Raw genomic sequence first — 99,309 nt, 5'->3', positions numbered from 1 at the left:
TTCGCAATGAATTGACTGGACAAGCCTTCGATGCCTTCAAGGCACTTGGCACCCAAGTCCCTCCACGTATCTTAGAGGGTGGGGAATCTACAGGAGAGCCTGTCACTGAATAATGTAGTGGTATGTATAATGAAAAAGGCCTGAAATCCCAATGGGTTCAGGCTTATTTGAAGTGCATGGTGTCAAACTCGAGTCAAAGAATTAGAAGCAGCCTTCCTGGCTCGCGCCCTGGATGATTTGGCTGTGGCTTCGATCAATACTAACTTTGCTATGGAAGCTGGATACAGCCCGAAGGATGACTCCATCTTCTCTGAAGGAGCAGATTCTCCTTACGTTAACGTAATCGCGGTTAATGAAAAAGACAAGGACAACCCTGTCTATCAAAAACTGGTTAATGCCTACCGTTCTGAAGAGGTAAAAGCATTCATTGAAGAAGAGTTCAATGGCGCTGTGCTTCCTTCTTGGTAAGCAGACCCCCAAATAAAACAAAAAAGAAGTAAGATATCCCCTAAGGTTATCTTACTTCTTTTTTTCTCAAATCGCCTTAAAACCGCACATTCGGACGATAATCCATTCGCTTCTCTAAAAACTTAAACAAGGTCACCGCAGACTGAGCACGAGTAAGAGCTTGGTCGGGATGGAACTTGTCGCCATAGCCGTTCATGATGCCGATTCCGGAAACAATGGCAACCTCGCCTTTCTCCCCGATGTCTCCGATATCTGCATAATCGAGCTTAAACATCGCTTCATTCTCAGCTAGCTTCTCATACCCTAGGGCTTGAACAATGAAGCTTGCCGCTTGTTCTCGAGTCATCATCTCGTCTGGATGGAATTCCCCGCCTTTTTGCAGCAATCCTCGTTCTACCGCCCATTCGATCGCCACCGCGTAGTCGTGAGTAGCAGGTACATCTGTAAAGGATGGATTTCTCTTGTTTTGGCCTGGATAGTAATAGCGACGATAATTTCCATCAATCACCCCTAAGAATAAATCCATAAATTCTCCGCGGCTGATTTGTGCATCCGGTTCTACTTTGCCATCCTTCGCTTTGAATACACCTGTCTCCAATAAATAAGCCATTTCCTTTTCCGCCCAATGGCCCTTAATATCTTGGATACCCTGTTCCTTGTTTTCCGGAACTACTTCTTTTCCTGTCTTCAGGCTGAGCATTTTTCCCGTAGCCGCATCAAGATACATCGGCTCCTGGTAATTCATCTGGACCCGATAAACCAATCTGGCATTCACCGGTTCATCCGAAGGGAGAGGGCGCCCGTAACGATACATATCCTTCTCATTGATGACCTGATACTCCAAAATGAGCTTCAGATCTTTCAGGAAGACTTCTTTCGCCTGATCCGGTTCTACCACTTCTTCTACAGGCGGCAACTCTAGATTCCAATCCCAGTTTTGCCGATATTCCACGACTTCTCCCGTTTCAGCGGAAACGGTAACCGCTACCTGATGAAACGGAACCAAGATCCCGCCAATCCGCCGCTCTAAGTTGAATCGATAGAATGGAGAAAACTCACTTGGCTCTTCCTGAAGGACTGGAGACAAGTAAAGCTGGTGCAATTTGTCCTTGCTTTGTTCCTTGACTAGGGCAAGCGCCTTTTGCTGCGCTTGTTCTTTGGATACGGGGAAGGATTTCTTCTGCGCTTCCTTGTCGCCTTGGTTCTGACTGTACTTCTCCCTTACATAATGAGCGACATCCATATGCAGGAGTTCGCCTGTTTCCGCATCGATCATGCCGCCTTGCCATCCGGTTCCGTGGGTAGGGGTTTGGTATTCAAAGTGGAACTGCCATGTTTTCCGCCCCATTTGTTCCTCGAGGTGAACGGAGGAAACCGTCACTTCTTCCGGGATCTTCATAAACTGCTCCAGCTTCTTCAACGCTTCCTCCTCGGTCAGAGGCTTGGCTCGCTTCTGCGGTGGCTCTGCTTGTTTGGTTTCGGCCAGCTTCGTTAATTCTTGATCTTCAGCGAGACTTTTTCCTCTATAATCAATCGGTCCCCCTGTTTTGGCATCTAGCATATAAAACGAAGGAGACGGCTGGTAGCTGACATACACCTTAGGCTGTTCTCCCTGTGGTCCAGGACCCGGATAATAGCCTTCAATTTGGTACGCCAGCTTCATATCCAGCGCCTTAGCCAGCCTCTCGCGGATCTCCTCCTTGCTCAACACCCCTTGCGTATCTGCAAATTTCACATTGCTCATCGTATTATAATAAAGCTGTCGAATTTTTCCTTCGCCATCAACCTGGACGCTCAGTTGATTTCCGGCAAAAGGTACCCCATTGACCTTCTGGACAAACCGCACCTCATAGCTATCCTGAGGGGAACGAATCACCTTTCCATATTCTTCGCCTTCACGCGGATCAAGCTGGAGATTGCCGACCTTCTCGCCATAGGTTTTCTTCACAAACTCCTCTGCGACCTTCACCGCTTCCTCATATTTCACACGGGGAGGGAGCTTTACTTCCTGCTCGCCTTCGATCTGGCGATAGTATCGTCGAATCACGCCCGTATCAGCGTCGACAGCCACCTCAACATGGGAAAATTGAGGACCCGGCTTCATCCAGCGAATCTCCCAGACATTTTCATTCTCATAAGGTCCCATCAAACCGCTTCGACGGGACACGTTCGGCTCTTCAAAACCGTCCAGATTGCCTGCCACCATCTTGGCGATTTCAATCGCCTTTTCACGGGATACCTTCGCGTCTTGCAGAACCTCCTGGGATGGGGATTCCTCGATTTTTTTCTCCGTTGCGGTCTGTGTCACTGACACTGGCTCGGCCCCTGCCGCGACAGGAACCGCTGTCACCATTAAGGATGCAGCCAATGTGGAATAAACGAAGCGAGACCAGGTTCGATTTTTTTTCATAATTCCTCCTTTGTATCCACCCAAATTTTACTAAAAAGAACAACTCAATGATTAGACGTTTTTGGCCGGACAAAGGTTACACTTTTTTGGAAATTTATTGAAATAATAAAAAATACAAAAAAACAATTCCCTCCGTCCTGGAGAGAACTGCTTTTTAGAAAGAAAACCAACGAATAACCGTGAACAGTCCACTTATGGCAAAGAAAGCCAAGGTAAGATAAAAGATGATTTTAAGGCTACGCTTGGCTTGAGTCCATTGCGCCTTCAATACGATTTGCCTAACTCTCTCCTTTTCGTCGTCATCATTTGGCATAACGGCAATCACTCCCTTTATTTCCCATATTACAATATATTCAAGTAAACGGATAGCTTGTAAATCTATGCTAAGTAGATTAACTGGATTTTTGATCCTAGGTCGCCTGCATTTGGAACCTATCCTCACAAATTAAAATAAATTAGTCCAAAAGACTTACACACCAATCAATATGGTAAAAAAGTAATACTTTCATCTTAGTCATCCTAAACAATTTCACCAATCTGAATATAGATTTAGAATGTTTCTATCATTTTTGATGGGTAACAAGCTAAAACTGGTAATTTATTAACGAGATTTTTATCATATTAAATAAAAGTATGGGTATTTTTTCCTACGCCTACATCCTTTACAGTACCTTCGTGACAATATTTAAATCTTTATTGTAAACCAAACATATTCTATAATTTTAATAAATTCATTGTCTATCCTTCTTTCATTCCAACTTTGATAGACTGAAATGACTATTTTAAATAATGGGGGATATTTGTGTGTCCATAAAAGCAAAGGTAGCAACAGTATTCCTACTGCTGGTTACGGCAGTTTTAATTTTAAATAATGCCCTGCACTATTATTCTACAAAGAATATATTAGTGGAAAATCAAAAAAAGCTCATGGAAATTACTGCAAAAGAGATCAGCATTGCCATTGAGAACTCTAGAGAAGGCTCAAAATACATAGAGACTCTTATTGGAGAAAAGCTTCGAATTGCCTCACTCGTGGCCAAATATGCGTTGCCACCTACAGCCGATCAGGTAACCAACAAAGAGCTTCAGAGACTAAGTGAGGAAATCGGGGTTTCCCACATCACGCTATTTCAGGAAATTGGCGATGATATTGTAATGACCAAATCCTCAGACGAAAAGGAAATTGGTCTTGGATCGAAAGAATGGGGCTACTGGTTTGATGCATTCAAACAATTGTTAAGCGGAGAGCCCGTGACTATTCCTCAAGGACAAAAACTCCCTCATTATTGGGCCGGTCCTATTGACGTTTCCAGCTCAGATCCAAATCATTACGATAAATGGGGCTATTTTTACGATGGTACAACAGACTATATTATCGATCCTTACGTCCGTGATAATCAGATCCATCAGTTCGAAGAGATTACTGGAATTAAGTCTTTCTTAGACAAAACATTAAAGAACAATGATATAACCCTAGAAATTACAGGTTTTAACCCAAAAGCCTTTGGTCAAGATCCAATTGTCACAAATGTTAATGGAGTCTCTTATGTCCGAATAGAAGATCGCCCCATTCTTTTTGGTGATTACACCTATAAAATGGAATCAACCGATATTTTAAAGGTTCAAGAGGCAGTAAAAACGGGAAAACAACAAAGCTTTGCAGCTGAAATTAATGGAAAAAAGGTAATCAAGAGTTTTTACCCAGTTCTAGAAGAAAAACCATATGTCATTAGCCTTGTTAATGATTATAAACTCATTCAAGATGTTTTAAACGAACAGCTTTACAATAATTTGATTATATCCTTTATTATCTTGTTAATTGTATTTGTTGTTAGCTATCTTCTTGCCAACTACTTAGTAAAGCCAGTTCAGTATATTCTAACAAAAGTTGAGGAAATATCTAAGGGCAATTTCAGTGTCCGGGTTAAGTATCAACGTAAAGACGAATTAGGCTTGTTAAGCGAAGGTATTAACACAATGTCACAGAACCTAGAAAGCTATACGAATCAAATTCGTTTTCAAGCAGATCATGATTCCTTAACCAATCTTCCAAACCGACGGTCTTTTTCTGCGAATTTGAAAGATAGTATAGAACAAGCCTCACAAAAGAAAAATACGGTCGCCTTGATGTTCCTTGATTTAGACCGTTTTAAATCAATCAACGATGTTTTTGGCCATACTATGGGTGACCAACTCCTCGTTGCGGTTGCTGATCGGATGCAAAATGATCTTGGGAAAGTTTACAGGATTGGCGGTGATGAATTCACCATAATCCTAACCGATACCAATAAAAAAGAAGCTGAAATCGTAGCTAAGCAAGTCCTCGCCCTGCTTACTCAGCCCTTCCATTTAGATGGACAAGAGCTCTACATTTCAACAAGCATTGGTATCAGCATGTACCCATTTGACGGAGAAAATGCAGAAACCCTCATCAAAAATGCAGACATATCAATGTACAGGGCTAAAGAAAAAGGGAAAAATACGTATCAATTCTCTAATTCAGATATGGATCAAATTCTTTTAAAGCGGACCATACTTGAACGAGATTTGCGCAAGGCGTTGGAGAAAAATGAACTGCAGCTTTATTACCAGCCAAAAATAGATTTGGGAACAGGTCGGATCACAGGGGTAGAGGCTCTGCTTCGCTGGTTTCATTCCAAATATGGCTTGGTATCCCCTGCAGAGTTCATACCACTTGCCGAAGAAACCGGCTTGATTACTTCAATTGGAGAGTGGGCATTGCGAACAGCATGTCAACAAAACAAGCTTTGGCAAAATCAGGGCTATCCTCTAATGAGTGTAGCTGTTAATTTATCAGCCCGTCAATTTCAGAAACAGGATTTAGTTGACGTAATTGTAGGCGCATTAGAAAAAACAGGACTTGAACCTCAGTATCTCGAGCTTGAAATTACTGAAACTGTCGCTATGAGCCATGCCGATTTTGTTATTGAAAAATTAAACTCCCTTAAGTCCTTAGGTATTCGCCTTTCGATTGACGATTTTGGAACTGGCTATTCATCATTAAGTTATCTCAAAAAATTTCCAATTGATACACTTAAAGTAGATCGCTCATTTATCAAAGATATATCTAACGATTCTGACAGTAAAACTATTGTGACGGCCATTATTGCAATGGCGCACCATCTTAACCTTAACGTAGTTGCAGAGGGCGTTGAGAAAGAGGAACATTTCTTTTTTTTACAGCAACATGGATGCAATGAAATACAGGGCTATTTAATTAGTAAACCCTTATCAGTGGGGGATTTTGAGAAAAACTTTAAAGGGCTGCAGGAAAGCGCCGCTTCCTATTATCAGACCTAATTTTGGTGAGGTGGAAAATTGCGTAGAAATATGAGTGGAAAAGTTGTCTTGATAACCGGAGGAAAAAGAGGCCTAGGAAAAACAATGGCTGAATTTCTAGCTTTAGAAGGGGCTTCGGTTTGGATAACATCACGACAAACAAATAACAGCGAGCTTTCAACCGAGCCAGTAAAACCAGGAGAAATCCGGGAGGTTCAACTTGATGTCACCAGTGAAGAACAGGTGAAAAGTGTTTTCCAGCATGTATTCTCCCTCCATCAACGGATTGATGTTTTAGTTAACAATGCCGGAACCGGTATTTTCAAAACTGTCTTAGATACCTCTCTGGAGGAGTGGAATCAAGTCATTCAGACGAATCTTAGCGGCGTATTTTTGTGCTCTAAAGAGGCCTTTCGTTATATGAAAGTTCAGGGAGGAGGCAGAGTTATCAATCTCTGTTCGGTATCCGGTTACCTCCCTATTCCAGAAAACGGGGCATATGGAGCCTCTAAATTCGGTGTTCATGGCTTCTCACAAATACTAAATGAAGAAGGGAAGCGTTATAATATACGCGTATCTATTGTCAGTCCTGGTGCAGTTTATACCGATATGACCAAAGACAGACCAGGTTTTCAGAAGGAGGATATGCTGACACCGGAAGATATTGCAGAAACTATACTGGATATCGCAAAACGTCCTCTTCATGTGAGAATTGATGAAGTCAAAATACTTCCGCCAAAAGGGATCTTATAAAAGGGAGAAATCCATGAAAAAAGCAGCTATTATTACAGGAGCAGGTCGAGGAATCGGAGCAGAAACTGCAAAATTATTTGCCAAGCAAAACATAGCGGTTGCTGTTCTTGATAGAGATGAGCAAAGCGCACTAAAGGTTGCCCAACAAATTGAGAGGGAAGGAGGGCTGGCCCTCGCCATATCGTGTGACGTTGGGAAAAGAGATGATGTTGAAGAGGCTATCACCGTCGTAGAAAGGAAATGGGGTACTCCATTAATTCTAGTCAATAATGCGGGGGTCGGCGGTCCCTTCCATCGTGTAGACCAGGTTTCTGATGAAGAATGGGATTGGATAATTAATACCAATTTGAAGAGCGTTTTTCTATTCACCCGTAACCTCCTTCCCAAAATGAAGGAAGCTGGTTACGGAAGAATCATTAATATTGCTTCTATTCAGGGGCTATTAGGATCTGCCCATTCATCGACATATGTTGCAAGTAAACATGGTATGATAGGCTACACAAAAACGATAGCAGCCGAATGGGGACGATTTGGCATTACTTGCAATGCTATTTGTCCTGGTTACGTGGATACCCAAATGGGGATTCGCCCTGAAGATATATCAGACTATTATCAAAGAGTCATGGAAAAATCTCCTGTAAAGCGAGTTGCCCATCCTATTGAAATTGCAGCTCTAGTTGCACATCTAGCTGGAGAGCATGGCGGGTATATTAATGGAGCATCCTATACCATTGATGGCGGTATATCTGCACATGTTGGAATTACTTCTGATTTGGAACAAGCATAAATGAACACCGCACTCTCCATTCATCAGGGTGCGGTGTTCTTTATTGCTAAACAAATATATCATCCTCATTTCACAAAACCAATAGATTTAGCTATAATAGAATTCAAAATACTATAGCTATAACAAAGGAGAGATCCATGAACAAATTGAATGATAAAGAGATCTTTGCTTGTCTCTTTATCCTCCAGTTGGTTGCATCGTTTCTGGTTTACGTGGGACATTATACAGCAAGCCTGACCCATCTAACACCACCCACTCTCTGGGAAAGCGCCCTGAACCAAACGGCCCGATACGGTACCGTACTTTTGGCCATCATTACCGGCTTTTTTACGGCGCACAGCCTTCATGGCAAGAAAGCCAAAGCAGCGCCTTACTTTAAAGGAAAGCTATATTATATCCTGATTCCCTTTTTACTGGCAGGAGTCGTGTACCACAAGGTTCTTCATGGAGCATGGCCCCATTTTCAGCATCATTTTGAAAATATTCTTCTCGGCAATACGGGAAGACACCTTTACTTTGTCTTTATGCTCTTTCAATATTATGTGTTTGCCTACTTGTTTCGAAATCTAATAACGAAAAAAACGATCTATCTGTTTATTCCTGTCTTTGTTGTATTTCAGTTTCTCTTCATTCGAGGGTATTCCGGCTGGATTGATTTGAATGTCCGCCATTTTTTGCCCACCTGGATTTTTACAATATACACGGGGCATCTACTTTATTGGTACCGCACTCAAATTATTACGCAATTAAGGAGAAATAAAAAGTTATTGTCGCTCTTGACCCTTCTTTTTATAGGTAGTTGGATATACTTTGTCTTCTCTGAACAACTTTTTGTAGCGAATCATCTTTCTTTTGTGTTTTCTTCTATCACATTGCTCGTTACAGCTTGGGTCCTGCTTACCCAAGTTATTCATAAGGTTCATCTTCGGTTCCAGAAAGGAATGACCTTTTATATCTTTCTAAGCCATTCCGCCTTTATTAATTTCGCCAATAAATATTTTTTATATAGATACGGTTATACCGACTTGCTGATTCAAAGCAAATGGTTTTACTTGCTCTATTTAGGGGCTATTTTTGTCATAACCCTCATTTTCTCTTATTTCCTAGCCTTGATAGTCAATCGACTTTTAAGTGGCAATACAAGGAAAGAAAATAAGAGCGGAAGGCAGTCTGCAGCGGTTTAGCAAAAAATAAGAAGACCTCCCTATCCTGTCTTATAGACTGGAGGGAGGTCTTTTCATTATGCATCGATAATTTCCCTGCCATTATGCAGGACGGGTTACATTCGTTTTCACAGGCGGTGCAACTATCGGCTGGTAGGCTGAGGTTCCATTAAGATAAAGAAGGCAATCAGCGGGATGTAGATTTTCTTACACAAAAGATAAACATCTCCCGAAGAGGTGTTTTCTATGTAAAAAAATGTACCAAACTTCAACAACTCCAAACCTTCCCTTTCTATAATGAAGGTAAGCAATCTGGCTACTGACTAATGGAGGAGGAATCTGATGAACTCGCACGAGGTATTGACCAAGGGAAACATTGTAAAAGTGAACAATGAGAACCACCCATCTTACGGTGCAATTGGTTATGTGCGCACAGTCGTCTCCCCCGATTTGTACCAAGTAAAATTAATTGGCGGAAAGCTCCTATTCCTGTTAAAAGAAGAAATTGAGCTTTGGTTGGATGTAAATGCCGAAATGATATAGTTAGACTAAAGCCGAATTCCTTTAAAAAGGAAAGTTCAGCTTTTATTTCTTCCAAAATAGTTCTATTTTCCCACTCATAAATAGAAATAAGGGTATAAAGCGCGATATTCTCTCCTGACGTATTTCTGTAAACTTTAAAATATGACTATATTCGACAAATCACATAAATCGTACGATAATGGCAAAACCTCTGAAAAGAGCTGACGCAAAGCTAAAGGGGCTTCATCGGATTATCTGATATGCCAGCCAGCTATCGAAAACGAAAGTAGATGACCCTTCCCTCCGTCGTTTTATGTGATCATGATCAGGGGGTAAATCGTGAATTTATTTCAAAGATGGAAATACAATTGGCACTGCTTTTGGTATTGTTTAAATGAACAGATGTTAAAAGATTGTACTGATAACGAACAAAAACTAATCATTCACCATAAGGTGGTTTATCATCGAAATAAGATGTTTTCGATCTAGCTCTTAAACTTCCCCAAAAATATACACCTTTCGTTTGCTTTCATAGAAATTTTCAGAATAATTTACCTTAAATTTTGTTAAACTCCATGTTATGACACACTTCGATATTCACTTATTGGTAAAATGCACTTATAGCTTTTATTGAATTCTGGTACCAATAAGAACGGGGCAGGGGTGGGACACTGTGGGGACGGAGCAAGACTTCTTAGATCCGGAATGGCTAAATCTAATTCTTGAGGCAAGGGCATTAGGAATCTCAATTGAGGAAATCAGGAATTTTTTAGGACAATCTTCACTGGCTAAGTAAGGCATATTTCTATTATTGTTAACTTATGGTAAAAAACAATAACAAAGGAGCCTATTACATGCTTGGTAACCACCGTATCGACGATGAGACGTATAGGCTAGTAAAAGAAGCGATGGACTCAGGAAAAAGCAAGGAAGAGTTTCGTAAGTTCTTGAAACAGAAGATAATAGAGAAAAACAAGATAAAAGACTAGCCACTTGCTCTAGAAAATCAAAGAGCCCTGCCAATTTAGGCAGGGCTTTTTCATGCTTAGATCACTTCAAAGCTAGTCTATGCAAGCATACAGATCTTACCTATTTTAGTGTCCTTGATAATCCGCAGGACTCTGGATAATGAAAGCTTTATATAGCTTAACAGTTGAAGCCAATTCGTTTGTAGCAACCTTTCAGTTAAACAGCATTGTGGGTGGACTTTAAATAGAATTCGTAGTAAAATAGGAACAAACGTTCCTAAAAGAGGAGTGAGCTCTATTGTTAAAGATTTCACCATTACGTAAGAAGAAATCACTTCAAGATGATCTCAAACGTTTCAAAGATCAACCCACCATAAATAAGATTCTGCAAAGCCTCTTATCCTCTAAAAAACAAAACCGCCCTTCCACATGCCCTCATTGCCAAAGCCATTGGGTCATCGGTCATGGCCAGTATCGCGGCCGACAACGGTATAAATGCAAATCCTGTGAACGGACATTTAATGAATACACTAATACCCCCCTTCACCGTACTCACTTTCCTGACAAATGGGTGAAATTCCTTGAAAGTATGGTTCGTGGGGAGTCTCTTCGACTGGCTTCAATCAGTGTTGGAATTTCTTACGTTACTTTATTCTATTGGCGGCATAAATTAATTCATGCCATGCTTAAACTAACTTCTAACAAGATCCCTTATTCAAACCAGAAATATGTACCTGTCGGCTTCTACCCACCTACTTGGCTTGTCTCCCAAGAACAAAGTTACCGCTTCGGTTCCTGGATTCTTCGTTTCAACTGGATTGCTGGAAAATATCTAACTCGTTATGTAGCCTGGTTTCACTTTATTGATCGTCATAGGAAGGAACCCCTACAAGAGACCATGACAGAATTTCTTGTACAAAGCAGTTCCATCTCACTAGAACAAACCTATCAAAATTTGCGTAATGCATCATAGTTCCCCGCTCTAACAAACACCCACAACATGATTTAACTGAAACCCTAATACATATAAAACTATAATTGCGACCTCTTTATTTCTGACAATGTTTCTATAGTTTCACCACAAACCCTAAGCTGTCTATGCCATTTTCATCGCCATTCATATCTATAGGGCTCTAGATATGAACGGCTCAATGAAGTCAGCCATCGAGATAAGGAGAGGCACAGCTCCAATCATGATCCTGAACCCGCCATTTGGCCTCAATCTTTTTTGTCACTGCCGGAATCTCCAAGGTACCCATTTCCAAAGTGATTACTGGCGCTGTTCCTTTTATTCTGCTGAGCCTCATTATCCTATTGCTAGTGACCTATATCCAACGTGTTAAGGTAATCAAATGAGGTAGGGGAAATTCCCATGCTTCATTTGCAAAGAAGCTTTTTCCCCATCTCCTCCCCTGCTGAGACCCCCGAAAGAAAAGCGCTCTCCAGGCGAGTTCGACCAGCTGGATCTTCCTTGCTTAAATAAGCATCGCCTGCAATCAGCAGCGGATGGGATAGGCCTCCATCGAGAAAAGGCTTCCTAGCTATATGGACGGCCTCTGCATAATTCCATCTCATGAGCTGCTTTTCTATCGGACCTTCCATAGCCAGGTGCGACCCCGCCACTTCAAGTATAGAATCTAAAATCTGTTCATCCGTTTTTTCGAAGTTTGCCCGAGACCATTCCCCTGTCATATAAACACTAACAGCAGCTACCGGGGAAATCCCTTTTTTCTCATGGTCAACGATACGTTCGATTTCTGCAGTAATGCCCTGATCGAGATGACCTGGGTACTCCAATTTCGTAGACTTACTATATTGCAGCAGTGCGACAAAACAAGGATTGAATTTCTGTTCCAGCAATAAAGGCAGATCGCCCTGTTGGAAGGATATTCCCCCATTTCTCAGGATGACCTGTGTCGATGGAGCTGGAGGGGTTAAGATAACGCCATCTGCCAAAAGCTTTTCCCTTGATTCCAATTCTACCTCTAACCCATCTCTAGCCTCCCTCACGGCTTTAACCTTAGTTTCCAGCCTTAAAGGAAGACCTTCCGCAAGCTTTGCCGCCAAGGACTGCATTCCATCCATACTCGTATACCTCGGATACGCATCGCCAAACCACCGCTTAATCCACCCCTTCCCCAACCACTCCTCCGCCTGCAACTGAAGCCTTGGGGATCGAACGGTAAAAAATTGAGCACCATAGTCGAATCGCCCTTTTCCTATTCCTTTTGTCGCCATCCGCCCTCCAATGACAGACCCTTCTTCCACAATCAGAATATCCTTAATTCCTTTTTCTTGCAGGGTACTCGCAGCCATGATACCGGCTAGCCCACCTCCCACAACAATGATACGTTGTTTCTTCATTTCAGACTTCCTCTTTTCTAACCTTTATTAAAAAAGCAATAATTGTGCCAAACCCAAAGTATAAAACGACCATCTGATTGGTGGAAGCCGGGAGTTCCAAGGATTTGAGCGAAATCTTCAGCCGTAAATCCTTTCCGCCATCGCGAGTCATGCTTCGCGAATTTTTCCAGCATTGCGAAAGATCCGCATCATCCGGTCCATGGTCGAATTTCGGCCTTATACGGGAGATGGACTGCCCATTATTGATGAAACGCCCGGCGTCAAAGGATTGATTATCGCTGCAGGCCATGAGGGTGATGGCATAGCCCTTGCTCCCATTGCCGGTCATTTGGTAGCCGATCTGCTGGAAGGCAACGGCCCTTATGTTCATCTTCTAGAAAATCTTAACCTTCCCGACCACCGCCGCCTCCTCTGAAGCCTGCTTCCCCAAAAAGTATATCGGCTTCGAATTAAACGAACCTTTTCGGAAATGCGTGGATGCAGCGTGCTATCCGGGTGGTGCCGGAACAGCTTGAAGGCTGGCTTCGTATTCGCCTCCAGCACCCATAGCTTTCCCTGTTTATCCATCGCAACGTCCAGGCCGAGCTCTCGCACATGGGGATAGTGCTCACTGATAGCAGCAGACGTATGCTTTGCCAATTTCCTCATGTCCTTTTCCATCTGCTGATCTTTCACAATCTTTCCCATGCCGCTTTTCTTAAGCGATTGGCGCAAAGTTAGTGCCTTTCCTCCTTGTATATGATTGGTCACCATTTTGTCTTTCGCTGCTTGCTTTCCCATGACTCCCATGTATTTCCACTTATCTTTCGACTTCAGCAAAAGAAGGCGAAAGTCCACCGGCTTCCCATCTACCGTTAGAACATCAATCCCCTGCTGCAGCATATAAGAGCTTTTGTTCTCAATTCGCTTGTCAAGCTTGCTTCTTAACCGCTCCCAACTTTTCATTTGCTTCCTTTGGCATCCTGCCTGCAGCAGATATCCGCCCTGCTCTAGCTTGCTCACCCTCATAATTCCCCGTCCACCGGCACCGACAACCGGTTTAATATAGACCGCCTCATATTTCGCAAGGTAATCAGAAAGCTGTCCCCAGTCAAAGAGGCAAGTTTCCGGACTATATCGGCTCACCTTAGGATCTTCCGCCAACACTCGCTGTTTTTCCCATTTGCTAAGAATATAGACTTCTCTTCTTGATGGCATCTGAACTGATCCTCTCCCTCATTATGCCTTTCCTTCATCCTATTCGCTTGCCCTTCCGGAAGAGTGGGCGATTCGTCCTCTAATGCTCTTTATAAAAACCCTGTTAGATTTTCTCACCCTATCCCAACCATAAGTCCAAAACCCATGTAAAATAAGGACATACCCTAGTTTGCAAATATTCGCTTTAGTAATTAAAATTATCACTACAGTAAATATATTGACAACTTTGTGAACTGCTTGTATAGTATGTGTAACAGCACCTTAGGAGGACTGTTAGGGGATGAAAACGCAACCAATGAATTTAGGCCAGTTGAAGCAAGAGCTGATCAAAGACTACCAAGAAGTAAACCAGTACATGTTCGGCAATGGGACTAAACATCAGCGCGTGGACATCCTGGGAGACAAGATCCTATTTATGGCCGCTCACCGCCGCGCCCCTGCGATCCGTTCCCTGGACAGCAAGAAGCGGAAAGAAACAAGGATGATGGACATCCTGTTGATCGATGAGTTTAAGGTCCATCTGAAGGATAAGCTGGAAAGTAAATATCCATTTAAGGTCGTCACCATCTTGAAGGATTACGATCCGTTCGTAGAATTAACCGCAACGGTGGTTGTAATGGATCGGGATTTGGAGACAAGCCTCACGTAACACTGAATGGTAGAATGAACTCCACTTTAGGAGTGCAGGAAAGCCGTCAGTCAAGATAAACGAGTCGCGCGAAGTTTCATTTTGCTGCGCCTGTTTACTTGCTGACGGCTTTTTTATATTCATTAAAGCCCCAGGAAGGAGAAAAAACAATGACAACATTACAACATGTGGTTTACGAGCTCAACCACCTTACCGGAGGGAGAGTCATCCTGGATCAAACGGATCCCCAAGCCCTCCAGCATCCGTTTGTCATATTAAAAAGCTCCGGCATCCCAGGCAAGGAGGTCCTAGAAACGCCTGGACTCATCTATGGGGATCCTCGTCGCCAGGTAAAAAAGATAGCCGTTGCGATGACGTTATCCGAACAGGATATCGAGCTGGCTGCTGCAACCGGAGTTGATGCTATTGTGGCCCACCATCCCATCGCTGATGGAGCGAGTTCAGGGGGAGTAACCCTGCGAAATTACCTTGACCTCTATAATGTCGCCGTTCTCGAGCTGCATGAGGCCTTCCATGGACTTCATCCGGGAATTCCTTACCTGCATGGACATCGCGTTCATTACGCGGACATCCATTTTGGCGGCAAAGAAGGCAACGTTCTTTTCGCAGGTCTTGCCTTCCCTGAAATCCGTGTGCTAGGCGATATTTTGCAGCGCCTCGATGGTTTTATGGGTCTAGAAAAAGATGAAATGCTTCTGGAAGCAGAGCAGGCCCTAAGCGGTACCTCCTCTCTCGTCGAGACTTCACAGGTCACAAAGGGGCGTATCGTGATTGGGAAAGAAGACACACCCGTCCAAAACATCCTGCATATTTTCCCGCATACCGGGTTCTCACCGGAAGATTTGCGACAAGCCAAGGAAATGTTCCCAGAATCAGACACTGTCCTTGCCTCCATTAGCCGCGTTCCCGATGGCCATGCCCTTGTGCTGGAAGCCCAAAAGCTGGGTCTGAACTTCATCATTGGCAACTGTCATGTACTTGAGATTTTTGAAAATGGATTGCCCTTGGCCTATGCCTTGGATTCTCTTTTGCCCGATGTGGAGGTGGTGGTGTTTCGAGAAAAAGTGGTTTCTACTCCTGTCCGACAAATGGGAACACAGCGCTTAAAGGAATATGCAGAAATGATGGCAGCAAACCATCTAGTGAACAAAGTAAAAGTATAAATGAAGCAAATTAACAAGGGGGCATCTATTCATGGCACAAATTCCTGGAAAAATCCAACCGATTTATGATCTTACCAACCCGCAGACCGAGCCGAAACAAAATAAGATGGCTAACGTCGGTCTCGTCCTTGTCGGAGTCCTTTTACTCCTTCTCATGTTCAAGCCTGAATGGATTGGCGGAGCATTTACTGCCATGCAGGAAAAAGTCCAGCCGATGGTCGTCAACGTGTTCCTTACCGGTACGGTCGGAGTCGCTATCATCCTGAGCGTCATGACAGGACGTGCGCTCGAGCGCCTTGGCTTTACCGATGCCCTTATGCGCCTTTTTGTTCCGATCACAAGCAGGCTAGGGGTCAATTCCGCTGTTGTTGTTCCTGGAATCTACAATATTTTAGGGGACATTAATGCCGCTGGGCGCATCGGCGGACCGATTTTAAAACAAGCGAAAGCCACGAAAGACGAGCAAAAAATCGCCATCGCCACAATGGTCCAGTCCCAACAATCCTTCTCCTGTTTTATGCTAGGCTTAATCGTATTGTCCGCTGCCGGGATTCATGCTTTCCCGCTCGTAGCCTTAACTATTTTTGCACCATTGATCTTAGTTCCGCTTATTCTAAGAAAAACCATTTGGCGTGATACCCGTCCGGTTTCCCTGAAGGACCTTCCTTCCTTTACGCCGAATACCCCTTTCTTTACTACCCTTTTTAACGGGGCAAAAGAAGGGGCCGAGCTTCTCTTCCTTCTTATCATTCCGTCGATTGCAGTTATCTTCGGGATCATCGGCCTTCTCGACTATATCGGAATATGGAAATCCATTGAAGCAGGCATGTCCTTTTTCCTTGGTATGATCGGTGTTGATCCGAAAACTGGAATCACCGCCATTATGGCCTCGCCTACATTAGCCATGGCCCAATTGCAGGAGTTTGCTGCTACTCTGGACCCGAGACTAGTCGTTGGAGCCTTTGTGTTAGCCGCTTCCGGTCTCCCGCTTTCGGATATCTTCGGACAAATTCCGGCCATCTGGTCCGCGAACTCCGACCTTTCCGCCAAAGAAGCCCTGACAGCAGCCTGTATTGGCATGGCAATGCGATTGGTTACTGTTGCTATTATTGCTTATGGATTAACTCCATTTCTAATTAAATAGAGAGCTAAAGGGATTCCTTGCAGACATATCCAACCGTCTGTAGAGAATCCCCTTTTCAATATAAATAAACTTTTTGGTATGAAATATACAATTTTTATATTTACGGATAGTGTCTCTTATTGTATATTTTTATTATTGTGAATTTTAGTGTGAGGTGTTTGCTATTAGCATCGAAAGAATCATCGAAATTTCTTCTTGGATCATCATGCTTTTTTTACTTTGGCGGTTCGTTCCGAGAAAACAGTGGCGCCAAGCGCACGTCGCTTTCCTTTTCATGCAACTGATGACTTGGTTCCTGGGTTTCCTCACTGTAGAGCTCAAACTACTCGAATACCCCATCCGGCTATTTGAATACGCTTCACGAACCAACTTTACCTTTGAATACTTTGTTTACCCCTCCATCTGCGTTTTGTTCAACTTGTATTACCCTGTAAAATCTACGCTGTTTTTAAAAATAGGCTATTATCTCTGTTATTTAGTGGGTATCACAAGTATTGAAGTTGCCTTGGAGAAATACACAGATCTTATAACCTATCTTCATTGGAATGCGTTATGGACCTTTATCTCCATGCTAGTGACTCTATTTCTTTCACGCAAATACTTCAAGTGGTTTTTTAAATTCGAGAGTTAGGGGATAATTCTCCAATACAAAAAAATAGCTTGCCGAAGCAAGCTTTAGGGTGATGCGATACAAAAGAGAGATTGTCATGAGTGCTGGATAGGAGGCCCTTCACTCACTGTTTATTATAACTAGGAATTATTAAAGAACTATTAAAAAAGTTTGTCCAAAAGTTAACGATTATTGAGGAATATTGCCTCCAGCTATACGAGCTCCTGAATCCCCAGCAGGGTCTGTCTTGTTATCATCTGGACCAGCATGAAGGATTACAGATTTGCCAAAGATGGAGTTTGGCTGATCCTTCTCAAGGGAAACACCTTTAAGTACGAAAAAGGCATTTACATTTCCACTCTTGTCGGCAACGAGGTTAGGAAGATCTCCAGCATGGGCTCCTTCCGGATTCTCATGGCCATGCTTCTTCCCTTCTGGATTAAAATGTCCGCCAGCTGTTGCAAAATCGTTGTTCTCGATCGAATTGGAATGGATGTGGAATCCATGCTCGCTATTCGGAGCCAAACCTGAGGCTGAAACCTTAACCACCACTTGAGGTCCGAGATTATAGAAAGCGGCATAGCCGATTTTTTCAGAATTTGCATCAACTAAGTCTACAAAAGCCGTTCCAATGCGATGCTGCTCCTCATCGGAAATAAAGTAAGCGTGAAGATCATAGTGAGGAACCTCAAATCCAGGATGGCCATTTGGAACAAATTCGATATCGGTTTGGACAACTCCAGGGGATGGCAGTCCTTTCATTCCGGGTACACTTACATGGGATTTGCCATTTGCGAAATCCTCTTGGGCAATCATATATTCCAAGAACACTAAACGACCTTCATGAACTCCGTAGATAGGACCCAATGGCAGTTCAGCAGGATTTGCCCAATGCTCACCCATCGCCGGTACGATGCTTCCTGGTTCTAAGTTAATCGTTCCTTCCGGAAGAACCAATACGTAAGCTTCCTTCGTATCATTATTCCAAGTAAGCATTCCATTTACTGCAGCACTTAAATCCTTAACCCAAGCTGTAGCTTCTCCATGAGCCCAGCGAATATTACTGATCGTTTTTCCATTTAAGCTCACGCTCTGTTGATCTTTAGAAACCTCAACCGTCTTATTGAACAAATGGGCATAGGCATCCACAGACACATAATACTTGCCTTCATGGATGTGGTTCGCCATGGATTTGACCTCCACTCCATTTACGAGAGCGGCAGGCTGCCCCGCATGAGAGTGTGCCTTCTGAATAGAGCTTTGTACACCTGTCACTGGAGCACCACCATGCGCGGAAGCCAGTCCGGTAGTCAAAAGCAAACTACCAGCTACTAATGTTGAAGCTAACTTTTTCATAGAAACACCAACCAATCTATAAATATTATGTAATCATACTTCTAAATTATACCATATTTAACCAATGCTAGTAACCTTTACAAAAATAGTCAAAATTTTAAGATATTACAAAAGAACTAAATAAGGGATGAAAGTTTGGGTCTTTCCACCCCGTTCCTCTTTATTTTTTTAGTTCAATTATCCCTAAGATATCTTCTGCAGACTCGAAATGCATTTTTCCATCCAATTGTACATAGGAAATTCGTTGGTTAGACAGTTTATAGCGATCAATGGCAGCGGTATTCCATTTTAGATCGAACACTTCTTCGTCAAACGATACGGTCTGGATTCCAGCCTGTTTAATGGGCTCAATAACCGATTGAATCCAACCAGGGGTATGGATAACTTTTTGCGAAGAAAAACAAACATAGCCCCCAACTCCTATTCCCAAAGAGCTGAGGGCTATGACCATTCTTCTGTATTCAATTAAAACTCCTTTCCTCTTTTCATCCCACATGTGAAGAAATCACGCGCTTTGCTTACACACCCCCCCTATACCAAGTTCACCATCACTTACTAGGTCAGAAAGTTTTATATAAGCTGCCAATCCGGGATCCTTTCAAAAGATATTGTAGATTTCCATTCTATGCACGATTTTCTGGGGTTACTGCATGGCATCCCTCCTGTGGTTTAACTTTACAACTCTTTATGTACATCACCTCTTCTGTAGTTTTGGTAGGTGTGTTTCTAAGGTGTATCTTTATAATACGGCTAAAATTGAGTTTTGTAAATGTTCAGAAAAAGCAGCCTGAACCTATTTAGCCTTAAAATTCCACTTCTTTCGCCTAGCCAAACCCTTTTTCAAAGCTATATTGCTCCCAAGATCAGTTTAACCCCTCACCTATATCAACTATAATAGATATTGTGGGCTTTTTTCAGACCTGTGACACCGCCTAGTTTTCTATTCCCTCTACAGCTTGATTGAGATCTCTACTCATTCTATTTTAAAAAGGGGACAAAAAGAAAAACAGTACTTTGGTACTGTCCTAGTCTCGGCGCTGCTTATGCTATACTTTCAGCTGTTTGATTCAAAAACAGACGAATTTCTTCAGGCGTCATTCCCAGTTCACGTGCTTCCATGATCAAATCAACCCACTCTGAATCTAATTCCTTCTCTTGATTCATATCCTTCCTATCCACCATAGATTCCCCCCACACCTGAGATATGTATTGCTCCTCAGGCAACCCAGCCGTCATGACATCCCTGTTTTAGACCCGTGGCTTTGCGTCCCCACCTTTCGATAGGTTTGCCCTTTACCTAGATTCATATAATTCATATTATTCAAATATATAGTTATTATAACTAGATACTATTAAAAAGTATGTCAAAGCATGTCATAACTCAAAAAAAATTTAAATTATTGTTGAAGAATGACCAGAAGGATAGAAAACGGCCTGATGCTTCGATCATGCACCTCCCCTTCCTAACATAGGATATATTAATCTGGCTTCGCGGGGGAATGTTCATGATCCAGTATGAGAAATGGGAGTCCGGAAATGATGTTCATTGGTATCGAGAGGATCCCCTTCTCGTTCGGTATGCGAAAAGGTATTTGTCCGATGCGTCTTTTCGTTTCGCGGAGCCGTTTTTTCAAAAGGCCGGGGCTTGGGCTGCGGGACCTATGGATCGGAGGGCCGCCTATACCGATCGTGAGGGAGCCCCAAAGCTAATCCGCTATAACCGAAAAGGAGAAGAAATCAACAGCATCTGGTATAACGAGGGCTATTTGCAGACGATTCGCGAGGGATACGGAACAGGAGTAGTGGCTCTCCGTTATAATCAGCAGGTTCCGGAGCCTCTTTCCTTCATGACCAATTCCGTTTTGTTTTACTTGTTATCTCAGGCAGAGACGGGGTTTACCTGCCCCGTTATTTTGACGCAATCGGTGGCCTTTGTGCTTGAGAAATTCGGCTCCATGCAGCAAAAGCAGGATTACCTGCTACGTCTCGGCAGTATGGATCCTCAACAGCTCATCCAAGGCGGAACTTTCTTGACAGAAATCCAAGGAGGCTCGGATGTCGGCGCGACGAAAACCATAGCTGTAAAACATGGGGATCATTATTTGTTGAGCGGAGAAAAATGGTTTGCCAGCAACTGCGATGCCGAAATCAGCTTGGCACTGGCGCGCTGCAACAATCGACCAGGGACAAAAGGGTTAGGGCTCTTCCTTATCCCCCGTAGCCTGCCTGACGGAACTCCCAACCGCATTTCCATTCGGCGGCTGAAGGATAAACTCGGCGTGAGGGCGGTGCCCAGCGGCGAATTAATCCTGCAGGAAGCTGTGGGCTACCTGATCGGAAAAGAAGAGCACGGCTTTAAATACATGGCTGAAGCCCTCAATGTCTCACGATTAGGAACCGCCTTAGGCGGATTGGCTATTGCCCGGCGGGCGTTTTGGGAAGCGGCCATCTATTCGGCGAATCGGCAAGCTTTTGAGCAATCGGTTCTCCAGTTTCCCCTCGTAAGGGAAACGATGGCTGATCTTATCACCGAAATTGAAGCAGGCTGGGCCCTTCTTGCTCAAACTATCATGGCCTTCGATGAGGTCCATACCTTTCAGCGAGCGACCAAAGACCGCCATACGCTGCTTCGTCTTCTCCTGTCCCTGGGGAAGTATCGTGCAAGTGAATTGGGGGTATCAGCCGCCAAAGCCGCACTGGAGCTTCACGGCGGGAACGGCTATATCGAGGAATATGTCACAGCTCGCTTGCTGAGGGATGCGGTCGTCAACCCGATCTGGGAAGGCACAGCCAATATCCAATGCCTTGAAATCTTAAAAATTCTACAAAAAGATGGATTGGGCCCTTATACTCAAGACCTTCGAAATACCTTGCAGCAAATCCAAACGGATCCTCTCACACCGTGGCGGGAGAGTCTTCTGGCCGAAATTAGCCTATTAGAAGAAGAATTCAAGCGGCTTTTGGTCGCAGATCCCTCTACCCAGCAAGCTTGCTCGAAGCATCTAGCCGATCACCTGTATAACCTGTTTGCGGCTGTGCACCTGCTGGAAGAAGCCCAGTTTGATATCCGTACCGCCAACGATTATCGGCGATTCCTTGTTTTCAAGCGATGGTTTCAACAAAAGCTGGAAACACCTGGACAGTCAAGGTTCTCCATTCCATTTGTCCTGTCGGACGAAATGTTTAATGCCCTTGTTCGCTTCGCTCCTTTCTCTATGTAGCAGGAGGATATTAGATAGAATATACATTCTATAAAAGATGGTGCTGTTCCCGTGATTGTTCAAGACCAGACAAGAAGGGTGGACTGATCACATTGCAAAAGCATATGTTTCAGCAGTTTTTTAGCCGCATGAGCAGTGCTCCATTCCAAGTCCGCTATTGGGATGGAAAGGTCGATCGCTATGGCGAAGAGACCCCTTGTTTTGAGATTCACTTCCGCGAAAAACTTCCTTTCCCAGAGATCATGAGCAATCCGTCTTTAGCGTTCGGTGAGGCCTATATGGATGGAAAGCTGGAGCTTACCGGAGATATGGATGAAGTATTAAGGCTGCTGAGCCGCAATAGGGCGTCCTTTGTCCCCAAACTCCTAGCTCCCCTTACGAAGATGGCATCCAAGAAGGTGCAAAAGGAAAATATCCAATACCACTACGACTTGGGGAATGAATTTTATTCCCTTTGGCTGGACTCCACCATGAGCTATTCCTGCGCGTATTTTAAGAACGAGGACGATTCTCTAGAGCAGGCGCAGCTCCAAAAGATTGACCACGTATTGAAAAAGCTGCAGCTCAAGCCCGGAGAGAAGCTATTGGATATCGGTAGCGGCTGGGGCTGGCTGATTGTGCGCGCAGCCCAGCAGTACGGCGTTCAATCCATGGGGATTACGCTAAGTGAGGAGCAGTTCAAGAAAACGAAGGAGCGCATTCAGGAGCTTGGGTTAGAGGGATCAGTAGAAGTCAAGCTGATGGATTACCGAGATCTTCCTCACACGGGGCTCCGTTTCAACAAGATCGCCAGTGTCGGAATGTTCGAGCATGTAGGTCAAGCGCAATTCCCTCTATTTATGAGATCCGTGGAATCCGTCTTAAACGACAAGGGCCTTATGCTGCTGCATACCATTACTTCCCCTAGGGAAGAAGCGACCAATCCATGGATTACGAAATACATCTTTCCTGGAGGCTACATCCCCTCCTTGAGGGAAATCGTCAACCTGCTGCCCGATTATGATTTTCACGTGAGTGATATCGAAAGCTTACGGCTCCATTACGCCAAAACCTTGGACCACTGGTCCGAACGCTTCGAAAAACATGTTGAAAAAGTCCAAGAAATGTACGGGGAAAAATTCGTGCGGATGTGGCGGCTTTACCTACGCTCCTGCGCCTCGTCTTTTCGGGTAAGCGGGCTGAATATTCATCAGATCTTATTTTCCAAAGGCTTAAACAATGATATGGCTTTAACCCGAGAGCATGTATATCGTTGAGATATGGACACCTATAGATCAACCTCAATTGTGATAAGATCGTATATCTTATCACAATTGGATCGGAGGTTTGAAAAAAAGCCTGGTCAGCATCCAGTTAAGGACGAGACCAGACTTTTTCTTATAACTTATTACTGCGTGCTTCTTGTATAGCTTGAACATACTGCTTTGCTTTTTCCGTAATCCGGGCAAAATCCTGTTCTTTGATCGCATTCATATCGACTAGGTTTCCGCCCACTCCTACGGCAGCCACACCAGCTTCAATGAAAGAAGCTACGTTTTCTAAATTCACTCCACCGGTTGGGATGATCGGAATATGCGAAAGCGGGCCTTTTACATCTTTGATGTATTTGACTCCCAATCCCGTGGCAGGGAAGATCTTGACCATATCCGCTCCCCACTCCATCGCTTGAATCATCTCGGTTGGCGTCATGACACCCGGTACAGCGACTTTTCCGTACCGCAAAGTGGTCTGAATCACATTCTGGTGAAGGCTGGGACTAAAAACGAACTCCGCTCCGTGTTCAATCGCTAACCTCGCCGATACCTCATCGATGACGGTTCCTGCCCCGACAATCGCTCTTCCCTCAAAAGCTTTCGATAGCTGGCGGATCGATTGGAAAGCTCCGGGGGCATCGACGGTAACTTCAAGGGATGTGACTCCCCCCTCGATCAGGCTTTCCGCTACTTTTTCCAATTGATCTTCCGGCACTTTGCGAATCACGGCGATGACGCCGCTTTCTACTAGACTTTGCAACAATTTGATTTTCGGCAACATGACTTTGCTCCTTCTCCCACTTCTAGTTCTCTATCTCTTCACTTCATTCCCCTTGCGTGCAGGGTCGACCTGATTCCAGAACGGATAGCCTTCTACATCCCCTGCCACCGTTAACGCGTACGCACCGATCCGGTTTCCGAACTGAACCGAATCCCGGTAGCTCCAACCTCGGATCTGACCAGACAGGAATCCCGCGGCAAATCCGTCGCCAGCCCCTACCGTATCCACGATCTGCTCGACACGATATCCTTCCACATACTCCTGCTGCTCAGGTGTAGCATAGAAAGCGCCTTTTTCTCCAAGCTTAATCACGACCACTTTGGCCCCGTTCTCCAGGAGACGGCTGGAAATGCCTTCAGGCGTACGTTCCCCTGTCATGATTTCTCCCTCATCAAGCCCCGGAAGCACGATATCACACTGGCTGGCAATCCGGCGAAGCACGCTTCCTGCTTCCTCCTTGGACCACAGCCTTAAGCGGATATTCGGATCAAAGACGACGGTCACTCCGCGATCCTTCGCCAGCTCAATGGCCCGAAAAACGGTTTCTTGGCAGGTCAGGCTTAAGGCCGGCGTAATGCCTGTCAGGTGGAGAAATTTAGCTTGGGCAATATAATCGGCATCCAGATCCTCAGGCGTCATGAAGCTCGCGGATGATCCTTTACGATAATAATAGATCTTTGGGTCTTGCCCCATTTGCCGTTCCTTGAAAAACACAGCGGTGGGATGGGTCTCATCAAAGATTACACGAGAAGTATCGACCCCTTCCCCGCGTATAAAATTGCGAACATATAGACCGAATTCATCCTCGCCTAAACGGCTGAACCAGCCGACCTGGTGCCCTAACCTGGCTAAGGCAATCGCCAGATTCGATTCTGCCCCGCCAATCGTTTTTTCGAACTGGTTCACATAACGAAGCGGGCCTACGTTTCCCGGCGTAAAGAGAACCATGGTCTCTCCTAGCGTCACTACATCCATTGCTCTTCCTCCTAGCGTAACCTAGAGTTCAACAATCGCCTTGATTACTTTTGATTCGGGCTTCAGCCAGCCTTCGAACTGCTGGATCATGTCGTCAAAGCTGCAGCGGTGGGAAATGTACGATTCAATGTCCACCCCTCCGCTCTTAACGGCTTTGATCACATAATCAAAATCCTCTCGGGTCGCATTGCGGCTCCCCATAAGAGTCAGCTCTTTTTTATGGAAATCGGGATCCGAGAACGTAATATCCGATTTCACTAGCCCGACATAGATCAATTTTCCCCCATGGGCCGCATAGTTAAACGAGTCGGACATGGATCTTGCATTCCCCGTGGCATCGAAAACAACAGTAGGGAAATCTCCATTGGTAATATCAGACAAAGCGTTCATCGGGTCTTGCAGGGCATTTACGGTATAATCCACGTCTGCCCACTTTCGGCAATAAGCAAGACGCTCTTCATTCACATCCATCGCAATGACCTTCGCCCCCTCTTGCTTGGCAAAAGCCATTACGCCTAACCCAATCGGTCCCGCCCCAATCACAAGGACGAATTCGCCTTGAAGAGAGCCTGCGCGTCGAACGGCATGGGCGCCAATGCTTAAAGGCTCCAAGATAGCCGATTGATCGAGAGTGAGTCCCCCTGTTCGGATCAAGTGACTGGCAGGAACGTTAAGATATTCGCGCATTCCGCCATCGGCATGAACGCCTAGCACCTTAATGCTGGTACAGCAATTGGTCTTCCCCTTGCGGCAAGCAATGCATTCGCCACAATTCAGGTAAGGAATGACCGCAACCTGATCTCCCGCTTTCAACCCTTGCGCGTTCTCGCCAATGGACTCAATCACGCCGGAAAGCTCATGGCCCAGTACCCTTGGATAGCTAAAGAAAGGCTGATTCCCTTTATAAGCATGCAAATCGGTTCCGCAAATCCCAATTCTGCGAATCCGCACCAGGGCCTCTCCCTGCTGTACAGATGGATGGTCAACCTCTACCATTTTGAATTGATTAGGCTGTTCACAAACGATACTTTTCATAGAAACTCTCTCCCTCTCCCTAATTGGAACTTTTAAAGGATTACTCCCTCTTTAAAGATGCTTATCTCTCTAAATCCGTAGAATTCGTTTTTGGTTTGCCGCTCACCAGAAGCCACTTGAAGAATATAGTCAAAGAAATCCTGGCTGGTTTCTTCCATGGTTTTGCCCTCGATCAGCTGGCCGGCATTGTAATCAATCCAGTTTTTCTTGCGCTGGGCCAGCTCGGAATTGGTCGCCATTTTCACGGTCGGTACTGGTCCCCCAAATGGTGTTCCTCTACCGGTTGTAAACAGTACGATATGAGCGCCCGCCGCCGATAATGCGGTTACAGACACCAAATCATTGCCAGGGGCCTGAATGAGATTCAAACCGTTCTTTACCACCCGCTCCCCGTAGCCGCGAACATCCACCACCGTGGCATGACCGCCTTTTTGGGTACAGCCCAGCGATTTTTCCTCGAGTGTGCTGATACCCCCCGCTTTATTGCCAGGCGATGGGTTCTCATAGATTTCTTGATCATGACGGATAAAGTATTGCTTGAAATCGTTGACAAGATGAACAATTTTGTCATACACCTGCTCATCGCTGGCCCGGCTCATCAGAATCGTTTCCGCACCAAACATCTCCGGCACTTCCGTAAGGATGGTCGTCCCTCCCTCGGAGATGATTTTATCGGAAACCGCACCTACAAGCGGATTGGCGGTAATGCCGGAAAATCCGTCAGAGCCCCCGCACTTCAATCCCACTTTCAGCTTGGATACGGGGATCGGCTGACGCTGGAATTGCTCCGCGTACTCCACTAGCTCGCTCATCAGCTCCAGACCAGTCTCCAGCTCATCCTCCACCTCTTGGGATTTCATGAAACGGATTCGGCCTGGCGGATAATCCCCCAATACTTCCTTGAAGGAATCGATCTGATTATTTTCGCACCCTAGTCCAACGATGAGGACACTCGCTGCATTCGGATGAAGCGCGAGAGAAGCCAATAGCTTTTGGGTATTCGTCAGGTCATCTCCAAGCTGGGAGCAGCCATAGGGATGGGGAAAATGATAGACGCCGTCAATGCCGCGATCTTTAAATTGGTCATTGGCCATTTTCGCTAAGGCTTCACAGGTTTTATTAATGCAGCCGACCGTATTGATAATCCAGATTTCATTTCGGATGCCCGCTTCCCCGTTTTCCCGAAGATAGCCCTGGAACGTCCGACCCGACTCGGTCGGAGAAACGAGAGGATGGACCGGTTCATAGGTATAGTCCAAAATCCCTTTTAATCCGGACTCTAAATTATGCGTGTGCACCCACTCCCCTGCACTCAGGTCGGTTTTGGCCTTACCGATGGAATAGCCGAATTTCAGCACATCGGAGCCTTTTTCCACCGGACGGATTAGAATTTTATGCCCCTTTTGGATATCTTCTTTCAGCTCAACACGCGTGTCTTCATCAATCTGAAGAACTTCGCCTTTCGGAATCGGCTCCAAGGCAATGACCACATGATCTTTAGAATTCAACTGGATAAAGCGACTCATTGGGCATCCTCCATCTCTTTCATCTCCACGCATAGCCTCTTCGCAAGGCCAGGGTAACCGCTTAGGTTCTCTCCCCAAAGAGCACTGTTGCTCAGAATGTTTTCCATCAGCTCTTCCATCGAGATTTCTTTTGCTTCGAAACTCCCCCATTGTTCCGAGAAAAAGGCTAAGCTTTCGGCGTCATCCTTGACCTGATAGGCAGTGCCGTCGAAACGCCGGCCTACATACTGGTTTTCTTCCTTTTTCACACGGTAAAAACGAAGCAAATAAGCAAAGGCTTTGACGATACGCCCCGGAAGCTGGCCTTGCTTGCTGGTATAATCGAGGAGCGAAGGCAGCAGCCGTACTTTAAACTTGGAAATGCTATTTAATGAAATGTCAGCTAGTCGATGGCATAGAAACGGATTTTTAAAGCGTTCGATCACCGTCTCGGCATAGGCCATTGTCATTTTCACATCGTAAGACAAAGATGGAACAATTTCGCGTTCCATTGTTTCTTGAATAAAAGATTCGAAATCGGGATGTTCTACCGTTTCTCGGACTTCCTCCAAGCCGTGCAGCAGGGCCATCGGAGTCATCAGCGTGTGCAGGCCATTCAGAATGCGAACTTTTCGTACTTGGTAAGGCGTCAAGTCCTCTACCCAGTGCACATTCAAGCCAGCTTTCTGCAAAGGCAGGCGCTCATCCAATGCCGGGTCTCCTTCAATCACCCATAAATGATAAGGCTCTGTCACGTTCAGCATGGCATCTTGATATCCCCACTCAGCAAACCATTTCTCCGCTTCTGCTTTAGGGTAGCCTGGCACAATTCGATCGACGAGGGAATTTAAAAATAGATTATGCTTCTCCAGCCAATCGATAAAGGACTCAGGCAGCTGCCAATCCCGGCTATGCTGAAGGATACATTCCTTCAAGGTATCCCCATTTCTTGCCAGCAGCTCGCACGGCAGCATCACGAGGCCTTTTTCTGCATCCCCGCGAAAATGCTGATACCGGCGATAAAGGAAAGCCGTGAGCTTGCCTGGAAACGACTCGATCGGAACGCCTTCGGTAAAGGAACTCTCCTGGTAGGTTAGACCGGCCTCTGTCGTATTTGAGACCACGAACTCTAGTGTAGGATTCTCAGCTAAAGCCATAAATTTTGGCCACTCGCCATACGGATCGATCGCATCGGCGAAAACAGAGATAATCTCTTTCGTATCGACTTTCTGACCATGCTGCAGGCCGCGGGTCATTAGCGTATATAAACCGTCTTGAAGTTTTAACTCTTCTAATTTCGCTTTTCCGGAAGGGCGCGGTTGAGTCACCGCAATGCCTCCAGCGAAAACCTCTTTTTTATAGCATTCATGAATCATCCAATCAAAAAAGCCGCGCAAAAAGTTACCCTCGCCGATCTGCAGCACTTTGATTTCCTTAGCGCTGGCAAGCGGCAGATTTTTTGCTGCTTCATGCTCTATACCTAAACGGTTGATTTGACTTGTTTGCGCTTCCACGTCACTCTCTCCCTCCATGTTCCTACACTTCATTCTATCAACAATATAAGGAATAAAAATGGTCGAATTTGATGTTTTTATACTCTTTTTTGATATATAATAGAGCGGGGTGATGCTCATGCAATCTGTACAAAAAATCGACTACCGTTCTCTCTTTCCGTTTTCCTTTGTATTCAAGGATCGAAAAAGCCCTCAACGAGAGCTCCCGGACCATGTCCATGATTATTATGAGCTCGTTTTCGTTTATAGCGGCAAAGGAACTTTCTTTATCGATGATGTGTTTTATGACATGAACCAAGGCGATGTTTTTATTCTTCCGAACAATACGATTCATCGGGCGATGCCGGATGGAACCGATCCGGTTACTTCCTCCGTCATTTTCTTCAGCCCTACCCTGCTTTATGACATGACGATCGACGAAACCTTCTCCTACATGAGTTTGTTTGACCATGTGAAAAAGCAAAGAAACTATCAGTTGTCGCTAGATTCCAAGCTTTGGCCGATCTTCGAAGGCTATTTGCTGAGCATCCAGCAAGAGGTGACCCAACCGCAAAAGGGCTCGAAGCACGCCACTCTCTTAGCTGTTCACCAGATCCTGCTCCAGCTATGCCGGGTGAGCCAGCAACAACAAGAACCGACGGAGCCCTATCATCATGGTCCCAGCTGGATTAAGGAGATCCTGTCTTATATCGAAGCCCATCTCGCCCAGGAGCTCAGCCTGACGGATTTAGCCCAGGAAGCCTTGGTGAGCCCGGCTCACTTTAGCCGAGTGTTTAAGCAGACCACCGGAATGGGGCTGACCGTCTATTTAAATACCAAGCGAATGGTCAAAGCGAAAGAATTGTTAATGCAAACCGACATGACCATTGCCCATATTGCCGAACAAACCGGATACGACAGCTTGACCCATTTCCACCGGATTTTCAAGAAATTCGTCGGCACGACTCCCGCCGATTTCCGGAAGCAATCGAAGCTTTACCCTCAGCTAAGATGACAAGAAAACTTGGCTCGCCCCAAGCTACAAGTTTTCCTCGTGCTGTCCAAATAATGTAACGAAGTTATAATTCTGACAGTAAAAAAAGCACAGGCCATATGTCTGTGCTTTTTATGTTTGGCGTTACATGAACGTATTCGGCATCCACATTGAAATAAATGGAACAAAAGTGATCAGCATTAGTGCGATGAAGAGCACAACGTAAAACGGGATAACCTCTTTGACAAACTCTTCCACCTTCACGTTGGTAATGGAACAAACCGTAAAGATCGCCGTACCCAATGGAGGTGTGATCGTCCCGATCCCGAGGTTGAATAAGAGAATCATCCCAAAATGCACGGGATCGACTCCATAAGCTTGAGCCATTGGGATTAACAGCGGCGTAAGGATGATGATCGCTACGTTTCCTTCAATGAACATCCCGAGGATAAGCAAAAAGAGATTCAGGACAAGGAGAAATGTTACAGGACTATCTACTAACCCGGTGACATATTCGGTTGCCATATGCGGAATTCTTTCATAGGTGAGAATCCATCCAAAACAAGCTCCTCCAGCGATAATGAGCATAATGGAAGACGTTGTTGTGACGGTTTCTTGAATGGCTTCCTTTAAATGAGGAAGCTTCATTTCCCTATAGAATACAACCCCTAGAATTAAAGCATAAACAATGGCAATCGCACCCGCTTCTGTTGGCGTAAACACCCCAATGCGTATGCCCCCGATAATGATGATAGGAAGCAATAAAGCCAGGATCGCATCTTTGGAGGCGACCACGACTTCTTTCGGTCGGGCCATTTTTTCTCGGATGGGCTTGTACCCTCTTTTTTTAGATACAAAGTGCACCGCCAGCATCATAAGAAGACAGGTCATCAGCCCAGGTATGACCCCGGCCAAGAACAGCTTTCCAATGGATACGTTACCGATATAGCCGTATAAAATCATTCCGATACCCGGCGGGATCAGCGGCGTGATCAGAGAGGAAGCACCAATGACAGATGTCGAGAAGCCTGGCGAATATCCTCTTTTTTGCATTTCCGGATACATGACTTTCGCCTGCATCGCAGCGTCAGCTAAACCTGAACCCGATATTCCGCCCATCATGGTACTCAGCACGATACTGACTTGGGCTAAGCCGCCAGGCAAATGGCCGGTCAACGATTCCGCAAAGACCGTCATTCTTCGGGTAATCCCCGTATAGTTCATGAGGACTCCTGCAGCGATGAAGAAAGGAATCGCTAGTAAAGGAATGGATTCCGTACCTGCAATCATCCGCTGAACCAAAACCATAGTCGGCATATTTTGGGCAACGAGGAAATAAAGCAAAGAACTAGCTATAATGGCATAAGCAACAGGTATATTCGCAATAAAAAGCCCAAATAACGTCGCACTCGCTATGGCTATACTCATGATTCACACTCCTTTGCCGATGACTGTTCATAGTTGATTTTCCCTATTTTTGCCGTCAGTTTTTTCTTCAAGCGAATCAGGACGTGGATGGCCGAAAAAACACCGGACAAAACCACTGCCAAATCAATATAAACATAACTAATACCTAAAACCGGTGTAATCTTATCCCCTGCTTGCATCATCAACAAGCTTCCATAATAAATGAAGACCGTTCCGATAATCGCGAGAACCACCAATTCTCTAATCAATAAAGCCACCACTTGCAGCTTGACGGGAAGCTTTAAAACGAAATAATCAATCCCTACGTGACCATCCTGCCGGTTCACGGCACTTGCTCCCCAAAACGTAAGCCATACAAACAGGGCCAAGCTCATTTCCTCTGTCCACTTTAGCGGCTCGCCTACGACAAATCGCATAAACACGCCAACAACAGTAACTAGAACAATCAAAACCAAAGCTAAGGAAGAAAAGAGATGATCAAGATTCAAAAACCACTTTTTAACGGACTCACCCATACTGCCGATCACCACCTTTGAAAAGTTACAGGAACTGCTTACTGGGAAAAACTCCACTTATCATCGATAAAACGGTCCAAAACGGAGCATTTATCGTGATTGGATAGATTTGATACTGTCGATTAATAGTTCGATTAAATGGCAGGTTCCAGATAATAGGAGAAAGTCCGACTATAATTAAAATCAAGGACTTTTTGGTGAAAATAAGGGGAGAAAATCCGGTTATTTCTCTAAAACACTGAAAAAATCAGGATTTTTAAGGTTTAGCCGGAAAAACTCCGCTTATTTTTAACTCCTTTATTGATTCGCCATTATTGCTTAATGATTTCTTGAACCTTATCGTATAGACCAGGGCTCCACTCTTTTACGTTGTTGTACATTGGCTTAACCGCTTCCTTGAACAATGCTTTATCCACTTCTGTGACGGTTACACCGGCAGCCTTCATTTCTTCCAGCGCCTTCGCATCCGCTTCTGCTACCTTCTGAGCTCCGAACTTCCCTGCTTCATCTCCAGCTTCTTTCAACGCTTTAACGATATCTTCAGGCAACGTTTCGATGAAGCTTTGGCCTGCTACCCATTGAGACACGTTCTGGATATGACCGGTAAGTGCAATGTGCTTCGCGCTTTCATAAGCCTTCGAACCCACGATAACCGGAAGCGGGTTTTCCATTCCATTGATTACCCCTTGTGCCAAGGCAGGATATACTTCACCTAAAGGCATTGGAGTTGGTGTAGCTCCCATCGTTTCCATCGCTTGGATCATAAGCGGAATGTTCGGAACGCGAACTTTTAATCCTTTCAGATCCTCAGGTGTAGTTACAGGCTTGTTGGTAATCAATTGGCGATCTCCGTAAACCCACTTCGCTGTTACGATATGAAGCCCTTTTCCTTGCAATTCCGTTTCAAGCCCCTTAAAGAAATCGCTGTCGATCAGCTTAAACATTTGCTCATAGCTGTCTGTTAAGTAAGGGGCATAAAGGATTCCGAAGTCCGGAACATAATCCATAAAGAAGGCTCCATCGGCAATCGTAATCACGTTCGCACCCATCTTCATCTGCTCGATGACGTCTGATTTAGATCCCAATTGGGAGCTCGGATAAAGCTCAACCTTCAGCTTTCCGTTCGTTTTCTCCTCGGCAAGTCGCTTCCACTCTTGTACCGCTAAATCAATCGGCTCACCTGGCTGGTTTTCATAAGCAATCTTTACTGTGTATTCTTTTCCCTCTGCGGCAGGCTCAGCGGAGGTTGCTGGCTTTCCAGAGTTTCCTCCGCCACAGGCTGTAAGCGCAACCGACAGTGCCATCGTTGTTGCCAGTGATAGAATCCAAGACTTTTTCTTCATTTTTCATTTCCCCCTCTAATTATGTTTGTAAAGTTCAGCAAAAACTGTGTTCTCATTTGCAATCGCTATCAAGATCATCATTAAACGCTTTAGACAAATCCTATTTTAAATAATAAATCTGGAGATAAAAATGACATTTCACGCTATATTTATACTCTTTTTTGATATTAGATTATGGAATTAGAGTCACTCGAACAGATCCCGGTGCTTTTCAAAAATATGGGTTCTGAATCCTTCCAGCAATCGAAGGTGCCCCTGAAGTAGTTTAACGGTTTTCCTCGCATCCTTTTCTCTTAATGCGTTAAAGATCGCCACATGTTGGTCCGTGCTTTGCTGTTCATGGCGGGCTTCCTGCAATTCCAGATAACGCAACCGGTTCAGATGAGCCCTCATCGAGCTTATCACGGACAGAAGGGTCTGATTCCCTGTCACTTCGATGATCGAATCATGAAACTCTTCATCTAGGCGAACATAAGAAAAATAATCCTGCTCCTGGATGACCTTTTTCTGCTTTTCAATATTCTCAAGAATGCGGGCTTCTGCTTGCTGGCAGACTTGATCCTGGACATCCCATATCCTGGCTGCCTTAGCAAACGCACTCGTCTCTAAGCTTTCACGAACAAATTGGGCTTCCTCGATTTTCTGTAAAGACAATTTCATGATGCGTGCCCCGCGCTGCGGCAGGATGCGAATCAGCTCATCATTTTCCAGCTTTCGGAAAGCCTCGCGAATGGGGGTCCGGCTGACTTCAAACTCGGCTGCCACCACATTTTCAAAAATCATATCCCCCGGTTTTAGGCTCAGGGAAACGATTCTGCGCCGAACTTCTTCATAGACCATATCACTCAAAGTCAGTCTTGCTTTAGAGGTAAAATCTTGAGCCATGAATTCCTCCAGGTTTAATTTATTGGCTTCCCCCAGCAAAAGAGGTGCGGAGGGCACAGATTAGGATACTTGTATCCAAGTTGTGTCTCATTGATATTACTTGGTTACTTGTATCCAAGTCAAGATGTTTTGTTTATTTTGAAACATCTCCCCTCCGGTAAGCGTCTAAACTTAGAAGGGAGGGATGCAAATGAATCGTGTAAAAGTAGGGCTGTGCCTGCTCATCCTTGTTCTCGTATGGGGAGGAAATCTTGCCTACTTCGTGCGTCATCAACTTGACCAACCCTTGTTCTTGAAGCATTACTATAACATTCAAAACATAGGGGATAAGGTGAGTTTTGAACTCTTTTATCTGGTAAACCAAAAAGATGAGGTGGGCGTCAGCGCAATCCATATCCCCACTTATGGCATTTATTCCTATCCAAACTGGGAAAACGAACGAAACCGAACTCCTCATCACAAGGTAAAAAGTGTCCAATGGGAATGGGGTCCAGAAACTTTGGCCGCCCTTGAGGACAATGCAATCATACAGGAAATCGAAGTGGAGTTTACAAATGGGAGCCGTCAGCGGGTCAATATCGGTGAAATTCGGATTCGCCGGGTAAAAGCCGATCACCCTTACATTCACAGCCAATCCAGCGGAGGCTCCTCCGATCATACCGGCTTTACGATTTTCAGAGAAGGCGAACCTCTCAAATTCATTGGGTTGAAGCATTTGCCTCCAAATTTGAATCCGGAGGTATTGTCTATTCAAGTGAATGGTCAAAGCATCGATAGAGGGATTGAACCGGAGCGTTTTGATTTTAAGCCTTTTGTGGAGTTAAAATATGCCTTTCAATTTCCCAAGGATGATCCCAGGGCCCAGCACGTGTATGGGGGCACACCAATCCTCGAGGTCCAAACCGAGGATGGAGAAGTCAAAGAAGGCTTGATGTTTATCCACTATACACCGAATTTCAGCAGGGAGGATATTCAAGCCATGCTTCGCGAAAGGAGGGCGAATTGATATGTTTTCTATGGCCTATCGTCGGATTTTTCAAGGACTGCTGCTCGTACTCCTTGATTTTCGTATCCAATACTTCGATATTCTTCCTGACTTTCTAGGCTATATCTTGATTTTTCGTGCACTGGGTACTCTTGCAGAACAGCACTCCTATTTTTCAAAGGCCAAACCGTATGCCCTGGTGCTGATTTTCCTTTCTTTAACCAGTATCTTCGAGGTACCCCAAACGAATCTCCTAGAGCACTCCATATCCACCCAAGAGCTAGGCTGGCTTTTATTAGCGCAAGGAATCATGATCTTGGATGTCGTTGTTCTATATTGGATATGCCAGGGAATTGGTGAACTGGCCAAGGAACGAAGCTTAGACGAATTACGGGAAAAAGCCCGCTTCCGCTGGCAGTTTTACTTTGCCGTCACATCAGTGCTACTCGTATATACGCCCTTTGCCCTCAACCTTGATCCCTCCTGGAACATGCTGATGATTCCTTTGGTGATCCTCATGTTTTGGGCCATGGTACTTGTGCTGGGGCTAGTGAGGACGGCTGAGGTTGAATTGAAGGATTGAGGGGTTGTGCGCGATTGAGTGTTCGAGAGATTTTCGAGAGAATTAGCAGGTGATTCGAGAGATTTTACTTCTTTTTCGAGAAATTTGTTTACGAAATGCATTGATTAGCTGAATAGTAGCTAGTCTAAATCTGATCATGAAAAATGCCAAGAAATCTTGACCTCCAGCAAGAAAAAATGAAGCAGGAAGTCATTTTTTGGCAGGGCCTAGGCCCTATCAAGTCCACTTTTCCATCCCTCTGTTGATAAGTGGCAAACCGCCAACTAAACTGGAAATCAATCCAGAAATAATTAAAATAATTGGATTAACGCCATCTAATTCAGTCCAATCCCATCATTTTGGTCGTTTCACCCACGTTAGTGGTCGTTTTTCCACCTATATACATAATAAGGCACCCGGTTTGAAGGTTTAAGTGGAGAATTTCCACTTCAAGCCCCTTCGTTCCTGTCGCAAGAAAGACTAGTGATGCCCTTTGCTAAAAAAGATCGGATCAACGCAGCGTTCAAGGTTCTAGATTATTCGTTAACGCTTGATCAATGGTTTGAAATCCTGCATGCACTCAATGGGACACGAGGTGCCGTAGTCCGTATGCACATAAGGTGGAGAAAGTTTCTCCACCCTACTGCTTCAATCTCAACACATCCTCCGGATCGGCTACCACCCGTCCGTAGTACTTTTTGGAGCGGAAGTTGTGAATTTCCTGACAGGCTTTTGCCATTTTGTCCAGGACCACTTCTTGACGCAACTCTTCTTTCGGGGTCCAATAATAAATTTTCATTTCGTACGGCTCCCCGCTTTGGTCCTCCCGCTCATATAAAATCCGGTCCGCTTTGACAAACCCGTTTTTCAAGTAAAAGTTCGCTCTCTTTAATGTATCCTCATCCTCCCGGTCGATGGGTTCCACTTCGAGAATAATGTCTTTCCCCTTCTTCTTTAGCTGGTTTAAAACCTTCGACCCTACCCCTTTGCCCCTTTTTTCCGGCTTGATCAAGAGATAATCGATAAAGAGAAAAGTTGGAAATTCAGCGTATAAGAGCAGATATTCATCGGTTTCATCCTTATGATAAACATCCTTATCCTCAATGAGAGCTTGCAATTGCCGGCGATCTTTCATTTCATGCTCAGGAAAATATTCATTTAACCGTTCAAACCATTCCATACAAAACACCCCGATTTTGGTTTAGATTCTCTCCATAATATTTCCTATTTGGAGTTTGTCCACTCCCGACAGAAGAAAAAGCCCTCGATCCGATGATCGAAGGCAAGATGACGTGTGTAATTTTTACTGTTCTCTTAAGCTTTCTTCATCGTCCACAGGCATGCTGGCGAATTTCTCTCCCGATACGTACTGCGATTCGATGGTCATTACTTCATTGGCTTCTTTTTCAGGGTTATAGGTTTGCTTAGGATTCTTTTTTTTCATGCCAAAGGCCCTCCTTAGTGTTTAACATCGGGTATAGTTTGCCCATGGACCCATGCTCTATTTCTCTCCCTCCTCCAATGCCCGGTTCGCCAAAAGCTTTGTTACCGCATCGTCCATCGGCGGATTATGCAGGCCAGCCCGGACATCCCGATACCACCTTTCCAAAGGCAAGGACCGTGACAGGCTGGCCCCGCCAACCACCCGCATAGCCAAATCCACAATCCGGATCGCGCTATTGGTCGCTATCTTCTTGGCCAAACCAAGCTCTGGCTGAAGGGTGGTGCGCTCCTCGGGAAACTTGTCCCATCGGTCTGCCACGGAATAAAGCATAGTCCTCGCGGTCATCAGCTCTTCTTCCATCTGTCCCAATTTCTGCTCAATATGAGGAAGCTCCGCGATGGAGCCTGTGAGACTGTTCGGCCGATAATTCCTTGCATAATTCAAAGCAAAGTCGCGAGCTGCGTAAGCAATCCCAATATAGCAGGCTGGGATATGCAAGAGCCAGCCATCGCCATCTTTCTTCTCACCGGTCTTCTTGCGAATATAGCCTTCCTCCGGAACAAACACCCGATCCAGTACCACATCATGGCTTCCCGTTGCCCTCATGCCAAGGGTGTTCCAGGTCTCGTCGATTTTTACCCGTTCATCTTTACGAACATAAAAAAGCCCCACTTCCCCCTCCTCTTCCATATAAGCCGAGACAATGAACTGATCAAGAATAGGACTGAGCGTGCTGAAAATTTTCCGGCCGGAGATGAGCCAGCCTCCTTGCGTTTTTTCTGCCACCGTTTCCGGCCTTCCGCCTCGGGTCGGGCTTCCTGTTTTTCGTTCACTGGAAAAATGGTTAATCATCGCGCCATCCTCCACCACTTTCCGGCAAAAGCGCGCAAACAAAGCCTCCGGCCATACCTCTGTATACCGATAATGGTGGACAAGCCCCAAATGCCATCCAAAGGAAAGAGCTGTAGACCCATCTCCTCTCGCCAAGCGCTCCTGCACCAAGACCATCTCGTACAAAGAGATTTCATCCCCTCCGTAGATCTGGGGAACCGTGAGCTTCATAAAGCCGGCTTTTTTCATATCCTCAAAGTTTTCAAAAGGAAAAGATCCCTCTTCATCATGCTTCGCCGCACGTTCCGAAAAGATGGACGCCAGCCGCTCCGCCCTCGCCGCAAGCGCCGCTTCCCTACCGTTTCGTACAAAATAATCGATTGCTTTCTGAATTGGCATAGCTAGGAAAACCTCCCTTTCTGCTCCTGTCAAGCGTCCTGTATCCCCCCATTATAGCAAATATTCAAAATGAAATTCCCGCATCTTAAGGAAGGTACGAAAGGTAGAAGAAGAATAAATTAAGGCAAACAGAACATCATAATAACAACTCACGTTATAAAGGGGGAGCTATCGTGTTGAAAAAAGGAATGAAGTGGGCTCTTGCTGCCGCATTACTGTCAGTCCCCATAGGTTGCGGTGCAGGTCCTGAGATCCAGCAGGAACGGCAAGAAGAAATGATCGACGAGCATGAAGATGAACAATTAAATAATCCCGTTACAGAGTATCGACAAGAGCAAATAGAAGACCGATACGATGATAGGGAATAATGCTTCAGCGTCCCTTTGGGGCGTTTTTCTTTTTTACCAATGCAAAATCACGCGAACAACTTTCTAGTATGTTATTATGTATAATATAGTAAATTTTTTACATAAATAGATAGAGTTTGTGGAGGAGCCTTTATATGAAAAATGCCATTCATCTCTCTTTAATAGGAACATTGCTATTTTCCGGCCTTGCTTCTGTACACGCAGAAGATGTCATTGTTTCAGAGGAGCTTTCCGATAAACGCTCCACTCCAAAGCCTACGCATTCCATTTTCATCAATCAAATCGTCAGAGACTATAAACCCTTAAATATAAATGGAAGAACCTTTGTCCCTCTTCGTTCCCTCTTTGAGGACTTGCAAGCCACGGTCAACTGGGACGGAAAGACGAAGTCGGTTACAGCAAAGAAAGAAAGTCATACTTCCAAGCTGGTCATCAACTCCACAATCGGTTATGTCAATGGGATCAAGAAAAGCTTAGATGTTGCCCCTTTTATCCACAAGGATAGGACGATGGTCCCTGTGCGATTTGTTTCGGAGGCTTTGGGCTATAAAGTACATTGGGATGAGAAAACGAGCTCCGTCTACGTCACAGCAGAGGACGTTCAACCCCAAGACCCGTCGGGGCTCACCATCAAAGTGAACGGACAGGTTGTCGACTTCACCAAAGAGGGCTTACAGCCCTACACCTACCCCATGATCCAAGATGACCGCGTTTATTTTCCCAAGTCAATCTTTGAAGGCTTTGGCTACGAGCTAGGGGTCCTCTATCATTTCCCTTTGAGCTTATATGATCCGAATAATAAAGAGAATAAGATCGTTATTCGTTATGGGAGCATTGAGTATATAGAAGGCGGCAAAGAAAAAGAAGAAAAAGCCAAAGCCTTAAGCGAGGAAGAATGGCCGATTCATATGGGAGCGAATCACTATATGTATCCCCTTGAAGTTATCGAAAAAACCTTCGATCTAAAAGCCTCATGGGACAAGCCATCTGGCGTCATTACCTTTGACTAGAAAACTTGACTGACACCAAGCTTTAGTTCTGCGTCAATAAGTTTTCCTCGTGCTGTCCGAATGATGTGACTACGAAGTATAAATTCTGACAGTATAAAGGCAAGAGGCGTCTTAAAAGTAGTTAATAGTTGGAAAATCTCCACTTACAATAAAACTTTATCAGATTTCATATGTAGTAGTTGGAAATTCTCCTACTAATCACTATATTGATTCCATTTTGGACCGTTTTATCGATGATAAGTGGAGTTTTTCCCATTAAGTCTTCCGTATGGACCAGCTTTTGGGACAATCTCTCTTATTTTTTATTTAGTCCATTAACTAACTCCAACTTTTTGTCAATTTTCGACTGGCAACACATTAGGTTGGAGCCGGTTCAAAGGGCTGACTGACGCTCCGAAAAGGACCGAGGAATCTTTCCTCGGTCCGCAAATAGATAAGCTTTATAAGCTTTAGATTACATAATCGAACACGTTCGAGCATCCGCACCCTGGACACTCATCCCTATTGGACGGAAGGCCGCACGAATAGCAGTATTCGATATTACAGGTTCGGCATTCAATGTAAAGCAATTCTATAGAACCGCATCGCGTACACTCATCATGATTCATGGTATAGCCTCCCATCGTTCTCCAAGGATTTTAGTTTCGTGTCCTCTAATAGAAACAGGCAAATTTCTACCATTTTGGTTATTTCAGCTGGGGTCCTTTCCTCATACACATTTGAGATCGACAAAAGAATCTGTTCCAAATCCTGATAGTTTTGAAGAATTTGCTCGCTCATCGTATCACCTTCTACTATCAAATTAGTCTATCCTTTTATATCCCCGATGTGTAAGGAAGCGGAAAAGCTAAGAAACGTTGATTTTCGTCGCCGGGGTCTGATAGCCTAAGATATCCAGGGCCTTCTCCCGCAGTCTCCCGAATTCAGGCGTCGTCCGGTTGCGGGGGCGCGGCAGGGAAATGTCCATGATTCCCCTGATTTCCGCTGGGCGCGAACCCATCACCGCGACGCGGCTTCCCAGGTAAATCGCTTCTTCCACATCATGGGTGACAAAAACAATCGTAACCTTTTCCTGCTGCCAAATTCCGATGAGATCCTCTTGCAATTTCATCCGCGTAATCGCATCCAGGGCTCCAAACGGCTCATCCATCAGAAGCAGGGATGGCCGCAAGCAGAGTGCCCTCGCGATCGCTACCTTTTGTTTCATTCCGCCAGAAATCTGGGAAGGATAAGCATCGGCTACATCGGCTAATTTCATTATTTGAAGATAATGATCCGATATGGCCTTTTGTTCCTTCTTAGCCACCTTTCTGTTTTCCAGCCCGAATTGGATGTTTTGACGCACGGTTAACCATGGAAATAAGGCGTAGTCCTGAAACACGAACCCACGGTTGGGATCCGGTTTTCCTACCACTTGGTTATTGCATTGGATAACTCCTGTATCATAGGGTTCAATGCCAGCCAATAGCCTTAGCAGCGTGCTTTTTCCGCATCCGGAAGGTCCCAGCAAGCAAAGGAACTCTCCCTCCGGGATCTTTAAAGAAACATGGTTTAGCGCCTGCAATCTTTCCCCATTCCCAAGGTGGTAAAATTTCGATACGTCTTTAATTTCAACCTGCAAGAAAACCAACCCCTTCTTTAAAATGAAATTGAATTACTTGACCATTTTGCGTTCAGCCAAGCGAACCAGCGCGGAGGACAGAAAGCCTAAAGCACCGATAGTAAAAATCCCGATAAAGGAGTGTTCATACTCCATAAGATTGTAGGAAGTCCATGTAAAGTACCCAATCCCATGCTTTCCGGACATAATCTCGGCTGTGATCACCCCCATCCAGGAAGCTCCGACTCCAACCGCTAATCCGGTAAAAATTTGCGATCCCATGGCCGGCAAATACACCCGCCAAATAATCCCGCTAGCGGAACAGCCGAGACAGCGAGCGGCATTCACCAAGGATTGGGGCACGCGCTCCACAGCATCCCGAACATTGATCAGGATCGGAAAAAAGGCTCCGATAAACGTAATGAAGACGATACTGCTCTCAATCGTTGAAAAAAGAAGCATCGCTACAGGCAGATAAGCAATCAAGGGAACCGGCCGGAAAATCTCCAAAATGGTAAAGCACGTATCCGTTGCCGTTCGGGATAGCCCGATCCATAGCCCTAAGGGAATGGCCGCTGCTAATCCAATGGCAATGCCCAGAACCACCCGCCAAATGCTCATCCCGATATGGAAATAGTACTCTTGCTGCACAAGCAAGGCCGACCAGGACGCAAACACTTCCAGCGGCGTGGGCAAGTTGCCGAACTGAAGAGGCCACATCAGATTTACGGCAACCGCCCACTGCCACAGAATGAAAAAGGCAGCAACGCTTAACAGTCGGATACTGTATCGAAACATGGGCTTTTTGCTGACTTCCGATATCCAGTCCGAGAAGCTATCCGCCCTGCTCACCGGATTGGTGGAAGGATGCTGCTGAATCATATTCATCGGGAACGCCTCCTTTCTATCTAGAATAGTTTGTTTCCGATCCAATCTCCCTTAAGCTCTTCATCGCTGAGGTAAGGTTTTCCCATTTCTTCGGCAGCTTTTCGCAAATAGCTGTCGTCAGCGAATTTCTCCAGATCCAGGTCCTTCAACTTCCCTAGTTCGATGAGGAATTCGACACTGCCTTGAAGCGTTTTGAGGTCACGCTGGTACAGCGCCGCATCGAAACGAATGGATTCCACCAGCTTTGCGCATACCTCCAAGGGAAATTTGCTTTCCTCAGCAAAGATCTTGGCCGCTTCTTCTGGTTTCTCTTGAATGAACTGATGAGCTTCCATTAAAGCCTTCAGGAAAGCAACCGTATACTCTGGATGAGATTCGACCCAGTTCAAATCCGCAACAATGCCATCCAAATAATCAATCTCGGTCTCCAGTCCATCCAGCAGCAATTTCCCCGTACCGTTATGTTCCATCAGGGTAGGATACGGTTCCCAGGTTGCATGAGCGGCAATCTTATTTTGTTCCACGCTTTGCATCCCTACGGTGACCGAGTGATCGACAACCTCTACCTCATCGCTAAGGCCGTACTTCTCCAATGCCGCGAGCATCATGCGGTGTGCACTTGAGCCCAAGGGTACCGAGACGGATTTTCCCTTGAGGTCTTCCATGCTTTCCACTCCATTATTCGGAACCATCACCGATTGATTTTTCCCCTTCTCCCCCTTCCCATCAAACGCCAGCAAGACTGAGCGATAGTTCTTTTCCGTTTGCCCCTTTGATCCGTTGGAAAGCAATGGCATGTCCCCCATGAACGCCATCTGGATTTTCCCGCCGATCATCCCGTTATTGAGAGGCGGCCCGGATGGCGAATCGAACCACTCAACCTTAAACTCTCGATCTGGCTCGAGACTCTTTAGATGCTTTTCATATAATTGCTGATTCTTAATAATTAAAGCTCCCCAGGTTTGGGCCGTTGGAGATTGGTAGCCTATCGTAATCGCAACAGGTGACTTGTCACCCGAAGCCGCTGCGGGAGCATCTGGGCTAACCTCGGGTTCACCTCCACACCCGCTCAGCAACCCCATCAATAAAAGAAACTGGACTAGCAGCCTGAATCGGTTTCTCCCCTCTGACAACTGCAAGTGAATCCCCCCTATAAATTTCAAGAATATAGCGGGCATCATATTGCTAATATTCTATAAATATAGTATTATTCACATATATGCCCGCTAGAGTAGGTTTATCGAACTAGATATGGAATGTTAACCGTTATGGCGTCAACAGGGCAATCTGTTTCACATGGCGTGCAGTACCAGCATTCATCGTATTTCATATAGGCTTTCTTATCCTCATCCAGAGCCAGGATGCCCATGGGGCAAACTTGAACACAGATATCACAGCCTATGCATTTGTCACGGTCGACGACAATAGCCGCTTCGAATCTCTGATTAATGAATTTAGGCGATAGGTTGCTCATTTTTGGATTCCTCCCTAGTTAATACGAATTTTGGAACTTCACGAGTAAATAGATTCATCGTTTGGTCATTGCCTTTTTTCACAATCACTCTCTTATACCAATTGGCATTGTCCAGCTCCGGATAATCCAATCGGAAGTGATAGAATCCCCAGCGGCTTTCTTTGCGGAACAGGGAAGCTTTTGCCATCATTTCCGCACAATCGACAATGGAATGCACCTCTAAGGCACGGCCTAACTCATGGGGATCGCGAGCTCCCACCATCGCTAAGTCCACCTTGCGGAAATGCTCAATCCTCTCCAGCCCTAGTTCCATCTTGTCGCTAATCTTTGGCGGCATCAGATATTCACTGACTGTCCGTCTGATTTTATGCTCGGCTTGGTGATGAGGAATGCCATCAGGGTTGGCCATAATCCGGCTGATTCGCTCTTTCTCCGCTTCAATTTGAGCTGGATCAGGCTCTAAACCTTTATGGAATACTGCGAATTTTGCGGCATTAGTTCCCGCAATCTTTCCAAACGTCATGGCCCCTAATAGATATTGGTGCGGAACACAAGCCATATCGCCAGCTGCATATAATCCCTCTACCGATGTCTCCGCCTCATGGTTAATGAGTACGCCCGAAGCGCTGTGACCGCTGCATAGACCCGGTTCGGAGATATTGAGCTCCACCATCCGTTCCCTATAGTTGTGCCCTCGGCCGGCATGGAATCGATCACGGCTCGGTCTTTCATTCTTATGAAGAATGGACTCAATCTTTGCGATCGTATCTTCATCCAGGTGGTTCATCTTCAGGAACAGTGGCGCTTGGCCTTGATTGGCCAGATTCCACATGCGCATGATCAGCGCCCCGCTCCAGTAATCGTTCATCGTCACGCGCTCACCTTTGGCGTTCGCCGTATACCCTCCATAAGGTCCAGCTACGTAGGCACAAGCAGGTCCGTCATAATCCTTCATCGTTGGGTTGATCTGAAAGCACTCAATCCCTGTCAGCTCTGCCCCCGCGTGGTAAGCCATCGCATAGCCCTCACCGGAATTCGTCGGATTTTCATAGGTTCCGTACAAGTAACCGGAATTGGTCAGCCCTTGCCGTCCCGCGGCCCCTGCGGTAACCACGACAGCCTTGGCCTTCACGATGACGAACTCGCCCGTCATCACATCCACTCCCATCGCTCCCGTTACACGATTTCCCGAAGTCAGCAGCCTCGTGGCCATCACTCGGTTGACGATTTGGCACTTCGCTTTTTTCACCTCCCTGGAGAGAATCTTCTTAAGGTCACTCGCTTTCGGCATCGGCAAGACATATCGCCCTTTCATATGAACCCGGTGTACGACAAACTCTCCTGCGTCATCTTTCTCGAAGTCCACTCCCCACTCATCGAGTTCCTTGACGATCTCATAGCATTCTTTCGCTTGCCGATAGATGGCTTCCTGATCGACAATTCCATCATTGGAATCCGTAATTTCCCATACATATTCTTCAGGAGTCGCATACCCCGGGATGACCGCATTATTTAAACCATCCATCCCCATAGCAATGGCTCCGCTTCGCCGGATATCCGCTTTATCCAACACTAGGACGTCCAAGTCAGGATTGGCCCGTTTCGCTTTAATGGCAGCAATCGTTCCCGCACTGCCCCCACCTATAATCAGCACATCGGTTTCATACGTTCTTGTCTCCAAAGTTGATTCCTCCTATTTTTAATTTTTCGAATTGCGTTTCACTTGGTGTCATGCTCACATTATAGATTCCAAACTCTAGCGACGTCAATATAGTTAACATCGAATGCTTATTTAACTTGCAAATGATGAATATAATCTTTCTTTATGTAAGATTATGTCACGTTTTATGCCATTTACTGCCAAACCATAATATAATCTAATAAGTCATGATCTATTAATAAAGCTTTTTAATGGACTCCTACCGATTTTTATCCTTTTATCTATTTTTTAGGGGGTGCTAGCCAAAAATCTAGTATAAAGATCTCTTTTCCTTTCTTCTCTCTCATTACAATCTTTAATGAATCGCATTGGAAACATTAATAATCGCCCTTCTCCTCTCTATGTTATCTTGAATGGTATACAAGGGAGGGTGATAAAAATGGATAGGGCGAGAAATCTTGTCAAGCTATCTCCTGATCAGCCAAGATCCTTTCACATCAGAAACTACAAGCCTTTTTACCAGGGATTGCTGCTGACCTTCTGTTTAGCTATCTTGGCTTCTTCGATCTCCAAGCTGCCGTACCTATCGATTATGGGGACGATGGTCATCGCCATTTTCTTGGGGATGCTGTGGAGAGGAGTCATGGATATTCCAGCGGGTGCAACCGCAGGCATCCAATTCAGTACCAAGTATCTGCTCCGCGCAGGCATCATCATCATGGGAGTTCGCCTTAATTTAGAAAGCCTGCTCCAAGCAAGCTCTACGATTCTAGTCATTGATCTCCTTGTCGTATCCTTTACGTTTGCCGTGGTGGGGTACGCAGGAAAAGCTTTTTCGCTGGACAAGCGAATTACGATTCTTGTCGCGGCCGGAACGGCGATCTGCGGTGCGGCTGCGATTATGGCCATCTCGCCGCTCCTCTCATCTCGAAAAGAGCATACGGCCATTTCGATTGCTTGCATCTCCCTTTTGGGCACGATGGGCACCCTGCTTTACATTCTTGCCTTTCAATTTCTTCCGGCAGACCCCTACCAATATGGTCTTTTCGTTGGGGCGACGCTGCAGGAATTGGGCCATGTTGTCGCTGCCGCCCATGCAGGAGGGGAAATAAGCAGTGAAATTGCGATCTTGAGCAAGCTGGGAAGGGTATCCCTTTTGATTCCCATTGCCTTAATTGTAAGCTGCTTTTTTACCGATAAACGGGAGAAAAAAACATCCATGAGAAGCCTTCCCATCCCTTGGTTTATTCTTGGGTTTCTGCTGGTCAGCCTGCTTCATTCCTTTCATTTTATCCCGTCCGGGCTTGTCCCCCATCTGGTCGACTTGAGCGTTTTTCTTTTAGCCATGTCGATGGCCGGGATTGGATTGGGCATTGTACCTGCCGATTTCAAGAAAGCGGGGATTCGTGCGATACTGGTGGGTTTGATTGGATTTATAGCATTAGGATTGCTCGTGCTTTTACTATTACACCTACACTAGGAGAGGAGAAGGGGGGCATCTGCGAATGAATATTGACCATCTGCAAGTCTTTTATATCGCTGCGACTAGGAAAAATTTTTCCGAAACAGCGAAGATCCTGCATCTTTCCCAGCCTTCGGTCAGCTTGCAGATTCAGAATCTTGAAGAAAGTCTGAACACAAAGCTCTTTGAACGGACAAAGAGAAGCGTCAAGCTCACCTATTCCGGCAAGATCCTTTACCACTACGCCGAGCAAATCATTCACATGATGAACAAGGCAAGGAAGGATTTATCCATCCTATCCGAATCCATCCATGGGGATCTGACGATTGGAGCCAGCCTGACCGTCGGCGAATACATCCTGCCGTACATCCTAGGCAAGTTTAAGCAAGATTATCCGAAAATCAATATTTCCATGAAGTCGTCCAACTCCAGCGAAATTATCAAACTGCTTCAGGATGAGCAAATTGAGCTCGGCTTTGTGGAAAATTCCAACTTTCACTCGGACCTGAAATACCATTCCTTCTTAGAAGACGAATTATTTGCGATCGTTTCAGCCAAGCACTTCCATCATTTGATTGAAAACAAGAAGTTCATTTCGATGAATGAATTATATTCCCTGCCCATTATCTTAAGGGAACAAGGCTCCGGCACGCGGGAGGTATTTGAGGAAGCCATCCGCACCCATGGGAAGGATCCCGAGAAATTAAACATCATCCTGGAGCTGGGCAATACGGAATCGATCAAAGCTGCGGTCGAATCGGGGCTAGGGATATCGATCATCTCCCAATCCACTATCCAAAAGGAATTGCAGCTCGGCGTCATCCGGAAATTGAAAATCGAAGGTATCCAGATTCGCCGCTTCTTCTCCGTGATCCATAAGAAAAATCATGTCTTGTCCGTTCCATCGGAAGCCTTTTTGAATTTTGTCCTAAACAACTCGGATTGTCCGGCAATCAGCCTCTAAAAAACGAAGAAAGCAGGTGCGGCGATATGTTAATGGAAAAAAACGTACTGGAAGCCTTAACCCATGTGATGGATCCGGAGCTTCATAAGAGTGTGGTTGAACTGAATATGGTACGCAATATCCAGATCGACGGAGATCAGATCCGCTTGGAGATTATCCTGACCATACAAGGCTGTCCCTTAAAGGTAAAAATCAAGGAAGATGTCGTTCAGGCCCTGAAGGCACTCGGCGCCTCCGTGGTTGAGGTGATTTTCGGCACGATGTCTGCGGAAGAAAGGGCAGAACTAACCGCAAAGCTTCGCGGTCCCCAGATGGACCAACAGGAAGCGACAGTCTCTCCTTTGCTGGACCCGAATTCCAAGGTGACCTTCATTTCTGTCAGCAGCGGTAAGGGCGGAGTCGGAAAATCCACTGTAACCTGTAATCTAGCGGTGAGCTTGGCTCGCCGAGGCAAAAAAGTAGCCATTATCGATGCTGATATCTATGGATTTAGCATTCCTGACATGATGGGCATCACGCAAAAGCCTACCGTGATTGACCAAATGATTTTGCCAGTAACCAACCATGATGTCAAAGTCATGTCCATGGGCTTTTTCGTCAAAGACAATGAAGCGGTGGTATGGCGCGGACCTATGTTAGGAAAGGCCCTTACTACCTTTTTCAATCAAGTGTATTGGGGCGAACTCGACTATGTGCTGTTGGATTTGCCGCCAGGAACGGGCGATATCCCCTTGAGCATTCACCGCATGATTCCGCAATCCAAGCAAATCGTGGTGACCACTCCCCATCCGACGGCGTCCAATATTGCTTATAGGGCAGGAGCCATGGCGAAAAAAGCCAATCATGAGATCCTGGGCGTAATTGAAAACATGTCTTATATGGAAGATGAAAAAGGACAAAAGCAACATCTCTTCGGCAAAGGGGGCGGGGAAAAGCTGGCTCAATACTTAGACACCGAAGTGATCGGCTTCATTCCCTTCTTCTCGCTAGATCCCGATGCCGAATCTCATCCCCTTTCCATTTATCCTCCGGGCTCCAAGAACAGTGATATCTATATGCATATCGCCAAAGAGATCGAAGAGAAGGTAAAGGTCGTTTCCCCTTTCTATCAAGAGGCAAAGGTCTAGACCGCTATGGCCAAGGAACATTACGACGTCGACCAAATTCAAGTTCTGGAAGGGCTCGAGGCCGTACGCAAAAGACCGAGCATGTATATCGGATCGACCACAGCCGAAGGACTTCACCATCTCGTGTGGGAAATTGTGGATAATAGCATTGATGAAGCCCTTGCCGGATACTGCACGGAAATTGAAATCTGCCTCCTCCCTGATCATTGCCTATCAGTAAAGGATAACGGGAGAGGCATTCCCACCGATATCCATGAGCAAACGGGCAAATCCACCGTTGAAACCGTCCTGACGATCTTGCATGCTGGGGGGAAATTCGGCAGAAAAGGCTACCAAGTTTCAGGCGGCCTGCACGGGGTAGGCTTATCTGCCGTCAATGCCTTATCTGAGTGGCTCATCGTGGAAGTCAGCCGAAATGGACATACCTATAAACAGCAGTTCTCGAGGGGCATTCCTTTAACCCCCCTCGAGGTCGTCGGAACGAGTGATGGAACAGGAACCCAGGTTACCTTTCGCCCGGATCCGGAAATTTTTAAGGAGACGGTAGAATTCCAATATGGCTTGATCAAGAAAAGAATAAAAGAGCTTTGCTTTTTAAATAAAGGAATCCAAGTCACGCTCCATGACCGATCCAACGAGCTCAAGGAGGTTTTCCTCTATGATGGCGGGGTCACTTCTTTTATCCGGGAATTAAATCAGGCCAAGCCCAGCATTCATGAACAGCTTTTTTCTTCCTCCTTAGAGCAGGATGGCATGTATTTCGAGCTGGCTCTTCAATATCATGATCGTCTGGATTCCAGCATCCTATCTTATGCAAATAATATTCCCACCCATGAGGGAGGAACCCATGAAGCGGGCTTTAGGTCCGCCTTAACGAAAGCCATTAATGACTACGTGAGAAAGTATCACCTCCTGAAGGACAAAGATGCAAACCTTACAGGCGAAGATGTTCGCGAAGGCCTGACGGCGATCCTGAACGTCAGGATACCTGATCCTCTATTCGAGGGGCAAACCAAAGCCAAACTAGGGAATGCGGAAGTGCGGCGAATGATGGAAACCTGGTTCGGATCCGAATTCTTTGCTTTTCTTGAGGAAAACCCCAATGATGCCAAACGAATCATCGAGAAATTATCCTTGGCTTCCCGCGCTCGAATCGCTGCCAAGAAAGCGAGAGAATTGACCCGGAGAAAAAACTCCCTGGAAAATAGCATGATGCTACCGGGAAAACTAGCGGACTGCGCTAGTCGAAATGCAGCGGAAAGCGAAATTTACATTGTTGAAGGAGATTCTGCCGGAGGATCGGCGAAGCAAGGCAGGGATCGTTATTTTCAAGCGATCCTTCCTTTGAAGGGAAAAATCGTGAATGTGGAAAAGGCTCGGCTGGATAAAATCCTGTCCAACCAGGAGATTCGAGCCATCGTCAAGGCCTTGGGGACAGGGGTGCATGATGACTTTACCCTCAGCAAGCTGAGGTATCATAAGATTATCATCATGACGGATGCGGACGTGGACGGCGCCCATATCCGCACCCTCCTTTTGACGTTTTTCTTTCGCTATATGCCCGAGCTCATTGCCCATGGCTATATCTATATCGCCCAGCCGCCGCTTTATAAGATCCAGCAAGGCAAAACTATTTACTACGCTTTCAATGATCAGGAAAAAGAAAAGATTCTGCAGCAGCTCCCGGCTAAGTCTGAACCTAGCACCCAGCGCTATAAGGGCCTCGGCGAAATGAATCCAGACCAGCTTTGGGAGACGACTATGAACCCCGAGACCCGAACCCTCCAGCGCGTCTATCTCGAAGATGCCGCAGAAGCTAACGAACTGGTGGAGATGCTCATGGGTGAAAGTGTGGAGCCCCGCCGCGAGTTTATTCAGGAAAATGCAGTGTATGCCTATGACTTAGATATATAAAACTCCTCGTTATAATCAAATCCCCCTTAGCCATACAGTATGGTTAAGGGGATTTATTATATTTATCATTTAGGAGGAGAACGAGAACCAAATGAAAACCAAATTGTTTTACCTTGCCATTGCCGTTTCCCTTGCTCTCAGCGCATGGGCCCATTATTTTACCCACTCCACAGGGCTGCAATTTGGCACCGCCTCCTTATCCGTGATATTGCTTGCCGCTCTTTTGGGAAAAGCAACTGAGAGCGTGGCGCATTATGCCGGTGAACGCATCGGAGGTTTTTTAAACGCGACCTTCGGCAATGCTGCGGAGTTGATTATTGCTACGATTTTGATTAAGGAAGGCATGTTCGACATGGTGAAAGCCTCGCTTACCGGCTCCATCATTGGCAATCTCCTGCTTGTGCTCGGCCTCAGCCTCTTCTTTGGCGGGCTTAAATTCAAGGTCCAAAAATTCAATGGCATGCTGGCTGGACACAATGCCTCCTTGATGCTGCTGAGTGTCATAGCTCTTTTTATTCCCGCTGCGTTTGCCGGCTCCCTGGAAAACGGCCAGTTACATATCTTTAGCTTAGTTGTGGCGGGTGCATTAATCGGATGCTATCTTTTATGGTTAACCTTTTCGATGGTGACCCACAAAAAAGAATTAACAGATCCGGGTGAGGCGGGGCATGAAGAAGAAACCCCGGTTTGGAGTAACAGAGCCGCGATTCTCATCATGCTGATCTCTACCATTTTTGTCGCTGTCACTTCTGAATGGCTCGTCCATTCCCTCCATGGTGTGGCAGAAAGCCTCCACTTGTCCCAAGCCTTTTTGGGGATATTCGTGGTCGCCATTGTTGGAAATGCAGCCGAGCATAGTGCAGCTATCTTCATGGCGATGAAAAATAAAATCGGAACTTCAGTGGAAATCGCAGTAGGAAGCAGCTTGCAAATCGCTTTGTTTGTTGCTCCTGTCCTCGTATTTATCAGTTACCTGTTCGGAAATCCGATGGACATTATCTTCAGCCAATATGAGCTTGTGGCTATAGGGGTTAGCGCGTTTATTGCGAAGTCCATATCACGGGACGGCGCCACGAATTGGTTTGAAGGAATCCTCCTGCTAGCGGTCTATATCATTCTAGGGTTTGGATTTTATTTTGTATAGGAAATAGATAAAAACGCCCGATCCTCTATTATTAGAGGTCGGGCGTTTATTTGCTAACACAATCAGAAAGATGAGATCAGGACTTGATCATTTCGAGAAACCCGATGCAAGAAAACAATCACAAAGGCACCTTTATTTCTCCATCCAACCAACACTAATCGTAAAGCTCTGTTCCGCTCCAGTCAGATTGGTGATGTAAAAGGAAATGGACTGTCCAGGCATTATTACGTAAGTCCCCTTATAATCTTTTCCAGCGATTCCATTATGGGATAAAAATGTATCCATTACATGCCCTCCTATTATAGGATTTGCATCATGAATGATCATTTGAGCGGATACAAGACTCGAATAATCATATGAAAAATTTTTGAAGTTAAACTTTTCCAATAAAACTCCCTTTGCTAAAATTGCACAATCTTCTTGGACTTCAAGGCAGTAATCACAAGAACCCTTTGACTTAACAGATCCTATTTGCAATGATTTTTTTGATTTTAAAGGATTCAGTAAATGTAAAATAATAGTTCCATTATCTTTAACAGACTGCCCCCCAGTTGTAACAATATAAAATCTACTTTCCCCCATTTTTTTCTCCTATCTGCTATATTTTTCTAACATACTACTATTCAACAGGAGTATGTGGAAAATCCTTCCCCATTTGGAAATAAATATTTAATATTTGAGCAAAAATAAAGAAGGCATCTGATAGTAACGCCTCCCTTATCATTAAATATTAAAATATTCCGAGAACAGAGGAACCATGGGCTAGCACACTGGATTGTTCCCGGTCACCCTTGCCGTTGACATTTTTCAACTCAATGTTCGCAAAGCAATTCAGTAATATTTCTATACGCTTCGCACAAAATGTGCTCCATCATATCAATTTCTTTATGGGTTAACCCATAATCATTAATCAACTGATGACGAAACTCCATACTAACCATCTGGTTAAAATTGTTGGAGTCCATTCGCATTAATTCAATTATACGCGTCACCTGTTTTTCGGTCAGTATACTCAAGATTACCCTCCATTCGAATATAAAGGGGGCCTTTGCTTTCCATATTCGGCAACTGGCTGACTTATCGGTTTAACCAACTTAGCCCCTTTAGCTTTGCGTCATCACCTTTCAGTGATTTTGCCATTTTCATCATTTCATTATAGATTCGCTTTACTGCAACCCATTTTTTGGGTAGGCTTTTTTATCTATTTTTAGTATATTACGTCACGATTAAAGAGTAAATGCAATTTTACCAAAAATGAACACTTTGCTATGCTTACCACAATCAGTGCCATTAAAGGTATTCCACTTGCCGGTCCAATCGCCCAATAGTTGAATACCAATCACTATTGAATTATTGGACGAAAATAAAAACCTCTTACTTCGTGAGGTTTTTTGATTTATGCTGCTCATTTTTTAGGATCAATTTAGCAAGGAAATCATGGAATTCTTCCTTCGATTTGCACTCGCCAGAAAATTCCATGCGAACATTTCTGATCACTGGCTCTTTACTCTTTTGAATCATGGCGCTTCACCTCTGCCTTACTATATGCTCCAGCAGATTGTCCTGATTCGCAGTAATAGGGCATGCCCGCATGCCGGCTTTATCCGATTACCCTCACTAAACTCTTGATGAAAGGATTGCCGCACCGCCGGAGACGGCAAGAATGATTATGGCGACAAAACTTAGAGGCAGAAACCAATACAACAGGACCAGCGCCAAGGAAGACCAGATGCCTACACACCAATGGCAGCTTAATAAGCTCCCGATCCAGTACCGAAGGCCTGAACCCTTAATCTCCACCTTGCGTATCATCTCGCCATTATCATCCAACTCGTAAGATTCAGACATAAAAGGAGCTCTGATAAATGAAGTGATCTCATCGTAAACAACCAAATGAGTTAAGCGGAAAGAGGCCAGAATCAAGATGGCTAAGTGAAGCCAGGTAATATCCATTAATTCAACCACATACAATCCCCCTTGTAATCAACATTTACCCTCCCATGGATAAAAGATCTTTAAGCCCATCTTCCAAATCGATTCTCGGAGCCCAACCCCACTTTTTAATTTTTTCGATGCAAAGAATACTCCAGTCTAAGTCTCCGAATTTGGGATGAGTGTACACCGCTGCAATCGGTTGAGACAGGGATTGGTTAATTGTGGAAACCAATTCGTTCAAGGAAGTCCCTCTTCCTGTACCTACATTGAATACTTCATTGACCGATTGATTCAGCCGGCTAAACCTCATATTCGCCTCCACCACATCATGCACATGGATATAATCCCGAATCTGCTCCCCGTTGCCATAGATCGTCGGCGCCACTCCTTTGAGCAATCGGTCAATGAAAATGGCGATCACCCCTGACTCGCTATGAGGAACTTGGCGGGGGCCATAAACGTTGGCATACCTCAAAATGGTCCAGTCAAACCCATGCGACTGAGCAAAAAAAGCAACATAGCGCTCTGCAGCCCATTTGTTGATTCCGTATGGGGAGATCGGATTTGCAGTAGCAGTTTCTGTTGGGGGAGCCTTACATGCTCCATAGATTGCCCCTCCGGAAGAAGCAAAAATGAATTTCTTGATCCCCGCTTTCCCTGATGCATCGAGAAGTCTAATGGTGTCCCGGAGATTGATTTCAAGATCGGTTATCGGTTCGTTGACAGAGGTTCGTACATTCACCTGAGCTGCGTGATGATTAATCAGGTCCGGCTTTTCCTCCAAGATCAATTCCTCCAAGCGATGATCCGAGAGATCCATTTGGATGAATCGCGCTTTCGGATGAACATTCTTCCTATCACCAGTGGAAAGGTTGTCGACAGCGATGACCTCGCATCCAAGGGTAACATAACGGTCTACGAGGTGAGAACCAATAAACCCGGCCCCTCCTGTTACAAGAATCCTCATGATTTGTGATTCACCTTCTTTTCAAGGTCACTGGCTGATCTATGGTAATTTATTCATGATATAGGGGGGCAGCTACCCCAATCCATGAAAATGGGCAGTCGGATATAATCATCATGCGGGTTCCTTTTAAATGCACGTTTGTCTCCCGACATATTTCGTCTTGACTCTTTGGCCAATGCTCTTGTTCTTTTTGCTTTTCTTGTCTTTTTTCTTTCTGTTTTGGCTCTCCATCCGTTCCACCCGAACATCTTTTGACTTTTTCCCTTTTGGGGTCTTAAGCTTACTTTTTTTCTTTATTCCGGCGAGTTCCCTGCGGCATAAGAAGGAAATACATGAACTCTTGCAGTTCTTATCAGATGGCGATCCGCCACAGATAAACTCACAGGCTTTGGCATGCGTCTTCCCGCAGCTCCCAACGCTTTTCCTTATTTTAATTTTCTTGACTATTTTCTTGTTTTTGTTCATCTCCCTTTCACCATCCTTTCTATTATATAGAATCGGATAAAGACCATTAGTAAGCATAGGCATTTCGAATCTCTTCTCCGCGCTGGCCTAGCTATTATTTCTGAAGATCCGATAGTTTCCTGGAGAGATGTTTGAATTTCCCATTCTGCTTCCGGTCCAATGAACGGCCCTGGCGGAATGGGGAAATGAGGAAGGTTTTTGGGGAGGGGGAGGAGAAAATTTGTCTCTGGCAATCAGCTGCACTTGAAGCCATCCATTGCTTAAGTAGAACCAGGGATAGTACTTATCTCCCCACTTTTTCAAGTATCGTGTAATCATTTCCTTTTGAATTTCATTGTACTTGTGCTTGTTTTCCTGCAATGTAAGCCTGCCCTTTTGATGCTCTCTTGTCAGATTATACAGATGGCGATCGACCCACCGGAAATCATAGCGTTCAATCAGCTTGAACATAATGCGCCGATCCTCCATGTATCTCCCGCCATATTTATCATCGGTTTCCCACCCGCCTACTTCCCGCAGACAGGAGGTCCTATAAAACCGGGGGTACATGGAAGACGTCCAGGCAATAAGGTCGTATCGCTGATCCGACCGGTACGATCGCCGCTTCATGACGGGGCTTTTTGACGATCCGGTCCATTGAACATGGTTTCCATAGGCAAGCGCCGTTGCTGCAGGAGCCTGATCCATCTCCTTTATCAGGACTTCCAAAGCGGATGGCTCCAGCCAATCATCGCTGTCCACTTGAACCATGAATTCCGTATCGACTAGTTTCAGCGCCTGATTCAGGGCGTGGCAAACCCCCTTATTGCCATGCATCCTATAATAGCTGATTCGCTCGTCCTTCCTGGTCCATTCTCTCATTTTTGCTTCCGTATCATCTGTTGAGCCATCATCTACCACCAGCAGTTTCCAATGGGGATAACTCTGGTTCGTGACACTCATGATCGCACGCCCGATCTCGTTCGCACGATTATACGTAGGAATGATAACAGTGACTCTCGGTTGCTTATGCCGCTTGCAGCCTTCTGGCATTTTAACCTCTCCTGTTCTTTTGGTGTTCTCAGCCCTCTGCAGGGCCTCCGTCCGCCTCATTGCGGAACCACTCAATCGTATGGCGCAAGCCTTCATCTATGCCAACGGACGGCTGATATTGCAGAAGAGTCCTCGCTTTGCTCAGATCAGGAACTCTGTTGGGCGTATCCTCATAGCCCTTGCCATAAGCTTCTTCATAAGGAATATGGATGATCTCCGATGAGCTTCCAGTCAATTTTTTGATTTTTTCAGCCAGCTTATTGATTGATATCTCTTGTTCCGTTCCTATATTAAAGGCATGGCCGTCAAATTTCCTGTCCATGCAGGCTGCAGTTCCCTTAATGGCATCCGAAATGAAGGTGAAGCAGCGGGTTTGTTCCCCCGTTCCGAAGACTCTAATAGGGTTCCCGCTTATAGCGGCTGAAATGAAATTGGGAATAACCCCTCCGTAATGAGTCGCAATGGCACGAGATCCGAAGATATTGAAATAGCGGATCACGGTTACCGGCAGTCCTTTATCCGCGTAAGCGAAACACATATGCTCATCCAATGCTTTCGCTGCTGCATAACACCACCGATGGGTGGTCGTGGGACCTAATACCCTGCTTGATTCCTCAGTAAAAGGAAGCTGGTCGTTTTTGCCATACACTTCAGATGTGGATGCAAAAATCACTTTTGCGTTTCGGGATGACGCCAATTCCAACACATTTCGGGTTCCATCAATATTCCCTTCAATTATTTTCAGCGGGTTTTCTACCGTATTTTTGACCCCGAGCACAGCAGCCATATGAAAAATAAGATCGGTATCATCAATCAGTTCCTTCAAAAGCGCCCGGTCCAAAACGGATCCTTGCACAAAACTTATATCAAATTGCTTCTCCGCTCTTGCCACGAATGAACGCTTCCCTGTTGACAGATCGTCAATTACAGTTACATTATGGCCTTGCTGAGCCACGGCTTCAACCAAATGGGATCCTATAAAGCCGGCACCGCCTGTAATGAGAATTCTCACAGGCCTCCTCCTCCCAAGCGGTAGATCTTTGCTTTTCCTTGCATCCCCTTGGTTGCATTACGCGCATCGAATACCATTTTGGAATAATCCAATATTTGTTTCATAGGCATATGGGAATGATCCGTATGGATCACGACACAATCCATGCTCGCGAGCAGATGATCTGTGAGCGCGACACTATCCATTCTCTCTTCCCCGATCTTCAGATTAGGTACAAGTGGATCATGATAGAATACCTCTGCCCCTTCCTCCCTGAGCAGCCTGATGAATTCGAATATGCTGGATTCCCTGACGTCATTGATATCCTTCTTATAAGCTGCGCCATAAAGCAATATTTTCGATCCTTCTAAACCTTGACTTCCGGACAAAAGGTCCCTGACGCGACCGACAATATATTGTGGCATTTGTCGGTTAATCCGCTCCGACAATTCAATAAAAAGACTTGGTGTTCCGTTTTGTACTGTTTTCCATTGCAGATAGAGCGGGTCAACAGGAATACAGTGCCCTCCAATTCCTGGCCCCGGATAAAAGGCCGAATAGCCATAGGGTTTCGTCTTAGCCGCTTCAATGACCTCCCATAAGTTAATATCGAGACTATCGCAGATTTGGGAAAGTTCATTCACAAACGAAATATTGACCAACCGGTAACAGTTTTCTACCAATTTGGTAAGTTCAGCCACCTCCGGAGACGAAACGGGAATGACTTTGTCAAATACTTGTCTGTAAAGTTCATTTCCCCTCTTAAGGCACTGATCTGTAATCCCCCCAAACACTTTGGGTATTTTTTTCAGAGGGTATTCTTTATTCCCCGGGTCGATTCGCTCAGGAGAGTAGCACAAGAAAATGTCCCTTCCAGCCTTTAGACCCGTTTCCTCAAGAATCGGCCGCAAGACATCCCGCGTGGTTCCCGGATAAGTGGAACTTTCCAATACAACCAGCTGCCCAGCGCGCAACCTTTGAGCAATCTCCTTGCCTGCTTCTTCCAAGTAGCTTAGGTCGGGAGCATCATCCTGAGTAAGGGGGGTGGGGACACAAACGATGATTGCATCAACCGCATTAATGGCATCATAGTTGTTTGTGGCCTTGAACCGTTTGGTATCGAGCGCCTGTTGAACTTCTTCATTCGTCAAATCCGAAAGATAACTGAAACCTTGATTTAGCAAGTTCACTTTCTTCTGATCAATATCAATGCCAAGCACATGGTACCCTTTTTTTACAAACAGCAATGAAAGCGGAAGGCCGACGAATCCTAAGCCAATGACTCCAATTTTGAGCGAAGGACTGACACTTGATGTTTCTTCCTCTCCCACGTTTAATCACCCCATATCTAAAAATTGACTAACATATACTATGAATTATCCTTGTCAAAGGTATAGTTGATTGAACTAGTATTACGAATAAATGGTTGAATGATGGATGACAATGACCTATAAAAATAGCACCCTAACATACAAGGGTGCCAAATTACTTATTTCTGATTGGAGATCCGGATCACATTTACACTCTTTCGCAGACCAATCTGAGGGTTTGGTAATGTCGGTTTCGCAACCTGACTTGATGAAGATTGGGGAGGCTCGCGGGTGATGTCCCTGTTCCCGCTTACTAGACTTCTTATAAAGCTGCGGGCACCGTTATACAAATCTCTTGATATCGGATGGAATAGAAATGCGCGGGGTTGATGGTCTAGCAAATGTTTAATTTCAGCTTCCGTAAAATGAGGCCGGAATCGTATGGAACACGCTGCATCATCAGGATAGCGTTTAGGTTCAAATCCTAGCCTTTTCACTAGATTCACGTAGACCGTTTCATCGGTTCCGAATGCAGTAGTCTGCAGCAAATTTTTTTCGACCTGATTTATCTGTTCAAATTGTATAATCCGCTGAACCAGTCGTTTACTATATACCTGCCCCACATTAAAACATCCCAAAAACTGTTCCGTTTTAAAGATGGGCCTCCACCTTGCCCATTCCCTCCTAATGCAAATGCCTGGATACCACTCCCTTTCCGGAACCCTGACCCGAACGCCCATATATTCTTTGTTGCCCATTTCATCAGCAATAAATTCTTCAAATCCCTTTCTGGCAAACAGAGCATCCGAATCCAAATTAATCAAGTAATCATATTTCATTTGAATCTTTTGCAGCCATCGCATCACTTCGAGCATATATATTGTGGTTTTTCCATAGCTTAACTTTTTGCTCGCCGGGCACACCGGATATCCCAAACCCTCGCTCAAAGCCTTATGGTATCCCCCGTTATAGAGCACAATTTCGCTGTTGGGACAAAAGTGCTTAATGTTTTCCAGCATTTCCCGGACTGATTCCCTATTTTCATGAACAAGGACGGCAAAGCACAATTTTGTTATTGAACCCAGCTCCCTTCAACAAAACTCCCATATGCTGTCATTGTATGCTGACTGACCGTATCGGTTTGGACGAAAACCCTTTTCATCTATGCAAATGAGGAAGGATATCCATCTATACCTTAATCAAATAAAGGACATATACTATTATCGTCATCCCATGTTTCTATTCGTTGGAGGTGGAAAAAAGGTTTATGGACCAAACTAGGCCTCTCACTAAGAACCAGGTTTTGCAGGCCATTGGCGCAGCCTTGAAAGATAAGCGTCCATTCAGTGTAGTCAGGGTAGGCGACGGAGAAAATATAGTTCTTGCCCAATATGACCTTTTGCCTGAAAAAGAATTAAAGAAAACAGCCGTTGGTTCTCAATGGCCTTCCCACCCGGCAGGCGTAAGACTCCCAGACACCAAAGCAAGGGATGAAGTTCTAGCCTCCCTGAAAAGTGTAGATCTTATCGGAATCCTCCCTTACAATGACAAAAGGATCTATGCCCCTGATAAGTATAAACGGCCTCTGACGGATAAAATTTTTGAGTATCACGGAATCAGCCCTAAAGCCACATTTGATGCTTATATGTTTCGCAACATCTTATCTGATTCCTCATTCTGGAAGCTCATGGTCGGAAAGCGAATTGCAGTTATCTCCAAGTGGGCAGTACAGTTCAAAGTAGCAGCGCAATACGCTGCCCATCACTGGAACTTCTCCATAGCTAGCACCTTGAACATCAATAACTATTACAATATTCCCAAAGTATTAAAGCAATTGGAATCACTAGACTTTGATATTGCCTTTCTCGGAGCTGGAGTTGGCGCCATCGTACTAAGCCAGCAGATCGCGGAGCGTTTCGGAAAGGTTGCTATCGACATCGGGCAGGGGATATCCAATGTTGCCAAGGGAACGGTCAAAATACCTCTACCGTTAAATAAGTCTATTGCATCTCATACTAACGCAAAAGCACAATTGGCACATCCCGGGAAAAGTTCCGGGAGGCATTGGACCGGAAATGGAGCATCTAGGCATCAATACAGCGGAAACGGAGGAGCCGTGCACTGGGTGCAAGGGGGAAAGACTCATTAAAAAGACGTCAAAGCTCATTATGGGTCTAATTATCGAAAAGAGCCAGCACTTATGATGCTGGCTCTGTTTCTATCGATTGTCTTTCTTGGGATCATTTCTGTTCAACTTAAACATTTGAGAGTCTCCCTGTGATGTGTTATTTGGAGGCATCCCATTTGCCGTCCAATGAGTAGAATTGACCCTGCGCTTGAAATTAGGCCTTTTGGGTGGCGCCGGGATGTTCCCCCCCATAAATTGCTGAAGAATTCTTTTTACCTCTAATGGATTCGTAACCATCTTCTCTTTTACGAAAGTGCTTAACGAGTTTCCATTGTGGATGACTACAATAAAATTCCGCGGTTTTAATATTTCATGGCGCAGTCTTATCGCATTCGCATGGCCCTTTATTCGATATCTGATTCCTTGCAAATAGTCTTCCGTCTTATATATTAACGTATAGAAGGGTGGAGAGGAACGAGTGTAGGTAGACAAACTGTAGTTTAATGAATTGTACATGTAGCCTTTCTGGTTGATCAGCACCTTGGTACCTTCCTTGGGCTTATAATCATGCAACTGTTGAATAAAACTAAGATGATACATATCATCAGAGTCTAATCGGACAATATAAGTAAATTCAGATCCTTGTATATATTCCAATGATATTTGCATATGGTTTGATAGTTTTGCAAATTTAATATTTGCCGGCAAACCAGGGTATTTTTTTAGTGCCTGTTTAACCAATCCTTCCGTTTGGTCAGCATAACGAATCAAAGCGAGGAAATTTTGGTTTGTCTGGTTTTTTAAACTATTCAAAGTGAAATTCATAAAAATGGATATTCTATTTTCAATCCATGGTTTGGTGAATTGCTGTCCTGAATTTGCACCCCTTATTTTCCATGTATTGAAATCAATCTCCACTATTATTTTTTTAGTCAATACGCTTCACCCTCTTTCTAGAATTCACCATACCGTTCTAGTGCTTTCTATCATCAACCCTAAACATATGGACATTTTTTGAACTCGTTTCCTTAGGTTGACTGGGATTCCAATGCCTTGCGTTTACCTTTCTTGCGGGTTTAGTGGGAGGGGAGGTTCTGGGGGCTTTATATACCATTTTAAGGAAATCGTCAATATACTTAAGAAATTGTTTGGCACGAACTTCATGCGTATGATAAGCGTGAACGAAATCATGCCCGTTTTTTACAATCTCATTCCGTTCTTCCTCGTTCTCCAAATAGTACATGGCTTTCTCATAAAAATCAGTTTTGTTGCACGCTACAAAATGGACTCCATCCTTAAAGCCCAAATCGAAAATATCTTGATTAGGTTCTGCCAGAAGCAGCGTGCCGCACGCGGGAACTTCAAAGAATTTGGCTAGCGGATACTGGAATTTGCTTCCGCAGGTGAAATATATCTTTGCCCGGTTCAGTTCTTGAGCATATTTCCCATTTACCATCAGATTCTTACTGGGCGGACTCTTATGACCCGGATGCGGAAGAAACTCAAATCCTTCAACGTCGCGCATTCTTTTGTAAACCTCGTTCCTGAACGGATACCATTCCTTGGGAGATGATCCTATCAGCATAAAATCCCTATCTTTGGGCAATTGCCAATCTTTCATCACGTGAGGATTGATCGAATATGGCAAAAACCTGAATTTCGGCTTGAATTTCGGATATCTCCTCAAAAATGTAGATTTGTTAGGTGAAAATATGATATCGATCTTGTTGTTCTGCAGGTATCTGATTCTGCTTGCCGGATTCCAGTGTTCATCATAAATGTAAGTCCCCTTGGGTATATCCACTAGATTGAGACCAGTAATTTTCGGTGAAAGAGAATAATTATATCCAACATCAAAATGGTAGATAAAATCCGGTTTAAAGTTCAGCCTCCTCAAGATCGTCCTTATATCCCCATCTTGGTGCCAAAACTTAACATAAGAAAATTTCGCGATCGCTTCCAGGAAGTCGTATTTCGGTCGATGTTTCGGGTAAAGCTTCCCAAAAGGCTTAACGAGAATCAATAGTTTCAAATGTTTCAAGAAACATTTCCTCCCTCTATCGTAATCTCCCTGATGAGGAGTCAATTCTGTTTCTTATCAATTCTATATACATTCCAATTCGAATTTTCGGTTTGGCGCTTTTGATTTATGGTCCAATGTCTAGCATTGGTTTGGCGCTTTTGATTTAATGCCCAATTTCTAGCATTTGCTTCGTGCTTAGGTTGAGGTAGCATTTTCTTTTTTTTCGCGGGTAATGTCTTCAGGAAATCCTGTATATTCTTGACAAACTGCTGAGCCCGGACACGATTAGTATGAAAAGTATGAATGAACTCATATCCATTCTGAGTAATCCTTTCGCGCTCTTCTTCATTTTCCAAATAATACATCGCTTTTTCATAAAAATTATCCTGGTTACAGGCAACAAAGTTTTCTCCATCTTTAAATCCTAAATCCAAAATATCCTGGTTGGGTTCCGCTAAAAGCAGAGTTCGGGACCCAGGAGCTTCAAAAAATTTCAATACAGCATATTTAAATATTGACCCACATGTAAAAAAGATTTTGGAACGATTTATTTCCTTAGAAAACTCCTCATTAAGCTTCATATTCTTTGGCAATGGAGCATTATTTCGATGACTATAGTATTTAAATCCCGAAATACCCTTCATCCTGTCAACAACTGCCGCCCGAAATGGATAGCGGGGATCGATCTGACCCATGAAAAGAAAATCAATTTCTTTATTTGCCCCCCAGTCTTTCGTGACTTGCGGATTGATAGAATAAGGCAACCAGCGAAATTTGCTTTTAAACTTCGGATATCTGCTTAAAAAACCATATTTATAGGTTGAAAATATGATGTCAATCCGGTTCTGCTCAAAATATCTCATCCGATTTTGTGGGGACCATTGCGCGTCATTGACATAAGCCCCTTTGGGAATCGAAACTTGGTCTAGTCCCCATACTTTTGGAGTATAGCTGTAACCATATGCTATATCATATTGAAAGATAAAATCCGGAATGTAACCAATTTTTCGAATGATGTCACGGATATCTCCATTTTTAGACCAGTATTGAACATGGGCAAATTCTTCAATAGCTTTCAGAAAATCATATTTAGCCTTATGCTTTGGGTATATCTTCCCAAATGGTTTTGCAAGTATTAATATTTTTAGCTTTTTAGCCATAGGTATCCACCATTCACTTGATTTTAGAGGCCAAACGGATTTACATTGTCCAGTGTCGTGAATTAACCCTTCTAATTGGTTTTCCGCTTGATTGTTTGGTTTTTGGATTATTTTTTGGAGCGGGTTTAGATCTTGTGGTATTTTTTTTAAGAAAAGCTGGGCTATTCCGCGGATCTTTGGAGGTTATTTTTTTTCTGAAATGTAAATGATCAATTATCTCGAGTAATCTTTCCACACGCTTCGCATAGGTATGTTCCTGTACAATGATGGCCCCCTCGCGCGCTTTCTGCCTTCTCAATTCGGGATGGGCAAGATAATAATCGATGAGTTCCCGCAGTTCTTTGGGAGAATTGTAAGTCACCACACTTTGGCCAAACACATCTTCTATTCCGCTCACATGATCAGAAATAATAAATGCTTCCGAAGCAAGACCATCAAATATCCTATTATTAATAAAGCCTTTCTTTCTCATATCGTCCCAGTGATCATTCAATAATATATCACAGGATCCATAATATTTATGAAGTTCGCTGTATGGTATATTCTGTCCCTTAATATACCTTTTATCGATTAATCGCCCCCAATTCTTACCATAAACTGACAGCTGTCTTGTGGTAGGGAGCAAATCTTTTATTATTTTTCTATAGATTCCACGCGAATTTCCAACAAACAAAAGTTCTTTTCTAAAACTTTCATCTTGAAAGGGTTTAAACATATTTAAGTCGGTACACTGAAGCATCGGTTCTACAGGTACTTTTACTTTAGGTTTTATTATCTCTGCCCATTTTATAGAAGAAATTAAGACAAAATGATATTTATTATACTCATTAATGGGAACATTATCGGGGTGTGAAATGTTCCACAGGATGTTTACGTGGTGCTTTTTCGGCTGGTACGCGCGGAGTCCTCTTAAGAAAATAACGGTATCGCAGTTGGAATCTTTGCCATCATTCCATTCATTCAAGCATTGTATAATCGTTGGATTCCCTTTTTTTTCAAATTCCTGCTTTAGACACAAAGCCAAAAGGTAATCTCCCGAGTATATGGCAACTTTGGAGTTGGGTGCACAGATTTTTATGGCAATCTTGTATTTCTTATTATTTTGAACAGCGTACATATAATCACCTCCTTATGAATATAATCAGAGTGACCTTCGGAATTCTCCGCTGAGGATCCGTTTCCACCATTCCTGATTATTGAGGTACCAAAGGACTGTTTGCTCTATACCCTCTTCAAAGCCATGTCTTGGACTGGGGAGGTTCGGTTGAGGGGCAGTATCGATGGACATGACCTTCCCTTTATTAATAAGGTAAAGGATGGATCCAAAGAATAGGGCACTGCCCCCGTGTTTCGTTCCGCATTCAATTATAAGATCAGGCTTTATTTCAAATATCATTTCTGAATTGGTCCTAGCGCATTATAGTAATTAAAGTCTGAATCCACATAGATTGGGACTCGCTTTCCCCATTTTCGATAATAGATTTTTCTGTTTGCTTCGAATAATGCGGAATCATTGGTTCTCATTTTTCTGAGCCATAAATTATACTCTATCCCTTTCGACGTTTGCCACCCTAAATGATTAATGCTAACCCCTATAGTTGCTACCTTATACCCGCGATAAATAGATTCTAAGCATAGGTCGTAATCATAAAAGTGATGGATTACGTATTCTTTAGCTATAGTCCCCATATCCTCCAATAATTGTTTTCGCACTATTAAACACATGCCGTCTTGAACAACAGATGGAATATAGTCGCTTGTAATTCTTCTACCGTATTTCTCTGCATTAATCATATTGCTGGCAAAATGCATTCTACGACCATCTTTCCTTATGCCATTACCACCGCCAAAACCTGCCACACCAATATTAGAAACTTTTCTTAATACATTTTCTACTCTAGAGTCCCAATCCTTTTCCAGAATATAAAGGTCATTGTGCATGAACATGATATAATCTGTATCGCAATGCTTCCATCCCACATTCATTGCTGGAATAACTCCCAAATTTTTATCTAGTGTAATAAGTTTATCGCACAATTTTATTAATTCTTTTCTCACATCTTCACTTGATCCATTGTCAACAATAACAATTTGAATATGCTTACTGGAATTTTCCCTAATATGCCTAATACATTCCCTCGTTAGTTCAATTCGGTTCAATACTGGAATAACTATCGTTAGCATCTTTCTTATTGGCCTCCTCTCATTTAGATACCCTTTTCCAGTTTAAAGTTCGTGGGACTCAAGAGCGTCAGATTAATAAAATCACCTGATATATACTTTTTGAAATTCAGCTTTCTTCAAAAAAACTTCATTAAATCTTTCATCATAACCTTTAGGAAAAAGGACACCTAATCCGTAGGAATGCTAAAAATCATGCAATACTGCCTGAAAGGTATGAAAGCCGTCTATGTGAAGCAAATCAATCGAATCATCCTCAAACTTATCCAGAGACTGGTCAAAGGTTCCACGGACAAGAGTTCCGATATCAGCATATTCCTCATCAGTAAATCTCGAAACAGCCTGGTAAAAATTCTTATTATTTTGAACAGCGTACACGCAATCACCCTATGAATATAATCAGAGTGACCTTCGGAATTCTCCGCTGAGGATCCGTTTCCACCATTCCTGATTATTGAGATACCAAAGGACCGTTTGCTCTATACCCTCTTCAAAGCTATGTCTTGGAACCCAATTGAGTTCACGCTGGATTTTGGTTGAATCGATCGCATAGCGTCTATCGTGCCCAGGGCGGTCTTTGACAAATTGAATCAGACTATCCGGCTTCCCCAAAATCCTTAATATTTTTTTCACAATTTCGATATTGGTCCATTCATTATTTCCGCCGATATTATAAACGTCTCCCGGCTTTCCACGATGAAGAACACTGTCAATGGCTGAACAGTGATCTTCCACATGCAGCCAATCGCGGACATGCAATCCATCGCCGTAAACAGGAAGTTCTTTATCCTGAATTGCGTGAGTAATCACCAGGGGGATCAGCTTTTCCGGAAACTGATATGGTCCGTAATTGTTGGAACAACGCGTAATGTTGGTTGGCAAGTCATAGGTTTTATTGTAAGCGCGGACAAGCAAATCAGCTCCAGCCTTGCTTGCGGAATAGGGACTGTTGGGAGCAAGGGGCGTTTCTTCCGTAAAATAACCTAATTGACCTATAGATCCGTAAACTTCATCCGTGGATATTTGTATGAATTTTTTTAAATTATATTTGAGTGCCAAGTCCAAGAGTACTTGCGTCCCACAGATATTGCTTCGAACAAACCTGTCTGGATGCAAGATGCTTCGGTCTACATGGGATTCGGCAGCAAAATTAATGACAATGTCAACCGGATCATCCATCCTGTTGCCTGCTTGGCCTGATAGTACTGAATCTATCAACTGCGAGTCACTAATATCCCCTTTTATAAAATAATAATTGGAGTGATTTTTTACATCCTCCAAGTTATCCGGATTCCCTGCATAAGTCAGATTATCCAAGTTAACGATTTGATAATGGGGATATTTCCTGATCATATAGCGAATAAAATTGCTGCCAATGAAACCGGCACCGCCTGTGATCAGCAATTTCATCGTTTCAACTCCCCTTTCAAGCTGCCTTTAGCGGCAATATATAGTTCAAATTCCTATAGTCCAAATTCCCCATAATCCACCTTCTCTGCCCATTGATTGGCCCGCAAAAAAGATTCATGAGTACCGCCATCGGTCCACCACCCTTGAAGATAATCATAAGTCAGCATATTCTCTCTCATATAAAAGTTGTTGACATCCGTAATCTCTAGTTCTCCCCGAGCGGAAGGTTTCAAGGTTTTGATAATCTCGAAGACACGGCTGTCATACATGTAGATGCCAGTTACAGCATAGTTGCTTTTTGGGTGCCGGGGCTTTTCTTCAATTGAAATGACCTTTTCTCCCAGTAACTCCGCAATTCCATATCGCTGCGGATCTGTTACTTTGACTAGGAGGATCTTAGCTCCTTTCCCCTGCTTTTTAAATTTCTCGACGTAAGGACTGATATGATCGGCAAAAAGATTATCTGCTAAGAGAACGGTCATAAGCTGTCCTGAAGCGAAGTCCTCCGCGAGTCCCAAAGCTTCGGCAATCCCTCCGGCTTGATCCTGGACGCGGTAGGTAAATGACACCCCAAACTCGCTTCCGCTTCCCATTAGTTTCACCATGTCTCCCATATGCTCCCGACCGCTGATAATCAGGATATCGCTAATGCCGGCCTCACTCAATTTATAAACACTATGATAGATCATGGGATACTTACCGACGGGAAGCATGTGTTTGTTTATCACTTTTGTAAGCGGATAAAGTCTTGATCCCGTCCCACCTGCGAGAATAATGCCTTTCATCGGCTATCACCCACATATCCTTTTAATTTATTTCTTTCGCAAAAAGCCTCTAGGATGAAAAGTCACAAAAAATTTATGCTTGCTTTCATCTACAAAAAATTCATTATTTCCAATCAGGAACTCTTCCACCGCTTCCATTGGTCCAGGTCCGTAATTCGGAAGAATCGGATGGCCGTTGATACACGTATCTTCCACAACCATATAGCTCCCTTTTGAAACGAATTGGTTATATAATCTCATTTCACTGAGAACATGGTTTTTTCTATGGTCGGAGTCTAAGAAGACCATGACGGCATCTCCCGGATTTATCATGGCTTTCACCTTCGCTATGGCTTCAGGGGAAGTCGAAGAGGCTTTAAAGTATGTTATTCTTGGATGACTGGGGAGGTTCGGTTGAGGGGCAGTATCGATGGTTATGACCTTCCCTTTATTAATAAGGTCAAGGATGGATGCAAAGAATAATGCACTTCCCCCGTTATAAGTTCCGCATTCCACTATTAGGTCAGGCTTTATTTCAACAATCATTTCTTGAAACAAAAATAAATCAAGAGGAAAATTGAGGATGGGGACTCCCAGCCACTTGGTATCTCTATTCCAAACTCCACTGTGGAAGTAGTGCTTAAGAAACTCATGAAAAATATTCCTCACCTTAGTCATCCCTTCTTAAAAATATGTTATTTCATCTGAATTGGCCCTCGCGCATTATAGTAATTAAAAGCCGAATCCACATGGATTGGGAGTCGGTTTTCCCATTTCCTGCAATAGATTTTTCTGTTTCCTTCGCGTAATGCAGAATCGCTGGTTCTCTTTTCCCTAAGCAAGCTATTATACTCTTGCCCTTTCGACGTTTGCCACCCTAAATGATTAATACTAACCCCTATAGTCACTACCTTATACCCGCGATATATAGATTCTAAGCATAGGTCGTAATCATAAAAGTGATGAATTGAGTATTCTTTAGCTATAGTCCCCATATCTTCCAATAATTGTTTTCGCACTATTAAACACATGCCGTCTTGCACAACAGATGGAATATAATTGCTCCGAATTCTTCTTCCATGCGCTTCCGCGTTTATCAGATTGCTTGAAAAATTCAGTCGCCAGCCATTTTTTGCTACTTCATCTCCACCGCCAAAACCTGCTACGCCAACATTAGGAACTGTACCCAATACATTTTCTACCCTAGAGTCCCAATATTTTTCTAAAATATAAAGGTCATTGTGCATGAACATGACATAATCTGTATCACAATGCTTCCATCCCGCATTCATTGCTGGAATAACTCCTAAATTTTTATTCAGCGCGATAAGCTTATCGCCTATTTTAATTAATTCTTTTCTTACATCCTCACTTGATCCATTATCAACAATGACAATCGGGATATGCTTGCTGGAATTTTCTCTTATATGTCTAATACATTCCCTTGTTAGTTCAATCCGGTTCAGTACAGGAATAACTATCGTTAGCATCCTTTTAAGCATGGCCTCCCTTCATTTGTATCTTGTTCAAACAAGACCGCTAAATTATTTATATACTTTTTGAAACTCAGCTTTCTTTAAAAAAACTTCATTAAATGATTCATCATAACCTTTTGGGAAAAGGACGCCTAATCCGAAGGAATGCTGAAATTCGATATAGGGGTATTGTTTTAATCCCTCCCACAGGACAAATACGCCGAAATTGCGTCTTCTGACAAAGATATCATGAAATAAAATAATCCCGTTTTTAGCCAGTTTCCTATACCACGTTGTATAATCATGCAATACTGCCTGAAAGGTATGAAAGCCGTCTATATGAAGCAAATCAATCGAATCATCCTCGAACTTATCCAGAGACTGGTCAAAGGTTCCGCGGACAAGAATTCCGATATCAGCATATTCCTCATCAGTAAATCTCGAAACAGCCTGGTAAACATGATCTCCATAGAAGCCGCTATGCGGGTCCCCTGCCCAAGTATCCAGGGCAAAACATTTTGTTTTCAGTCCTCCGTCCTTTGCTGCCTGACAAAAGGTGAAGAACGAAGTACCAAAATGAGTACCCAGTTCCACAACCTTTCGGGGCTTTGCGAATCTCACCAAATCGTATCCAAACCTGCGATGGCCAGACCACGCACCTTTTTGAATAAACCTTGGCGGCAAATAACTGCAAGTATCCATCTTAAAAGGGACATGATGATAGTTCCAGCTCATATTAACCCATCCTTTTTTTACAATGAATTTTCCCTGCAACTGAAAATTGCATAGCCCAGACAATGAACCGCTTGGTGTTGCCTGGAAACACCCCTTTCTCAGTATTCTATTCAACAGGCAGGAAAACGCATGGACTTATACCTCATGTTGAAATCCCCATTTTTATAGAAATATGCTAATGCAATATCCCCTTTTGCTTTCTTTCACATACTATAAATAATCCGATGCAATCATACAGGAGGTTCAAGCAAATGCATAAGAGCTCTTTGATCAGAATGAAGGAGTTTGTAAAAAAGTATTTATCCGTTTATGCGAATAAACCCCTAAAAATACTCGACATAGGAAGTATGGATGTAAACGGGACTTATAAGCCACTCTTTAATGTAAGTGGTTGGAGCTATTTTGGCTGTGATTTGGAAAAAGGGAAAAATGTGGATATTGTCTTAGCTGGAATGTATGATTGGAAAAATATCGAATCTGAAAGTTTTGATGTGGTTATTTCCGGGCAATGCTTTGAGCATGTAGAATATTTTTGGATCACAATGCTTGAAATAACAAGAGTATTGAAAGAAAATGGCATATGCTGCATCATTGCCCCCTCATCAGGCCCCGAGCACAGATTTCCGGTAGACTGCTGGAGATTTTACCCTGATGGATTCAGATCATTGGCAAAGTACTGCGGTCTCCAAGTTATCGAACTGTCAACAGATTGGCATGGTTCCGCTCCATGGCATGATTCTTGGATGGTCTGTTCGAAACCTTCTTTAACGGATGAACAAAAGGAACTTTTCAATTATAAAAACTACTTATCCAAATTAATTGTCGACGATTCCACACTAAAAAGTTTTATAAAAAAAATAAACACGTAGCACAGTATTTAATCCAAGTAGATGAATGGTCTTTTCTCGAATTTTCATCGGGGAAGGACCATGATTTATTAACGCTTAAGACAAGCAGGGGCGACCCCTGTTGCAAATTCCTGAATCGCCCCCACTTATCCAAGCCCATTTATGGACGAAAATCCTTGCTTTTTGCATACCTGGCCAACTCAGCCGTCATGTCGTACCGCATAAACGGAGTAATGAGATATATCCCTTGAAAATGTTTAAGAACCGTATCCAAAAGTTCCTTAGCTATTTCCGATCCTTGATTTCTGGCCTCGTCGCCTTGGTATCGCGCCATTCTTGCTCGTACCCCATCTGGTATTCTAATGCCCGGAACTTCATTGTGAAGAAATTCTGCGTTTCTATAGCTGGTTAGCGGCATAACTCCAATGAAGACAGGTATGGACAAGTGCTGCGTGGATTTTGCCACCTGCTCAATTTGTTCATGGCAAAACAGTGGTTGGCTCATGATGAAGTCCGCTCCAGCCTTGATCTTTTTTTCCAAGCGTTCAATAGCCTTGTTCAAGTGACGCGTGTTGGGGTTGAATGCTGCGCCAACAATAAAGGAGGAACGATGCTTGAGGGGACGACCCGAGAAGGAGATGCCATCATTTAATTGCTTAATCATGCGAATCAATTCAAATGAAGTCATATCGTACACGGAGGAGGAGCCTGGAAGGTCTCCATATCGCGAGGGATCACCCGTGACAACCAATACATGATCAATGCCCAGGGCATAGAGACCCATTAGGTGGGACTGCTGGCTGATTAAATTCCTATCGCGGCAAGTGATGTGAAGAAGGGGCCGAATTCCAACCCGATCTTTTACAAGTGCTCCTAAAGCCATATTGCTCATTCTGGTAATGGCCAATGAGTTATCTGCGAGAGTCACTAGATCGGCACCGGCCTCTTTTAGAGCGTGAGCTCCTGTCATAAACGCCGAAAAATCCAAATCCCGGGGCGGATCCAATTCCACTATGACTGTTTTCCTCTCCCGAACCAAATCTGGCAAACATTTTTCCTTTAACGGTTTGGACACATCAATCTCTTTCTCCCTTGGAGCTGTCTTTTCAGGGATTGAAGGTTCAGCTTCCGTCGTTTCTTTAAAACATTCATTGAATCCTTGTTTCATCCTCTCACATCCTATGAAATAGTCATTCCAGACAACTCCTCATAATTTTGGAATTTATATCTCTGTTATCTCTCTTCTTTCTTTTTCTTCTTACTAGTTTATTCGCTCGAGTAGAAACGGTATGGACTGATACTCTATTATAAATTCCTATTTTTAATTAAAAGAAATAGGTTTCTTGCATATAGCAATACCACAAAGGCATGAATAATATATTCCGAATAAAGTATGGGGGAGCCGAGAAAGAGTCGGTCTCCAAAAGCTTTCCTAATGAAACTGAGGTGAAATCTATTGACCCCTTCTGTTTTAGTGATAGGGACGGTATTTGTGGACTGCAAAGGGTTAGCTAAGCAAAACTATCAATCATCTGCAAGAAATTTAGGGGAAATCCGGTTTGTCCACGGTGGCGTGGGGAGGAATGTTGCAGAAAATCTTGCAAAACTCAGCTTATCTACTTGCTTTATCTCCTCTGTAGATATTTCCGCGATGGGTGAAGAAGTAGTGTCAAAATTACAAGAATCGCACGTCAATATCAGTTATCTGATAAAGGCAGAAAACCGGGGAATGGGCATCTGGATGGCAATCATAGATGACAAAGGAGACCTTGCCGGCTCCATCTCCCAAATGCCGGATCTTGCTCTTTTGGAGGAGTTCATCCTGCAAAATGGGGAGAAATTCATTCAGGAAGCAACCCATATTGTACTTGAAGTCGATTTAAATATTTCCATTACTCAACGAATCATTAGCCTCGCCAGGAAAGAAAAAAAGCCAGTCTACGGTATACCCGGCAACTTCAGCGTAGTAATATCCCATAGCGATATCCTTGGTCAGCTCGAATGTTTTATATGCAATAATTTTGAAGCCGATTTGTTGATACATCCTAACTTTACGCATATGAATACGAATCAAAAACTAAATGAGTTAATGCACTTTGTCGACCGCATAGGAATTAGATCTATGATAGTGACAATGGGGAAACATGGATCCATCTATTATGACTGCAAATCCAAAGCGAGAGGGTATCAGCCGGTGTTTCCTGTTACGCTGATTGATTCCAGCGGAGCCGGGGATGCGTTCTTTTCGGGTACCGTAATGGGACTCGTAAGGGGTTTAACGATAAAGGAGGCTGTCATTTGCGGAACCAAGGTAGCCGGCTGGACGATTGAGTCTATCGAAAATACCTATCCGGATCTTTCGATGAAAATAAGACAAGATGAATTTTTCAAAAGCCTGAAATTGAATTAAGGCACTATCTTTTAGTGCCTTTTTTCTTACTCTGAAATCCTCGATTTATTTGGCTGATGTGAAATCTTGAAATAGAGCAGCTCGATCCGTCTGTTCCCACGGCACGTTAAGATCGTTTCGGCCAAAATGACCATAGGCTGCCGTCGGCCGGTAAATCGGCCGGAGAAGATTCAGCATCTTGATGATGCCTGCCGGTCTAAGATCAAAGTTTTTCCTTATCAATTGGACTAGAACTTCTTCATCCAGGGTTCCTGTTCCATACGTATCTACAGTGATCGAAACCGGTTGAGCAACTCCGATGGCATAGGCCAATTGCACCTCACATCGCTCCGCTAGCCCAGCAGCCACGATGTTTTTCGCTACATACCGCGCAGCATAAGCAGCAGAACGGTCCACTTTCGTCGGGTCCTTCCCGGAAAAAGCCCCTCCTCCATGCCTTGCATACCCGCCATACGTATCGACAATGATTTTCCTCCCGGTTAATCCCGCATCTCCTTGCGGACCTCCTATGACAAACCGGCCGGTCGGATTAATAAAGTACTTCGTCTTCTCATCGATCATATGATGCGGGACTGTGCTTTTTATGACATATTCAAGCAAATCCCGCTTTATTTTTGGCAAGGCTATTTCCGGATGGTGTTGAGTTGAAATAACAATCGTATCCACGCGGATAGGGGTTTCTCCATCATATTCGACCGTCACTTGCGTTTTCCCATCTGGCCTCAAGTAAGGAATGGTTCCATTTTTCCTCACTTCTGCCAGCCGGCGTGCCAGTTGGTGAGACAAAGAAATCGGCAACGGCATCAATTCCGGCGTTTCGCTGCATGCAAAGCCAAACATTAATCCCTGATCGCCCGCACCGATCAATTCCAGCTCATCATCCTCTTTCAGACCTTCACGTACCTCTAGCGATTTATTGACACCACTGGAAATGTCCGGGGATTGTTCATTGATCGCTGTTAAAACCGCGCAGGTTTCGCTATCAAAGCCATATGAAGCATCAGTATATCCAATTTCCCTAACCGTACGGCGCACAATTTGAGCAATATCCACATTGGCCGAAGTCGTAATCTCTCCTGCAACCAATACAAGTCCTGTCGAAACCGATGTTTCGCAAGCTACCCTTGCCTTTGGGTCCTTTTCCAGGATTGCATCCAAGACCGCATCAGAAATTTGATCACACATTTTATCCGGATGGCCCTCTGTTACCGATTCTGATGTAAATAAACGTTTCCTTTTCATTCATGTCTCCTCTCCTATTCATTATTGCAATCTAATGAATTGATATGTCCATTATTCTTAATAGTATTCAAAAAGAAAAATAAAGATATAGTTTTGTCACCTAATCTGAAAAAACAAGACGTTTTAGACCTTTAAAAAATCCTGTCCACTAGAACCGTTTGATCGCGGTCTGGCCCAACAGAGAAAATAGCAATTGGAATGCCTGTCAAATATCTCACTCTTTCCAAAAAGTGGCGTGCATTTTTAGGCAGACCGGACAATGACTTGACGCCTGTTATGTCCTCCGTCCAGCCAGGAAGCTCTTCATATACTGGATCGCACTGTGCCAAAACATTTAGATTGGCAGGGAATGTTTCTATGGTTTCCCCCTTATACTTATAGGCAGTGCATATTCTCAGCTTTTCAATTCCTGTCAGAACATCAAGCGAATTTAAAGAGAGGCCTGTTACCCCACTCACCCTTTGAGCATAACGAACAACGACACTATCAAACCACCCGACCCGTCTCGGACGCCCTGTAGTAGTACCGTATTCATTTCCTACTTCCCTGATGCGGTCACCAATATCGTTGGTTATCTCCGTCGGAAAGGGACCATCCCCTACCCTTGTCGTGTAGGCCTTTGCGATTCCTATCACATGTTGAATCTTGGTAGGTCCTACTCCCAATCCGGTACAAACCCCTCCTGCAATCGGATTCGAAGAGGTAACGAACGGATAAGTTCCGTGATCAATATCCAGCATTACTCCCTGTGCCCCCTCAAATAAAACTTTTTTTCCGGCATCCATCGCATCGTTGAGGAGTACAGATGTATCAGCCACATATGGGCGGATCCTCTCAGCCAGCTCCAAGTATTCTTTTAAAATAGCCGTTACCGAAAAGCCTTTTGTCCTATAAACTTTTTTAAGGACTCGATTTTTTTCTGCAACATTTCGTCTTAACCGTTCTTCGAATCCCTTCGGATCCAGAAGATCAGACATCCGTATCCCCACCCGGGCAGCCTTATCCGTATAGGCAGGGCCGATTCCTTTTCGCGTCGTGCCAATCATGCCGGCACCCTTGCCATCCTCCTGTAAAGCATCCAGCTTGATATGATAGGGAAAAATGACATGCGCCCTATCGCTAACTCGCAAGTGATCCGTACTGACATTGGCCTTATGGAGATATTCCAGTTCCGCTGCAAGTGCCTTAGGATCAATCACCACTCCATTTCCTATAATGCAGATTTTGTCTTGATAAAAAATTCCGGAAGGGATCAAATGCAGCTTATATTTGTTACCGCCGAACACAACAGTATGCCCGGCGTTATTCCCGCCTTGATACCGAGCGATAACATCCGCGCTTTCCGCTAGATAATCGGTAATTTTCCCTTTCCCTTCATCTCCCCACTGGGTCCCAACCACGATCACAGATGACATCCGGCATTCCTCCCCAAAAAAGGTTTAAGCTTATTAGAATCCTTAAACATCAATCTGCATTAAAATACTTGGCTTCCGGATGGGCAAAGACCATCGCCGAGACTGATGCCTCCGGATCCATCATCATGCCTTCCGTTAGCGCAATTCCAATTTGCTCCGGCTTCAGTAAGCGAAACAGTTTAACCTGGTCCTCAAGATTCGGACATGCCGGATAACCGAAAGAAACTCGAATTCCTTGATACTTGGCGCCGAATCTTTCCGACATTTTCATATCTGCAGGATCGGGAAAGCCCCAACGATCGCGCATAATATGGTGCAGGCGTTCGGCGAAGGCTTCCGCCAATTCGATAGCAAGAGCCTGGATCGCATGAGATTTGAGAAACTCGCCTCTCTTTTTCCACTCTTCTGAAATGTTTCGAATTCCCTCCCCTGCTGTCACAGTAAAGAAGCCTACTGCATCCATCTCCCCGCTTTCCACCGGCCGGAGAAAGTCTGCCAAGCATAAGTATGGATGCCCGGACTGCCGGGGAAATGAAAACTTCTCAAGAACGCGGGTGCGGTCATTAGGGTCATAAATCAAAATATCGTTATTGGACGACTGGGCTGGAAAAAAACGATAAACCCCATGAGCTTTGATCAAACCGCTCTGTACTCCCTCTTGAATCAGGCTGTCTATCATTTCTCTCAACTTTGCAGCTTTCGGATCTCCCTCTCCAATCAGTTTATCTACATTACCTTTCATCCCCAAATGCTTTCCTAAAAGCATCCGCCAATTCAAGTAAGGATATAAATGGGACAGAGGGTAGTTGCGTAGCACATGGGATTCATAGTCTGGTGCAGAATATACGGGCACATTGCGGCTGACTGAGGATAATTGGGGTCCCTCCGGGAGCTGAGTTTCACCACCTGTTTTATTCTGCGTTTCCCGGTAACCTTGGCGCTTTTCCATGCATCCCTTCACTAACTTCTCCCGCTGTTTGGGATCCATCAGCTGATTGGTTAGGTCCAGCCCATCCATCGCATCTTTTGCATACAGTACTGGACCTGCATATTCCTTTGCGATTTTTGTCTCCGTAAATTTGCGCGTCAGGGCGGCTCCGCCTACTAGCAGCGGGACATCGATCCCCGCCTCTCTTAAGTCCTGAGCCGTAATGACCATCTGTTGGGCCGATTTTACAAGCAAGCCGGACAATCCAATGAAATCAGGTTTCTTTTCCCGGCAAGCCTGAATCAATTGCTCAGGCGGAACCTTAATGCCAAGGTTGATCACTTCATATCCGTTATTGGACAAAATGATTTCAACGAGATTCTTTCCTATGTCGTGGACATCCCCCTTCACCGTAGCCAGCAGCATTTTGCCCTTGACTGCGGTTTCCGTCGATTCCATATGGGGTTCAAGAAAAGCCACAGCCTCCTTCATGACCTCGGCACTCTGCAACACTTCAGCGACAATCAATTCATTGTCATTAAAGAGCTTCCCTACCTTTTCCATCCCCTTCATTAACGGCCCGTTGATAATTTCCAACGCTGAGTAACTTCTTAATGCTTCTTCCAGATCCTTTTTCAGTCCATCCTTTGAACCTTCGACAACATAGCGGGCTAATCGCTCTTCCAGGGTTATGTTGGTCTCCTGCTGCTTTACGATGGCCTTTTTTTGGCGATAAAAGGAGGTAAATGCAGCCAGTGTTTCATCGCTGGTATGGAATAAGAGGTTTTCTGCCAACTCCCGCTCGTTTTCAGGGATGGAAGCGAAACGCTCCAGTTTTTCCGTATTCACAATCGCATAATCTAAGCCAGCCTTGACGCAATGGTAAAGAAAAACAGCATTTAATACTTCCCTCCCCCTCGCAGGGAGTCCGAAAGAGATATTGCTAATCCCAAGCATGGTTTGGCACTGGGGGAATGCTTCCTTAATCAAGCGAATCCCTTCAATTGTTTCCGCTGCAGATCCCAGATAGGTTTTATCGCCAGTGCCAATCGGAAAAACTAAGGGATCGAAAATGATATCTTTCGGATCCAAGCCATAGTCATGAACCAATAAATCATATGAGCGCTTAGCTACCTCCAATTTTTTCCATCTAGTGACGGCCATCCCTGTTTCGTCAATCGTTCCGACCACAACAGCGGCTCCATATTCATGAACCAGAGGAGCCACTTCTTGAAATCGCTTAAGCCCGACCTCCAAATTAATAGAGTTTATGATGGCTTTTCCTTGGGAATGCTTTAAACCGATCTCAATGACATGGGTATCCGTAGAATCAAGCATGAAGGGAACCTTCACTTTTCTTGCCGCATATTTAAGGAATTCCTCCATATCAGTAGCCTCGTCGCGATCCGGATCGGCCAAACAGATGTCAATGATCTGAGCGCCGCTTTTTACTTGCGCTCTGGCAATCTCGGAAGCCTGTTCATACGCTCCAGCGGCAATCAAGTTTCGAAACTTCTTGGAACCGATGATATTGGTTCTCTCTCCAATGAGCAGGGGGAGATTATCCTTTTCCACATAGACAGCTTCAATTCCGGAAATAACCGGGCCGTGCGGCTTAACTTCCCGCCTGGGTGCATAATTCTTTAACGTTTCCGCTAGAGCGCGAATATGTTCAGGCGTTGTCCCGCAGCATCCTCCCGCTATGTTTATCCAGCCCTTCTTGGCAAAATCCGCAAGCTTCAAGGCCAAAGTTTGCGGTGACTCATGATAATGCCCATTCTCGTCCGGAAGACCTGCGTTTGGGTAACAGCTGACGGCGCATTGTGCAAGGCCAGCTAATGTCCGGATATGGTCCCTCATAAACTCCGGACCGGTGGCGCAATTAAGCCCCACAGCGATCGGTTTCATATGTTCAAGCGAAAAGCCGAAAGCCTCAATATTCTGGCCCGCCAGCGTTGTCCCCATTGGTTCAATGGTTCCGGAAATCATAATCGGAAGAATGGTTTTCAGTTCCTTGAACGCCCGTTTTATGGCTATATAGCATGCCTTGACATTGAGCATATCCTGGGCTGTCTCGATGAGAAGGATGTCTGCGCCGCCCTGGATTAATGCACGGGCCTGCACATAATATGAATCCGCCAATCTATCAAAAGTGACACCGCCTGTTACCGAAAGGGACTTCGTGGTAGGTCCCATGGAACCGGCCACATATCGCGGCCATTCCGGAGTTGTAAAAGCGTCCGCCGCTTCCTTTGCCAAGCGGACCGCAGCCAGGTTGATTTCTTCCGCGCGCTGGGAGATTCCGTATTCTTCTAATACGATACTTGTCGCCCCAAATGTATTGGTTTCTATTACATCTGCACCCGCTTGAAGGTATTCTTCGTGAATTCGCTTTATCAAGTCCGGGCGGGTAATGTTCAAGATCTCATTGCAGCCTTCCAATTCTTCGCCGCCAAAATCTTTCTCGGTCAGGTTCGCCTGCTGGATCATCGTGCCCATAGCACCATCTAGAATGAGGATCTTGCTTTTCATCTGTTCCTCAATATGCTTCTTTCCCAACCCTCTCTCATCCCTTCAATTGCCGTTTCAAATTGAGATAATCCTGATATTAATCTCTCAATATACTATTCAGAATAGAAGAATTGGCATGGATAAAATATTCAGTAATAAATGCCTATTCTTTTTTATAAATAGACCTTATGGTAAAAAGATAGTCCCTTCTTCCCAGCTTTTTTAGATTGACCTTGAATTCCCCCTATTCCAATGCCGGGCTTGGCGAATACTGCCTATATTCCTGAAATCCTTTTTATCTGCTTTTGCCCAGTGGTAACCATTTGGGACATTATTCCGATTGCCCTTGTTATCCGGAACTTTTGCTTGCTGCTGCTTCTTCAGCGCCATCTCACAATTGCTGCTTAGCCTGGCGGGATATGGGAGTCTGCAGAAGAGAGGGGCAGAAAGCACTTGCATATATAATTGCTCATATTCCTTTCCCATTTCAAAAATAGGCTTCATCCCAATATTATCAACCTTTTGTTTTATTCTTTCATATTCCGGCCTGTCACTAGCAATCTTGAGAATTTGCTTATGCGTTTTTTCCGGATCATTTACATCGATCAGCCAACCGCCTCCATGCTTTTCAATTCTTTCTTTGACAGCTCCTAACCCTGAACCCAGTACGGGAATGCCGCACATCCATGCCTCACTCAATGTATGGCAATAAGTTTCCGGAGTAATGGAAAAAATGGCGGCAAATGATGGCTTGATTTTCTTGGCATAATCATAGAATTGATCCCTTTGGTATTCGCCATGATCAACTCCTATGCTCCTTAATATAGGATTGATTCTGCCCATAAAGTGAAATTCCAGTTTATTGGACTGATCTGCTTTCTTAAGTTTCAAAATGAAATCTAGACCTTTATGATGGCCAATGTTGCCGGGAAACAAAATTTTTATCGGCTTATCCGGAATCGGAAATTCAAAAGTCTCCTTTTTGTTGACATTTATCTGTTCTCTCCCGTGCTCGATCAAAGCAAATATTTTTTCCTTCAGAACCGGATAAATCCGAGTATGAACTTCAAAAGGGGTTTCTGAAGTCGTAACAAATCCGTGACAAGCGCCGAGGAGGCTGTTAACCTCTTGTCTCCATGTAAAAACCCACTTATGTTTTAACGGAGGCATATCCTGCTTAAACTGATGAGGGATTTTGCATAATCCTTCCCCGGCAGTGCATCTGCCTCCGCAATATTGATTATGGTCATCCAGCAAGTGAATGGAAGGACAGGCAAAATAAAAGTCATGAATAGATAGGATGACTTTAATTCCCAGAATGTTAGCTATATGGGGAAGATCGAAAGTATGGGAGATCAAATGCCGTATATGCACCAAGTCAATTTTCAGCAAGTGCAACAAGCGAAAATAAATCGTTCTGAAATCTTTTCGATGGAAATCCGTCACTTTCCATCTCGGTTCCAAATTCCAATGATGCAAGTAAAGCATGTCATGATCTCTGAAGATGTACAATTTTATCTGCTCGGCATCTGAGACAAGAACATAGCATTCGTATTTTTTTTCAAGATATTTCATTAAATCCTTATTCGATTGCGGGGTTCCTCCGGAACCTCCGTGAAGTACGTAAAGTATGCGTCTCTTTTCTTCCATTGAATGATCGGGAAGATTCATTCGTTTCCTTATCCGCTCGCAGACCGCTCCCCATTCAGGAGACTCTTTAAATTGTTTGATCAAATTTGAGTAATCAGGATACAGCTTAGCTAAAATTTCCCGATTTTTCTTATATAAGCTATCTTTCTCCTCTTTAAAAGAAGCACTGCGCTTATGGTAAATAAAGGTGGAATCATCTATAATATTCTTCCATCCCTTTTTCGCAGCCCTCATGCAAAAATCATTTTCTTCCCCGTATCCCCTTTTAAAAAGTACAGAATTAAACAGTCCAATTTCATCGATTAACTGTTTTTTTATATATAAGCAGAACCCATGTCCAGTCGGAACGATAGGATATTCGTAATTTGATGAACTCTCCACTACCTTTGCCATCCCATCGATCCCTAAATGAGGCGGGATGGGATTGTTTTCATTTGGATGCGGAACAGAGAATAACCCTGCTGCATTTGATAAGGGCGTCACGGTTCCGATTCTGTGGTCGGAATAGGCAGCGATCATTAGTTTTTGCAGCCATCTGGGGGTAACTATGGTATCACTGTTTAATAAAATAACGTCAGAGTCAGCCATTTGGATGCCCAAGTTCACTGATTCCACAAAACCTTTGTTCACATCATTTCTTATAATCACCACATGATCTCTGGGTTCTATCCTTTTCAGCAAGGAATGAATTCTTTTATCCGTGCTGCAGTCATCGATCAAAATCAATTTATAAGGCGCTGTGGTTTTATCCAATACACTTTGAACGCATTTCTCCACATCTTCAAACGCGTTGAATATGGGAATGATAATAGAGACGTCTCTGTTCAAATTCTTCAACATGCAATCCACATCATGCAACCTCATATTTTTAAGCTTGGCCGGAAGTGAGGGTTCCTCCATCGATATCATTCCTCTCTATTTTAAAGTTTTTGCTCTCCTACCCTAGTAGATATATGTATGCAGACAACTCTTTCATGCGACGGCTAAAAACGTCTAAAAAGCAGAAGGAGGATTTGAAGGATGCCTTCCTTAGCAAAGACAAAAAAAAAGCAGGACTGATATTCTTCATATGCATCAGTCCTTTCTTGAATAAACCTTGAGAAAATCCTTCAGAGCCTCTTTCCAATGCCTCAAACCGGAAAAATCATTCAGGCGAATGGACATATGGTCTAGAACGGAAAAAGCGGGTCTAATTGCGGGACGAGGGAAATCCCCCGTTTTGATCGGCACCACCCTTATTGCTTTCTGTGTTTCTTCAAAAATGACTGTTGCAAACTCATGCCAGGAACAACGGCCGGCATTGGAAGCGTGGTAGATTCCATATTTTTCGGTTGTCATCAATTCACCTATAAACTGGCATAGATCAACCGTATAAGTCGGGGATCCGATCTGGTCACTCACTACACGCAATTCATTCCTTTCCTCGGCCATTTTAAGCATCGTCTTGACAAAATTAGTTCCATGTACCCCATATACCCAGGAGGTTCTCACAATAAAAAATTTATCGCTAAAGCTCCTTACAAATTCCTCCCCAGCAAGCTTCGAATTCCCATACACATTTAGAGGATTCGTTTCGTCAAATTCATGGTATGGTGTCGATGTTTTCCCGTCAAATACATAATCCGTACTGACATAAGCCATCTTTGCCCCAACGCTCTGTGCCGCTACTGCTACATTTCTAGTGCCGTAGGCATTAACGAGATACGCTTGCTCCTTTTCCGTTTCAGCTAAATCCACTTTAGTATAAGCAGCGGCATGAACCACGGCATGCGGTTTTAATTGCCGAAGGCACGCCAGAACCTGGGCGGGGTCCGTGATATCAAGCTCATGTCTGCTGTACCCGAAAACTTTATGTTCTTTTGATAAGATTCTGACTAGATCACGGCCTAGCTGCCCTCCGGCTCCCGTTACAAGAATCTTCATCGAGTCCCCCCTATCTGGCTGTTCAGTGTTGATGTCATTGGTTTCCCAACAATTTATTACCTATATTGAGTCTTCCAATCGAATCCGATGCCGGGATCGTCATACGGAATTCTATACTCATCCGGATCGTTGGGATCATAAGATAGGTTCGTCAAATAAGTAATAATGGCCGGCTCTTGACCGAGAACGCGGTACCCATGAGCTACTCCCCGCGGAATAAATAGTGAAATTGGGTTATTGTCTCCCATATAGTAAACATCCGTTTGTTTAAAGGTCGAAGAATCTTGACGCAAATCATGCAGAACCGCTTGAACATTTCCAGCTGGAAAATACCAAATATCGTCCTGTCTCTTATGGTAATGAAAAGCTTTAATCACACCCGGATAACTGAGGGATAGGGACAATTGCCCAAAACGTTCCAACAGGTTATCATCGTCTCGGACCACTTCCAGAAAATATCCCCGGTCATCCGCATGCTTTAGCAGTTTCTTTATTTTTACTCCATCAATCAAACAGATTTCTCCCTTCTTGTTACTCCTTGTTTTTCTTCCATTTTAGATTATGACTAAATTTCAAGAAATGTTCGGAAACAAAGACTCAGATTCCCGAACTGAAAAGCCGTTCCTCTGAAAAAGGAAACGGCTCAAAAAATCTAAACCTATTTAATCGATTGACTAACGTGTGTTATTAGGGAAAATACTCGGACATTGAGCTGGGAATAGGTTGCTTGGAAGTGGAGGACAAGTATCTTCAATCGGTGCAAAGTCACATTCGACCGGTCCACGAGGTTGACAGAAACGTGCTAGAAGTTCCAGCTTCACTTCCGCTTCGACTTGGATCTCTTTACAGACATTGACGGTCAGGAAAATGCCCGGTTCAGCAAATCCGCCCAACTGTCGAAATGAGGCATTACAGATGACATCTAAAATCCGGCACTGAATGTTGAGACCCCTCTGCCAGCATAATGCCACCTCTTCATCAAATTGAACGAACACATTTTCGCTACAGATCACCTCGTTGCCTGCATCGGCATCAACCAAGTCGACTCTCACACATACGGTGAATAGGAACGGAATGGCTTGGAGAGTGACCGTCGTTCCATCAGGAGCGATACATCTGACGGGAGTAGCCGCATCTAGTTCAAAATCGCAACGGGCACCAGGGCAAATGATCGGAGTGGGAGTAGGTTGGGGTTTTGGCAGTAACGGGAAGACAGGAAGGAATTGATCAGGGTTGGTGGAGCAACGTGTCGTTAGCCGATGACCTAATGCCAATCTCTCTTCAATAATCAGTCGACATGCCTCCGAGAGCTGAATCTTATTTTGGTATCGATTGGTTAAATATACCCAGTCATATACTTTTTGGACGCGGATGCATTCGGGTTGCAAGAGTTCTATTGTTGGAGTTGGAATCGGAGTTGGACATGTGCCGGGAGTCCAGCTAATAATTACCTGACCATCGCTGTTCCCAGTGACTGATTCGATAACCCTTAAGCGGCCATCCAGTTGGATGAATTTGCTTTGCATGGTGATCCATGCTTTCATACTGAATGTCTCTGAACACGAACAGCATTTGAAGTAGACTCCCGGAAATACCTATTGATTGCTTATTTTTCTTAAGGAATTTTTCAATGTTAAGCCATGAATTCTTTCCATCACAATATAGTTCGGCCTTTTAAGGAAGAACCTAGGAAAAAGAGGGAAAGGCTGTCGGCAACCATAATGCTTCATATTCCCTATCGCAATCCTTTTCCCGGGCATATACCTTAACGCACTTATCATCTGCAAGTAGGAAAACTGCGCCTTGTCTGCCCTTACCTCTCAAGGGGAAAGAGCAGTTTTTTGCGACTTTGACATCTGCATGTTTTCTGTGCTACACTCGCAGACTTTTTATTTCTTCAAGAAACTGAAAATCAAGATTCGATATCATAGTCCCTCCTTGGCTCCCCTGTTTTTAGAGCGCTTTTTGGGTTTATCACCTTTTTTTGTAAGCCAGATAAGAAGCGTATTCCAAAGGTCTAGTCCATGAGTGATCTTGATGTGACGGACTTAACGTGAACGGATATGGGAGTGGATTTACCTCAAAAATCCAAACATGGCCATTTTCGTCAATTCCTAAATCAATTCCCAGATCCCCCATATGATATCCGAGCTTCTCAAAAATATGGCAAATCCTATATCCCACGTTTCTGCAAGTCATTAGATCTAGTTCAAAATCATGGAATGTCTTTTCTAAATGATTAGGAGAAAAAACCTTCACATCTTCCGGGATAATATGGCTGGAATTAGACGCCATTCGGAATAGCAAATTGGATACTTCCCATTTTCCTTTTCTATTTTTACTCATATTTACTCGTATGTCTGTCACTTTTTCTCCACGTTTCACAGTCTGAATACTTTGCTGCAGGATATAATTGCTAGGGATATTTATTCGATCCTGTACTTCTTGCCAGTTCTCCAATCGCTCATGTCTCATCATTTTGCCTTCTCGATAGAAAATTCCAATTGCTTTACTCTTTTGCAGCTGTACTCTTATAATTCCTTTACTACTATGTCCCTTTACGGCAGACACGGGTTTCACAAAAATATCTTGATGATGATACAGAAACTTTTGCAAATCAGCCCCATTCAGCAATTTTTGGGTAGCTGGAAGATGATTGCGAAGTACGATATCGGATGAAAGTAATTCCCATCCCTGCCACTTATCAAAGATAAAATTATTAAAAACCTTTCGGCCTATAACATGCTCTATCTTTCTACAGATTTCACGATCAATATGACATTGCATGTAGACCACAGCGGGAAAGCGATAGACACCTTTTTCCTCGTAAATTTCTCCCCCTTTTTTCTGAAAATAATGTCCTTTCACTTGAAAATTGTTGAAATTCAAATCATTAGCGTAGAATTTTATGATGCTAACATCTCCAGAGAAATTTTCTAGTCTTTTTTTTACTGCTCCTGCCAAACATGGTTTTTCATTTGAAATACATACCCCTATCAGGGGATGTCTGTTCTGAAACTCGTTCATTTTGCCTTCTCCTTTTAAAAAAATCGCCTCTTAAAGAGGCGAACTTATAAAACGGCCATTCTTTTGAATTTGAAGGGGTTATCCGACAGTGACTGCAATAAAACCACCCGCTAGAGAAGTACTTATACTCACCGGTATAGTGGCTTCAAGGCAAGGGACACGGAATGGGGGAACCTCCGCAGCAATTGAGGCTATAACGTTTGATGAGATGGGCGGAACCACCAATTCAGCTAATAAAGCAGCAACATCAATCGTAACTAAACCATTGATGATAGGCAATGAAGTACACACATTAGCAATAGTAATCGGTTGCTCTCCAGTCGCAAGCGTTAAGTTTCCCTCTATACACACCGAACAAAATCCAGCACCGCCCATAATCATTCCTCCTAGGATATTTTAAAGTTCTACATTTTCCAGTATATTAACATTCAACTCCTCTTGTTATACCTTGATAGATTATACAAACCTATTTATTACAAAAAATAATGAAAATAACTTGTAAATTTTATTAGTAAAATCGATTATTAGTGACGCATATAAAGTGGACAATTAGCCCCAAAGGTCTAGTTCATGAGTGATCTTGATCTCTTATCCACGCCAAAGTCGGTTCTCAGTTCCCTCATAGACATCATAGCTTTTCCCAAATGTGAAAAATCCTATAAACGAATTCCCCCGTTTAGCCTCGTTCCCCACATAACCTCTATCCCAGTTGATGACAGTAATTGGTCAAATGATCTTTAAGTCGGTGCAGCATCATGCTGTTCAATTAAGCATGCATAACCTTATATTGAGTAACACAATTATCCAATGCCCATATAATGGGGATGCAGAAAGTTAATATAAGGAACCAAAGGAGGAATTATTTTGGGAGGAATAGGATTCTGCCGCGTTTGCTTAAATGGGACTGTTACGGTGGGGGCTCTTCCAGTTATACAAGTTGCGGATGTGTGCGCTGATTTACCAATAACTAACGGTGTAGTTACGATCGATGTCGCCTCCATACTTGCTACCTTTTTCCCACAAATTCCGCAAGCAGTAATAGATCAATTAAGGGATGCGATCGGTCTATTTACCCGTACCTGCCCATTTGCCGATATCATCGTGGATGAAGATATAGTGGGGGTAGTATCCGTTGATTTAACAGTAAGCTCTGAATAGTGACTCCAAACAGATCTTCTTTTATCTATTCACCTCTTCAAGAGGTGATTTTTTTTAAGAGGTGAGGGCGATATGAACTTGTTTCAGAAACCGCATCCCAACATAGGTATATGTGTTTCTAACGATAAACCATGCCTAGCAGGAATTGTAAAAAAGAGATTGGAGAAATATCCCAATGATGCCAGCCTCATTAAATTCCAAATCAAGGATATGAACTTTAATAATTTGCGTGTAAAAGGCCACCATTTCCGAAAAAAAAAGGGGGTAATAAATGAGGATCAAGGTTTTTTCCCCTTACCTGATGCAATTTACCTCCAATGCCACGTTGAACTCGAAGTCATTAAAAAATTAGAGCGTGTTATAGGAAGGAAGGTTTTTAATAATCTCATTTTTGATAAATGGAAGGGATGGGATATCCTTTCAAAGGATGTCGCGCTTCGCGATCACCTCCCTGCTACGCAAAGATTATTCAATAAAACAGATTTTCCCATATTTTTAAACAGTCACCGGGATATTTTTATTAAACCCATGTCCTCTTTGCGCGGGCATAGCAGTCAAGGCATTTTTAGGGTTCAGCTGCAGAAGGATGGAAGTATTCAAATGTTCTATCGGCAAGGATCAGAAATGAGAAATCAGCAATTTCAATCCTTCCTGGAAGTGCAGGATCAATTTTTCATCCCTAATAAATATATTCTGCAGAAAGGCATTCAAACTGTAAAATGCGGTGGAAAAGCGACTGATATACGGCTTAATATGAGTAAGAACAGACTAGGCAAATGGGAAGTTTCAAATTTGCTGTTCCGGATTGCATCGAATTCCAGCCATATCATACCAGAAGATGTTATGGTTTTCCCCATAAATGATTTAAGGAAGGCATACCCCGATTTTAAGATAAGCGAAATGTCCATCTCTAACATAGGTTATAGGATTTGTTACATTTTTGATAAACTGGGATATCATATGGGTGATCTGGGGATTGATTTAGGTGTAGATGAAAACGGCCATGTGTGGATTTTTGAAGTAAACCCGCTCCCCTTTCCTTTTACGTTGAATCCCCCGCAACAGGACCATTCATGGATTAGGCCTCTAGAATACGCTTTATATCTTGCTTCGAAATAAAAGGGTCATCACCTATTTAGTTTGTCATCGTTAATTTCATGGATCATCCTCCCTTTAAGGTTCCCTAATTAGATTTAGAACGAATTTTCATAATAAATCATAAAAAATGCAGCTGTTTCCTCCTAGGAGGCTAGCTGCATTTTTGCTTATCTCTGTCAACACAAATTCCGCCAATATCCGACTACTTAGGCTATCTATCCAGTACATTTCCTCTAGAAGTGAATACACTGTCGTTAGTTAAAGATCATACGAAGCAAGCAACTGCGAAATGAATGATAAGGAAAGGAGAAGAAGGAATGCCGACAGTATCCTTTAACTTTACGGGCTCCCTGCAATCCTTTATTGTCCCGGCAAATGTGTTTCTAGTGACTATCCGAGCAGTAGGGGCACGAGGTGGAAACTTCATCAATCCTGATGGAAGTATTACTGCAGGAGGGTTTGGTGCTTCAATACAAGGGGATTTTTCCGTCACGCCTGGCGAGGTGCTGACCATCTTGGCAGGAGGAATGGGTGGCGATAATAACACCTCTGGTGCCGGCGGCGGTGGCGGCTCCTTTGTTTGGCGCGGAAGCGGTATCGCAGCTCTAAATGCGGCCACCCTCCTTGTTGCCGCTGGCGGCGGTGGCGGCGCTGGTGGAGGTGTTGGCGGCATCGCTGGAGGAAATGGGCAAATAGCCGACGTGGCAGGTAATGGCAGTAGTGGTACTGCCGCTAATGCAGGTTTAGGTGGCACTGGCGGTACTGCTCTTGCTGGCGGTACAGGTGGTGCGGCTGGTGTCGTTGGTGCTGATGCTGGTACTAATGGTACTGTAGGCTTGGATGGTGGCGGCGGTGGCGGTGGCGGCGGCGGCTCCGAGTTCGATGGTGGCGGCGGCGGCGGTGCGGGCCTAAGCGGCAATGGCGGACGTGGCGGTGATGCTGGTGCTGGCAGTCCCGGAACTACGGGTGGTAATGGCGGGTTAGCAATCATCGCTGGTGGAACGGGCGGTGCGGGTGGTATAGGAGCCGCCGGTCTTCTTGGTCCTGGCGGCAATGGTACTGCCGGTGGCTTTGGCGGCGGCGGCGGGGCCGGCGGCGACGGTAATGTAGATGATGATGGCGGCGGCGGCGGCGGCGGCGGTTTTTCCGGTGGCGGCGGTGGCGGGGCCGGTGGCGATGGCGGGGCTGGCGGCGGCGGCGGCGGCGGCGGTTCTTTCAATGCTGGCCTATTCCAAGAGAATATGGCAGGCGTAGGAATGGGGATCGGCTTTGTCGAGATTACCTTTACCCCCGAACCGCCGCCTACTCCACAGCCAACACCGACAATCGCTCCTGAGCCCTTCCAACCGGAATGCATCCGCACACAAAAAGTATTTGACTGGGTCTATTTGGCCAATCGCTATCAAAATAAGATCCAGCTTTCCGAAGCTTGCCGGCCGGTCATTGAAGAGCGACTGTCCTTAGGACATCGGCTGCAGGCCAGATGCGCAACCGATCCGGACCAATTCTTGCCCATCTTTCCGCTTCTGCCAAAGCCCCAACCTACTCCCACTCCGATCATTTGCCCAGGGGCCCGCTGCGATTTCGAAACGGATGCAGCCAGTCCTGTACGATGCATAGCTCCGGATGGAACTGCCGTGACCTTATATGCCATTCCGTTCCTATTCACCGTTTGCGTGAGAGTGGACTTAGTTGATACCGATGCTGATGATGAAGTAATTTGCACCGAAAATGTGTTTGTCCAGTTCGATGAAGAAGTGGCTTTGTGCTGGGAGAGGGGGCTCAACATTCAATGCCGCATTCTTGACGTCATCTGTAACGCTTCTTTCCGACAGTTGGGGGCCTTCGCTGAACCTGGCATTTTTCTTACCGTCAATGTATGTAAGGAAATCCAAGTGGAAGCCGAAGTGAAGCTGGAATTGCTGGCGCGCTTCTGCCAGCCTCGCGGGCCTGTAGAGTGTGAGGTATCTACGTTCATGGACATTTGCCCACCACTTCCAAGCAACCTTTTCCCAGCTCAATGTCCGAGTATTTTTCCTGGTTCGCTTTAATTAGCTTGAATAAAAATGACAAGGAACGCTGTTGACTAGCGTTCCTTTTGTTAATTATCTTGCAAAAGGGAGCAGTTATCAGTGTTCCTTTTTATTTCTTGAACGTCACCCACCCTTCATACAAATCCGGTTCCAACTCCTTGAGATGGCTGAAAAAAATCTTGCGATTCGTGGTTCCAAGACTCTTCAGCAATTTATGGGGATAAGGATAAGGATAGGGGTTTTTCCGGCCAACCATCCGAGCCACATCAATAACCCTTAAACAGCCATCCGCTTGGATAAATATATGCTTTGCATGGTGATCCACTCTTTCATACTGAATGTCTTTAAAAACGTTCAGCATTTGAAGCAAACTCCTGGAAATATCCATGGATAGCTTATTTTTCTTTAGGAATTTTTTCAATGTATTGCCTTGAATTCTCTCCATCACAATATAGTTCGGCCCTTTAAGGAAAACCCTTGGAAAAAGAGGGAAAGGCTGTCCGCGCCATAATGCTTCATATTCCCTATCACAATCCTTTTCCCGGGCGTAAACCTTGACGCACTTATCATCTGCAAGTTGGAAAACTGCGCCTTGCCTGCCCCTTCCCATCATGGGGAAGGGGCAGGCTTTTGTGACTTTGACATCCGCATGTTTTCTGTGCTGAACACGCAGCCTTTTTATTTCTTCAATAACCTGGAAATCAAGATTCGATATCATAGTCCCTCCTTGGTTCCCCTGTTTTTGAAGCGCTTTTTGGGTTTTATCGAATAGTGTTTTCTCATATAGTGTTTGATGAAATATTTTGCCATCTGCTCAGGAAGCCGTTTCTTCGCTTCTATTAAATGGAGAAACAGTCCTTCCTTCTCTTCCTTTGAGACCTCCCAATCATCGGGCACGGAATCAATAACTGAGAATATGGCATGATCAGACAAGGTTAATATCTTATAGATGGACAGAAATAGTTCTTCAGGATCCTCCATCAGTTTGAAGCACCATTTATGAACGAATCGGTCCAGGACTTTTTTGCTCGACCCTTTCAAAGTTTCCGCAGTCCACTTGAAACCTCCCGGAAAGCAATTGGCATGATCAATGATATAAACCTGTCGTGGACTGTAAGGAAAGCAGTCCAGCAGAATATTGTTTTTTCCCCGGTCCGTATTGCTTACCCAGTGATCAAAGGCAATTAAGCTCATGAGCTGGCGAACGTTAGCAATTTCACTTTTCAAGGGGGAAAATTCCTCCGAAAGTCCCCTGCAGTTGTCCAAATACAAACTGGCAAACTGATTTCCCGGTTCAAATTGGCGTTGATGGAGTTTCTTGTTTTCTCGGATGAAATCTTCCGGTATGACTGCAATCTTGAAGGGGACAACCGGAAGATCCAGCAATTGGGCCAAATGGCCGACTACGAGTTCGTTTACAAGCACTCTTGTTCCTTGGCGGTTATTCTTGAATTTGACAACATATTCAAACCCGTCATTAAAAAGAATGAGCTGGGGCCGGGATTTTCCGGTAAGCGATTTTACGAATCTCACCGGGTAAAGCTTCTGTTCCATAACTCCACCTCTCCTGAACACGGATCATGTTTCGTGCGGTTTTCAGAATGCTCCATTTATCCTTTCTATTGATGATTACAAGAAATGCCGTTTCGAATGAAAAGGTTCCGTTCTACCGAACCTTTTCTCTATCCTATGATAAGTGTTATGGATAATTGGTGCTTGCTGGTATTTGATTTGCCCCGTTGACCTAACAATATTCTTGTCGGGCTCAACCATCTGTTCCGGCTGTACATGCAAATCGTTTGCCCGCAGTACCTTGTCGTCCGTTGCTATGGCTCTGGAATCTGTTCTATTAGAAGCTTCTCCCACCATATCGCGTAAAATCTGAAGATATTGTTCGGCGCAGACTTCGATTGCAAACCTGGTTTTTACTTCATTCAAGGCGTTCTTCCTGATTTCTTCCCGAAGCTGATGATTATTCAGCATATTATTCAAATGCTTCAAGGCTTTCATTAAGGAGGCCGGCCGATAGAGCTTGCCCGTCCGATCATGTTCAATTAACTCCGGAAGGGAGGATACGCCTGGTGCCACGACAGGACATCCGCATGCCATGGACTCTATGAAGGTATTCCCGAAGGATTCCATGAGTGTAGTAGACAGTGTGCAACCGCCTGAATGGGCTATCTGGCTGTAGATCATAGGCATCTTCTGATAAGGGACTACAGGAAACCAACGAACATAATCCTTCAATTTATACTCTTTTATTTGTTTGGAGAAAAGATCTCTTTCTCTGCTTGCCTTGCCTCCAATTACCCAAAACTGTATATCTTTTCTGATCTGTACCATATGCCTGGCGATCTCAAGAAGAAATCTCCAGTTTTTCCGTACATCCAAACGTCCGATCCAGCCGATAATTTTTTTGTTTTGGGGCATTAAAGCGTCAGCTCTTTCCATTTCTCTACCGCTCAGAATGGGTTTGAAAGAATCGGTATCTATCGGATTATATATAATTCTAATCGGTACTCTTTTATTTAAAATAGAAGTGACTACTCTTTTTTGGTAGATAGAGGGAACAACAATAGCATCCGGATTTAGTCCTTTGAAATCCTGCAAGTGGGGAGCAATTTTCTCTTTGTCCGGCGACCTTGCTTCAATGATTAATTTTCCATTGAACTTCGCCTTTTTGATTAAGGGATAAACCTCTGAAGAATCTACTACGACTATGAGGTCATATCGGTTTTTTTTGAGGATCTTGATAATTTGATTCGGATCCTGCGTAAGGTATATTCGGGCAACATCCTGCAGCATATGAAGTCCGCCTTTGTCGTGAAGATAAAGAAAATCGGTTGTCACGCCATTTTGGGAAAAATGAATCGCACGGTTTCGCCATCCGGCATTAACCCCTCCCACCGTCAAAAGCTTCCATATGACTAATATTTTCACGAAGAGGCCTCCTCCCCGACGGTAATCTTCCTTATAATTTATGATCCTTGTATCGATAATGATTGGACTTTCTCCCCGCTCTAATGGATATACTTTTTTTAATTTGTGTAATTTAATCAGGTCAATCATACTAGCAGATTGGCTTCTCTATGAATAGTGTTATATAAAGATGATAGAAATGATAGAACAACAATACGGTCCAAGGAGCGTGAATACAAAATGGGTTGCTTTTGTTCCCAATGGAGAGCTGCTTCCAAAAAAGCAAAAAAAAATAAGACAGTAATCAATAGCGTCTCATACTACTGCTGTCGCCCTACCAGGGCAGGACAATCAGAATGTCTTTGCAAACCGAAGTGCAGTCCGAACGAAACCAAGGGGCCAGAATGCAGCAAAAATGGCAGCAGAATTTCTCTTAACATTGTGTAGAGTAAAAAAAGCCAACACTTCAGAGTATTGGCTGCCTCTTTTAGAAAGGAATTCTAAACTTCTGCATATACCAGTCGTCATCATACTTTCTGCGCGTTATATACTCCTCCCGCTGCTTCATTACCCCGTCGGCCAGTACGGAGGCAACGATTTGCTCCGGATCTGCATGTTTGATCATTTTTTTGCTTTTTTCGATTCTCTCATCGTTAAAATGACTGTAAGCCATGCGCATCATGTTGTAATAAAAATGCTCATAACTGACGGTATAGGGGTGCGCCTGCCTAAACAAATGAAGGATCTTAACGGTTGGCTGCGCATAGCAACGGTAACCGAATAGCCACATTTTAATGGAAATCTCCACATCTTCGTAGCCCCAAACCTGGAACTCCTGATCAAATCCTCCAATATCGGAGAAAACGCTTTTGGATACGGCATAACATCCGCCTGGAAGCACAGCAGACGGAACGAATCTTTTCCAGACATTCCATTGGACACCCAATTTTTGATTCAGCGTCTGGCCGTACCCAATAATTTGCGGAGAATTGGTAGAAGCGATCCCTGGAGTCGTGCCATCGGCCAACCCTTTCTGGATCGGCTCTATCAAGCGGTCTAGCCAAAAATCTTCGAAGAATAAATGAGCGTCACAGAAGATAAGATAATCCCCCTTGGCATGCTCGGCTCCTAAATTTTTGGCCTTAGCTAATCCTACTCCTTCTGTCCTGAGTCTTCTGATCGGCTTACTGCACTCGTAAGTGTCGATAAAATCGCAGCTCTGATCCGTGGAACCATCGTCAACAACTATCATTTCAAATGGATGATTCGTTTTTGCGCGGAGGGCAGATTCAATTGTCGTCCGAACATACTTCCCTTCATTCTTAGCCGGGAAAATCAAGGTTATAAGAGAGGGACTTTGCCCCATACGTTCACTCCTTCCCTAGTTCTCTGAAGCGCTTGGCGGCCTCTTCCTTCATGTTACGCAAAGCGGCTTTATCAATTGCCCTGCTGAGATTCTGTTCATGCCAGCGATACTGAATCAGCGCTTCCGGAACGGAACCGAATTGGCAATGCGCAAGCAGCCTTAGCCACATGTCATAGTCTTGATGCCGACGATAGCTTTCATTGAAGTACCCGGCCCTTGAAAACAGCTCTCTCCTAACCATAACTGTAGAGCAAACAATATGATTGGACCTGAGAAGTTCCCGAATCTGCTGCTCATGGGAGTGGAATGGCTTGGGAATATACCGATACCAGAATTGATTGTTTTTTTTTGTGACAGTTGCCCCTGCATGCACTAGGCCAACCTTTGGCACTCGTCTGAAAACCTGCAGCTGGCGCTCCAATTTGGAAGGATAGAACTTGTCATCGGAGTCTAGAAAACAAACAAATTTTCCGGTTGCCTTATGCAATCCATGGTTTCTTGCGACGGAAGGACCAGCATTCGTTTGCTCAATTACGAGGATTTTTTCCTTATATCCATTCAAGACTTCTTTTGTACCATCCGTCGATCCATCATTTATAACTATGATTTCAGTGTTGCGATGTGACTGGGCAAGTACGCTGTCGATCGTCTCCGCAATGAACTTTTCATGATTATAAACCGGTATGATGACACTGACTGTCTCCATCAAACTTCCTCCCTCCTCATTTTTATTCTATGTTTATGCTCTTGCCTAGTGCCTATGTTTTTCGGCCAATCCGATTTTGAGGGCAAAAGAAGCACCACGGATTTCCCGTGGCGTTAGGCTGCCATATATATGACATTTCGATCAGACGACATGAAAAGGAATAGGAGTCACCTGTTTTTCTATAATCCGGTATATTCCGATTTCCGGGACTCCTTTAGCCAGGGAAACAATGATATAGGCTGTTTCCGGATAATTGGCGAATTCGATATCCCGGCTGGAAGGAACCGGTGGAGCCGTTGGGTGAGAATGATAAATTCCGACCAACCGTTCCCCTTTCTCCTCGATTTGCTGGAATACCCGGCGAATCTGCTCCATATCCATTGCAAAGGATGTTGGGCTATTCTCAACGTTTTCCATCATCCATATCGTTTCTGCATTTCCGCCGCTCCCTGACAGCAGGCCGCACGCTTCTAGCGGCCGTTCGCTTTGGCAATGCGCAATCATCTCATTCCAGACGTTATGTTCAATAAAAAACAACCTGCCATTATCCTTGCTATTTTGCTCTTCCACAGCATCCGACTCTTGTCGTTTTGGACTGCAGCGTTGAGCCGGGACGAAATATGCTCTTTAATTCATTGGGGTTTGTTGTACTTGTCACTTGACTAATCATTTGATTTCTTTTTGTTCGCTTGGAATCTACCTTATAGATTTTGGGTTGCGGATCATTTGCCATTATATCCTTCTCCTTTCTGGGTTCAACTTATATTATCTTTATTCCTTTGCCTTCTTGATCGACACATTGGGGAACCAGATTGGGCCTAATTCCTTTTGTCTTTTTTGCTCCTGTCAATGGCAGGCTGGAAGGGAGCCAGATGCTGCCGCAGAAATGGATGTTTTGATATCTCGTTTTCTTCCGATGGCTCTTTCTCCTGGCTTATCTCAGGATGGATTGCATTCTGAGGGGTGTTTTCTTCGAGAGTGGGGACTTTTTTTTGATTGCTTGTACTTGCGTGGCTATTTTCCTGGTAAGGAGGCTTATTCATTAATTTAAAGAATGAAGGAAACTCTTCCCCCTTTACACTAGGGTGAATGAAGTGCTTGGGTTCGCCTCGATGGGCAATAGGGGCACGCATCGCTTGAACAACTCTATATGATGCTTTTTCATGCTCGAATACCTGATCTTTTCCATTTTTGTTTTCTTGATGATTTTGAACCTCTTTCTCGGTCATTTCATCCTTCTGAGTCAAGGCTTGTCGATATTCCGCTTCTTTAACCAGGTAGGTCAAAAGCGCTTGTTCCTGCTGGGCTAGGGCTTGCCGGTATTCTATTTCCTTGGCTTGGAGACTTACAATCGCTTCTTCCTTCTGAGCTAAGGCCTCGCGGTATTTCATTTCCTTTATTCGGAAGCTGGAAATCGCTTCTTCCTTCTGGCCGAGAGCTTGCCGATACTCCTTTTCTTTTGTATGAAGAAAGGAAATAGCTTCCTCTTTCTGTGCCAATGCTTGCTTGTATTCCATCTCTTTCGATTCGAAACTTGCAATAATCTCTTCTTTTTGTGCAATGGCTTCCTGGTATTCAGTCTCCTTCAATTGATTCTGTTCCATCGCTTTCTCCTTTTCCTCCAGGATTCGCCGATACTCATTCTCCATGACTTCGTACCTTGTAATCATCTCTTCCTTTTCGGTTAATGCTTGTTGTAACCCTTTTATTTGCATTTGAAAATCTGAAATTGTTTTTTGCTTTTCAAACAGTTCTTGCTGATTTTCCAGTTTCTTTTCATTCAGGAATCTTAACTCTTGTTCCTTTTCCGTCAACTCCTGCTGGGTTACCTGAACCCGCTTTTGCAGGCTCGAGATTTCGTTTGTTTTCAGGTCTAAGGCTGCCTTGGATTCCGAAGCCTTAACCTCCAGGGTTGCCATTGCTTCTTCACTTTCTGCCAATGCTTGCTGGAACTCCTGGATCCGCTTTTGCAGACTCAAGATTTCCTCCGTTTTCGCGACTAGAGCTGTATGGGATTCTGAAGCCATAACTTCTAGGGTTGCCATTGTTTCTTCATTTTCTGCCAATACCTGCTGGAACTCCTGGATTCGTTCTTTATGACTCAAGATTTCCTCTGTTTTCAGGTCTAAGGCTGCTTGGGATTCCGAAGTCTTAACCTCGAGGGTTGCCATTGCTTCTTCCTTTTCCTTCAAAACCTGCTGGCACTCCTGGATTCTCTTTTGAAGACTCAAGATTTCCTCCGTTTTCGCAACTAGAGCTGCCCGGGATTCTAAAGCCATAACCTCGAGGGTTGCCATTGATTCTTCATTTTCTGCCAATACCTGCTGGAACTCCTGAATTCGTTCTTCAAGACTCGAGATTTCCTTCGTTTTCAGATCTAAGGCTGCCTGGGATTCTGACGCCTTAACCTCAAGGGTTGCCATTGCTTCTTCCTTTTCAGCCAATACCTGCTGGCGCTCCTGAATACGTTCTTGAAGACTCGAGATTTCTTCTGTTTTCAAGTCTAAAGCTAACTGGGATTCTAACGCATTTGCCTTTAGGGCTACTATCTCTTCTTCCTTTTCCAGCAATGCTTGCTGGAACTCCTGGATCCGCTTATGAAGACTCGAGATTTCCTTCGTTTTCAGATCTAAGGCTGCCTGGGATTCTGACGCCTTAACCTCAAGGATTGCCATTGCTTCTTCCTTTTCCTTCAAAACCTGCTGGGACTCCGATTCCTTAACCTCCAGCATTGCTACTTCCTCTTCCTTTTCCAGCAATGCTTGCTGGAACTCCCGGATCCGCTTATTAAGACTCGAGTTTTCCTTCGTTTTCAGGTCTAAGGCTGCCTGGGATTCTGACGCCTTAACCTCAAGGGTTGCCATTGCTTCTTCCTTTTCAGCCAATACCTGCTGGCACTCCTGAATTCGTTCCTGAAGACTTAAGATTGCTTCTTCCTTTCGGGCTAGATCTCCACGATAACATGAAATCTCTTTACGCTGCTGGGCCAAGACTTCCCGGGACTCCGACTCCTTTGCGTCCAGCATTGCTACTTCCTCTTCCTTTTCCAGCAATGCTTGCCGGAACTCCTGGATCCGCTTTTGAAGACTCGAGTTTTCCTCCGTTTTCGCGTCTAAGGCTGCCTGGGATTCTGACGCATTTGCCTTTAGGGCTGCTATCGCTTCTTCCTTTTCAGCCAATACCTGCTGGGACTCCTGGATCCGTTTTTGAAGACTTAAGATTTCTTCTTCCTTTCGGGCTAGATCTCCGCGATAACCTGAAATTTCTTTACGCTGCTGGGCCAAGTCTTCCTGGAACTCCGATTCCATAACCTCCAGCATCGCTACTTCCTCTTCCTTTTCCAGCAATGCTTGCTGGAACTCCTGGATCCGCTTTTGAAGACTCG

At 44.4% G+C, this 99,309-nt stretch carries 96 protein-coding genes, 3 pseudogenes and 3 riboswitches; of the genes and pseudogenes, 33 read left to right on the top strand and 66 right to left on the bottom strand.

What is annotated here, in order from left to right; translation table 11 throughout:
* Window positions 1-201 precede the first annotated feature (201 nt).
* Window positions 202-468 (top strand): annotated as a pseudogene (locus tag ABLT31_RS26070) (MetQ/NlpA family ABC transporter substrate-binding protein); the annotation flags it as partial.
* 76 nt (window positions 469-544) lie between these two features.
* Here ABLT31_RS26070 and ABLT31_RS26065 read toward each other — a convergent pair.
* On the bottom strand, window positions 545-2,878 hold the full coding sequence (locus ABLT31_RS26065) for a YcdB/YcdC domain-containing protein (RefSeq protein WP_367757309.1): 2,334 nt from the start codon (window positions 2,876-2,878) through the stop codon (window positions 545-547).
* Between the two features lie 154 nt (window positions 2,879-3,032).
* On the bottom strand, window positions 3,033-3,191 hold the full coding sequence (locus ABLT31_RS26060; protein ID WP_367757307.1) for a hypothetical protein: 159 nt from the start codon (window positions 3,189-3,191) through the stop codon (window positions 3,033-3,035).
* 491 nt (window positions 3,192-3,682) lie between these two features.
* Here ABLT31_RS26060 and ABLT31_RS26055 point away from each other — a divergent pair, with 491 nt between their 5' ends.
* The 9 genes from ABLT31_RS26055 (at window position 3,683) to ABLT31_RS26015 (ending at window position 11,727) form a co-directional block, all read left to right on the top strand.
* On the top strand, window positions 3,683-6,199 hold the full coding sequence (locus ABLT31_RS26055) for a bifunctional diguanylate cyclase/phosphodiesterase (protein ID WP_367757305.1): 2,517 nt from the start codon (window positions 3,683-3,685) through the stop codon (window positions 6,197-6,199).
* 30 nt (window positions 6,200-6,229) lie between these two features.
* Window positions 6,230-6,931, top strand: coding sequence for an SDR family oxidoreductase (locus ABLT31_RS26050; protein WP_367757303.1), 702 nt, complete (start codon window positions 6,230-6,232; stop codon window positions 6,929-6,931).
* Between the two features lie 13 nt (window positions 6,932-6,944).
* Window positions 6,945-7,718, top strand: coding sequence for an SDR family NAD(P)-dependent oxidoreductase (locus ABLT31_RS26045; RefSeq protein ID WP_367757301.1), 774 nt, complete (start codon window positions 6,945-6,947; stop codon window positions 7,716-7,718).
* A 137-nt stretch (window positions 7,719-7,855) separates the two neighbouring features.
* A complete protein-coding gene (locus ABLT31_RS26040; protein ID WP_367757299.1) occupies window positions 7,856-8,902 on the top strand; it encodes an acyltransferase family protein in 1,047 nt (348 codons plus the stop codon).
* A gap of 321 nt (window positions 8,903-9,223) precedes the next feature.
* Complete coding sequence (locus ABLT31_RS26035; RefSeq protein ID WP_367757297.1) at window positions 9,224-9,424, top strand: hypothetical protein; 201 nt, start codon at window positions 9,224-9,226, stop codon at window positions 9,422-9,424.
* Between the two features lie 170 nt (window positions 9,425-9,594).
* Window positions 9,595-9,682: riboswitch (cyclic di-GMP riboswitch) on the top strand.
* A 394-nt stretch (window positions 9,683-10,076) separates the two neighbouring features.
* A complete protein-coding gene (locus tag ABLT31_RS26030) occupies window positions 10,077-10,199 on the top strand; it encodes an anti-repressor SinI family protein (RefSeq protein ID WP_367757295.1) in 123 nt (40 codons plus the stop codon).
* 58 nt (window positions 10,200-10,257) lie between these two features.
* Window positions 10,258-10,392, top strand: a complete 135-nt coding sequence (locus ABLT31_RS26025; protein WP_367757293.1) for an anti-repressor SinI family protein — start codon at window positions 10,258-10,260, stop codon at window positions 10,390-10,392.
* Between the two features lie 277 nt (window positions 10,393-10,669).
* Window positions 10,670-11,344 carry an IS1/IS1595 family N-terminal zinc-binding domain-containing protein gene (locus ABLT31_RS26020; protein ID WP_367757291.1) on the top strand — a complete coding sequence of 225 codons (675 nt, stop codon included), beginning with the start codon at window positions 10,670-10,672 and terminating at the stop codon, window positions 11,342-11,344.
* Between the two features lie 239 nt (window positions 11,345-11,583).
* Entirely contained in the window at window positions 11,584-11,727 is a 144-nt protein-coding gene (locus ABLT31_RS26015) for a hypothetical protein (RefSeq protein ID WP_367757289.1), read from the top strand.
* A gap of 21 nt (window positions 11,728-11,748) precedes the next feature.
* On the opposite strand, the gene ABLT31_RS26010 is transcribed toward ABLT31_RS26015, so the two are convergent.
* Window positions 11,749-12,735: an NAD(P)/FAD-dependent oxidoreductase gene (locus ABLT31_RS26010; RefSeq protein ID WP_367757287.1), complete on the bottom strand. Its 987-nt coding sequence runs from the start codon at window positions 12,733-12,735 to the stop codon at window positions 11,749-11,751.
* A 172-nt stretch (window positions 12,736-12,907) separates the two neighbouring features.
* Between ABLT31_RS26010 and ABLT31_RS26005 the strand changes: the two genes are divergently transcribed.
* A complete protein-coding gene (locus ABLT31_RS26005) occupies window positions 12,908-13,150 on the top strand; it encodes an FAD-dependent oxidoreductase (RefSeq protein ID WP_367757285.1) in 243 nt (80 codons plus the stop codon).
* On the opposite strand, the gene ABLT31_RS26000 is transcribed toward ABLT31_RS26005, so the two are convergent.
* A complete protein-coding gene (locus ABLT31_RS26000; protein WP_367757283.1) occupies window positions 13,102-13,932 on the bottom strand; it encodes a YheC/YheD family protein in 831 nt (276 codons plus the stop codon). The genes ABLT31_RS26005 and ABLT31_RS26000 overlap by 49 nt on opposite strands.
* Before the next feature lie 280 nt (window positions 13,933-14,212).
* Here ABLT31_RS26000 and ABLT31_RS25995 point away from each other — a divergent pair, with 280 nt between their 5' ends.
* From ABLT31_RS25995 to ABLT31_RS25980, 4 genes are all read left to right on the top strand, one after another.
* A complete protein-coding gene (locus tag ABLT31_RS25995) occupies window positions 14,213-14,581 on the top strand; it encodes a Na-translocating system protein MpsC family protein (RefSeq protein WP_367757281.1) in 369 nt (122 codons plus the stop codon).
* Between the two features lie 149 nt (window positions 14,582-14,730).
* On the top strand, window positions 14,731-15,744 hold the full coding sequence (locus ABLT31_RS25990) for a Nif3-like dinuclear metal center hexameric protein (RefSeq protein WP_367757279.1): 1,014 nt from the start codon (window positions 14,731-14,733) through the stop codon (window positions 15,742-15,744).
* Window positions 15,745-15,775: 31 nt separating this feature from the next.
* Window positions 15,776-16,888, top strand: coding sequence for a hypothetical protein (locus ABLT31_RS25985; RefSeq protein WP_367757277.1), 1,113 nt, complete (start codon window positions 15,776-15,778; stop codon window positions 16,886-16,888).
* Window positions 16,889-17,093: 205 nt separating this feature from the next.
* Entirely contained in the window at window positions 17,094-17,519 is a 426-nt protein-coding gene (locus tag ABLT31_RS25980) for a CBO0543 family protein (protein ID WP_367757275.1), read from the top strand.
* A 168-nt stretch (window positions 17,520-17,687) separates the two neighbouring features.
* On the opposite strand, the gene ABLT31_RS25975 is transcribed toward ABLT31_RS25980, so the two are convergent.
* From ABLT31_RS25975 to ABLT31_RS25965, 3 genes are all read right to left on the bottom strand, one after another.
* Window positions 17,688-18,854 carry a superoxide dismutase family protein gene (locus ABLT31_RS25975; protein WP_367757273.1) on the bottom strand — a complete coding sequence of 389 codons (1,167 nt, stop codon included), beginning with the start codon at window positions 18,852-18,854 and terminating at the stop codon, window positions 17,688-17,690.
* Window positions 18,855-19,014: 160 nt separating this feature from the next.
* Window positions 19,015-19,350: a hypothetical protein gene (locus ABLT31_RS25970; RefSeq protein WP_367757271.1), complete on the bottom strand. Its 336-nt coding sequence runs from the start codon at window positions 19,348-19,350 to the stop codon at window positions 19,015-19,017.
* A 545-nt stretch (window positions 19,351-19,895) separates the two neighbouring features.
* Window positions 19,896-20,090 (bottom strand): anti-repressor SinI family protein, encoded by a 195-nt coding sequence (locus tag ABLT31_RS25965; RefSeq protein ID WP_367757269.1) that lies wholly within the window; start codon window positions 20,088-20,090, stop codon window positions 19,896-19,898.
* Window positions 20,071-20,155: riboswitch (cyclic di-GMP riboswitch) on the bottom strand. It overlaps the preceding gene by 20 nt.
* A 204-nt stretch (window positions 20,156-20,359) precedes the next feature.
* Between ABLT31_RS25965 and ABLT31_RS25960 the strand changes: the two genes are divergently transcribed.
* Both ABLT31_RS25960 and ABLT31_RS25955 read left to right on the top strand, forming a co-directional pair.
* Window positions 20,360-22,075 (top strand): acyl-CoA dehydrogenase family protein, encoded by a 1,716-nt coding sequence (locus ABLT31_RS25960; protein ID WP_367757267.1) that lies wholly within the window; start codon window positions 20,360-20,362, stop codon window positions 22,073-22,075.
* A 92-nt stretch (window positions 22,076-22,167) separates the two neighbouring features.
* The gene (locus ABLT31_RS25955; protein ID WP_367757265.1) at window positions 22,168-23,331 is read left to right on the top strand and encodes a class I SAM-dependent methyltransferase; all 1,164 of its coding nucleotides are present in this window, start codon (window positions 22,168-22,170) and stop codon (window positions 23,329-23,331) included.
* Between the two features lie 121 nt (window positions 23,332-23,452).
* On the opposite strand, the gene ABLT31_RS25950 is transcribed toward ABLT31_RS25955, so the two are convergent.
* From ABLT31_RS25950 to ABLT31_RS25930, 5 genes are read right to left on the bottom strand one after another with little or no spacing between them, the layout of a single operon-like run.
* The gene (locus ABLT31_RS25950) at window positions 23,453-24,109 is read right to left on the bottom strand and encodes a bifunctional 4-hydroxy-2-oxoglutarate aldolase/2-dehydro-3-deoxy-phosphogluconate aldolase (RefSeq protein WP_367757263.1); all 657 of its coding nucleotides are present in this window, start codon (window positions 24,107-24,109) and stop codon (window positions 23,453-23,455) included.
* A gap of 30 nt (window positions 24,110-24,139) precedes the next feature.
* Window positions 24,140-25,084, bottom strand: a complete 945-nt coding sequence (locus tag ABLT31_RS25945) for a sugar kinase (protein WP_367757261.1) — start codon at window positions 25,082-25,084, stop codon at window positions 24,140-24,142.
* A 21-nt stretch (window positions 25,085-25,105) separates the two neighbouring features.
* On the bottom strand, window positions 25,106-26,119 hold the full coding sequence (locus ABLT31_RS25940) for a zinc-binding alcohol dehydrogenase family protein (protein ID WP_367757259.1): 1,014 nt from the start codon (window positions 26,117-26,119) through the stop codon (window positions 25,106-25,108).
* 32 nt (window positions 26,120-26,151) lie between these two features.
* A complete protein-coding gene (locus tag ABLT31_RS25935; protein WP_367757257.1) occupies window positions 26,152-27,645 on the bottom strand; it encodes a UxaA family hydrolase in 1,494 nt (497 codons plus the stop codon).
* Window positions 27,642-29,138, bottom strand: coding sequence for a tagaturonate reductase (locus tag ABLT31_RS25930; protein WP_367757255.1), 1,497 nt, complete (start codon window positions 29,136-29,138; stop codon window positions 27,642-27,644). Before ABLT31_RS25930 ends, ABLT31_RS25935 begins: the two co-directional genes overlap by 4 nt.
* A 118-nt stretch (window positions 29,139-29,256) precedes the next feature.
* On the opposite strand from ABLT31_RS25930, the gene ABLT31_RS25925 reads away from it, so the two are divergent.
* Complete coding sequence (locus ABLT31_RS25925; protein WP_367757253.1) at window positions 29,257-30,132, top strand: helix-turn-helix domain-containing protein; 876 nt, start codon at window positions 29,257-29,259, stop codon at window positions 30,130-30,132.
* A 123-nt stretch (window positions 30,133-30,255) separates the two neighbouring features.
* Here ABLT31_RS25925 and ABLT31_RS25920 read toward each other — a convergent pair whose 3' ends face one another.
* The 4 genes from ABLT31_RS25920 to ABLT31_RS25905 all read right to left on the bottom strand — a co-directional run bounded on the left by ABLT31_RS25920 (window position 30,256) and on the right by ABLT31_RS25905 (window position 34,282).
* Window positions 30,256-31,539, bottom strand: coding sequence for a TRAP transporter large permease (locus ABLT31_RS25920; RefSeq protein ID WP_367757251.1), 1,284 nt, complete (start codon window positions 31,537-31,539; stop codon window positions 30,256-30,258).
* Entirely contained in the window at window positions 31,536-32,054 is a 519-nt protein-coding gene (locus ABLT31_RS25915; RefSeq protein WP_367757249.1) for a TRAP transporter small permease, read from the bottom strand. Before ABLT31_RS25915 ends, ABLT31_RS25920 begins: the two co-directional genes overlap by 4 nt.
* Window positions 32,055-32,365: 311 nt before the next feature.
* Window positions 32,366-33,397 (bottom strand): C4-dicarboxylate TRAP transporter substrate-binding protein, encoded by a 1,032-nt coding sequence (locus tag ABLT31_RS25910; RefSeq protein ID WP_367757247.1) that lies wholly within the window; start codon window positions 33,395-33,397, stop codon window positions 32,366-32,368.
* Between the two features lie 186 nt (window positions 33,398-33,583).
* Entirely contained in the window at window positions 33,584-34,282 is a 699-nt protein-coding gene (locus ABLT31_RS25905) for a GntR family transcriptional regulator (protein WP_367757245.1), read from the bottom strand.
* A gap of 190 nt (window positions 34,283-34,472) precedes the next feature.
* On the opposite strand from ABLT31_RS25905, the gene ABLT31_RS25900 reads away from it, so the two are divergent.
* Together ABLT31_RS25900 and ABLT31_RS25895 are read left to right on the top strand one after the other, a co-directional pair.
* On the top strand, window positions 34,473-35,288 hold the full coding sequence (locus tag ABLT31_RS25900; RefSeq protein WP_367757242.1) for a hypothetical protein: 816 nt from the start codon (window positions 34,473-34,475) through the stop codon (window positions 35,286-35,288).
* Between the two features lies 1 nt (window position 35,289).
* Entirely contained in the window at window positions 35,290-35,850 is a 561-nt protein-coding gene (locus tag ABLT31_RS25895; RefSeq protein WP_367757240.1) for a hypothetical protein, read from the top strand.
* Between the two features lie 619 nt (window positions 35,851-36,469).
* Here the strand turns inward: ABLT31_RS25895 and ABLT31_RS25890 are convergent.
* The 3 genes from ABLT31_RS25890 to ABLT31_RS25880 form a co-directional block, all read right to left on the bottom strand.
* Window positions 36,470-37,009: a GNAT family N-acetyltransferase gene (locus ABLT31_RS25890; RefSeq protein ID WP_367757238.1), complete on the bottom strand. Its 540-nt coding sequence runs from the start codon at window positions 37,007-37,009 to the stop codon at window positions 36,470-36,472.
* Window positions 37,010-37,132: 123 nt separating this feature from the next.
* On the bottom strand, window positions 37,133-37,273 hold the full coding sequence (locus ABLT31_RS25885) for a hypothetical protein (protein WP_367757236.1): 141 nt from the start codon (window positions 37,271-37,273) through the stop codon (window positions 37,133-37,135).
* 57 nt (window positions 37,274-37,330) lie between these two features.
* Entirely contained in the window at window positions 37,331-38,503 is a 1,173-nt protein-coding gene (locus ABLT31_RS25880; RefSeq protein WP_367757234.1) for an acyl-CoA dehydrogenase family protein, read from the bottom strand.
* Window positions 38,504-38,676: 173 nt separating this feature from the next.
* On the opposite strand from ABLT31_RS25880, the gene ABLT31_RS25875 reads away from it, so the two are divergent.
* Both ABLT31_RS25875 and ABLT31_RS25870 read left to right on the top strand, forming a co-directional pair.
* A complete protein-coding gene (locus ABLT31_RS25875) occupies window positions 38,677-38,871 on the top strand; it encodes a hypothetical protein (protein WP_367757232.1) in 195 nt (64 codons plus the stop codon).
* Between the two features lie 134 nt (window positions 38,872-39,005).
* Window positions 39,006-39,881 (top strand): copper amine oxidase N-terminal domain-containing protein, encoded by an 876-nt coding sequence (locus ABLT31_RS25870; protein ID WP_367757230.1) that lies wholly within the window; start codon window positions 39,006-39,008, stop codon window positions 39,879-39,881.
* A gap of 449 nt (window positions 39,882-40,330) precedes the next feature.
* Here the strand turns inward: ABLT31_RS25870 and ABLT31_RS25865 are convergent, their stop codons facing one another.
* The 7 genes from ABLT31_RS25865 to ABLT31_RS25835 all read right to left on the bottom strand — a co-directional run bounded on the left by ABLT31_RS25865 (window position 40,331) and on the right by ABLT31_RS25835 (window position 45,524).
* Window positions 40,331-40,489 carry a hypothetical protein gene (locus ABLT31_RS25865; RefSeq protein ID WP_367757228.1) on the bottom strand — a complete coding sequence of 53 codons (159 nt, stop codon included), beginning with the start codon at window positions 40,487-40,489 and terminating at the stop codon, window positions 40,331-40,333.
* Window positions 40,479-40,661 (bottom strand): hypothetical protein, encoded by a 183-nt coding sequence (locus ABLT31_RS25860; protein WP_367757226.1) that lies wholly within the window; start codon window positions 40,659-40,661, stop codon window positions 40,479-40,481. Before ABLT31_RS25860 ends, ABLT31_RS25865 begins: the two co-directional genes overlap by 11 nt.
* A gap of 67 nt (window positions 40,662-40,728) precedes the next feature.
* Window positions 40,729-41,502 (bottom strand): ABC transporter ATP-binding protein, encoded by a 774-nt coding sequence (locus ABLT31_RS25855; protein WP_367757224.1) that lies wholly within the window; start codon window positions 41,500-41,502, stop codon window positions 40,729-40,731.
* A 33-nt stretch (window positions 41,503-41,535) separates the two neighbouring features.
* Window positions 41,536-42,369 carry an ABC transporter permease gene (locus ABLT31_RS25850; RefSeq protein WP_367757222.1) on the bottom strand — a complete coding sequence of 278 codons (834 nt, stop codon included), beginning with the start codon at window positions 42,367-42,369 and terminating at the stop codon, window positions 41,536-41,538.
* A 20-nt stretch (window positions 42,370-42,389) separates the two neighbouring features.
* Window positions 42,390-43,508, bottom strand: coding sequence for an ABC transporter substrate-binding protein (locus ABLT31_RS25845; protein ID WP_367757220.1), 1,119 nt, complete (start codon window positions 43,506-43,508; stop codon window positions 42,390-42,392).
* 98 nt (window positions 43,509-43,606) lie between these two features.
* The gene (locus ABLT31_RS25840) at window positions 43,607-43,843 is read right to left on the bottom strand and encodes a 4Fe-4S dicluster domain-containing protein (protein ID WP_367757219.1); all 237 of its coding nucleotides are present in this window, start codon (window positions 43,841-43,843) and stop codon (window positions 43,607-43,609) included.
* The gene (locus ABLT31_RS25835) at window positions 43,824-45,524 is read right to left on the bottom strand and encodes a fumarate reductase/succinate dehydrogenase flavoprotein subunit (RefSeq protein ID WP_367757218.1); all 1,701 of its coding nucleotides are present in this window, start codon (window positions 45,522-45,524) and stop codon (window positions 43,824-43,826) included. Before ABLT31_RS25835 ends, ABLT31_RS25840 begins: the two co-directional genes overlap by 20 nt.
* A 418-nt stretch (window positions 45,525-45,942) precedes the next feature.
* Between ABLT31_RS25835 and ABLT31_RS25830 the strand changes: the two genes are divergently transcribed.
* The 5 genes from ABLT31_RS25830 to cax all read left to right on the top strand — a co-directional run bounded on the left by ABLT31_RS25830 (window position 45,943) and on the right by cax (window position 52,114).
* Window positions 45,943-46,983: a YeiH family protein gene (locus ABLT31_RS25830; protein ID WP_367757217.1), complete on the top strand. Its 1,041-nt coding sequence runs from the start codon at window positions 45,943-45,945 to the stop codon at window positions 46,981-46,983.
* A gap of 25 nt (window positions 46,984-47,008) precedes the next feature.
* Window positions 47,009-47,929, top strand: coding sequence for a selenium metabolism-associated LysR family transcriptional regulator (locus tag ABLT31_RS25825; protein WP_367757216.1), 921 nt, complete (start codon window positions 47,009-47,011; stop codon window positions 47,927-47,929).
* Between the two features lie 26 nt (window positions 47,930-47,955).
* Window positions 47,956-49,056, top strand: a complete 1,101-nt coding sequence (locus ABLT31_RS25820) for an Mrp/NBP35 family ATP-binding protein (RefSeq protein WP_367757214.1) — start codon at window positions 47,956-47,958, stop codon at window positions 49,054-49,056.
* A gap of 6 nt (window positions 49,057-49,062) precedes the next feature.
* Window positions 49,063-50,970 carry a DNA topoisomerase (ATP-hydrolyzing) subunit B gene (gyrB, locus tag ABLT31_RS25815; protein WP_367757212.1) on the top strand — a complete coding sequence of 636 codons (1,908 nt, stop codon included), beginning with the start codon at window positions 49,063-49,065 and terminating at the stop codon, window positions 50,968-50,970.
* A gap of 91 nt (window positions 50,971-51,061) precedes the next feature.
* Window positions 51,062-52,114: a calcium/proton exchanger gene (gene cax / locus ABLT31_RS25810; RefSeq protein WP_367757210.1), complete on the top strand. Its 1,053-nt coding sequence runs from the start codon at window positions 51,062-51,064 to the stop codon at window positions 52,112-52,114.
* Between the two features lie 132 nt (window positions 52,115-52,246).
* Here cax and ABLT31_RS25805 read toward each other — a convergent pair whose 3' ends face one another.
* From ABLT31_RS25805 to ABLT31_RS25760, 10 genes are all read right to left on the bottom strand, one after another.
* Window positions 52,247-52,696: a hypothetical protein gene (locus ABLT31_RS25805; protein WP_367757208.1), complete on the bottom strand. Its 450-nt coding sequence runs from the start codon at window positions 52,694-52,696 to the stop codon at window positions 52,247-52,249.
* A 230-nt stretch (window positions 52,697-52,926) separates the two neighbouring features.
* Window positions 52,927-53,130 (bottom strand): hypothetical protein, encoded by a 204-nt coding sequence (locus ABLT31_RS25800; protein WP_367757207.1) that lies wholly within the window; start codon window positions 53,128-53,130, stop codon window positions 52,927-52,929.
* Window positions 53,131-53,174: 44 nt separating this feature from the next.
* Window positions 53,175-53,262, bottom strand: a riboswitch (cyclic di-GMP riboswitch).
* Window positions 53,263-53,488: 226 nt separating this feature from the next.
* Window positions 53,489-53,635 carry a hypothetical protein gene (locus ABLT31_RS25795; RefSeq protein ID WP_367757205.1) on the bottom strand — a complete coding sequence of 49 codons (147 nt, stop codon included), beginning with the start codon at window positions 53,633-53,635 and terminating at the stop codon, window positions 53,489-53,491.
* Window positions 53,636-53,731: 96 nt separating this feature from the next.
* Window positions 53,732-54,079, bottom strand: a complete 348-nt coding sequence (locus tag ABLT31_RS25790) for a DUF1360 domain-containing protein (RefSeq protein ID WP_367757204.1) — start codon at window positions 54,077-54,079, stop codon at window positions 53,732-53,734.
* A gap of 25 nt (window positions 54,080-54,104) precedes the next feature.
* Complete coding sequence (locus tag ABLT31_RS25785; protein ID WP_367757202.1) at window positions 54,105-55,016, bottom strand: NAD-dependent epimerase/dehydratase family protein; 912 nt, start codon at window positions 55,014-55,016, stop codon at window positions 54,105-54,107.
* 126 nt (window positions 55,017-55,142) lie between these two features.
* Complete coding sequence (locus ABLT31_RS25780; RefSeq protein ID WP_367757201.1) at window positions 55,143-55,544, bottom strand: hypothetical protein; 402 nt, start codon at window positions 55,542-55,544, stop codon at window positions 55,143-55,145.
* 24 nt (window positions 55,545-55,568) lie between these two features.
* On the bottom strand, window positions 55,569-56,573 hold the full coding sequence (locus tag ABLT31_RS25775) for a glycosyltransferase family 2 protein (protein ID WP_367757200.1): 1,005 nt from the start codon (window positions 56,571-56,573) through the stop codon (window positions 55,569-55,571).
* Entirely contained in the window at window positions 56,542-57,525 is a 984-nt protein-coding gene (locus ABLT31_RS25770; RefSeq protein ID WP_367757198.1) for an NAD-dependent epimerase/dehydratase family protein, read from the bottom strand. Before ABLT31_RS25770 ends, ABLT31_RS25775 begins: the two co-directional genes overlap by 32 nt.
* Window positions 57,522-58,835, bottom strand: coding sequence for a nucleotide sugar dehydrogenase (locus ABLT31_RS25765; RefSeq protein WP_367757196.1), 1,314 nt, complete (start codon window positions 58,833-58,835; stop codon window positions 57,522-57,524). The genes ABLT31_RS25770 and ABLT31_RS25765 overlap by 4 nt, the downstream gene beginning before the upstream one ends.
* A 158-nt stretch (window positions 58,836-58,993) precedes the next feature.
* Entirely contained in the window at window positions 58,994-59,881 is an 888-nt protein-coding gene (locus ABLT31_RS25760; protein ID WP_367757195.1) for a hypothetical protein, read from the bottom strand.
* Window positions 59,882-60,081: 200 nt separating this feature from the next.
* On the opposite strand from ABLT31_RS25760, the gene ABLT31_RS25755 reads away from it, so the two are divergent.
* Window positions 60,082-60,963 (top strand): GT-D fold domain-containing protein, encoded by an 882-nt coding sequence (locus ABLT31_RS25755; protein WP_367757194.1) that lies wholly within the window; start codon window positions 60,082-60,084, stop codon window positions 60,961-60,963.
* A gap of 69 nt (window positions 60,964-61,032) precedes the next feature.
* On the opposite strand, the gene ABLT31_RS25750 is transcribed toward ABLT31_RS25755, so the two are convergent.
* From ABLT31_RS25750 to ABLT31_RS25695, 12 genes and pseudogenes are all read right to left on the bottom strand, one after another.
* Window positions 61,033-61,860 carry a glycosyltransferase gene (locus ABLT31_RS25750; protein WP_367757313.1) on the bottom strand — a complete coding sequence of 276 codons (828 nt, stop codon included), beginning with the start codon at window positions 61,858-61,860 and terminating at the stop codon, window positions 61,033-61,035.
* Between the two features lie 55 nt (window positions 61,861-61,915).
* Window positions 61,916-62,983, bottom strand: coding sequence for a glycosyltransferase (locus ABLT31_RS25745; RefSeq protein ID WP_367757193.1), 1,068 nt, complete (start codon window positions 62,981-62,983; stop codon window positions 61,916-61,918).
* Window positions 62,984-63,024: 41 nt separating this feature from the next.
* Window positions 63,025-64,125 carry a glycosyltransferase family protein gene (locus tag ABLT31_RS25740; protein ID WP_367757191.1) on the bottom strand — a complete coding sequence of 367 codons (1,101 nt, stop codon included), beginning with the start codon at window positions 64,123-64,125 and terminating at the stop codon, window positions 63,025-63,027.
* A 40-nt stretch (window positions 64,126-64,165) separates the two neighbouring features.
* On the bottom strand, window positions 64,166-65,242 hold the full coding sequence (locus tag ABLT31_RS25735) for a CgeB family protein (protein ID WP_367757190.1): 1,077 nt from the start codon (window positions 65,240-65,242) through the stop codon (window positions 64,166-64,168).
* A 132-nt stretch (window positions 65,243-65,374) separates the two neighbouring features.
* Window positions 65,375-65,524 (bottom strand): annotated as a pseudogene (locus ABLT31_RS25730) (CmcI family methyltransferase); the annotation flags it as partial.
* A complete protein-coding gene (locus ABLT31_RS25725; protein WP_367757189.1) occupies window positions 65,518-66,309 on the bottom strand; it encodes a glycosyltransferase family 2 protein in 792 nt (263 codons plus the stop codon). The pseudogene ABLT31_RS25730 and the gene ABLT31_RS25725, both read right to left, overlap by 7 nt.
* A gap of 183 nt (window positions 66,310-66,492) precedes the next feature.
* A complete protein-coding gene (locus ABLT31_RS25720) occupies window positions 66,493-66,684 on the bottom strand; it encodes a class I SAM-dependent methyltransferase (RefSeq protein WP_462976536.1) in 192 nt (63 codons plus the stop codon).
* Between the two features lie 21 nt (window positions 66,685-66,705).
* A complete protein-coding gene (rfbB, locus tag ABLT31_RS25715) occupies window positions 66,706-67,716 on the bottom strand; it encodes a dTDP-glucose 4,6-dehydratase (protein WP_367757188.1) in 1,011 nt (336 codons plus the stop codon).
* A 53-nt stretch (window positions 67,717-67,769) separates the two neighbouring features.
* Window positions 67,770-68,501 (bottom strand): sugar phosphate nucleotidyltransferase, encoded by a 732-nt coding sequence (locus tag ABLT31_RS25710; protein ID WP_367757187.1) that lies wholly within the window; start codon window positions 68,499-68,501, stop codon window positions 67,770-67,772.
* A gap of 27 nt (window positions 68,502-68,528) precedes the next feature.
* Entirely contained in the window at window positions 68,529-69,158 is a 630-nt protein-coding gene (locus tag ABLT31_RS25705; RefSeq protein ID WP_367757186.1) for a CmcI family methyltransferase, read from the bottom strand.
* Window positions 69,159-69,175: 17 nt separating this feature from the next.
* Window positions 69,176-69,970 (bottom strand): glycosyltransferase family 2 protein, encoded by a 795-nt coding sequence (locus tag ABLT31_RS25700; protein WP_367757184.1) that lies wholly within the window; start codon window positions 69,968-69,970, stop codon window positions 69,176-69,178.
* A 54-nt stretch (window positions 69,971-70,024) separates the two neighbouring features.
* Window positions 70,025-70,690 carry a class I SAM-dependent methyltransferase gene (locus ABLT31_RS25695; protein ID WP_367757182.1) on the bottom strand — a complete coding sequence of 222 codons (666 nt, stop codon included), beginning with the start codon at window positions 70,688-70,690 and terminating at the stop codon, window positions 70,025-70,027.
* Window positions 70,691-70,965: 275 nt separating this feature from the next.
* Between ABLT31_RS25695 and ABLT31_RS25690 the strand changes: the two genes are divergently transcribed.
* Window positions 70,966-71,559 carry a methyltransferase domain-containing protein gene (locus ABLT31_RS25690; RefSeq protein ID WP_367757180.1) on the top strand — a complete coding sequence of 198 codons (594 nt, stop codon included), beginning with the start codon at window positions 70,966-70,968 and terminating at the stop codon, window positions 71,557-71,559.
* A 139-nt stretch (window positions 71,560-71,698) separates the two neighbouring features.
* Here ABLT31_RS25690 and ABLT31_RS25685 read toward each other — a convergent pair.
* Window positions 71,699-72,595, bottom strand: a pseudogene (locus ABLT31_RS25685) (methylenetetrahydrofolate reductase); the annotation flags it as partial.
* Between the two features lie 417 nt (window positions 72,596-73,012).
* Between ABLT31_RS25685 and ABLT31_RS25680 the strand changes: the two are divergent.
* Window positions 73,013-73,948, top strand: a complete 936-nt coding sequence (locus ABLT31_RS25680; protein ID WP_367757178.1) for a PfkB family carbohydrate kinase — start codon at window positions 73,013-73,015, stop codon at window positions 73,946-73,948.
* Between the two features lie 45 nt (window positions 73,949-73,993).
* On the opposite strand, the gene metK is transcribed toward ABLT31_RS25680, so the two are convergent.
* The 9 genes from metK to ABLT31_RS25635 form a co-directional block, all read right to left on the bottom strand.
* On the bottom strand, window positions 73,994-75,190 hold the full coding sequence (gene metK, locus ABLT31_RS25675) for a methionine adenosyltransferase (RefSeq protein WP_367757175.1): 1,197 nt from the start codon (window positions 75,188-75,190) through the stop codon (window positions 73,994-73,996).
* Window positions 75,191-75,321: 131 nt separating this feature from the next.
* Window positions 75,322-76,605 carry an adenylosuccinate synthase gene (locus ABLT31_RS25670; RefSeq protein ID WP_367757173.1) on the bottom strand — a complete coding sequence of 428 codons (1,284 nt, stop codon included), beginning with the start codon at window positions 76,603-76,605 and terminating at the stop codon, window positions 75,322-75,324.
* Between the two features lie 49 nt (window positions 76,606-76,654).
* Window positions 76,655-80,065 (bottom strand): methionine synthase, encoded by a 3,411-nt coding sequence (metH, locus tag ABLT31_RS25665; protein WP_367757311.1) that lies wholly within the window; start codon window positions 80,063-80,065, stop codon window positions 76,655-76,657.
* 201 nt (window positions 80,066-80,266) lie between these two features.
* A complete protein-coding gene (locus tag ABLT31_RS25660; RefSeq protein ID WP_367757171.1) occupies window positions 80,267-82,558 on the bottom strand; it encodes a glycosyltransferase in 2,292 nt (763 codons plus the stop codon).
* 210 nt (window positions 82,559-82,768) lie between these two features.
* The gene (gene rfbD / locus ABLT31_RS25655; protein ID WP_367757169.1) at window positions 82,769-83,617 is read right to left on the bottom strand and encodes a dTDP-4-dehydrorhamnose reductase; all 849 of its coding nucleotides are present in this window, start codon (window positions 83,615-83,617) and stop codon (window positions 82,769-82,771) included.
* A 56-nt stretch (window positions 83,618-83,673) separates the two neighbouring features.
* Window positions 83,674-84,129, bottom strand: coding sequence for a dTDP-4-dehydrorhamnose 3,5-epimerase family protein (locus ABLT31_RS25650; RefSeq protein WP_367757167.1), 456 nt, complete (start codon window positions 84,127-84,129; stop codon window positions 83,674-83,676).
* Window positions 84,130-84,291: 162 nt separating this feature from the next.
* Window positions 84,292-85,161, bottom strand: a complete 870-nt coding sequence (locus ABLT31_RS25645) for a BMQ_0737 family morphogenetic spore coat protein (protein ID WP_367757165.1) — start codon at window positions 85,159-85,161, stop codon at window positions 84,292-84,294.
* Window positions 85,162-85,591: 430 nt separating this feature from the next.
* Entirely contained in the window at window positions 85,592-86,506 is a 915-nt protein-coding gene (locus tag ABLT31_RS25640; protein ID WP_367757163.1) for a YheC/YheD family protein, read from the bottom strand.
* 216 nt (window positions 86,507-86,722) lie between these two features.
* The gene (locus ABLT31_RS25635) at window positions 86,723-87,019 is read right to left on the bottom strand and encodes a hypothetical protein (RefSeq protein ID WP_367757161.1); all 297 of its coding nucleotides are present in this window, start codon (window positions 87,017-87,019) and stop codon (window positions 86,723-86,725) included.
* A 489-nt stretch (window positions 87,020-87,508) separates the two neighbouring features.
* Between ABLT31_RS25635 and ABLT31_RS25630 the strand changes: the two genes are divergently transcribed.
* The 3 genes from ABLT31_RS25630 to ABLT31_RS25620 all read left to right on the top strand — a co-directional run bounded on the left by ABLT31_RS25630 (window position 87,509) and on the right by ABLT31_RS25620 (window position 90,951).
* Window positions 87,509-87,802, top strand: coding sequence for a hypothetical protein (locus tag ABLT31_RS25630; protein WP_367757159.1), 294 nt, complete (start codon window positions 87,509-87,511; stop codon window positions 87,800-87,802).
* 72 nt (window positions 87,803-87,874) lie between these two features.
* Complete coding sequence (locus ABLT31_RS25625) at window positions 87,875-88,921, top strand: YheC/YheD family protein (RefSeq protein ID WP_367757157.1); 1,047 nt, start codon at window positions 87,875-87,877, stop codon at window positions 88,919-88,921.
* A 296-nt stretch (window positions 88,922-89,217) separates the two neighbouring features.
* A complete protein-coding gene (locus tag ABLT31_RS25620) occupies window positions 89,218-90,951 on the top strand; it encodes a BMQ_0737 family morphogenetic spore coat protein (protein ID WP_367757155.1) in 1,734 nt (577 codons plus the stop codon).
* A gap of 91 nt (window positions 90,952-91,042) precedes the next feature.
* Here the strand turns inward: ABLT31_RS25620 and ABLT31_RS25615 are convergent, their stop codons facing one another.
* The 8 genes from ABLT31_RS25615 to ABLT31_RS25580 all read right to left on the bottom strand — a co-directional run.
* Window positions 91,043-91,651: an RIO2 family protein gene (locus ABLT31_RS25615; protein WP_367757153.1), complete on the bottom strand. Its 609-nt coding sequence runs from the start codon at window positions 91,649-91,651 to the stop codon at window positions 91,043-91,045.
* Entirely contained in the window at window positions 91,648-92,487 is an 840-nt protein-coding gene (locus tag ABLT31_RS25610) for a HipA family kinase (RefSeq protein ID WP_367757151.1), read from the bottom strand. Before ABLT31_RS25610 ends, ABLT31_RS25615 begins: the two co-directional genes overlap by 4 nt.
* A 75-nt stretch (window positions 92,488-92,562) precedes the next feature.
* Window positions 92,563-93,873, bottom strand: a complete 1,311-nt coding sequence (locus ABLT31_RS25605; RefSeq protein WP_367757149.1) for a glycosyltransferase family 4 protein — start codon at window positions 93,871-93,873, stop codon at window positions 92,563-92,565.
* 466 nt (window positions 93,874-94,339) lie between these two features.
* Window positions 94,340-95,218 (bottom strand): glycosyltransferase family 2 protein, encoded by an 879-nt coding sequence (locus tag ABLT31_RS25600; RefSeq protein WP_367757147.1) that lies wholly within the window; start codon window positions 95,216-95,218, stop codon window positions 94,340-94,342.
* A gap of 4 nt (window positions 95,219-95,222) precedes the next feature.
* On the bottom strand, window positions 95,223-95,924 hold the full coding sequence (locus ABLT31_RS25595) for a glycosyltransferase (RefSeq protein WP_367757145.1): 702 nt from the start codon (window positions 95,922-95,924) through the stop codon (window positions 95,223-95,225).
* A gap of 141 nt (window positions 95,925-96,065) precedes the next feature.
* The gene (locus ABLT31_RS25590; protein WP_367757143.1) at window positions 96,066-96,494 is read right to left on the bottom strand and encodes a M67 family metallopeptidase; all 429 of its coding nucleotides are present in this window, start codon (window positions 96,492-96,494) and stop codon (window positions 96,066-96,068) included.
* Window positions 96,478-96,657, bottom strand: a complete 180-nt coding sequence (locus ABLT31_RS25585; protein WP_367757141.1) for a hypothetical protein — start codon at window positions 96,655-96,657, stop codon at window positions 96,478-96,480. Before ABLT31_RS25585 ends, ABLT31_RS25590 begins: the two co-directional genes overlap by 17 nt.
* A gap of 85 nt (window positions 96,658-96,742) precedes the next feature.
* Window positions 96,743-99,309 (bottom strand): coiled-coil domain-containing protein (locus ABLT31_RS25580; RefSeq protein WP_367757139.1); only part of this gene is annotated, 2,567 nt, incomplete at its 5' end.

This window comes from Ammoniphilus soli (assembly GCF_040813775.1).
This window is presented reverse-complemented; position numbering and strand designations above follow the sequence as displayed.

Excerpts from the sequence above, each read along its gene's own strand:
- ABLT31_RS25915 (WP_367757249.1), bottom strand. The coding sequence starts at position 32,054 with ATGGGTGAGTCCGTTAAAAAGTGGTTTTTGAATCTTGATCATCTCTTT.
- ABLT31_RS25585 (WP_367757141.1), bottom strand. The coding sequence starts at position 96,657 with ATGGCAAATGATCCGCAACCCAAAATCTATAAGGTAGATTCCAAGCGA.
- ABLT31_RS25860 (WP_367757226.1), bottom strand. The coding sequence starts at position 40,661 with ATGAGCGAGCAAATTCTTCAAAACTATCAGGATTTGGAACAGATTCTT.
- ABLT31_RS25965 (WP_367757269.1), bottom strand. The coding sequence starts at position 20,090 with ATGACGGCTGGGTTGCCTGAGGAGCAATACATATCTCAGGTGTGGGGG.
- ABLT31_RS25950 (WP_367757263.1), bottom strand. The coding sequence starts at position 24,109 with ATGTTGCCGAAAATCAAATTGTTGCAAAGTCTAGTAGAAAGCGGCGTC.
- ABLT31_RS26010 (WP_367757287.1), bottom strand. The coding sequence starts at position 12,735 with ATGAAGAAACAACGTATCATTGTTGTGGGAGGTGGGCTAGCCGGTATC.
- ABLT31_RS25850 (WP_367757222.1), bottom strand. The coding sequence starts at position 42,369 with ATGAATATGATTCAGCAGCATCCTTCCACCAATCCGGTGAGCAGGGCG.
- ABLT31_RS25895 (WP_367757240.1), top strand. The coding sequence starts at position 35,290 with ATGTTTTCTATGGCCTATCGTCGGATTTTTCAAGGACTGCTGCTCGTA.
- ABLT31_RS26050 (WP_367757303.1), top strand. The coding sequence starts at position 6,230 with ATGAGTGGAAAAGTTGTCTTGATAACCGGAGGAAAAAGAGGCCTAGGA.
- ABLT31_RS26040 (WP_367757299.1), top strand. The coding sequence starts at position 7,856 with ATGAACAAATTGAATGATAAAGAGATCTTTGCTTGTCTCTTTATCCTC.
- ABLT31_RS25920 (WP_367757251.1), bottom strand. The coding sequence starts at position 31,539 with ATGAGTATAGCCATAGCGAGTGCGACGTTATTTGGGCTTTTTATTGCG.
- ABLT31_RS25690 (WP_367757180.1), top strand. The coding sequence starts at position 70,966 with ATGAAGGAGTTTGTAAAAAAGTATTTATCCGTTTATGCGAATAAACCC.
- ABLT31_RS26065 (WP_367757309.1), bottom strand. The coding sequence starts at position 2,878 with ATGAAAAAAAATCGAACCTGGTCTCGCTTCGTTTATTCCACATTGGCT.
- ABLT31_RS25975 (WP_367757273.1), bottom strand. The coding sequence starts at position 18,854 with ATGAAAAAGTTAGCTTCAACATTAGTAGCTGGTAGTTTGCTTTTGACT.
- cax (WP_367757210.1), top strand. The coding sequence starts at position 51,062 with ATGAAAACCAAATTGTTTTACCTTGCCATTGCCGTTTCCCTTGCTCTC.
- rfbB (WP_367757188.1), bottom strand. The coding sequence starts at position 67,716 with ATGAAATTGCTGATCACAGGCGGTGCCGGTTTCATTGGCAGCAATTTT.
- ABLT31_RS25980 (WP_367757275.1), top strand. The coding sequence starts at position 17,094 with ATGCTTTTTTTACTTTGGCGGTTCGTTCCGAGAAAACAGTGGCGCCAA.
- ABLT31_RS25785 (WP_367757202.1), bottom strand. The coding sequence starts at position 55,016 with ATGAGGATTCTTGTAACAGGAGGGGCCGGGTTTATTGGTTCTCACCTC.
- ABLT31_RS25840 (WP_367757219.1), bottom strand. The coding sequence starts at position 43,843 with ATGAGCAACCTATCGCCTAAATTCATTAATCAGAGATTCGAAGCGGCT.
- ABLT31_RS25885 (WP_367757236.1), bottom strand. The coding sequence starts at position 37,273 with ATGAAAAAAAAGAATCCTAAGCAAACCTATAACCCTGAAAAAGAAGCC.
- ABLT31_RS25910 (WP_367757247.1), bottom strand. The coding sequence starts at position 33,397 with ATGAAGAAAAAGTCTTGGATTCTATCACTGGCAACAACGATGGCACTG.
- ABLT31_RS25670 (WP_367757173.1), bottom strand. The coding sequence starts at position 76,605 with ATGTCATCTGTGATCGTGGTTGGGACCCAGTGGGGAGATGAAGGGAAA.
- ABLT31_RS25825 (WP_367757216.1), top strand. The coding sequence starts at position 47,009 with ATGAATATTGACCATCTGCAAGTCTTTTATATCGCTGCGACTAGGAAA.
- ABLT31_RS25970 (WP_367757271.1), bottom strand. The coding sequence starts at position 19,350 with ATGTGGGATGAAAAGAGGAAAGGAGTTTTAATTGAATACAGAAGAATG.
- ABLT31_RS25960 (WP_367757267.1), top strand. The coding sequence starts at position 20,360 with ATGATCCAGTATGAGAAATGGGAGTCCGGAAATGATGTTCATTGGTAT.
- ABLT31_RS25880 (WP_367757234.1), bottom strand. The coding sequence starts at position 38,503 with ATGCCAATTCAGAAAGCAATCGATTATTTTGTACGAAACGGTAGGGAA.
- ABLT31_RS25600 (WP_367757147.1), bottom strand. The coding sequence starts at position 95,218 with ATGGGGCAAAGTCCCTCTCTTATAACCTTGATTTTCCCGGCTAAGAAT.
- ABLT31_RS26035 (WP_367757297.1), top strand. The coding sequence starts at position 9,224 with ATGAACTCGCACGAGGTATTGACCAAGGGAAACATTGTAAAAGTGAAC.
- ABLT31_RS25595 (WP_367757145.1), bottom strand. The coding sequence starts at position 95,924 with ATGGAGACAGTCAGTGTCATCATACCGGTTTATAATCATGAAAAGTTC.
- metK (WP_367757175.1), bottom strand. The coding sequence starts at position 75,190 with ATGAAAAGGAAACGTTTATTTACATCAGAATCGGTAACAGAGGGCCAT.
- ABLT31_RS25755 (WP_367757194.1), top strand. The coding sequence starts at position 60,082 with ATGGACCAAACTAGGCCTCTCACTAAGAACCAGGTTTTGCAGGCCATT.
- ABLT31_RS25925 (WP_367757253.1), top strand. The coding sequence starts at position 29,257 with ATGCAATCTGTACAAAAAATCGACTACCGTTCTCTCTTTCCGTTTTCC.
- ABLT31_RS25635 (WP_367757161.1), bottom strand. The coding sequence starts at position 87,019 with ATGGGCGGTGCTGGATTTTGTTCGGTGTGTATAGAGGGAAACTTAACG.
- rfbD (WP_367757169.1), bottom strand. The coding sequence starts at position 83,617 with ATGAAGATTCTTGTAACGGGAGCCGGAGGGCAGCTAGGCCGTGATCTA.
- ABLT31_RS25705 (WP_367757186.1), bottom strand. The coding sequence starts at position 69,158 with ATGACTAAGGTGAGGAATATTTTTCATGAGTTTCTTAAGCACTACTTC.
- ABLT31_RS25740 (WP_367757191.1), bottom strand. The coding sequence starts at position 64,125 with ATGGCTAAAAAGCTAAAAATATTAATACTTGCAAAACCATTTGGGAAG.
- ABLT31_RS25725 (WP_367757189.1), bottom strand. The coding sequence starts at position 66,309 with ATGCTAACGATAGTTATTCCAGTATTGAACCGAATTGAACTAACGAGG.
- ABLT31_RS25865 (WP_367757228.1), bottom strand. The coding sequence starts at position 40,489 with ATGAATCATGATGAGTGTACGCGATGCGGTTCTATAGAATTGCTTTAC.
- ABLT31_RS26025 (WP_367757293.1), top strand. The coding sequence starts at position 10,258 with ATGCTTGGTAACCACCGTATCGACGATGAGACGTATAGGCTAGTAAAA.
- ABLT31_RS25780 (WP_367757201.1), bottom strand. The coding sequence starts at position 55,544 with ATGCCTATGCTTACTAATGGTCTTTATCCGATTCTATATAATAGAAAG.
- ABLT31_RS26045 (WP_367757301.1), top strand. The coding sequence starts at position 6,945 with ATGAAAAAAGCAGCTATTATTACAGGAGCAGGTCGAGGAATCGGAGCA.
- ABLT31_RS25905 (WP_367757245.1), bottom strand. The coding sequence starts at position 34,282 with ATGGCTCAAGATTTTACCTCTAAAGCAAGACTGACTTTGAGTGATATG.
- ABLT31_RS25940 (WP_367757259.1), bottom strand. The coding sequence starts at position 26,119 with ATGAAAAGTATCGTTTGTGAACAGCCTAATCAATTCAAAATGGTAGAG.
- ABLT31_RS25945 (WP_367757261.1), bottom strand. The coding sequence starts at position 25,084 with ATGGATGTAGTGACGCTAGGAGAGACCATGGTTCTCTTTACGCCGGGA.
- ABLT31_RS25900 (WP_367757242.1), top strand. The coding sequence starts at position 34,473 with ATGAATCGTGTAAAAGTAGGGCTGTGCCTGCTCATCCTTGTTCTCGTA.
- ABLT31_RS25625 (WP_367757157.1), top strand. The coding sequence starts at position 87,875 with ATGAACTTGTTTCAGAAACCGCATCCCAACATAGGTATATGTGTTTCT.
- gyrB (WP_367757212.1), top strand. The coding sequence starts at position 49,063 with ATGGCCAAGGAACATTACGACGTCGACCAAATTCAAGTTCTGGAAGGG.
- ABLT31_RS26060 (WP_367757307.1), bottom strand. The coding sequence starts at position 3,191 with ATGCCAAATGATGACGACGAAAAGGAGAGAGTTAGGCAAATCGTATTG.
- ABLT31_RS25795 (WP_367757205.1), bottom strand. The coding sequence starts at position 53,635 with ATGATTCAAAAGAGTAAAGAGCCAGTGATCAGAAATGTTCGCATGGAA.
- metH (WP_367757311.1), bottom strand. The coding sequence starts at position 80,065 with ATGAAAAGCAAGATCCTCATTCTAGATGGTGCTATGGGCACGATGATC.
- ABLT31_RS25615 (WP_367757153.1), bottom strand. The coding sequence starts at position 91,651 with ATGATATCGAATCTTGATTTCCAGGTTATTGAAGAAATAAAAAGGCTG.
- ABLT31_RS25700 (WP_367757184.1), bottom strand. The coding sequence starts at position 69,970 with ATGCTAACGATAGTTATTCCTGTACTGAACCGGATTGAACTAACAAGG.
- ABLT31_RS25990 (WP_367757279.1), top strand. The coding sequence starts at position 14,731 with ATGACAACATTACAACATGTGGTTTACGAGCTCAACCACCTTACCGGA.
- ABLT31_RS25710 (WP_367757187.1), bottom strand. The coding sequence starts at position 68,501 with ATGAAAGGCATTATTCTCGCAGGTGGGACGGGATCAAGACTTTATCCG.
- ABLT31_RS25890 (WP_367757238.1), bottom strand. The coding sequence starts at position 37,009 with ATGGAATGGTTTGAACGGTTAAATGAATATTTTCCTGAGCATGAAATG.
- ABLT31_RS25805 (WP_367757208.1), bottom strand. The coding sequence starts at position 52,696 with ATGGGGGAAAGTAGATTTTATATTGTTACAACTGGGGGGCAGTCTGTT.
- ABLT31_RS25775 (WP_367757200.1), bottom strand. The coding sequence starts at position 56,573 with ATGAGGCGGACGGAGGCCCTGCAGAGGGCTGAGAACACCAAAAGAACA.
- ABLT31_RS25935 (WP_367757257.1), bottom strand. The coding sequence starts at position 27,645 with ATGAGTCGCTTTATCCAGTTGAATTCTAAAGATCATGTGGTCATTGCC.
- ABLT31_RS25870 (WP_367757230.1), top strand. The coding sequence starts at position 39,006 with ATGAAAAATGCCATTCATCTCTCTTTAATAGGAACATTGCTATTTTCC.
- ABLT31_RS25645 (WP_367757165.1), bottom strand. The coding sequence starts at position 85,161 with ATGAAAGCATGGATCACCATGCAAAGCAAATTCATCCAACTGGATGGC.
- ABLT31_RS25735 (WP_367757190.1), bottom strand. The coding sequence starts at position 65,242 with ATGTACGCTGTTCAAAATAATAAGAAATACAAGATTGCCATAAAAATC.
- ABLT31_RS25660 (WP_367757171.1), bottom strand. The coding sequence starts at position 82,558 with ATGAGGTTGCATGATGTGGATTGCATGTTGAAGAATTTGAACAGAGAC.
- ABLT31_RS25995 (WP_367757281.1), top strand. The coding sequence starts at position 14,213 with ATGAAAACGCAACCAATGAATTTAGGCCAGTTGAAGCAAGAGCTGATC.
- ABLT31_RS25620 (WP_367757155.1), top strand. The coding sequence starts at position 89,218 with ATGCCGACAGTATCCTTTAACTTTACGGGCTCCCTGCAATCCTTTATT.
- ABLT31_RS25820 (WP_367757214.1), top strand. The coding sequence starts at position 47,956 with ATGTTAATGGAAAAAAACGTACTGGAAGCCTTAACCCATGTGATGGAT.
- ABLT31_RS26000 (WP_367757283.1), bottom strand. The coding sequence starts at position 13,932 with ATGCCATCAAGAAGAGAAGTCTATATTCTTAGCAAATGGGAAAAACAG.
- ABLT31_RS25985 (WP_367757277.1), top strand. The coding sequence starts at position 15,776 with ATGGCACAAATTCCTGGAAAAATCCAACCGATTTATGATCTTACCAAC.
- ABLT31_RS25695 (WP_367757182.1), bottom strand. The coding sequence starts at position 70,690 with ATGAGCTGGAACTATCATCATGTCCCTTTTAAGATGGATACTTGCAGT.
- ABLT31_RS25610 (WP_367757151.1), bottom strand. The coding sequence starts at position 92,487 with ATGGAACAGAAGCTTTACCCGGTGAGATTCGTAAAATCGCTTACCGGA.
- ABLT31_RS25830 (WP_367757217.1), top strand. The coding sequence starts at position 45,943 with ATGGATAGGGCGAGAAATCTTGTCAAGCTATCTCCTGATCAGCCAAGA.